General features: G+C 45.9%; 113 protein-coding genes, 1 pseudogene and 1 riboswitch (1 of these 115 only partly in view). Of the genes and pseudogenes, 81 read left to right on the top strand and 33 right to left on the bottom strand.

Annotated features, from left to right (window positions below; genetic code table 11):
* The 9 genes from Q0785_RS10715 to Q0785_RS10675 all read left to right on the top strand — a co-directional run.
* Window positions 1–728, top strand: partial view of a substrate-binding domain-containing protein gene (locus tag Q0785_RS10715; protein WP_298829561.1) — the 3' portion only. It extends 277 nt beyond the left edge of the window; 728 of the gene's 1,005 nt are visible here — the last part of the coding sequence; its start codon lies beyond the left edge, outside the window; it ends in the stop codon at window positions 726–728.
* A gap of 67 nt (window positions 729–795) precedes the next feature.
* A complete protein-coding gene (gene allD / locus Q0785_RS10710; protein ID WP_298829560.1) occupies window positions 796–1,836 on the top strand; it encodes an ureidoglycolate dehydrogenase in 1,041 nt (346 codons plus the stop codon).
* Window positions 1,833–2,834 (top strand): TRAP transporter substrate-binding protein, encoded by a 1,002-nt coding sequence (locus tag Q0785_RS10705; RefSeq protein ID WP_223642690.1) that lies wholly within the window; start codon window positions 1,833–1,835, stop codon window positions 2,832–2,834. Before allD ends, Q0785_RS10705 begins: the two co-directional genes overlap by 4 nt.
* A gap of 69 nt (window positions 2,835–2,903) precedes the next feature.
* Complete coding sequence (locus tag Q0785_RS10700) at window positions 2,904–3,401, top strand: TRAP transporter small permease (protein WP_298829553.1); 498 nt, start codon at window positions 2,904–2,906, stop codon at window positions 3,399–3,401.
* Complete coding sequence (locus Q0785_RS10695; protein WP_298829808.1) at window positions 3,398–4,672, top strand: TRAP transporter large permease; 1,275 nt, start codon at window positions 3,398–3,400, stop codon at window positions 4,670–4,672. The genes Q0785_RS10700 and Q0785_RS10695 overlap by 4 nt, the downstream gene beginning before the upstream one ends.
* A gap of 12 nt (window positions 4,673–4,684) precedes the next feature.
* Window positions 4,685–5,704 (top strand): zinc-binding alcohol dehydrogenase family protein, encoded by a 1,020-nt coding sequence (locus Q0785_RS10690; RefSeq protein ID WP_298829550.1) that lies wholly within the window; start codon window positions 4,685–4,687, stop codon window positions 5,702–5,704.
* Window positions 5,705–5,716: 12 nt separating this feature from the next.
* Entirely contained in the window at window positions 5,717–6,337 is a 621-nt protein-coding gene (locus Q0785_RS10685) for a bifunctional 2-keto-4-hydroxyglutarate aldolase/2-keto-3-deoxy-6-phosphogluconate aldolase (protein ID WP_298829548.1), read from the top strand.
* 14 nt (window positions 6,338–6,351) lie between these two features.
* Complete coding sequence (uxuA, locus tag Q0785_RS10680; protein ID WP_298829546.1) at window positions 6,352–7,410, top strand: mannonate dehydratase; 1,059 nt, start codon at window positions 6,352–6,354, stop codon at window positions 7,408–7,410.
* An 11-nt stretch (window positions 7,411–7,421) separates the two neighbouring features.
* Complete coding sequence (locus Q0785_RS10675; protein ID WP_298829544.1) at window positions 7,422–8,258, top strand: SDR family oxidoreductase; 837 nt, start codon at window positions 7,422–7,424, stop codon at window positions 8,256–8,258.
* Window positions 8,259–8,356: 98 nt separating this feature from the next.
* Here the strand turns inward: Q0785_RS10675 and Q0785_RS10670 are convergent, their stop codons facing one another.
* Genes Q0785_RS10670 through Q0785_RS10660 form a run of 3 tightly spaced genes read right to left on the bottom strand, consistent with a single transcriptional unit; the run spans window position 8,357 to window position 10,774 of the window.
* The gene (locus tag Q0785_RS10670; protein WP_298829542.1) at window positions 8,357–8,929 is read right to left on the bottom strand and encodes an HAD family acid phosphatase; all 573 of its coding nucleotides are present in this window, start codon (window positions 8,927–8,929) and stop codon (window positions 8,357–8,359) included.
* Entirely contained in the window at window positions 8,926–10,026 is a 1,101-nt protein-coding gene (gene ribD / locus Q0785_RS10665; RefSeq protein ID WP_298829541.1) for a bifunctional diaminohydroxyphosphoribosylaminopyrimidine deaminase/5-amino-6-(5-phosphoribosylamino)uracil reductase RibD, read from the bottom strand. Before ribD ends, Q0785_RS10670 begins: the two co-directional genes overlap by 4 nt.
* The gene (locus tag Q0785_RS10660) at window positions 10,013–10,774 is read right to left on the bottom strand and encodes a GTP cyclohydrolase II (RefSeq protein WP_223637653.1); all 762 of its coding nucleotides are present in this window, start codon (window positions 10,772–10,774) and stop codon (window positions 10,013–10,015) included. Before Q0785_RS10660 ends, ribD begins: the two co-directional genes overlap by 14 nt.
* A gap of 250 nt (window positions 10,775–11,024) precedes the next feature.
* On the opposite strand from Q0785_RS10660, the gene Q0785_RS10655 reads away from it, so the two are divergent.
* The 3 genes from Q0785_RS10655 (at window position 11,025) to fetB (ending at window position 13,073) form a co-directional block, all read left to right on the top strand.
* Complete coding sequence (locus tag Q0785_RS10655) at window positions 11,025–11,522, top strand: ferritin (protein WP_146558589.1); 498 nt, start codon at window positions 11,025–11,027, stop codon at window positions 11,520–11,522.
* Between the two features lie 64 nt (window positions 11,523–11,586).
* Window positions 11,587–12,318, top strand: coding sequence for a phosphate ABC transporter ATP-binding protein (locus Q0785_RS10650; RefSeq protein ID WP_298829535.1), 732 nt, complete (start codon window positions 11,587–11,589; stop codon window positions 12,316–12,318).
* Complete coding sequence (fetB, locus tag Q0785_RS10645; protein WP_298829533.1) at window positions 12,315–13,073, top strand: iron export ABC transporter permease subunit FetB; 759 nt, start codon at window positions 12,315–12,317, stop codon at window positions 13,071–13,073. Before Q0785_RS10650 ends, fetB begins: the two co-directional genes overlap by 4 nt.
* A 133-nt stretch (window positions 13,074–13,206) precedes the next feature.
* On the opposite strand, the gene Q0785_RS10640 is transcribed toward fetB, so the two are convergent.
* Window positions 13,207–14,265 (bottom strand): saccharopine dehydrogenase NADP-binding domain-containing protein, encoded by a 1,059-nt coding sequence (locus Q0785_RS10640; RefSeq protein WP_298829531.1) that lies wholly within the window; start codon window positions 14,263–14,265, stop codon window positions 13,207–13,209.
* Between the two features lie 219 nt (window positions 14,266–14,484).
* Here Q0785_RS10640 and Q0785_RS10635 point away from each other — a divergent pair, with 219 nt between their 5' ends.
* From Q0785_RS10635 to cls, 3 genes are all read left to right on the top strand, one after another.
* The gene (locus Q0785_RS10635; protein ID WP_298829529.1) at window positions 14,485–15,489 is read left to right on the top strand and encodes a S8 family peptidase; all 1,005 of its coding nucleotides are present in this window, start codon (window positions 14,485–14,487) and stop codon (window positions 15,487–15,489) included.
* 272 nt (window positions 15,490–15,761) lie between these two features.
* Window positions 15,762–15,956, top strand: coding sequence for a hypothetical protein (locus Q0785_RS10630; protein WP_298829527.1), 195 nt, complete (start codon window positions 15,762–15,764; stop codon window positions 15,954–15,956).
* A gap of 188 nt (window positions 15,957–16,144) precedes the next feature.
* Window positions 16,145–17,575, top strand: coding sequence for a cardiolipin synthase (gene cls, locus Q0785_RS10625; RefSeq protein ID WP_298829525.1), 1,431 nt, complete (start codon window positions 16,145–16,147; stop codon window positions 17,573–17,575).
* A 115-nt stretch (window positions 17,576–17,690) separates the two neighbouring features.
* Here the strand turns inward: cls and Q0785_RS10620 are convergent, their stop codons facing one another.
* Window positions 17,691–18,770: an AI-2E family transporter gene (locus tag Q0785_RS10620; protein WP_298829523.1), complete on the bottom strand. Its 1,080-nt coding sequence runs from the start codon at window positions 18,768–18,770 to the stop codon at window positions 17,691–17,693.
* A 253-nt stretch (window positions 18,771–19,023) separates the two neighbouring features.
* Here Q0785_RS10620 and coaW point away from each other — a divergent pair, with 253 nt between their 5' ends.
* Window positions 19,024–19,839 (top strand): type II pantothenate kinase, encoded by an 816-nt coding sequence (gene coaW, locus Q0785_RS10615; RefSeq protein WP_298829522.1) that lies wholly within the window; start codon window positions 19,024–19,026, stop codon window positions 19,837–19,839.
* A gap of 167 nt (window positions 19,840–20,006) precedes the next feature.
* On the opposite strand, the gene Q0785_RS10610 is transcribed toward coaW, so the two are convergent.
* Window positions 20,007–20,564 carry a nitroreductase gene (locus Q0785_RS10610; RefSeq protein WP_223637708.1) on the bottom strand — a complete coding sequence of 186 codons (558 nt, stop codon included), beginning with the start codon at window positions 20,562–20,564 and terminating at the stop codon, window positions 20,007–20,009.
* Window positions 20,565–20,720: 156 nt separating this feature from the next.
* On the opposite strand from Q0785_RS10610, the gene Q0785_RS10605 reads away from it, so the two are divergent.
* Complete coding sequence (locus Q0785_RS10605; RefSeq protein WP_298829519.1) at window positions 20,721–22,124, top strand: protoporphyrinogen oxidase; 1,404 nt, start codon at window positions 20,721–20,723, stop codon at window positions 22,122–22,124.
* 103 nt (window positions 22,125–22,227) lie between these two features.
* On the opposite strand, the gene katA is transcribed toward Q0785_RS10605, so the two are convergent.
* Window positions 22,228–23,694 carry a catalase KatA gene (gene katA / locus Q0785_RS10600; RefSeq protein ID WP_298829517.1) on the bottom strand — a complete coding sequence of 489 codons (1,467 nt, stop codon included), beginning with the start codon at window positions 23,692–23,694 and terminating at the stop codon, window positions 22,228–22,230.
* A 584-nt stretch (window positions 23,695–24,278) separates the two neighbouring features.
* Entirely contained in the window at window positions 24,279–25,328 is a 1,050-nt protein-coding gene (locus Q0785_RS10595) for a C40 family peptidase (RefSeq protein WP_298829516.1), read from the bottom strand.
* Window positions 25,329–25,797: 469 nt separating this feature from the next.
* Between Q0785_RS10595 and Q0785_RS10590 the strand changes: the two genes are divergently transcribed.
* The 8 genes and pseudogenes from Q0785_RS10590 to Q0785_RS10560 all read left to right on the top strand — a co-directional run bounded on the left by Q0785_RS10590 (window position 25,798) and on the right by Q0785_RS10560 (window position 32,939).
* Complete coding sequence (locus tag Q0785_RS10590; protein WP_298829514.1) at window positions 25,798–27,354, top strand: fatty acid--CoA ligase; 1,557 nt, start codon at window positions 25,798–25,800, stop codon at window positions 27,352–27,354.
* A gap of 75 nt (window positions 27,355–27,429) precedes the next feature.
* Window positions 27,430–27,825, top strand: a complete 396-nt coding sequence (locus Q0785_RS10585; RefSeq protein ID WP_298829512.1) for a hotdog fold thioesterase — start codon at window positions 27,430–27,432, stop codon at window positions 27,823–27,825.
* A gap of 223 nt (window positions 27,826–28,048) precedes the next feature.
* Window positions 28,049–28,813, top strand: coding sequence for a 3-oxoacyl-ACP reductase FabG (fabG, locus tag Q0785_RS10580; RefSeq protein ID WP_298829510.1), 765 nt, complete (start codon window positions 28,049–28,051; stop codon window positions 28,811–28,813).
* Between the two features lie 16 nt (window positions 28,814–28,829).
* The gene (locus tag Q0785_RS10575) at window positions 28,830–29,279 is read left to right on the top strand and encodes a MaoC family dehydratase N-terminal domain-containing protein (protein WP_298829508.1); all 450 of its coding nucleotides are present in this window, start codon (window positions 28,830–28,832) and stop codon (window positions 29,277–29,279) included.
* On the top strand, window positions 29,276–29,674 hold the full coding sequence (locus tag Q0785_RS10570; RefSeq protein ID WP_298829506.1) for a MaoC/PaaZ C-terminal domain-containing protein: 399 nt from the start codon (window positions 29,276–29,278) through the stop codon (window positions 29,672–29,674). Before Q0785_RS10575 ends, Q0785_RS10570 begins: the two co-directional genes overlap by 4 nt.
* A gap of 393 nt (window positions 29,675–30,067) precedes the next feature.
* Window positions 30,068–30,328 (top strand): annotated as a pseudogene (gene tnpA / locus Q0785_RS20380) (IS200/IS605 family transposase); the annotation flags it as partial.
* An 18-nt stretch (window positions 30,329–30,346) separates the two neighbouring features.
* On the top strand, window positions 30,347–32,050 hold the full coding sequence (locus Q0785_RS10565; protein ID WP_298829504.1) for a hypothetical protein: 1,704 nt from the start codon (window positions 30,347–30,349) through the stop codon (window positions 32,048–32,050).
* 313 nt (window positions 32,051–32,363) lie between these two features.
* Window positions 32,364–32,939 (top strand): TetR/AcrR family transcriptional regulator, encoded by a 576-nt coding sequence (locus Q0785_RS10560; RefSeq protein ID WP_298829502.1) that lies wholly within the window; start codon window positions 32,364–32,366, stop codon window positions 32,937–32,939.
* A gap of 15 nt (window positions 32,940–32,954) precedes the next feature.
* On the opposite strand, the gene Q0785_RS10555 is transcribed toward Q0785_RS10560, so the two are convergent.
* Window positions 32,955–33,506, bottom strand: a complete 552-nt coding sequence (locus Q0785_RS10555; protein WP_298829501.1) for a methylated-DNA--[protein]-cysteine S-methyltransferase — start codon at window positions 33,504–33,506, stop codon at window positions 32,955–32,957.
* Window positions 33,507–33,712: 206 nt separating this feature from the next.
* Here Q0785_RS10555 and Q0785_RS10550 point away from each other — a divergent pair, with 206 nt between their 5' ends.
* The 10 genes from Q0785_RS10550 (at window position 33,713) to Q0785_RS10505 (ending at window position 43,601) form a co-directional block, all read left to right on the top strand.
* A complete protein-coding gene (locus Q0785_RS10550) occupies window positions 33,713–33,862 on the top strand; it encodes a hypothetical protein (RefSeq protein ID WP_298829500.1) in 150 nt (49 codons plus the stop codon).
* A gap of 109 nt (window positions 33,863–33,971) precedes the next feature.
* Window positions 33,972–34,934 carry a hypothetical protein gene (locus tag Q0785_RS10545; RefSeq protein ID WP_298829498.1) on the top strand — a complete coding sequence of 321 codons (963 nt, stop codon included), beginning with the start codon at window positions 33,972–33,974 and terminating at the stop codon, window positions 34,932–34,934.
* Between the two features lie 199 nt (window positions 34,935–35,133).
* Window positions 35,134–36,798 (top strand): formate--tetrahydrofolate ligase, encoded by a 1,665-nt coding sequence (locus tag Q0785_RS10540; RefSeq protein ID WP_298829496.1) that lies wholly within the window; start codon window positions 35,134–35,136, stop codon window positions 36,796–36,798.
* 160 nt (window positions 36,799–36,958) lie between these two features.
* Window positions 36,959–38,458, top strand: a complete 1,500-nt coding sequence (locus tag Q0785_RS10535; protein WP_298829494.1) for a carboxylesterase/lipase family protein — start codon at window positions 36,959–36,961, stop codon at window positions 38,456–38,458.
* Window positions 38,459–38,489: 31 nt separating this feature from the next.
* The gene (locus Q0785_RS10530) at window positions 38,490–38,711 is read left to right on the top strand and encodes a hypothetical protein (RefSeq protein WP_298829493.1); all 222 of its coding nucleotides are present in this window, start codon (window positions 38,490–38,492) and stop codon (window positions 38,709–38,711) included.
* A 102-nt stretch (window positions 38,712–38,813) separates the two neighbouring features.
* Entirely contained in the window at window positions 38,814–40,112 is a 1,299-nt protein-coding gene (locus Q0785_RS10525) for a DUF4139 domain-containing protein (protein ID WP_298829491.1), read from the top strand.
* A gap of 127 nt (window positions 40,113–40,239) precedes the next feature.
* Window positions 40,240–40,854 (top strand): PH domain-containing protein, encoded by a 615-nt coding sequence (locus Q0785_RS10520; RefSeq protein WP_298829489.1) that lies wholly within the window; start codon window positions 40,240–40,242, stop codon window positions 40,852–40,854.
* A 108-nt stretch (window positions 40,855–40,962) separates the two neighbouring features.
* Entirely contained in the window at window positions 40,963–41,388 is a 426-nt protein-coding gene (locus tag Q0785_RS10515; RefSeq protein ID WP_298829487.1) for a thioesterase family protein, read from the top strand.
* Between the two features lie 60 nt (window positions 41,389–41,448).
* Window positions 41,449–41,550: riboswitch (purine riboswitch) on the top strand.
* 147 nt (window positions 41,551–41,697) lie between these two features.
* A complete protein-coding gene (locus Q0785_RS10510; protein ID WP_223637525.1) occupies window positions 41,698–42,285 on the top strand; it encodes a xanthine phosphoribosyltransferase in 588 nt (195 codons plus the stop codon).
* A complete protein-coding gene (locus Q0785_RS10505; RefSeq protein ID WP_223637509.1) occupies window positions 42,282–43,601 on the top strand; it encodes a nucleobase:cation symporter-2 family protein in 1,320 nt (439 codons plus the stop codon). Before Q0785_RS10510 ends, Q0785_RS10505 begins: the two co-directional genes overlap by 4 nt.
* 44 nt (window positions 43,602–43,645) lie before the next feature.
* Here Q0785_RS10505 and Q0785_RS10500 read toward each other — a convergent pair whose 3' ends face one another.
* Window positions 43,646–44,641, bottom strand: a complete 996-nt coding sequence (locus Q0785_RS10500) for an alpha/beta hydrolase (protein WP_298829481.1) — start codon at window positions 44,639–44,641, stop codon at window positions 43,646–43,648.
* A 296-nt stretch (window positions 44,642–44,937) separates the two neighbouring features.
* On the opposite strand from Q0785_RS10500, the gene Q0785_RS10495 reads away from it, so the two are divergent.
* The gene (locus Q0785_RS10495; RefSeq protein WP_223637503.1) at window positions 44,938–45,675 is read left to right on the top strand and encodes a hypothetical protein; all 738 of its coding nucleotides are present in this window, start codon (window positions 44,938–44,940) and stop codon (window positions 45,673–45,675) included.
* Between the two features lie 116 nt (window positions 45,676–45,791).
* A complete protein-coding gene (locus tag Q0785_RS10490) occupies window positions 45,792–46,730 on the top strand; it encodes a ring-cleaving dioxygenase (RefSeq protein ID WP_298829477.1) in 939 nt (312 codons plus the stop codon).
* Between the two features lie 452 nt (window positions 46,731–47,182).
* Here Q0785_RS10490 and Q0785_RS10485 read toward each other — a convergent pair whose 3' ends face one another.
* Window positions 47,183–48,091, bottom strand: coding sequence for a proline dehydrogenase family protein (locus tag Q0785_RS10485; protein WP_298829476.1), 909 nt, complete (start codon window positions 48,089–48,091; stop codon window positions 47,183–47,185).
* Window positions 48,092–48,396: 305 nt separating this feature from the next.
* Between Q0785_RS10485 and Q0785_RS10480 the strand changes: the two genes are divergently transcribed.
* Complete coding sequence (locus Q0785_RS10480; RefSeq protein WP_298829474.1) at window positions 48,397–49,806, top strand: hypothetical protein; 1,410 nt, start codon at window positions 48,397–48,399, stop codon at window positions 49,804–49,806.
* Window positions 49,807–49,989: 183 nt separating this feature from the next.
* On the opposite strand, the gene Q0785_RS10475 is transcribed toward Q0785_RS10480, so the two are convergent.
* Window positions 49,990–50,550: a shikimate kinase gene (locus Q0785_RS10475; RefSeq protein WP_298829472.1), complete on the bottom strand. Its 561-nt coding sequence runs from the start codon at window positions 50,548–50,550 to the stop codon at window positions 49,990–49,992.
* A gap of 264 nt (window positions 50,551–50,814) precedes the next feature.
* On the opposite strand from Q0785_RS10475, the gene Q0785_RS10470 reads away from it, so the two are divergent.
* Complete coding sequence (locus Q0785_RS10470; protein WP_298829470.1) at window positions 50,815–51,864, top strand: lactonase family protein; 1,050 nt, start codon at window positions 50,815–50,817, stop codon at window positions 51,862–51,864.
* Between the two features lie 38 nt (window positions 51,865–51,902).
* Here the strand turns inward: Q0785_RS10470 and Q0785_RS10465 are convergent, their stop codons facing one another.
* Both Q0785_RS10465 and Q0785_RS10460 read right to left on the bottom strand, forming a co-directional pair.
* Window positions 51,903–52,232, bottom strand: a complete 330-nt coding sequence (locus Q0785_RS10465; protein ID WP_223637477.1) for a hypothetical protein — start codon at window positions 52,230–52,232, stop codon at window positions 51,903–51,905.
* Between the two features lie 3 nt (window positions 52,233–52,235).
* Complete coding sequence (locus Q0785_RS10460) at window positions 52,236–52,814, bottom strand: SCO family protein (RefSeq protein ID WP_223637475.1); 579 nt, start codon at window positions 52,812–52,814, stop codon at window positions 52,236–52,238.
* A 230-nt stretch (window positions 52,815–53,044) separates the two neighbouring features.
* On the opposite strand from Q0785_RS10460, the gene glgB reads away from it, so the two are divergent.
* The 8 genes from glgB to Q0785_RS10420 all read left to right on the top strand — a co-directional run bounded on the left by glgB (window position 53,045) and on the right by Q0785_RS10420 (window position 63,216).
* Entirely contained in the window at window positions 53,045–54,913 is a 1,869-nt protein-coding gene (glgB, locus tag Q0785_RS10455; protein ID WP_223637457.1) for a 1,4-alpha-glucan branching protein GlgB, read from the top strand.
* A complete protein-coding gene (locus Q0785_RS10450) occupies window positions 54,903–56,051 on the top strand; it encodes a glucose-1-phosphate adenylyltransferase (RefSeq protein ID WP_223637454.1) in 1,149 nt (382 codons plus the stop codon). The genes glgB and Q0785_RS10450 overlap by 11 nt, the downstream gene beginning before the upstream one ends.
* Window positions 56,048–57,070, top strand: a complete 1,023-nt coding sequence (locus Q0785_RS10445; RefSeq protein WP_223637451.1) for a sugar phosphate nucleotidyltransferase — start codon at window positions 56,048–56,050, stop codon at window positions 57,068–57,070. The genes Q0785_RS10450 and Q0785_RS10445 overlap by 4 nt, the downstream gene beginning before the upstream one ends.
* On the top strand, window positions 57,067–58,494 hold the full coding sequence (gene glgA / locus Q0785_RS10440; protein WP_223637448.1) for a glycogen synthase GlgA: 1,428 nt from the start codon (window positions 57,067–57,069) through the stop codon (window positions 58,492–58,494). The genes Q0785_RS10445 and glgA overlap by 4 nt, the downstream gene beginning before the upstream one ends.
* Before the next feature lie 15 nt (window positions 58,495–58,509).
* A complete protein-coding gene (locus Q0785_RS10435; RefSeq protein WP_223637445.1) occupies window positions 58,510–60,897 on the top strand; it encodes a glycogen/starch/alpha-glucan phosphorylase in 2,388 nt (795 codons plus the stop codon).
* A 19-nt stretch (window positions 60,898–60,916) separates the two neighbouring features.
* Window positions 60,917–61,726 carry an SDR family oxidoreductase gene (locus Q0785_RS10430; RefSeq protein ID WP_223637442.1) on the top strand — a complete coding sequence of 270 codons (810 nt, stop codon included), beginning with the start codon at window positions 60,917–60,919 and terminating at the stop codon, window positions 61,724–61,726.
* 94 nt (window positions 61,727–61,820) lie between these two features.
* Complete coding sequence (locus Q0785_RS10425; RefSeq protein ID WP_223637440.1) at window positions 61,821–62,951, top strand: MBL fold metallo-hydrolase; 1,131 nt, start codon at window positions 61,821–61,823, stop codon at window positions 62,949–62,951.
* Between the two features lie 4 nt (window positions 62,952–62,955).
* Entirely contained in the window at window positions 62,956–63,216 is a 261-nt protein-coding gene (locus tag Q0785_RS10420) for a DUF3006 domain-containing protein (protein WP_223637426.1), read from the top strand.
* Between the two features lie 45 nt (window positions 63,217–63,261).
* Here Q0785_RS10420 and Q0785_RS10415 read toward each other — a convergent pair whose 3' ends face one another.
* The 4 genes from Q0785_RS10415 to Q0785_RS10400 form a co-directional block, all read right to left on the bottom strand.
* Complete coding sequence (locus tag Q0785_RS10415) at window positions 63,262–63,561, bottom strand: DUF3219 family protein (RefSeq protein ID WP_223637423.1); 300 nt, start codon at window positions 63,559–63,561, stop codon at window positions 63,262–63,264.
* A gap of 3 nt (window positions 63,562–63,564) precedes the next feature.
* Window positions 63,565–64,731 carry an acyl-CoA dehydrogenase family protein gene (locus Q0785_RS10410; RefSeq protein ID WP_223637420.1) on the bottom strand — a complete coding sequence of 389 codons (1,167 nt, stop codon included), beginning with the start codon at window positions 64,729–64,731 and terminating at the stop codon, window positions 63,565–63,567.
* 339 nt (window positions 64,732–65,070) lie between these two features.
* A complete protein-coding gene (locus Q0785_RS10405; RefSeq protein ID WP_223637403.1) occupies window positions 65,071–66,126 on the bottom strand; it encodes a hypothetical protein in 1,056 nt (351 codons plus the stop codon).
* Between the two features lie 251 nt (window positions 66,127–66,377).
* The gene (locus Q0785_RS10400; RefSeq protein WP_223637390.1) at window positions 66,378–66,707 is read right to left on the bottom strand and encodes a general stress protein; all 330 of its coding nucleotides are present in this window, start codon (window positions 66,705–66,707) and stop codon (window positions 66,378–66,380) included.
* A 123-nt stretch (window positions 66,708–66,830) separates the two neighbouring features.
* On the opposite strand from Q0785_RS10400, the gene Q0785_RS10395 reads away from it, so the two are divergent.
* From Q0785_RS10395 to Q0785_RS10375, 5 genes are all read left to right on the top strand, one after another.
* Window positions 66,831–67,565, top strand: coding sequence for an MBL fold metallo-hydrolase (locus tag Q0785_RS10395; protein ID WP_298829452.1), 735 nt, complete (start codon window positions 66,831–66,833; stop codon window positions 67,563–67,565).
* 107 nt (window positions 67,566–67,672) lie between these two features.
* Window positions 67,673–68,695: an LLM class flavin-dependent oxidoreductase gene (locus tag Q0785_RS10390; RefSeq protein ID WP_298829450.1), complete on the top strand. Its 1,023-nt coding sequence runs from the start codon at window positions 67,673–67,675 to the stop codon at window positions 68,693–68,695.
* A 128-nt stretch (window positions 68,696–68,823) separates the two neighbouring features.
* On the top strand, window positions 68,824–69,465 hold the full coding sequence (locus Q0785_RS10385) for an NAD(P)-dependent oxidoreductase (RefSeq protein ID WP_223637384.1): 642 nt from the start codon (window positions 68,824–68,826) through the stop codon (window positions 69,463–69,465).
* Between the two features lie 169 nt (window positions 69,466–69,634).
* Window positions 69,635–69,904, top strand: a complete 270-nt coding sequence (locus tag Q0785_RS10380) for a hypothetical protein (protein ID WP_223637381.1) — start codon at window positions 69,635–69,637, stop codon at window positions 69,902–69,904.
* Window positions 69,905–69,987: 83 nt separating this feature from the next.
* On the top strand, window positions 69,988–71,274 hold the full coding sequence (locus Q0785_RS10375; RefSeq protein WP_223637378.1) for a purine/pyrimidine permease: 1,287 nt from the start codon (window positions 69,988–69,990) through the stop codon (window positions 71,272–71,274).
* Window positions 71,275–71,648: 374 nt separating this feature from the next.
* Here the strand turns inward: Q0785_RS10375 and pepF are convergent, their stop codons facing one another.
* A complete protein-coding gene (gene pepF / locus Q0785_RS10370; RefSeq protein WP_298829446.1) occupies window positions 71,649–73,460 on the bottom strand; it encodes an oligoendopeptidase F in 1,812 nt (603 codons plus the stop codon).
* A 654-nt stretch (window positions 73,461–74,114) separates the two neighbouring features.
* Here pepF and Q0785_RS10365 point away from each other — a divergent pair.
* The 3 genes from Q0785_RS10365 to Q0785_RS10355 all read left to right on the top strand — a co-directional run bounded on the left by Q0785_RS10365 (window position 74,115) and on the right by Q0785_RS10355 (window position 76,073).
* On the top strand, window positions 74,115–74,594 hold the full coding sequence (locus Q0785_RS10365; RefSeq protein ID WP_298829444.1) for a PaaI family thioesterase: 480 nt from the start codon (window positions 74,115–74,117) through the stop codon (window positions 74,592–74,594).
* A 210-nt stretch (window positions 74,595–74,804) separates the two neighbouring features.
* Window positions 74,805–75,755 carry an alpha-L-glutamate ligase gene (locus tag Q0785_RS10360; RefSeq protein WP_298829442.1) on the top strand — a complete coding sequence of 317 codons (951 nt, stop codon included), beginning with the start codon at window positions 74,805–74,807 and terminating at the stop codon, window positions 75,753–75,755.
* Between the two features lie 111 nt (window positions 75,756–75,866).
* A complete protein-coding gene (locus tag Q0785_RS10355) occupies window positions 75,867–76,073 on the top strand; it encodes a hypothetical protein (RefSeq protein WP_298829440.1) in 207 nt (68 codons plus the stop codon).
* Window positions 76,074–76,101: 28 nt separating this feature from the next.
* Here Q0785_RS10355 and Q0785_RS10350 read toward each other — a convergent pair whose 3' ends face one another.
* Complete coding sequence (locus tag Q0785_RS10350) at window positions 76,102–76,398, bottom strand: hypothetical protein (RefSeq protein WP_298829438.1); 297 nt, start codon at window positions 76,396–76,398, stop codon at window positions 76,102–76,104.
* Between the two features lie 128 nt (window positions 76,399–76,526).
* Here Q0785_RS10350 and Q0785_RS10345 point away from each other — a divergent pair, with 128 nt between their 5' ends.
* Window positions 76,527–77,204 (top strand): hypothetical protein, encoded by a 678-nt coding sequence (locus Q0785_RS10345; RefSeq protein ID WP_298829436.1) that lies wholly within the window; start codon window positions 76,527–76,529, stop codon window positions 77,202–77,204.
* A gap of 44 nt (window positions 77,205–77,248) precedes the next feature.
* On the opposite strand, the gene Q0785_RS10340 is transcribed toward Q0785_RS10345, so the two are convergent.
* From Q0785_RS10340 to Q0785_RS10330, 3 genes are all read right to left on the bottom strand, one after another.
* Window positions 77,249–78,184, bottom strand: a complete 936-nt coding sequence (locus Q0785_RS10340; protein WP_298829434.1) for an aldo/keto reductase — start codon at window positions 78,182–78,184, stop codon at window positions 77,249–77,251.
* Window positions 78,185–78,280: 96 nt separating this feature from the next.
* Complete coding sequence (locus Q0785_RS10335; protein ID WP_298829805.1) at window positions 78,281–79,495, bottom strand: erythromycin esterase family protein; 1,215 nt, start codon at window positions 79,493–79,495, stop codon at window positions 78,281–78,283.
* A 120-nt stretch (window positions 79,496–79,615) separates the two neighbouring features.
* Window positions 79,616–79,885 carry a GNAT family N-acetyltransferase gene (locus Q0785_RS10330; protein ID WP_366522835.1) on the bottom strand — a complete coding sequence of 90 codons (270 nt, stop codon included), beginning with the start codon at window positions 79,883–79,885 and terminating at the stop codon, window positions 79,616–79,618.
* 200 nt (window positions 79,886–80,085) lie between these two features.
* Between Q0785_RS10330 and Q0785_RS10325 the strand changes: the two genes are divergently transcribed.
* From Q0785_RS10325 to Q0785_RS10315, 3 genes are read left to right on the top strand one after another with little or no spacing between them, the layout of a single operon-like run.
* On the top strand, window positions 80,086–81,003 hold the full coding sequence (locus tag Q0785_RS10325; protein WP_298829432.1) for an ABC transporter ATP-binding protein: 918 nt from the start codon (window positions 80,086–80,088) through the stop codon (window positions 81,001–81,003).
* A gap of 4 nt (window positions 81,004–81,007) precedes the next feature.
* The gene (locus Q0785_RS10320; protein WP_298829430.1) at window positions 81,008–81,784 is read left to right on the top strand and encodes an ABC transporter permease; all 777 of its coding nucleotides are present in this window, start codon (window positions 81,008–81,010) and stop codon (window positions 81,782–81,784) included.
* A gap of 49 nt (window positions 81,785–81,833) precedes the next feature.
* Window positions 81,834–82,742 carry a catalase family peroxidase gene (locus tag Q0785_RS10315; protein ID WP_298829429.1) on the top strand — a complete coding sequence of 303 codons (909 nt, stop codon included), beginning with the start codon at window positions 81,834–81,836 and terminating at the stop codon, window positions 82,740–82,742.
* 43 nt (window positions 82,743–82,785) lie between these two features.
* Here Q0785_RS10315 and Q0785_RS10310 read toward each other — a convergent pair whose 3' ends face one another.
* From Q0785_RS10310 to Q0785_RS10300, 3 genes are all read right to left on the bottom strand, one after another.
* On the bottom strand, window positions 82,786–84,159 hold the full coding sequence (locus Q0785_RS10310) for a Glu/Leu/Phe/Val dehydrogenase (RefSeq protein WP_298829427.1): 1,374 nt from the start codon (window positions 84,157–84,159) through the stop codon (window positions 82,786–82,788).
* A gap of 107 nt (window positions 84,160–84,266) precedes the next feature.
* Window positions 84,267–85,757, bottom strand: a complete 1,491-nt coding sequence (locus Q0785_RS10305; protein WP_298829425.1) for a BCCT family transporter — start codon at window positions 85,755–85,757, stop codon at window positions 84,267–84,269.
* A 90-nt stretch (window positions 85,758–85,847) separates the two neighbouring features.
* A complete protein-coding gene (locus tag Q0785_RS10300) occupies window positions 85,848–86,408 on the bottom strand; it encodes a DUF1273 domain-containing protein (protein WP_298829423.1) in 561 nt (186 codons plus the stop codon).
* A 250-nt stretch (window positions 86,409–86,658) separates the two neighbouring features.
* Here Q0785_RS10300 and Q0785_RS10295 point away from each other — a divergent pair, with 250 nt between their 5' ends.
* The 13 genes from Q0785_RS10295 (at window position 86,659) to Q0785_RS10235 (ending at window position 98,940) form a co-directional block, all read left to right on the top strand.
* Window positions 86,659–87,609, top strand: a complete 951-nt coding sequence (locus tag Q0785_RS10295) for a threonine/serine dehydratase (protein WP_298829421.1) — start codon at window positions 86,659–86,661, stop codon at window positions 87,607–87,609.
* Window positions 87,610–87,840: 231 nt separating this feature from the next.
* Window positions 87,841–88,614, top strand: a complete 774-nt coding sequence (locus tag Q0785_RS10290; RefSeq protein WP_298829419.1) for an SDR family oxidoreductase — start codon at window positions 87,841–87,843, stop codon at window positions 88,612–88,614.
* 31 nt (window positions 88,615–88,645) lie between these two features.
* Window positions 88,646–89,203, top strand: coding sequence for a TetR/AcrR family transcriptional regulator (locus tag Q0785_RS10285; protein WP_298829801.1), 558 nt, complete (start codon window positions 88,646–88,648; stop codon window positions 89,201–89,203).
* A 21-nt stretch (window positions 89,204–89,224) separates the two neighbouring features.
* Entirely contained in the window at window positions 89,225–89,647 is a 423-nt protein-coding gene (locus Q0785_RS10280; protein ID WP_223637328.1) for a thioesterase family protein, read from the top strand.
* Window positions 89,637–91,394 carry an acyl-CoA dehydrogenase family protein gene (locus tag Q0785_RS10275; protein ID WP_298829415.1) on the top strand — a complete coding sequence of 586 codons (1,758 nt, stop codon included), beginning with the start codon at window positions 89,637–89,639 and terminating at the stop codon, window positions 91,392–91,394. Before Q0785_RS10280 ends, Q0785_RS10275 begins: the two co-directional genes overlap by 11 nt.
* An 11-nt stretch (window positions 91,395–91,405) precedes the next feature.
* Window positions 91,406–92,380: a quinone oxidoreductase gene (locus Q0785_RS10270; RefSeq protein ID WP_298829414.1), complete on the top strand. Its 975-nt coding sequence runs from the start codon at window positions 91,406–91,408 to the stop codon at window positions 92,378–92,380.
* Window positions 92,377–93,360, top strand: coding sequence for an MBL fold metallo-hydrolase (locus Q0785_RS10265; RefSeq protein ID WP_298829412.1), 984 nt, complete (start codon window positions 92,377–92,379; stop codon window positions 93,358–93,360). Before Q0785_RS10270 ends, Q0785_RS10265 begins: the two co-directional genes overlap by 4 nt.
* 15 nt (window positions 93,361–93,375) lie before the next feature.
* Complete coding sequence (locus Q0785_RS10260; protein ID WP_298829410.1) at window positions 93,376–94,302, top strand: ketopantoate reductase family protein; 927 nt, start codon at window positions 93,376–93,378, stop codon at window positions 94,300–94,302.
* Between the two features lie 201 nt (window positions 94,303–94,503).
* Window positions 94,504–96,240, top strand: a complete 1,737-nt coding sequence (locus tag Q0785_RS10255) for a carbon starvation protein A (protein WP_298829408.1) — start codon at window positions 94,504–94,506, stop codon at window positions 96,238–96,240.
* Window positions 96,241–96,354: 114 nt separating this feature from the next.
* Complete coding sequence (locus Q0785_RS10250; protein ID WP_006829350.1) at window positions 96,355–96,618, top strand: cory-CC-star protein; 264 nt, start codon at window positions 96,355–96,357, stop codon at window positions 96,616–96,618.
* A 23-nt stretch (window positions 96,619–96,641) separates the two neighbouring features.
* Window positions 96,642–97,574, top strand: coding sequence for an ArsA family ATPase (locus Q0785_RS10245; RefSeq protein ID WP_298829392.1), 933 nt, complete (start codon window positions 96,642–96,644; stop codon window positions 97,572–97,574).
* Window positions 97,575–97,579: 5 nt separating this feature from the next.
* Complete coding sequence (locus Q0785_RS10240) at window positions 97,580–98,560, top strand: zinc-binding dehydrogenase (protein ID WP_298829391.1); 981 nt, start codon at window positions 97,580–97,582, stop codon at window positions 98,558–98,560.
* A gap of 71 nt (window positions 98,561–98,631) precedes the next feature.
* Window positions 98,632–98,940 carry a DUF4870 domain-containing protein gene (locus Q0785_RS10235; RefSeq protein WP_298829389.1) on the top strand — a complete coding sequence of 103 codons (309 nt, stop codon included), beginning with the start codon at window positions 98,632–98,634 and terminating at the stop codon, window positions 98,938–98,940.
* A 437-nt stretch (window positions 98,941–99,377) separates the two neighbouring features.
* Here Q0785_RS10235 and Q0785_RS10230 read toward each other — a convergent pair whose 3' ends face one another.
* Both Q0785_RS10230 and Q0785_RS10225 read right to left on the bottom strand, forming a co-directional pair.
* On the bottom strand, window positions 99,378–99,818 hold the full coding sequence (locus Q0785_RS10230) for a YtoQ family protein (RefSeq protein WP_298829387.1): 441 nt from the start codon (window positions 99,816–99,818) through the stop codon (window positions 99,378–99,380).
* A 52-nt stretch (window positions 99,819–99,870) separates the two neighbouring features.
* Window positions 99,871–100,092: a transcriptional regulator gene (locus tag Q0785_RS10225; protein WP_223637303.1), complete on the bottom strand. Its 222-nt coding sequence runs from the start codon at window positions 100,090–100,092 to the stop codon at window positions 99,871–99,873.
* A 130-nt stretch (window positions 100,093–100,222) separates the two neighbouring features.
* On the opposite strand from Q0785_RS10225, the gene Q0785_RS10220 reads away from it, so the two are divergent.
* The 6 genes from Q0785_RS10220 (at window position 100,223) to Q0785_RS10195 (ending at window position 108,049) form a co-directional block, all read left to right on the top strand.
* Window positions 100,223–101,389: an exonuclease SbcCD subunit D gene (locus Q0785_RS10220; protein ID WP_298829383.1), complete on the top strand. Its 1,167-nt coding sequence runs from the start codon at window positions 100,223–100,225 to the stop codon at window positions 101,387–101,389.
* A complete protein-coding gene (locus Q0785_RS10215) occupies window positions 101,386–104,478 on the top strand; it encodes an SMC family ATPase (protein ID WP_298829381.1) in 3,093 nt (1,030 codons plus the stop codon). Before Q0785_RS10220 ends, Q0785_RS10215 begins: the two co-directional genes overlap by 4 nt.
* 251 nt (window positions 104,479–104,729) lie before the next feature.
* Window positions 104,730–104,942 carry a hypothetical protein gene (locus Q0785_RS10210; protein ID WP_298829379.1) on the top strand — a complete coding sequence of 71 codons (213 nt, stop codon included), beginning with the start codon at window positions 104,730–104,732 and terminating at the stop codon, window positions 104,940–104,942.
* Window positions 104,943–105,055: 113 nt separating this feature from the next.
* The gene (locus tag Q0785_RS10205; RefSeq protein WP_298829377.1) at window positions 105,056–106,324 is read left to right on the top strand and encodes an acetyl-CoA hydrolase/transferase C-terminal domain-containing protein; all 1,269 of its coding nucleotides are present in this window, start codon (window positions 105,056–105,058) and stop codon (window positions 106,322–106,324) included.
* 125 nt (window positions 106,325–106,449) lie between these two features.
* On the top strand, window positions 106,450–106,884 hold the full coding sequence (locus tag Q0785_RS10200; protein WP_298829375.1) for a MarR family transcriptional regulator: 435 nt from the start codon (window positions 106,450–106,452) through the stop codon (window positions 106,882–106,884).
* Entirely contained in the window at window positions 106,877–108,049 is a 1,173-nt protein-coding gene (locus Q0785_RS10195; RefSeq protein ID WP_298829373.1) for an MFS transporter, read from the top strand. The genes Q0785_RS10200 and Q0785_RS10195 overlap by 8 nt, the downstream gene beginning before the upstream one ends.
* Before the next feature lie 218 nt (window positions 108,050–108,267).
* Here Q0785_RS10195 and Q0785_RS10190 read toward each other — a convergent pair whose 3' ends face one another.
* The 4 genes from Q0785_RS10190 to Q0785_RS10175 form a co-directional block, all read right to left on the bottom strand.
* Entirely contained in the window at window positions 108,268–108,408 is a 141-nt protein-coding gene (locus tag Q0785_RS10190; protein ID WP_298829371.1) for a hypothetical protein, read from the bottom strand.
* A 14-nt stretch (window positions 108,409–108,422) separates the two neighbouring features.
* Complete coding sequence (locus Q0785_RS10185; protein ID WP_298829369.1) at window positions 108,423–109,202, bottom strand: hypothetical protein; 780 nt, start codon at window positions 109,200–109,202, stop codon at window positions 108,423–108,425.
* A 93-nt stretch (window positions 109,203–109,295) separates the two neighbouring features.
* Window positions 109,296–109,607: a hypothetical protein gene (locus Q0785_RS10180; protein ID WP_298829368.1), complete on the bottom strand. Its 312-nt coding sequence runs from the start codon at window positions 109,605–109,607 to the stop codon at window positions 109,296–109,298.
* Window positions 109,608–109,786: 179 nt separating this feature from the next.
* Complete coding sequence (locus Q0785_RS10175) at window positions 109,787–110,434, bottom strand: hemolysin III family protein (protein ID WP_298829366.1); 648 nt, start codon at window positions 110,432–110,434, stop codon at window positions 109,787–109,789.
* Window positions 110,435–110,574: 140 nt separating this feature from the next.
* On the opposite strand from Q0785_RS10175, the gene Q0785_RS10170 reads away from it, so the two are divergent.
* Together Q0785_RS10170 and Q0785_RS10165 are read left to right on the top strand one after the other, a co-directional pair.
* Window positions 110,575–111,147, top strand: coding sequence for a DUF1836 domain-containing protein (locus Q0785_RS10170; RefSeq protein WP_298829363.1), 573 nt, complete (start codon window positions 110,575–110,577; stop codon window positions 111,145–111,147).
* Entirely contained in the window at window positions 111,147–111,611 is a 465-nt protein-coding gene (locus Q0785_RS10165; protein WP_298829361.1) for a YaiI/YqxD family protein, read from the top strand. The genes Q0785_RS10170 and Q0785_RS10165 overlap by 1 nt, the downstream gene beginning before the upstream one ends.
* Window positions 111,612–111,644: 33 nt before the next feature.
* Here the strand turns inward: Q0785_RS10165 and Q0785_RS10160 are convergent, their stop codons facing one another.
* Window positions 111,645–112,754 (bottom strand): S-layer homology domain-containing protein, encoded by a 1,110-nt coding sequence (locus Q0785_RS10160; protein ID WP_298829359.1) that lies wholly within the window; start codon window positions 112,752–112,754, stop codon window positions 111,645–111,647.
* A 165-nt stretch (window positions 112,755–112,919) separates the two neighbouring features.
* Here Q0785_RS10160 and Q0785_RS10155 point away from each other — a divergent pair, with 165 nt between their 5' ends.
* Complete coding sequence (locus Q0785_RS10155) at window positions 112,920–113,615, top strand: type 1 glutamine amidotransferase domain-containing protein (protein ID WP_298829358.1); 696 nt, start codon at window positions 112,920–112,922, stop codon at window positions 113,613–113,615.
* The last annotated feature ends 79 nt before the right edge of the window (window positions 113,616–113,694 follow it).

Here is a 113,694-nt window from a genome sequence, read left to right as displayed (position 1 = left end):
TCCATTTATTTGTTTGCAATGCAGACGATCAGCCGGAAAAAGAGCGTTCCTATATTGATATGCTGGTGGCCAAACAAGTTGACGGGTTAGTCATTTTCCCGACAAACGGCAATAACGATTACTACAAGCAATTGAAGAATGCAGAATTTCCGATTGTCTTTGTGGACCGGATGATTAATGAACCAATTTTCCCGACACTTTTGCTCGACAATGAAAGCGCTTCACAGATTGCAGTGGAACAATTGGCGAAAAAAGGACGGGAAAAAATAGGTTTGGTGTCGACTTCCATTGCCCAAAACGTGACGCCAAGAATCGAGCGCATCAGGGGTTACAAAAAGGCATTGGCATTCCACGGACTGTCGGTCGAAGAAGATTGGATTGTGGCAGAGGAACGTCAGGAAATCGGGAAGAAACTTCAAAGTATATGGGATTCCGGCAGCCGCCCAGAGGCATTTTTTGCTACGAATGATTTGGCTTTGATTGAATTGTTGAAGTTCATCAAAAAAAACAAACTGGCTATTCCAGAAGATATCGGTGTGATTGCAATAGACGATTCACCATTTCTTGAGACGGCTACCACACCGATTTCCGTCATTAAGCAACCGACTTTTGAGATCGGGCAAAACGCAGCGGAGACCTTGCTGAAATTGATTGTCAGCAAAGACTTCAAGGAAGTATATGAAGAGCGGCGGTACCCACCGATTTTGGTGGAACGGGAATCCATCTGAAGCAAATGAGTTGGAGTCGAAAGTTTTCTCGGCGATAAAAAAGCCGTTGAACGGGAGGAGGAACGCCATGGCGACTGTTACTGCAGCTTTTACGGAAGTTCAAACATTAATCGCAGAAAAATTGGAAAGTGCTGCCGTCAACAAGGAACATGCAGCAAAAGTGGCTGAGATTCTTATCCATGCCGATCTGCGCGGAGTGAATTCCCATGGTGCCCTTCGTACGGAACATTATATGAACCGGCTCGAAGCTGGAGGCATTAACCCGGCACCTGAGATTTCATTCACGCAAACCGGTCCGGTGACTGGCGTGGTTGATGGGGATGATGGCTTTGGCCATGTCGTAGCGGATATCGCCATGAATCACGCCATCGGGATGGCTAAGGAAAATGGAGTCGGCATGGTGACAGTTATGAACAGCAGTCATTGTGGAGCACTCAGCTATTTTGTTGAAACCGCAACAAAACACAAGTTGATTGGCATCGGAATGACCCACACCGATAAAATCGTTGTTCCTTTCGGCGGAAAAGAATCTTTCCTCGGGACGAACCCTATCGCGTATGGAATCCCTGCTAAATCTGAGAAGCCCTTCATTTTGGATATGGCAACGTCGAATGTGGCGCTGGGTAAGATTCTTCAACATAAAGAAGAAGGCAAAGAGATTCCTGAAGGCTGGGGAGTGGATAGTGACGGATCCCCAGTGACTGACCCCGCGGAAGTGGTGTCTTTAATGCCATTCGGCGGCCCGAAAGGATCTGGGTTATCGATGATTGTCGATATTTTCTCAGGTTTGCTTGCAGGTATGGCGTTTGGTCCTCACATCAATCCCATGTATGAGAAATTGGACAAAAAAAGAAAGTTGGGACATTATTTCTGCGCCATTAACCCATCTTTCTTTACAGATACCGAAAACTTTCTCGAACAGATGGATCGAATGATCAAGGAGATTCGTGAGGTTCCGGCAGCTGAAGGGTTCAGCCGTGTCCTGGTTCCGGGAGAAATCGAACAGGAAAACGAAGAGCGCCATCGAAAAGAAGGCGTCCAGATTGCAGCAACTACCTATGAATATTTGAAAACACCAATAAAAAACAAAGGGGAGAATAAAAAATGAAAAAGAAATGGTTAACAGGTATTTTTGCATCCGTATTAGTATTGGGAGCTTGTGGTTCAAATGGCGGAACAGAAGAAGGCGGTTCAGAGTCAGGTGAAACAATTGAATGGAGATTCGGCCATTTAGCTGATGAAAACCATATCTGGCACCAGACAGCTATGAAATTTGAAGAACTGGTGGAAGAAAACTCAGATGGGCAGATGGAAATCACCATCTATCCGAATAACTCACTGGGTGGAGAAACCGATACCATCAACTCGATTCAAGCAGGAACAGCCGACATGGTTATTTCAGGGGAAACCTTGCAAAACTGGGCACCGAATGCTGCACTGATGGCAGTTCCTTACGCTTTCCGTGATTTGGATCATGTAAAGTCAGTGGTTGAAGGTGAAATCGGTGAACAGATCAAGCAGGAAGTCAGCGATCAAGCAGGCTTAACGGCTCTTTACTACCATACACGAGCTCCACGTAACTTAACGTCAAACGAGCCGATTACATCTCCAGATGACTTGAGCGGCTTCAGTATGCGTGTACCGAACGTACCATTATTCCTGGATGTCTGGCAGGCTGCCGGCGCATCTCCACAAGTAATGGATTTCAATGAAGTATTTACAGGCTTGCAGCAAGGCGTAATCGATGGCCAGGAAAACCCGGTTGACTTGATTCAAAGCGGTGGATTGGCTGAAGTACAGGATTACGTAAACCGCACAGAGCATGTCTATTCATGGATTTACATCCTAGTGGGCAACGATCAATACAATGAACTTTCTGACGACTTGAAACAAGTTGTCCAAGATGCAGCAGCAGAAGCACAAACTTTCGGTGATGAGCTTTATGAAACTGAAATTGCTGAAATCGAACAGGAATTGATGGATGCTGGAATGGAATTTGTAGACGTTGACCAGGATGCATTCCGTGAAGCGATGACACCAGCTGTCGAAGCTTCTTTATCCCCGGAGCAATTGGAATTGTACGAACAGATCCTTGCAGTTGAATAATATGTGAGTAGGGCATATTTGGCTGTCATGGTCAAATGTGCCTTTCCATTGGGAAAGGAATGAATTCGGATGTCAAAGTTCCGGAAATTGATTGACAGCACACTCGCTTTTTTGACAGTCCTTAGCTTTGCCGGCGTTATCCTTATCGTCACGGTTCAGATCGTTTCACGTTTCGCTCCATTTTCCTTCATATGGACAGAAGAATTGACACGCTATCTTTTCTTGTACGGCATTGCTTTCGGAGCCCCACTTGCTTTGATGCGCAATGAATTCATCAACGTGGATATGCTTCTTAATCGAATGTCCAATAATTTCAGAAGATATTACGAAGTGATCATTTACCTTGCTATCATCGTGTTAAGTTTGGTGATGGTTGTAGAAGGGTACAATTTCACCTTGCTCGGTGATAATCAACGATCGGCAACGATGCCTTTCCAAATGTCAGTTGTCCATGCTTCTCTATTGATCATGAGTGTATTCCTGGTATTTTACGCAGTCATCAAAATTGTCGACCTCATCAAACACAAACAAGATTACAGTCAGACTTACGGAGGTGACGATCACTGATGGCTACTCTTCTCTTTGTATCCTTTATCGCATTGATTTTCCTGGGCGTTCCGGTTGCCTTTAGTTTGGGGCTCGCTTCTTTTATCTACCTGATGTTGGCTGGAATTCCGCTCAACATTATCCCCCAGCGAATGTTCGGAGGGTTGAACTCATTTGTGCTGCTTTGTATTCCAGGATTTATCCTGGCTGGGAACTTAATGAACGCAGGCGGGATCACGGGGCGGATCATTCAGTTCGCCAACGATCTTTTTGGGCATATCCGCGGCGGGTTGGGGCTTGCAAACGTTGGTGCTTCAATGGGCTTCGCGGGAATTTCAGGGACAGCGCTTGCTGATACCGCGAGTATTGGCTCTATTTTAATACCGGCCATGAAAAAAGAAGGGTATGGCGCAGGATTCTCAGCAGCTGTAACAGCATCTTCTTCTACAGTTGGACCGATCATTCCACCTTCTTTGCCGATGATCATTGTAGGTACGCTGGCTTCTCTCTCTATTGGAGATCTCTTTTTAGCCGGCGCACTTCCAGGTATTCTTCTGGGAGTCGGCTTAATGATCCCTGTGTATATCATTTCGGTCAAACGGAACTACCCGAAAGGTGAACGTCAACCCATAAAGGCCATATGGAAAAGCTTCACCGGTGCTTTTTGGGCCTTGCTGATGACATTCATCATTCTTTACGGAATTTTAGGCGGGTTCTTTACGCCGACTGAAGCTTCAATTATTGCTGTTCTTTATGCCTTTGTCATTGGGATTTTCGTCTATAAGGAATTGCCGGTTAAAAAAATACCGGAAATTATGCTGTCTTCCATGACAGCTACTGCATCCATTATGTTGCTTGTCGGATTTGCCAACCTATTCGGCTGGATTATGGTGCGCGAACAGATTCCGCAGCTGGTTGCAGAATCGATTCTTGGAATTTCGACCAATACCATCATCGTTATTTTATTGATCAATTTGCTTTTGCTTTTTGTCGGGACCTTTATGGAAACGATTGCGGCATTGGTTATCCTGTTCCCTGTACTATTGCCGGTTGCTTTGACAGTCGGAATGGATCCTATCCAATTCGGAGTCATGATGGTCTTGAATCTGGTAATCGGATTGGTCACTCCACCGGTGGGCGTCTGCCTCTTTGTGGCTTCCCAAATCGGGAAAGTCTCCATTGGAAAAACAGCAAGGGAATTGCTGCCGTTTTTAGGTGTCAGTTTAGTGGTGCTTATGCTGGTTGCATTTGTTCCTCAGATTACATTGTTCTTACCAAGTCTATTTGAATAGGTGGTTGTAAAAATGAAAGCAGTTCAAGTTCCAAAAGCGCATGATATGCAAATTATCGAACAGGAAACTCCAGAAATTCAGCAAGAGGATGGAGTCTTAGTTAAAGTGAAGCGCGTCGGCATTTGCGGTTCAGATATGCACATTTACCACGGTACAAACCCTTTAGCTACCTATCCCCGCGTAGTCGGGCATGAAGTGGCTGGTGAAGTGGTGGAAGTGGGAAGTTCCGTAAAGCAACTGAAGGTCGGTGACCATGTGGTTGTAGAACCCATCAATTATTGTGGCGAATGTTATGCATGCCGAAAAGGCCGCCCGAATGTCTGTGAAAAATTATCGGTCTTCGGTGTCCATGAAGATGGAGGCATGCGTGAGTTTGTTGTATTACCTGAAAAGCAGCTTCACGCTGTTGATAAAGAGTTGAGTTGGGACGAAGTCGTTCTGGCTGAACCCTATACAATCGGTGCACAGGCTGTCTGGCGTGGAAATGTTGAAAAAGGGGATACGGTTCTGATACAGGGCTGTGGTCCTATCGGCATCTGTATTCTGAAGTTGGCCAAAGTTGCAGGAGCCACCGTTTATATGACTGATCTCAATGAAGAACGGCTTGCCTTTGCAAAAGAAAGCGGAGCCGACGAAGTGATCAATGCAGGCAAAGAATCCGTAAAAGAACGCATACTGGAGTTGACTTCAAACGAAGGGGCGAATGTGGTCATTGATGCGGTATGCCTTCCTGCTACTGTAGAGCTGAGCATTGATGTGGTTTCACCTGCAGGAAGTGTTGTCGTTCTTGGATTTGACGAGCGGCCATCAGCGATTCCGCAATTGCCGATCACTAAAAAAGAAATTACCATTGTCGGTTCAAGGCTGCAAACCAATCAATTTGGAAAAGTAGTGAGCCTGCTGGACAGTGGGGAACTGAAATCAGCTGGACTGATTACGCATAAGTTTTCATTGGATGAAGTAAAGGAAGCATTTACATTTGTTGAAAACAATCCCGATAAAGTGAGAAAAGCATTAATTGTCTTTGAATGAGGAGAGATGCAGATGATTCCTAAAATGGAAGTATACCAACAGATCCTGGATGCCCAAATTGTTGCGGTCATACGCGGGAAAGATGCGGATGAAGCAATAGCCGTTGCAGAAGCCGCGGTGGCAGGTGGCTTGAAGGCCATTGAATTGACCTATACGACGCCGAATGTTTCGCGGGTTTTCGATAAATTGGCTGATTCGAAGGCCTTGATCGGTGCTGGAACAGTTCTTGATGCAGAGACTGCCCGGCATGCCTTGTTGCATGGCGCTGAATTTGTCGTCAGCCCAAATTTCAATCCAGAAATCGCCAAGGTTTGTAATCGCTATAATGTCCCTTATTTGCCGGGCTGTATGACGATTAAAGAGATGGTCGAAGCGACGGAATGGGGATGCGATATCTTGAAATTGTTTCCTGCTAATGGATTTGAGCCTTCTTTTATCGGTTCGGTCAATGGTCCGTTGCCAAAAGTACGCATCATGCCTACAGGCGGAATCAATATCAAAAACATGAACGCATGGCTGGCTGCAGGAGCTGTAGCAGTCGGGATCGGCAGCGATTTGACTAAAGCTTACAGGTCAGCTGGAGAACAAGGTGTTACTGAATTGGTTAAGGATTATCTTGAAGAACTAGTTTGAAGAGGAGGACTTTCATGAATATCACATTTCGCTGGTATGGCCGCGGCAATGATAGCGTGCAATTAGAACAAATCAAACAGATTCCAGGAACCAAAGGGATTGTCTGGGCGCTCCATCAGAAACCGGCAGGAGAAGTTTGGACGAAGGAAGAAATCGGTTCTGAAGTGGACTACATCAAATCTCACGGGTTCCACGCCGACGTAGTGGAAAGTGTAAATGTCCATGAATCCATTAAGTTGGGCAACGAAGAGCGCGACCAGTATATTGAAAATTACAAGGAGACCATCCGCAACTTAGGTGAAGCCGGTGTCAAAGTGATCTGTTATAATTTCATGCCGATCTTCGACTGGACCCGCACATCCTTGTATCATCCACTTCCGGATGGCTCGACTGCTTTGTTCTTTGAAAAGGAAAAGATTGAATCCCTGGAGCCTGCTGAACTGATCGAAACGGTTGCTTCTGCTTCTGATTTGACACTTCCGGGATGGGAGCCGGAGAAGATGGCACGCATTCAGGAACTTTTTGCAGAATATGAAGGAATGGACGAAGAGCAGCTATGGGAAAACCTCACTTACTTCTTGAAGGCGATTTTACCGACAGCTGAAGCGAGCGGCATTCAAATGGCCATCCATCCGGATGATCCACCGTGGTCAATTTTCGGCCTGCCGCGCATCATGACGGGCGAGAAGAGCTGGGAACGGCTGATTTCCATATCGGATTCACTTGCTAACGGCATTACCTTCTGTACCGGATCCATGGGCGCCAATCCGGACAACGACATGGTGGACCTGGCTTCAAAATATGCCAAGCATTCACCTTTCGCTCACTTGCGCAATGTTAAGATTTTCGATAACGGCGACTTTATTGAAACGTCCCATTACACACAGGACGGCTCTATCGACTTGAATGGTGTGGTTCGTGAATTGTCGAACCAAAACTACACAGGGTATGCCCGTCCAGATCATGGCCGCCATATTTGGAACGAGGAATGCAGACCTGGATATGGTCTGTACGACCGGGCGCTTGGCATTATGTATCTCCTGGGGTTATGGGATGCACATCAAACAAAGTAAAGGGGGATCCTATGTTTTCAACTCATGAAACTATTGCAGGACGGACCGCTGTCATCACTGGCGGAAGCGGCGTCCTTTGTTCAGAAATGGCTCGCCAGCTGGCTGCTCAAAAAGTAAATGTAGCCATTTTGAATCGGACGGCTGAAAAAGGGCAAGGCGTAGCAGATGAAATCAATGGATCGGGCGGCAAAGCAATTGCCGTGGCTGCCGATGTGTTGGACCGGGCATCTTTGGAAAAAGCCAAAGAGCAGATTCTTGAAGCATACGGACGGATTGATATTCTGATCAACGGTGCGGGAGGCAATCACCCTGATGCTATTACGGATATTGAACTCCATGAAGAAGGCGCAACCGGAAAGTCCTTTTTCGAATTAGGGGAAGGCGGATTTTCCCGCGTTTTCGCGAGCAACTTCACCGGTTCTTTCTTAGCCAGCCAAGTATTCGGCAAAGAACTGCTGAAGCAGGAATCACCGGTTATTTTGAATATCTCTTCTATGAGCGCTTATTCACCGATGACCAAAGTGCCGGCGTACAGTGCGGCTAAAGCAGCTATCAATAACTTTACGATGTGGATGGCAGTCCATTTTGCAGAGGAAAATCTGCGTGTTAATGCGATTGCACCAGGATTTTTCCTGACAGCGCAAAACAAGGATCTGCTGACCAATGCAGATGGTTCGCTGACTCCCCGTTCAGGCAAAATCATGGCCAGCACGCCGATGAAGCGTTTTGGCAAACCGGCAGATTTAGTGGGAACGATGCTGTGGCTCCTTGATGAAAACTATTCCGGTTTTGTTACAGGGATCACGGTTCCTGTAGATGGCGGCTTTCTGGCTTACTCAGGCGTATAGAATAAAAAACCACATTCTCAGGAATGTGGTTTTTGAATCATTGAAAAGAAAAGAAGGTGGAGCAATCGGATTCCCTCCGATTGCTCCACCTTCTTTTTTCATTTCATTTCACTGTTGATCAAATCGCCTAATTGATCCCAGTCTTTAACACGCGGCAAGTCTAGATGGCGGTTATAAGATTGGTCTTTGACGATGACTTTCACGGGATCATTCATTAAGGTATCCAAGACTGCCGGCTTGTCATCGAAATAATAATCCAGTTGCAAGTCTTTGATGATGCCTGCCTTTTCCGAATCCTTCATGCCGCAGAAGAAGTTTTCACGATCCACCGGGAAACCTTGTTCAATCAGCCAATTGAATGTGTTTTCCGTATGTTCTGGAGGCCGGGATGTAATATAGAAAATCTCGTGGCCATCCGATTCGAGCTGCTTCAGTAATTGGAGCGCACCGGGATAGAGAGGGCAGTCAGTGAAATACAAAAACTCCAACGAGCGGTTCCACATATTTTTTCCTTCTTCATCACTCAAGCCGAAAGCCTCGTGTATTTCCACGCGATTCAAGGCATGGAAAATATCGATATCCACTTCCTGGTTCAATTGCTTCTGATAATAATGGAAGGCGTATTCACGCAAATTGATCAATGTATCGTCTATATCAAAACCGAATCTCATATGCTGCCTCGCTTTTCGGGATAACCCGTAAATTTGAAATCCTTGCCGACTTTGCTGAATTCACCGTCACGCAGGTCGATGGCGTCTTTCATCCATTCAACGCCTGTTCCCTCGATGAAAGTCGGTGCAATCTTGCCGCCGACAATTTTAGGGGCAAAGTAAAAGACCACTTTATCGATCAAGCCATTCTCAAGGAATGCGGAATTAATGGTGCCGCCCCCTTCAATAAAGAGTGAAGAAATGCCTTTTTCACCGAGTACGCGAACGACATCGAGTACATCGACCTGGATTTCATTGCTGGTTTCGTAGATGGTAATTCCCAACTCCTCCAATGCCTTCCGCTTATCGGCATCGTGATTTTGGCTTGTAAAGATCCACGTATCCACTAATCCATCCGTAACAAGTTTTGAGTGGAGCGGAATGCGTAAAGTGGAATCAAGGACAATGCGGAGGGGATGGCGGCCATTTGGAATACGCGCCGTCAATTCAGGGTCATCTGCAATAACAGTTCCAACCCCCACCAGGATGGCCATGTGCTGGCTGCGCAGAAGATGGACATCCAAACGCGCTTCCTCGGAAGTGATCCACTTGCTGTCCAGGGTATGGGTAGCGATTTTTCCATCTAAGGTGGAGGCTGCTTTCAAAGTCACGAAAGGGATCTTTTCAACGATGAATTTGTTGAATACCTCATTCATCTTCCGAGATTCCTCTTCACGGACACCGACGATCACTTCAATACCTGCTTCTTCCAGCATGCGGACACCGTTTCCGGCAACGATCGGATTTGGATCCAACGTTGCCACGATCACCTTTTTGATGCCGGCATCAATGAGGGCCTGTGCACAGGGCCCGGTCCGTCCGACATGCGAGCACGGTTCGAGCGTTACATAAATGGTCGCACCGCGGCTCAGTTCGCCTGCCATGCGAAGTGCATGGACTTCGGCATGGGGTTCACCCGCTCTCAAATGGGTGCCGATGCCGACAATGCGGTTGTCATTGACGATGACGGAACCGACCAAAGGGTTCGGATCTGTCTGGCCTTTTAAGCTTTTCGCATTGCTGAGTGCGAGGTCCATATAAAATTCATGGTTTGACATGAACAATATCCTCCCCGTCTTTAAGATGTCCTGAGCGGTCGATTTTAGTTTGCAGGTAGTTGGCGTTGTATTCGGATTCATCTCCCCAAAGGGAGGTTCTTGAAGCGATCTGGAGTCCAGCTTTTTCGATGGCGGCCACTTTCTTTGGATTGTTGGTCATCAAGGTCACTGGCTTGGTGCGGAGTGCCTGCAGCACAGCAATCGCATCCCCGTAATTTCTGGAATCGTCCACGTAGCCCAATTGTTCATTGGCTTCGACTGTATCGTAACCATTTTCCTGTAGGACATAGGCCATCGCTTTACTGAAGAGTCCGATGCCGCGGCCTTCGTGGTTTGCTAAATAAAACAGCGCACCGGTGCCGTGGTCTGTAATTCGTTTCATGGACTGTTTCAGCTGGTAGCCGCAGTCGCAGCGTTTGCTTCCGAAAATATCGCCGGTGTGGCAGATGGAATGCATACGGATCAATGCTTCTGCATCGTTTTCGAAATCTCCATATACCAGGACGCTCGATTGCTGATACTCGGCAAGGTTCGCTGAGCTCAATTTTTCGATGATGCTCTCGTAATCTTCGGTGACTTCGTCGAGGCTCAACCAACAATACCAGTTGAATATATAGGTTTCCTCATATAAGTTTACAGGCAGCCGAATGGGGCCGACCAGATACACGGCACCTTCTTCTGTCTGGATCATTTGAATTTTCTCTTTTAATATGGAAAAGACCTTTGGGTCTAGCTTCATGTCTGTCATTTCAGTTTCCCCCTATATGAACACTATCTATATGATATCTTACTACATCTTGTTACTAAAAGTAAGTTATATGTCTTCAATAATCTATAAACAATAATCATTATCGTTTAGGGAAAGAAAAAATCCGTTTTAAATGATATTTATTCTCAATTAAATATTAATATTCTCATTTGATTTGATTATCTGATGAGGCTGTGGTATATTATCTACATTATAATAATTCTAAATAAGAAAACAGGAGGAATAAATTATGTTATCAGAAAAACTAACGAACGCTTTAAACGATCAATTCAACAATGAATTGCAGGCAGCGCATGCTTATACCGCAATGGCAGCGTACTTTTCCAAAAAAGGCTATCACGGTTTTGCGAACTTCTATTTAATCCAATCGAGAGAAGAGCATTACCATGCGATGAAATTCTATCATTACTTAGTGACGATGGATGAAAAGCCGGTTCTTCAGGCGTTGACTGAACCGAAGAACCATTTTGTCAGTGCATTGGATGTTTTGGAAAACTCATTGTCGCAGGAAAAAAGCGTGACCAGCAACATTTATGCATTGGTGACATTGGCGGATGAGCTGCAGGAACACGCGACACTTTCCTTCCTGGACTGGTTCATCGAAGAACAGATGGAAGAAGAAAAATCGTTCCGCGATATCATCGCAAGAGTGAGAGCTATTGAAGAAGGCGGCGAATACTTCCTGAAAATGGACGATGAATTCGCACAGCGCAAACTGGAAGAGTAATAGCACTGCAAGCAGCACATAGTAAAATATGTGCTGTTTTTCTGCTCGAAAGGAAGTGGGATCCATGTCTGTAAACTATAAACCGGCCATCCATTTCAATCATGTAGATTTTTCATTTGGGGAAACTCCGGTTTTAAAAGGCATTACCGGCTCTTTTCCTGAAGGGAAAATCACGACATTGGTTGGACCTTCGGGAGCCGGTAAAACGACCCTATTAAAGTTATGCAATGGATTATTGTCAGCCCAATCAGGGGAGGTCTATATAAAAGACCGGCCAATTGAAGATTATGAACCGGTTGAACTGCGCCGTTTAGTCGGCATTGCGCTCCAAAGCGCTCCGATGGTTGGTGGCAGCATCTACAATAATCTAAGCCTGCCGCTGGAGCTGCAGGGAAAAACGCTGTCTAAAGCTGAAGCGGCTGAACTGCTGCAGGATGTCGGATTGGAAGAGAAACTGTTGGACCGGAAAGTCAAAGACTTGTCCGGCGGCCAGCGCCAAAAAGTTTCCATTGCCCGGACACTCGTCAATAAACCGGAAGTTCTTTTGCTGGACGAAATTACGTCTTCTTTAGACCGGACCTCTTTAAAGGAAATCGAGGAATTGATCGTCAAGATCAACCGGAAGTACGGCACCACGATTATCTGGATTACCCATAACCTTCAACAAGCACTGGAAATCGGTGATTTCACTTGGGTGATGATGGATGGCGAAGTGGTGGAGACAGGCGAAAGCGACTTGCTCAACGATCCGGCGAATGACAAGGTCAGACGGTTTGTCAGGGGGGAAGCGGAATGAGCTACTTAACTTTATCGATCACCTTGATCTTTGTGGTGATCCCTCTTCTTTTATCCAAAACCCTGAATCTTGGTCTGGAACGGGATACGATTGTCGCCACATTGCGTTCAATCGTCCAATTATTGGCGGTCGGCTATGTATTGAAATTCGTTTTTGATTCGGAAAGCCTGATCTATATTTTCCTGATGGTTGCTTTGATGATTGTGGCAGCTACGCATAACGCCCAGAAAAAAGGAGCAGCCATTCAAGGCATCACCTCGAAAGTGGCGGTCACCTTGATCTTTGTGGAAGTATTGACGCAGGGCATCCTGCTTGGCTTCAATATCACGCCAGCAACCGCCCAATACATCATTCCCATCAGCGGAATGGTTGTCGGGAATTCCATGGTACTGTCGATTCTCTTCCTCAATCGTTTTACGGCGGAGGTAGAGTCGCATCAGGATGAAACCGAGCTGATCCTGTCGCTTGGTGGTACACCTAAACAGGCGATTCACACCCAATTGATCAATTCGATAAAAGCCAGCATGATTCCGACCATCGAAAGCCAGAAGACGGTTGGACTTGTCCAGCTGCCCGGAATGATGAGCGGGCAGATCATTGCCGGAGCGGACCCGATCCAGGCGGTTCAATTCCAGCTCCTGATCATGTTCCTGTTGCTGACAACAGCCGCTGTGACCAGTGTCATGCTTGGTTTCCTGTCTTATCCGACTTTGTTCAATCAACGGATGCAGTTAATGAAGAAAGAATTTACTTGAAGCTTGGAGACAAATCCAGATATCCTGGATTTGTCTTTTTTTTATGAAAAGTGGAGTTCGGGAATGTGATTTATATGGCGCTTGGAGCATTACTCCAGTAGAGCTGTGTCGAAATATTCTCCAGCTCTGTATATTAAGGATAAAAAGTATCGACTTCAAAGGTGCCTGAACCTGGCAGGCTTTCCACCAAGCTTGAACCGAAAAGGCCTGCGGGTGTATAGTATCCGCCTTCGACTTTTAACTTCAGAAGACGGCGGACAACTTCCAACGATCCATAGACTGTCAGATCATAGACATTCGCTGTTTGGATTCGGACGACTTTGACGATGCCTTGCTGATTTCTTGCTTCTCCCCATATATAAGCCGGTGAATTAGCGCGAAGCTCGCTGTCTGGTCCTTGTACGCGTTTCTCCACCTGCTTTTGGAGCTTTTCTTTTACCCAGTCTGTGGCCAGTAATGGCCCCAGGGCTCCCATCAAACGGGCCCCATATAATTGCGGTTTTGCCATTGGGATCCAAGCAGAAATATTCGGGATGCCGGTCGTATAGAATGCAGTGGAAACATCACCCCAGGGAATTCCCATTGCAGGACGTGAGCCGCGTCCAAAATCGATGGTCCGGTGCTGGCTGCCGATCGGGACAGTTGTCAAAACTCCATCTATTCTGTGCATGCTGCCCGAACCCAATCCTTGGATCATGGTTTTGAAAGTGCCCGGTGAGATGCCGGAATCCGAATCAAAGCCAAGCGATAATTCGGTTGCTTCCGGCATTTCCTCTTTTAGCCTTAAGGCGACGCAGTCTGTGGGTACGACATCGAAGCCGACCCCCGAGCAGAGGATGATTCCTTTTTCTGCAGCTTCAGCATGCAGTGAATGAGTATATTCAAATACGGAGACTTCTCCTGTGATGTCCAAATAATGTGTTTTTGCTGACAGGCAAGCATGGATCATGGGTTCGCTGGTTACTTGAAAAGGACCTGCACAGTGGAGGACCAGATCGATATCGTCCAATTGTGCTGCTGCATATTCATCCAATGCAAAGGCACGGAATTCCAGTGATAGTTCTGTGGCAAGCGGCCGGATTTTATCGGCATTGCGTCCTCCAAGTATAGGTGACATTCCTCTGGAAACAGCTTCGCGGGCGATCAATTCCCCCGTGTATCCATTGGCACCGTAAATCATCCATTTGTTCATTTTATCGGCTCCTCATTTTTGCTCTCCTGTTACTATTCTGTAAAAACTAGTGAAACCCTTTGTTCATTTTTGGCAGACATTAAAAAGCCTCTGTAGAAATGGCTGTTCAACGATCTTATCTTGAGTTTCAGATGAAACGGGAGTAAATAAAGGATTCGGTGCAATGATGCCGAATTAGGAAAGTAAGAAAATAGTTGGAAATTATGAGGAGTGATTTAAATGGCGAATCTACATTTAATTCCTTATCGAGTAGAAGAAATTGCTGAGCAGGCACCGCAGATTCCAGAAGGCGTCCGGATGATTCAGGCGCCGGAAATATGGGCAGAGGCGGAAAGAGGAAGAGGAAATATTGTGGCCATCCTGGATACGGGATGCCAAATGGATCACCCTGATCTTCAGGATCGGATCATTGACGGCAAAAATTTCACAGCCGATTTTAACGGGGATGCAGCAAATTTCGATGATAATAATGGGCATGGCACGCATGTAGCTGGAACGGTAGCCGCTTCTTACAGAGAAGATGGCGGGATAGCCGGTGTTGCCCCTGAAGCCCAACTGCTCATTTTGAAAGTATTGACGGGAGAAGGGAGTGGCGAATATCAGGGAATCATTGATGGCATCCATTTTGCGATTGATTGGAGAGGGCCGGAAGGTGAGTCGGTAAGTGTCATCTCGATGTCGCTGGGAGGCCCTGAAGATGTTGCAGAGCTCTATGCAGCGATTAAACGTGCAGTGGACGCAGGCATTCCAGTTGTCTGTGCTGCAGGCAATGAAGGGGATGACCTTCACGATACCGATGAATTCGCTTATCCGGGAGCCTATGGAGAAGTGATTCAGGTCGGGGCAGTGGATTTTGATCGTCGAATTGCCAATTTCAGCAATACCAATGATGAAATCGATTTGGTGGCCCCTGGCATCGATATCTATTCGACCTTTCCAGGAGGGAAATACGCCAGCCTGTCAGGAACTTCGATGGCAGCGCCGCATGTTTCCGGCGCGCTGGCTCTGATAAAAAACATCGCGGAAAAAGAATTCGTCCGTAAACTGACAGAAGCGGAATTATATGCCCAATTGGTGCGCCGTACCATGCCGATTGGCTACCCGAAAACCGCAGAAGGAAATGGTTTGTTGGCGCTGAATATTTTGAATAAGTTCGAACAATTCTTAAAGCTGGCCAACACTTCCTACAATACAGGGGTGACAGAAGATGAAGAGCAACTCTAATCCATAGGAGTGCCTCATTTTGGATTAAAGAGAAATGGTATTTTCAATTCGTAAAATTGTATATAAATAGAAGGGTGTTCGTGAAGTATGTGAATACGTTTACGAATGTCCTTTTTGTTATTCCGGGATTAGTCTTTCGAACGGTTTTCTAACAGTTACAGATCGAGGCAACAGTTGTGATCGTGAGTATGTGTTCAAGATAATCATAGGGGGTAAAGGAGTAGCAGAAGATTAAAGCGTCATCATTATAAGAAATGAAAGGAGGAACTCTAATGGCTCAATCCAAATGGTTGAAACTGGGGACAGCTGTATTTTTGTCCGTTGGAATGCTGTCAGCTTGTGGGGATGCAGAAGACGAGCAACCTGTGGATGAAGATATTGATGTAACGCCGGAAGAGGGTGAAGAAGAGATTATTCCGGAAGAACCGCAAGAAGGAGAAGAAGAGGAAGAAGAGGAAGAAGATTAGGGTTAAAGAAGCCAATCGCGGAAAAATGCGATGGCTTTTTATTTTAATCTATTTTTAAAAATGCATGGAAAAGCCGTTATAGTCAAAAGCATTAGGGTAAAAATAAACAATAGCTCCATTAAACAAAGCGCTGAAGACGCAAGAGAGCCGGAGGAGGGATTGAAATTTCATTCGAATGGATAAGCACCTTGAGCAACCTTTTCATCATTTTAAATGTAGTGCTGGCATTTTTCATTTTATTCTTTGAACGGAAGTCGGCTTCTTCAGCTTGGGCATGGATATTGATCCTTTTCTTTATCCCTATTCTTGGCTTTATCCTCTACTTGCTATTCGGCAAGCCGTTAAGGCGCAAGCGATTGAATCGGCCGGTTGCTTATGAAAATCAGGATTTTAAGGAGTTGATGGATCGTCAGCTGAGCGCAATGAAAGATAATGGCTTCAGTCCTTCTTCAAGATGTGCGGAAGAATGGACGGACCTCATCCGAATGAATTTGGCAAGAACCGATGCACCATTGTCGTTAGCTAGTGATATACAGATATTCAACGACGGGAAAAAGAAATTCGATGCCTTGTTTGAAGATATACAACACGCAAAAGACCATGTCCATTTGCAGTACTTCATTTTGAATAATGATGACCTTGGGCATCGACTTCTATCACTGCTCACTGAAAAAGCGCGGCAAGGGGTAAAAGTGCTGTTTCTATATGACGATCTGGGATCTAAAAATCTGCCGAAACGCTTTTTTGATGAGTTTGAAGCAGCCGGTGGAAAGTCTGCTGCGTTTCTGCCGGCGCTGCTGACCACTATAAATCCACGGCTGAATCACCGGAATCATCGGAAATTGGTGGTTGTGGATGGTGCTATCGGCTACCTCGGAGGATTTAATGTCGGTGACGAATATCTTGGAAAGAAGGAGGAGTTCGGCTACTGGCGCGACACACACCTCCGGCTTGAAGGGGAAGCTGTGCACTCTCTGCAAAACCGTTTTTTTGTCGACTGGAATCAGGCATCAGAAAAATATCCGATAAAGTATGCGGAAAAATATTTCCCGAAGGTGAACAATACAACAGGGATTGCCATGCAGATTGTCGCGAGCGGACCTTTGGATATGCATGAAAACATAAAGAAGGCTTATTTGAAGATGATTTATCATGCACGCCATTCGATTTACCTGCAGACGCCCTATTTTATACCGGATAAGTCCATCATGGATGCCTTGCAGACAGCGGCGCTTAGTGGCGTTGATGTTCAGATCATGATTCCCCATCAAGCGGATCACCTGTTTGTCCATTCCGCTACTTTGTCATTTATCCATGAATTGCTGCCGGCCGGCGTCAAAGTTTATAGCTACAAAAATGGATTTCTGCATGCAAAGACATTGATTGTGGATGATAAAGCTTATTCAGTGGGATCTGCTAATATGGATATCCGCAGCTTCGCCTTGAATTTTGAATTGAACGCGTTCGTCTACGATTCACAGTCAGCATCGGAAATGGCAGCACTCTTTGTGCAGGACAAAAAGCTATCGGTCCCATTGAAGGAAGAGACATTTGAAAATCAGTCATGGAAAGAAAAGGCGAAACAAGCCATTGCAAAGCTCGTTTCACCGGTATTGTAAGGAGATTCTTCTTTGGGCAATTGATCACCCATTTCGATTAAGGATAACCATCTTATGCAAAGAAGCAATAAGTGGCCGTGTTTTGAGACAGCCGCTTATTTGTTTCCTAAAGCCATCAAACTTCTTTTGTGGCTGTATCCTCAATTTGCTCACGCTTGGAGTATAGATTGGTCACGATGGTCTTTACGACGGCATAGAAAGGAACGGCAAGGATGATGCCCCAAATTCCAGCAATGTTCCCAGCGGCCAATATCAAGGTGATGACCGTCAATGGATGCACATCGAGTGCATTCCCCATGATATTCGGTGTTATCAGATTCCCTTCAATCTGCTGGGCCACAAGCATGATGATGGCTACATAGACAACCATGATCGGATCTTGGACCAGCGCAATGATCATGGCTGGAATTACAGCGATATAAGGTCCTAAGAAGGGGATGACGTTGGTCACCACACCAATGACAGCAAGCAGGAACGCGTATTCAAGCCCGATGATCAAGTAACCGATCAGCAGCATAGTCCCCACCGCTAAACTTACAAATAATTGCCCTACAATGTAGGACTTCAAGGTTTCATCTATATCGTGCAAAGTTTTGCGGATCCAGGTTTTTCTCCCTCCGGAGAAGAAATGGGCGATGAATGGCGCGAACTTTTTGTGGTCGATCAAAATATAAACCAGGAAAAAAGGGACAAGAACAAGCGCAAGCACTCCTGATACCAGCCCCATCAAGAACGATCCAAGCCAGGAACCGATATTCGCAGCCCAGTCGGTAAATTGTCCGGTCAGGTTGTTTACTTGCTCCCGGACTGAATCCGGCAAGTGTTCACGCTGGTTCAAAAGATATTGTCCATATTCTTCCGCTCTTTCAATGATTTCTGGACCGTTGTCCATCAAAGAATTTATCTGTTCGGAAACGATAGGTGCAATAAGAATGTAAAACAGCCAAATAAGCAAGGCGATTAAAGCAAAAATGAGTAAGATAGCTGACCACTTGGGAAAACTCCTTTTAAGGAGAAATTGCAAAATAGGCCTTGTCAGGTAAAAAAGCACGCCACCCAGCAATAATGGCAGGAAAATTGTTTGCGCGACGACAAAGAGTGGTGAAAACACTCCCTGTACTTCGATGAACAACCGAATGATCACTAAAGTGAGAATGATAGCAACAGCTGTTTGAAACCAAACCTTATGTGTCATGTAAGATATTCCCCCCTTTTTTTATGTTATATACCCAACTGTCTAGTGAATATGGGGAAGAAATGAAAAAAGGTGGATTTTTTTGGACAATAGAGAGTAATTGAAAATAAGGAATGAAAATATAGCAGGAAAGCTTTTTGAATCCGCTTGCAAACCTCTCCCATAAAATAAACGAGTATGGTAGAATTTCATCATATGTGTATTTATTATCTGGCATTCTTCTAAAGGGATGCGAGAAAGAGCAGGTGCGGAAATGATTGTCGGAATAGATGCAGGCGGTACGTTGATTAAAGTGGCGTATACCGAAAATGAAGAAGTCCATTTTAAAAAGTATCCAATTGCTGAAATTGAGCGTGTTGCCGACTGGATGAATGCTCTGGGCGACTGTAAAGTATGTGTCACGGGAGGGAAATCAGGCGTTCTGGTTTCCTTGCTCGACCAGCCAGCACAGGAAATGGTGGAGTTCGAAGCGACCCACCTCGGCGTACAGGTTCTTCTCGAGGAGATGGACCTTCTGGAAGATGCCTATTTGGTGACGAATGTCGGAACCGGAACCTCCATCCACTGCATCCAGGACAATGTTCAGGAGCGTCTAGGCGGCACCGGAGTCGGCGGGGGCACCTTGATTGGATTAAGCCATCTATTGACTGGCGTAACCCGTTACGATGAAATTGTCGCATTGGCGAGCCAAGGTTCCCGGGACCGGATCGATTTGAAAGTCAAGCATATCTATGAAGGCAAGGAACCTCCGATTTCCGGGGAATTGACAGCCAGTAACTTTGGGCAGGATTTGTTTTCGATTTCCGGCGATTTGACGAAGGAAGAATTGCTGGCGGCGGTCATCGGTTTAGTTGGCGAGACGGTCAGTACAGTGAGTGTACTGGCAGCCCGCCAATGCAGAAGCTCGACCATCGTCTACATCGGCTCTTCCTTCATCGATAATCCCTTGTTGAAAGAAGTTGTAACAAGCTACACCATTCTGCGTGGCTCGGTTCCTGTGTTCCCTGATAACGGGGAATTTTCCGGAGCGATGGGAGCCATGTCTGTATTAACTAAAAAGACTGTGTAGTTTCCCTGTAAAAAAGACGTCTTCTGACCGGCCGTTGCGATGGCTGATGGAAGACGTCTTTTTTTAGTGCTTATGCTTCAGCAGTCTTTACTTTCGCCAGTTGCAGAAAAAACTTTTCACCACTAAAAAAGATGGCGCAATCTGCGCCATCTCTTTCAACTTTATTATTAATCGCTGATAATGGTCAATTTCTCGCGGATGTCTGTCCGCTCCTGTTTTGCAGGGACATGCGCCGGGTAGCCGATCATCATAGTAGCGACAATTTTTTCGCCAGGCTTTACGCCGATGGCTTCACGGAACACCGGATTATAGATCCAGTCATTAGAGCGCCAAATCATGCCGATGCCGCGTTCCCAAGCAGCCAGCTGGAAATTCTGCAGCATGGAGGAAACCGCGCCATAATCTTCGTCCCATCTTCTTTGTCTTGGATCTTCCGGCATGATGACGACCAGGTGAAGTGGAATACTGCGGAAGTAATCGGCCTTGTTGAGCACTTTTGAAGGAATTTCCCCATCCGGTGTGCGCATGGATTCAATAAATGCCTGGACGAATTTCTCTTTGCCTGCGTCCGTGTAAAGCTGGAAACGCCAAGGTTCATTGACTTTGTGGTTCGGTGCCCATTTAGCTATATTCAATAATTCGATGATTTCCTCGACATTGACTGCATCAACCTTGAATTTCTTTATTGAGCGTCTTTCTATGATATTCTGATCAATAGCATTCATCATTGAACGTCTCTCCTTTTCGCAAAGAAAATGCGGTTATCTACCCTTTATCCTAACATGGGGAGGAGAGAAAAGCGTATCAAAAAAGACAAAAAGATCCCTGCTGACAGACAGAAATATTGGTAGAATAGAAGCATAGGCAAGGAGTGGATAAAGTTGAAAAAAGCTGTAGTCATCGGCGGAGGCATCACTGGCCTTTCCGCTATGTATTATTTACAGAAGTTGAACCTGCAGGAAAACCTCGATCTGGAATTGGTGCTGATTGAGCGGGAGGCAGAGTTAGGCGGTAAGATCAAAACGGCAGTAGACAATGAATTCATCATGGAAGTTGGAGCGGATTCGATCGTTGCACGCCATGCCAGCGTCATGCCGCTGATCGAAGACCTCGGGCTTAAGGGCCGGGTTGTCTACAACGGCACAGGGATTTCCTATTTGTATGCCAATAATGTGCTGCATGCCATTCCAAAAGATACAGTGTTCGGTATTCCGATGAACAGAGAAGCGCTATTCAGTTCGACACTTGTTTCTGAAGAAGGCAAGCAAGCTGCGTTAAAGGATTTTGACAGTGTCAATGAAAGCTTTACACGCGATAGCTCAATTGGAGAGTTTCTTGAGGCATTTCTTGGCAAGGAATTGGTTGAAAATCAGATTGCGCCTGTCTTGTCTGGCGTCTACTCAGGAAATCTCCATGAATTGACCCTGGCCTCGACACTGCCATACCTGGTTGATTATAAAAATAAATACGGCAGCATCATTAAAGGATTCGAAGCAAACAAAGAATTTTTCCAAGGTGCGGCCAATAAGAAATTCATTTCGTTTGATCAAGGCATGCAGGTATTGATTGATGAAATGGAAAGCAAGCTTGACCATGTGCGGATAGTGAAAGGCATAGGAACCAAGTCGGTCAAAAGGGATGGAGAATGCTACCTGGTTGAACTTGAAGACGGCGAGGCGATAGAGGCGGATTTTGTGATTCTGGCCACCCCTCACCAAATTGCCCAGCAGCTTTTAGGGATAGCAGAGCTGGATGCCGAATTCGACCAATTCCTGAATTCCTCATTGATCAGCGTCTATCTTGGATTTGATATTCCGGATGAACGGTTGCCTGAAGACGGAACCGGCTTTATCGTGTCCCAGGAAAGTGACCTGCATTGCAACGCTTGTACCTGGACCAGCCGGAAGTGGAGCCATACATCGAAAAACCATAAATTGCTGGTTCGGCTGTTCTACAAGAGTTCACATCCCTCTTATGGCATGTTGAAGGATTTGTCTGAAGAAGAGTTGGCGAAGGTAGCGATGGAGGATGTACGAAAGAGTTTAGGAATTGAAGAAGAACCTTTGACTATTGAAGTGACCGGTTGGAAAAGTCTGATGCCCAACTACCATATGCAGCATAAAACCGCTATTAGCGCCCTGGAACTGAAAATGGAAAAAATGGTTCCAGGCGTGAAACTGGCAGGGTCTTCTTATTTTGGAGTGGGAATCGGTGCCTGTATTCAAAATGGTGCGGATTTGGCGAAAATCATCACCAATCAATTGGTGGATGTAGAAGAATCATAGAAAAAGAGACCGTAACCGGTCTCTTTTTTATCTACAAAAAGCCGTTTATCCAAATTTAGGATAAACGGCTAATTGAGAATATAGGTAAGTTATTATCAATTAATTATTTTGTTTCAGTAAGGTCAGGAACTGAAAGACCAAGGCCTTCAGCAACACGCGTACCGAACTCAGCATCCGCTTTGTACAGATGGCTGATTTGGCGAAGCTTGATGTCTTCTTTATCAACAGCGCTTAAGCCGCCGACGAACGTTGCAACAAGACGCTCTTGTTCTTCAGCACTTTGCAGACGGTAAAGGTCGCCTGGCTGTGTGTAATGATCGTCTTTGAAATATGGCACGGAATCAGTGACGCCGGTCACTTCAAGTGGAGCTGGTTTAGCAGCTTCAGTTTCAGTAGGGCCGCCGTAGCTGTTCGGCTCGTAATAGACAGAACCGCCGCCGTTATTGCCGAAGTTCATCTGGCCGTCACGCTGGTAGTTGTTGACTTGGTTTTTCGCTGCGTTGATCGGCAGCATCTGGTGGTTAGCGCCTACGCGGTAACGGTGAGCATCATGGTATGCGAACAAACGGCCTTGCAGCATTTTGTCCGGTGAAACGTCGATGCCAGGAACCAAGGTACCTGGAGAAAAAGTAGCCTGCTCAACTTCAGCAAAATAGTTTTCAGGATTGCGGTTAAGCACCATGCGGCCAACTTCCATTAATGGATAGTCTTTGTGCGACCACGTTTTTGTAACATCGAATGGGTCGAAGCGATATGTGTTCGCATCTTCCAAAGGCATAACCTGTACGTATACTTTCCATGCTGGGAAATCGCCTTCTTCAATTGCATTGAAAAGGTCTTCAGTGTGGAAATCAGGGTTTTCGCCAGCAATTTTGTCAGCTACGTCCTGAGTGATGTTCTGGATGCCTTGTTCAGTAAGGATGTGGTATTTGATCCAAACAGATTCGCCTTCAGCGTTTGTCCATTTGAATGTGTGGCTTCCGAATCCATGCATGTGGCGAAGTGTTGCAGGAATTCCGCGATCGCCCATCAAGTAAGTAACCTGGTGCAATGATTCCGGTGACAATGACCAGAAGTCCCACACTGCGTTAGGGTTTTTCAAGTGGGTGCGTGGATCGCGTTTTTGTGTATGGATAAAATCAGGGAACTTGATCGCGTCTTGGATGAAGAAGATTGGCGTATTATTGCCGACTAGATCGTAGTTTCCTTCTTCTGTATAGAATTTTAGAGAGAAGCCGCGCGGGTCACGGACAGTATCGGCAGACCCCAGTTCACCGGCAACCGTTGAGAAACGGGCGAATAAATCTGTTTTCTTGCCGACTTCCGATAGGAAAGCAGCTTTCGTATATTTAGATACATCATTAGTTACTTCGAAATAACCGTGAGCACCTGCGCCTTTAGCATGTACTACACGCTCAGGAACACGTTCTCTATTGAAATGTGCAAGCTTCTCAAGAAGGTGGACATCTTGTAATAGGACAGGTCCGCGTTGTCCGGCTGTCTGCGAGTTTTGGTTGTCTCCGACTGGGGCACCCCAGCTGGTTGTTAAGCCTTTTTTGTTTGTACTCATGAATCGAACACCTCATTCTCTTTTTTATGTAAAACACTACATATCCAATGATAACATTTTTTAAATTAAAATCAATTCTAAGTGATAATGATTATAATTAATGGAAATCTTGTTGTGTCAAATGATTGATTTAAAACAGAAAAACACCAAAAGAAAAGCAGTACCGGCTTAACCGATGCTGCTTTTTTCCTCTATTAAAAGGCGCTTGCGCTTTTCTTGTTGTCCAGTTCCAGTGCCCAGCTCTTTGGGTCGTAAGCCATCCCGACTATCCGGCAAAGTGCGCCACTTCGCCGGACTGTCTTATGCCTGTCAGAGCTACATGGGCGCTTGCGCTTTTCTTTGTCCAGCTCCAGCAGCCAGCCCCTCGAGTCGCTTCAGCCTTATCAGCAATGGCAAAGAGCGCCATTACCGCTAAGGCTTCCAGCGCTTGTCGGGGCTACATGGCTGCTTGCGCTTTTCGTGTTGTCCAGCTTCAGTGCCCAGCTCTTCGGGTCATAAGCCAGCTCAGCTGTGTGGCAAAAGGCGCCACTTCGCCGGTCTGTCTTATGCCTGTCAGAGCTAACCGGGCACTTCCGCTTTTCTTGTTACCTCATTACATTTAAACGCTGGTAGCTGTCGAAGTGTTTGCTCCAGTAGCTGTCGCTCAGGCTGGTGATTTGGACGCGGTCGCCCCCAGCATGGATAAAGCTGTTATTGCCGATGAAAATGCCCATATGTGAAATTCCTGGGCGGTATGTATCTTTAAAGAACACAAAATCACCGACCTGGGGTGAACTTACATTAGAAGAGATAGCGTCGAGTCCGGTCGTATTCGTACGTGGCACGCTGATTCCTGCCTGATTGTATACATAATAGATGAAGCCGCTGCAATCAAATCCACCTGGTGCTGCGCCGCCCCATTTGTAAGGTGTACCCAAGAAAGAGTTGGCGAGTGATACGAGTGATGAAACTTTTCCGGAAGTCGATGGTGCCGCAACTGGATTTGAAACTGTCACTGGTTTCTTGTTGACGGATTCGCCGGTTACTTTCAATACTTGGCCGATACGGATCGAGCTTGTTTTCATACCGTTTAAGCTCATCAGTTGGGAAACGGAAGTGCCATGGCGCTGAGCGATATTGGTCAATGTATCGCCGCTGACTACGCGGTATGTACTTGTTTTAGAGACAACTGGTGCAACTGGCGTTTTAACAATTACAGCCGGTGCAGCAGGCTGTAATTTTCCGCTGACGGTCAATTTTTGGCCTGGCTGGATGTTGCTGCCGGATAGTTTGTTCAATTGTTGAATGGAGCTGACGCTGGTGCTGTGAACCCGCGCGATATGTGATAAAGTGTCACCGGCTTTTACGGTATAAGTAGTTGCAGAGTTGGTTGGTGTTTTAGGGATGCTGGTTTTCTGTGGAGGAGCTGCTGGAGTTGAAACAGCTGCGACTTTGATGGTCTGGTTCGGATGAATCGAATTGGACGAAAGTTTATTCCACGTCAGCAATTGATCCACTGATACCTTATTGCTCGAAGCGATTTTCCATAATGTATCTCCTGTTTTCACTGTGTAAGTGCTGGCTTCTGTATCGGAAGCCCCAATTGCAAATGTTAATGCAGTAGCGGCAAATAATGTAAAAATAATTTTTCGCATTCCCAAACCCCTTTTTATTTGTCTATTTATAGATAATTCAATCTATTATCTGTAGATTCCTTAATTCTATATAATTACTAAAGTATAGGCAATAAGTTTCAATATTACATTTGTGTTACAAAGGTAAAGGTAATGAATATTCATTTTGCTAACCAGTTTTTACTTAAGTTTTCTCCATCTGATAAAAAACTATCTCATACCTATAGATATCGGTCTTATTAGAGAAAACTTAAGAGCCGTTGCAAAATAATCCTAATTATTTTATGGGGTTATGTTTTAAAGACTCCTAAAGTATTAATGAGGGATACTTAAAAAATACCTGAATGAAGAATGATTGGTTTAGATGAATGTTTAGAAGAAAGGGGACTAATCTCCTGCTGCAAAATGAGACTTTGAATTGTTGCAATATTACGTTTTTTCTGACATCATGAAAGGACTGAAACCGATTCATTATAAGGAGGAAGAAAAAATGTATGCGACACTTGGCAAAATCTTTGATCAAACGGTAAGCAGATACCCGGATAAAGAAGCCTTGGTTGATTTGAGAAGAGAGGAAAGATGGACCTATTCGCAATGGAACGACGAAGTTCATCGCCTGGCGAATGCTCTAACAACGGCGGGAGTCAGCAAAGGGGACCGTGTTTCAAGTTTTTTGTTCAATAACAGTGAACTGCCTACTGCACTATTTGCCTGTGCGAAAATCGGTGCTGTTTTCAATCCCATCAATTTCCGTTTAAAGCCTGAAGAACTGGCGTATATTTTAAATGATGCAACACCCGAAGTCGTTTTGTTTGAAGAAGCTTTAAAAGAGACGGTTGAAGGAGTTGCTGCGCATTTTCCTAGTATTCAATTCTGGTATATAGATGAAGAAGTTCCAGACTATGCAGTCAGCTACCGGGAGCGGCTCAACGAAGCATCTGTGACAGATCCATGTGTGCAAGTCGATGAGATGGATACGTATGCCATTATGTATACAAGCGGGACTACAGGAAGGCCGAAAGGTGTCATCCATCGCCATCGCGACATGGCTGAACAAAGCATGACATGCATTGCGATGCTGAAATATACGAAAAATGATGTAGGTCTGGTTATTGCGCCGATGTTTCATTGCGCAGAACTGCATTGCTGCATCATTCCGCGTGTCCAGGCTGGAGCTTCCAGTGTGATCGTGCACCAATTCAATCCTCAAGAAGCTCTGGACACAGTCGAAAAAGAAAAAGTTACCGTCATGTTTGCGGTACCGACCATGTGGAGTATGATGACGGAATTGGACGGAGCGGATACGAAAGTCAAAACTCTGCAGCGGGGATTATATGGAGCGGCTCCAATGGCACCTGTGCTGGTCAAACGTGTAAAGGAAGTGTTGGGAATCGATTTGATTCAGGCATACGGCCAGACGGAAATGGGTCCGGCGATTACATTCCTGGCTGAAGATGAGCAGCTGACCAAAGCGGGGTCTGCCGGCAAACCCGCCTTTAACCATGAAATTCGAATCGTTCGGCCAAATGAAAAAGGTCCATCAGAGCCGGACGAAAGATTAGGGGCATTTGAAGTCGGTGAAATCATCGTTCGTGGACCGAGCATGATGGCCGGATACTTCCACCGTCCACAAGCCACTTCCCGTGTTTTATATAAAGGCTGGTACCATACAAGTGATTTAGGGTATTTAGATGAAGACGGCTATCTGTTCGTGGCCGATCGGGTGGACGATATGATCATCAGCGGGGGTGAAAATATCTATCCGCGAGAAGTCGAAGATGTGCTCCACGAGCATGAGCTCATCCAGGATGTGGCGGTGCTTGGAATTCCTGACGAAAAATGGGGCGAAGCGGTAATGGCGTTTGTTGTCGTTAAAGATGCAGGGCTGACAGAACAGCATCTCGAAGAATTCTGTCTCAATAATGATAAGCTTGCCCGCTTTAAACGACCCAGAACCTATTGCTTTGTTGATGAACTGCCGCGCAATGCCAGCGGGAAGATCCAAAAATTCCTCTTGCGTGAACTCTATGCAAAAAGTAATGTATAAGAAATGGAATATGGTCCCTCAGCCGAATACAAGCGAAGGCTGAGGGGTTTTAAAGTGGAAAAGGAGAGTGCCATGATGCAAATGAAACCGGTGGAAGAAACGATTGTAGGTGTTCTGGGAATTGAATATGTTGAAATCACTCCGGATAAAGTAGTAGCGACCATGCCCGTTCATGCAGCAACCCACCAACCTTTTGGACAGCTCCATGGAGGAGCTTCCGTCGTATTGGCTGAATCGGTCGCCAGTGTGGGAACCTGGCATTTAATCGACCAGGAGAACGAAATTGCCGTCGGCCTGGAAATCAACGCCAATCACCTTCGCGGCAAACAGGAAGGCCTAGTGACGGCCATCGGCACACCATTACATAAAGGAAGAACGACGATGGTCTGGGACATCAAAATTGTAGATGAAGAGGAAAAGCTTATTTGCGTTTCACGATGCACCGTAGCGATTGTCAAAAAGAAAAGATAATCAGCAGCAATCCATTACTGGCGCCTTGAGGCGTGTAATGGATTTTTTAGATACAAAAACTGAAAAAAGTTTACCAAAATCTACTCGTTCATGTATACTGAATTTTAAGAAAATGAAATTGCTTACATTCCTTTTATGTCTTCTGATGTAAAAGGTTTTTTAAAAAAGTTAACATACCGTCCGTTCAGTATTGGAGAGATTGGAAGAAAAGGGAGGCAGACCAATGGGAAATTCATTTGAAGGAAAAACAGCGTTTGTTACAGGCGGCAGCAGAGGGATCGGCCGTCAGATTGCACAACGGTTTGCAAGTGAAGGAGCAAATGTTGCAATCATCGACGTCAACGAAGAGGCGCTTCAGGCAGCACAGGAAGAAATGAGCGGGCAGGGCTATTCCATCTATACGAAAAATGCCAGTGTCACCGATAAAGAGCAAATAGAAGGAGCGATGAAAGAAGTCTTCGAGAAATTCGGTTCGATTGATGTACTCGTCAATAACGCAGGGGTCATTCGGGATAATATGCTGTTTAAAATGACCGATGAGGATTGGCTGTCGGTTACAGACGTCCACTTAAAAGGGGCATTTTATGCGACACGTGCTGCGCAGAAGTACATGACCCAAAACAAATATGGCCGGATCATCAATATTTCGTCCACTTCCGCACTCGGCAATCGGGGGCAAGCCAATTACGCGACAGCAAAAGCCGGGCTCCAAGGGTTTACGAAAACTTTGGCGATTGAACTCGGAAAATATGGAATCACAGCGAATGCCGTGGCGCCTGGTTTTATCGAGACGGATATGACGAAAGCGACTGCTGAACGCATTGGTGTCCCTTTTGAAGAATTGATCAAAGCGAGTGTTTCCAGTATCCCGGTCGGCCGAAGTGGAAAACCTGAAGATATTGCGAACGCCGTCGCCTTTTTTGCGGATGAACGTTCCTCGTTTGTCAGCGGACAAGTTTTATACGTAGCGGGCGGACCGAAAAATTAAAGTTGGAGGTGCACGGATGCTGAAAGAAAGCATTGGGAAACGTTCGGAAAAAGTGAAGAATACGATTGAAATAGGGGCCGTCCGGAAATTCGCTGAGGCGATCGGCGACCCGGCACCCATTTATATCGATGAACAAGCAGGAGCTGCTTCGCGGTACAAACGAAACATTGCACCTCCTACGTTTCCGGTGACTTTTGATGCCGGAAAAATCGATGGATTAGATCTCCCGTCGAAAGGCTTGATCCACGGAGAACAGATTTACCATTACGAACGGCCGCTGTTTATCGGAGAAGAAGTCTATTGCTGGATGGAAGTGAAAGATTACTACGAGAAAAGCGGCAACTTTGGAGAAATGGGATTTTTGGTCGTCATAAAAAAAGGGGAAAGTGCAGATGGTGAGTTGTTGTTTACGGAAGAACGCATCGTCATCATCAACGAAGCCGCCAGAAAGGGGATGACGGTATGAACCGGATAACGGATTTTCAGGAAGGCGATAGCTTACCGGCAATTCAATTGGCACCCGTGACGCGTCTGGATTTGATCAAATATGCAGGAGCTTCAGGTGACTTTAACCCAATCCACACCATTGATGCTGAAGCTGAAGGAGCAGGATTACCTGGGATAATCGCCCATGGCATGTGGACGATGGGGAATCTGGCGAAAATTTTCACCCCTTACCTGGAAGAAGGGTTTATCCAGGATTATGCCATTCGTTTTAAAGGCATGGTTTTTCTGGAAGATGTCATTACGTTAAAAGCGACCGTTGTTGAAAAGAAAGAAAAGCAAGTTGTATTCCAAGTTCAAGCCGTCAATCAAAGCGATAAAGATGTGCTGAAGGGTGATCTTGTTTTCTTATTATAATTAGCGTCTTTTTTATGAAAGGGAGGCGAAGATCCATGGAAAGGGATGCAGTTATGGAGGCAAAAGAAATGTTATAGAAAGTTAGCTAAGAAAACCCGTTGGCTTACCTGCGGGATGAATTGGCTTCGGTCAAGGTATCGCTTTAGCTATTTCAATTGACCGATTTTTCGCACTTTTAAACAGAACTTATGTTTGGTATAATTACTAGTATGTTGAAACTTCAGAAGTTCTGTTAAAAAGGGGATGCGGAATGAACGAGTATCAAACGCTCAATCATTGCAAGTGCCTTCTGCAATACCCCATCATTTGGTGTCCGAAGTTCTGGTTTGATATGTTAAGGGATAACGTTGAATAGCGCCTTGAACAAATTCTTCGCGAAATAAATCTACCTATGATTATGAAATGATTGAACTTGAAATAATTCCTGACCATATCCATATATTTGTATCCGCTAGATCAACAATAGCTCCAACGGAAATTGTTAGGACATACAAAAGCATTTCAGCCATTCGAATATTCGAAGAGTTTTCGCCACTTAAAGAGTTCCACAAGCGCAGCGGCTCCTTGTGGAGTAAGGGCTGTTTCGTAAGCACTGTGGGAAAAAAAAGTTCCGAAACAGTAAAACGCTCTATCCAAGAACTAAAGACTAACTAAATGAAAGGGGTGTGCCAAATGACCGAAGTCCAAGTCAAAAAACGAAAAAAACGGACCATCAGTAATTTTCAAAAGACCTTGAACCACGTCCGTGACAAGCACACTCCTCTGCACACAGTGGAATTCGAACTCGCCTTGCTCTCTTTCCAGGAGTGGAAAATCAACCGTCTCGGCGAACAGTTGCGGGTGATCCGAAACACCGTTCTCAGACAGCTTTGCAAGAACCACCAACAGATGGTTCGCACCAAGGCCTACAATCGGACGTTAAGGGGCTACCGCGCGTTAGCGGATCGGCTAAAAAAAGCAACCGAGACTGAACGAAAAGTGTTGGAAAAAGAAAAAGTGGTCTGGATTAAGCGGTTCGAAGAACTGCGGACAGACCACAATGTGACCTTTGATTTCGCCCGAAAATACGGAGCAGAACTCAGGACTTCAACGTATTCGCTGCCCGATGCCGTAACCGTGTGGTCCGTCTGTGAAATGGCATGGAAGTCGATGGAAAGCGTTCTGTACCGAGGTGCCGAGAAGCCTCATTTCTACAAAAAAGACGAGTGGGTTGCCCTTCAAGGAAAACAGGCGGAACGCTGCATCATCCTCAAACGGAACCAAGCGGACGGTTCGTTCTTCGCCTCCCATGACGGCATGGCGTTCCCGTTGAAGGTGAAACCGCATGATTTATTCCTGGAAGAAACCCTGTCCCATATTGCGTTTTACATGGATAACAACGAAACAGTAGACAACGCAAACGTGGAGCGATTTTTGGTTGACATGCCCATTGAATCCACCTTTCGTATTCGAAACAACCGCATCGTCCGAAAGGAAATCCGAGGCAAGATTCGCTACTTCCTTCAGACGGTGTTGGAAGGCCAGCCCGTACCCAAACGAAAACAGGATGGTTCCTTCCGTCATGTCCTCGGCAGAGGGCGTGTCAGCATTGACATCGGCACTCAATCCATTGCTTTGGTGACGAACGACAAGGCCGTGCTGAAAAATCTGGCCAAACGCTCCCCTTGCACCTTCAGGGACGAAAGGAAAGTCGTTCTTCACCAGCGAAAAATTGAACGTTCCCGACGCTCGATGAACCCGCAAAACTACCTCCCCGACGGACACATTAAAAACGGGAAGAAAGAATGGGTAGTTTCCAAGCGCTATTTGGCTTTAAAACAACAACTAAAAGAGCATCACCGAAAGGCAGCAGTGAATCGCAAGTATGCCCACAACGAAGATGTGAACCGACTCCGTTCATGGGGCGATGAAGCCGTCCTCGAAACGATGAACATTCAAGGATTGCAGAAAAAAGCGAAAGTCGCCACCCGAAACGAAAAAACGGGAAACTGGAATTCTCGTAAACGATTCGGAAAGAGCATCCTCAACCGAAGCCCTGGCTATTTCATCAGCCAATTAAAAGAACGTTTCAAGGCAACAGGTGGAACCGTTCGAGAAGTCAACACGTGGACATTCAAAGCCTCTCAATACGACCATGTCTTGGACGCTTCCAACAAGAAACAACTGTCGCAACGATGGCACACGTTGCCTTGTGGCACGAAAATCCAACGGGATCTGTATTCCGCCTTCCTGTTGCACTGTTCGGATGCCGACTGGCAGAAGCCGAACAACGAAGAGTGCCAAACCTTTTTCCCTATTTTCTATCCCTTGCATCAGCAATGCGTAGAGAGCATCAAAAACAACCGCGTGGCTGTACTCAACAGCGGAATCAACTGATAACCATTTCATCTTGGGGGTTTGACTTAGCCTCCTCATCCGCAAAGATGGAAAACGCCCGTTAATGTGGTCGGTGGACCGCTTGGGCGTTCGCGTTTCCCCTTCTGCCAGTGCCCAGTTCAGGACGCAAGGAATGAACCGCCTCAGTTTTCAGCTGATGTGTTCCAAAGTGAATCGGCCTTCCCCGAAGGCGGGTTCGTGTACGATGGGGAGAATCAGAATGAAACGCTTTAGAAAATAGAACCCACGTGGCTTGCCACGTGGTAGTCAGAATACGACAAGGCTTTTAAGACTAAGAAAGGCAGTGGGCTGCATGAAAAGCGAATTAATTAAACAAAGCATCAATCTTTTTGTGGAGAAAGGATTCAGTGCCACTTCCATACAGGATATCGTCGATACGATCGGCGTAACGAAAGGCTCTTTTTATTATCATTTCAAGAGCAAGGAAGCGCTTTTAATGGATATCCATTCGCATTATATTGACGATCTGTTAAGAAGGCAGAAGACCATCCTGGACATGGAAGAAAGCCATAAAGATAAATTGATGGCAGTTGTTGAATTGATCGTTGGCGATATCGAAAAACAGGGAGCCGTTGGCCAAGTGTATTTCCGGGAAATTCGTCATTTAAAAGAAGAGAATGCGGCTATCATCAGGCAAAAACGGGCAGCTTTTCGGGATAATATCGAAACCTTGCTGGCAGAAGGCATTGAAGCGAATGAATTCAGAAAAGAACTGCAGCCTAAAATCATTACATTCGCTATTTTAGGCATCACCAATTGGAGTTACCAATGGTTCAATCCGGAAGGCAGCTTATCGGTGAAGGAGCTTTCCGCCATGTACACGGATTTCATCTTGCATGGCATTCATTCTTCCGGCGCACCCAATTGAAAACGAACCCCCGCTTCAGTTGCTGAAGTGGGGGTTTTCTCTACTCTTTTTTAAGTTTTGGGTTTCCAGGTCAAGCAAGAACCGTTTGAAATCAAGTCCACCCCTATAGCCAGTCATGGTGCCGTTTTTGCCGATGACACGGTGGCATGGAACGGTGATGAGCAACGGATTAGCACCGATTGCTGTGGCTACTGCACGGACGGCTGATGGCCTGCCGATGTGTTCAGCGATGTTGGAATAGGAAAAGGTCTGTCCGTATGGAATCTCTTTTAGTGCCCGCCAGGTCTGTTGCTGAAAAGGAGTCCCTTGGACATCGACAGGCAAAGAAAAGGTCTGCTGTGACCCTTCCAAATATGCAGTCAACTCCTGTTTATATCCTTCCAACAAGCGATCATTCTTCTCTAACGAAGCTGAAGGGAATCGCTTTTGAAGATAGGCCGTTAATTCTTCGAAGCTTTTACCGGGTGAGCCGATGTAACATAAGCCCTTTTCTGTTTTCGCAAGGTATAGCTTCCACTGGCCATGTTCGATGATCGACCAATAAATAACGGGTTGTATGCCAGTCATGTTTTCACCCTTTCCGTTAAGTTGAGCGGCAATAAAAGATTTTGGAATTTATGTATTCTGCATATTCCTGTTAACCAACTATAAAATAAAATGCTGCAGAAAGAAAAGCAAGAGGATGAAATTTTTGAAGAGAGATGGTTTTCAGTTTTAACATTTGCCATGCGGGAATAAGAAAGTTAATAGAAGACATTAAGGAGGGATTACGGATGGCAAGAGATAAAAATTTAGAGGAATTGAAGCAAAAGCAGCTGGAAAAGGAAATGCGGGAACAGGAAAAAGACATGGAGATGACAGACAGCGGACGGATCCCGGATATTGAGGACGATACTGAAGATAGAGAAGGCCAGGAGAAGTAATAACAGCTACAATGATTTCCCGCATTTCGGTTTCGACCGGGGTGCGGGTTTTTCGCGGGGAGGCATGTTACTATAGACAGTATTAAAGAGCAAAGAGAGAGTGGTTTATATGTTCAATTCCTTAACCGAATTAATGGAAGAGAAAAATCTGACGGACAAGCGTTCAGTTCCCTGGAACCAGATTTGTCAGGAAGAGCGGTTATCGGAGCAATTCATCAAAGAAAATCTCGATCAAGTAAATTGGAAACAGATTTCAGGGCATCAGGAATTATCGGAAGGCTTTATCCGAAAGTACAGAAGCCGCTTGTACTGGGATGAAATCATTAAAGCGCAAAAGCTTTCTGAAGGCTTTATCGAAAAATTTGCAGATAAAAAGAAATGGCGCCCTATCGCTAAAGAAGAGCTTAGCAAAAAACAGCAAAAGACGTTTGAAAAAGAAAGCAGACCATTCGATGCGGTGGAATACTGGAAGCTTGTCTCGATGAAGCAGCAGTTGGCCAACTCGAAAGGGCTGTCGCCTGCGTTCATCGAAAAGCATCAGGATAAATTAGCTTGGGCAGAGCTGTGCCGCTGCCAGTACTTGCCGATGCCGTTGATCCATCGCCATGCCCGCCAGGTGGACTGGACCTTGGTGACACGCCATCAAGTTCTATCCGAACGTTTTATCGAGAAATATAGCAACGACGTGGAATGGGAAACTATTACGTTCCATCAGTCTTTATCCGAACGCTTCATCACGCGGCACCAAGCCAAGATGAGCTTTATTTCGGCAGAAGAAGGGCGCTCGGAAGCCTTTCTCTATACTCATTTCAATAAGCTGGATGCCGCATCGATTCTTGAGCACCAGCAACTGAAAGATGTGAAAAGATACGAACCGCTGGATGTCTATGTGCTGACTAAGAATGGCGAGAAAAAATACATTCTTAAATTTCATGATGTGACGGAAGAGTTAGAACCTGTTCGAAAAGTTGATGATGAAGAGCTTTATAATCACTTAGAGGAAAACGATTTACTGGCAACGGTCGAAGAAGACTTCCCGGAATTGATGATCATCGGTGATGTGCGGTTCTGAACTTTTAACGATGCGTTGACACGAACTGCTGCTAATTTTCATCGTCTTATAGAAGGTGGGAAACCAGCAGCTGAAAACTTCCTGTCAGTCTTTGGAGATAGAGTAACCGTTTCTCGGAAATTTAGAGAAACGGTTATTTTTTTGTTTTAGCGAAAAACAGGTTATACTAAATAAAAAAATTGAAAGTTGGGATTACTTCATGGCGTTTACAGATTTATCGATTGCAAGCGAAGCAACGATCCAACCGATCCTGGACATTGCAGAACAGGCGGGCATCTCAAAAGAAGCTTTGGAATTATACGGGAACTTTAAAGCGAAAATCAATGTAGACCGATTGGCGCCTGTTCAAAAATTAGGACAAGTGGTACTGGTGACGGCAATCAGCCCGACGCCTGCTGGAGAAGGAAAGTCTACTGTAACTGTAGGGTTGGCGGATGCTTTCAAGCAATTGGATGAATCGGTGGCAGTAGCGTTGCGTGAACCATCTTTAGGCCCGGTCATGGGTGTGAAAGGCGGAGCTACTGGTGGAGGTTTTGCACAGGTCCTGCCGATGGAAGACATTAATCTGCATTTCACTGGAGACATTCATGCCATCACTTCAGCGAATAACGCGTTGGCGGCATTGATTGATAACCATCTCCACCAAGGCAATCTGTTGAATATCGATCCACGCCGCATTACATGGAAACGGGCGCTGGATATCAATGACCGAGCGCTGCGCCATGTGACCATCGGACTTGGAGGTCCCGGGCAAGGCGTACCGCGTGAAGATGGTTTTGACATTACGGTAGCTTCAGAAATAATGGCAGTTCTTTGTTTGGCAACTTCTCTGGAGGACTTGAAAGAGCGTCTGGCACAGATGGTCATCGGCTACACTTACGACAGAGAGCCGATCACTGTACGAGACCTCGGAGTGGAAGGGGCTTTGACTTTATTATTGAAAGAAGCTTTCAAACCGAACTTGGTCCAGACGATTGAAGGGACACCCGCCATTATCCATGGCGGCCCCTTTGCGAACATCGCCCATGGCTGCAACTCATTGATTGCGACGAACACGGCAAGAAGAGTAGCGGATATTGTGGTGACGGAAGCAGGATTCGGAGCGGATTTGGGCGCTGAGAAATTTATGCACATCAAGTCGAGAAAAGGCGGCTTCCATCCTGATGCGGTTGTCATTGTAGCGACTGTACGTGCACTTAAAATGCATGGCGGCGTAGCCAAAAATCAATTAGCGGAAGAAAACGCGGAAGCTGTAAAACGCGGAATGGTCAATTTAGCAAAACATGTGGATACGATCCGTCAATTCGGCATCGAGCCGGTAGTGGCGCTGAATCGCTTTTCAGGAGACAGTGAAGCGGAATTGGCAACAGTGCTGGAGTGGGCAAAAACAGAAGGTGTTGCGATTGCGATGACGGAAGTCTGGGCAAAAGGCGGACAGGGCGGCATTGAGTTGGCCAAGCTGGTCAAAGAGGAGCTGCAGCGGCCAACTGATTTCCATCACCTTTACAAAGAAGACGATTCAATCGAAGAGAAACTTCGCGCCATCGTTCAAAAGGTCTATGGCGGAGCGGACATCCAGTTATCGGATTTTGCGCAAAAGCAACTAGTCGAATTGAAGAGATTCGGCTGGGATTCTTTGCCGGTCTGTATGGCGAAAACACAATACTCCTTATCGGATCAGCCTAAATTATTGGGGCGTCCTGAAGGGTTCACCATTACAATCCGGGAGATCATCCCGAAGCTGGGTGCAGGATTCCTGGTTTGTCTGACTGGTGACATCATGACCATGCCAGGTCTTCCAAAACAGCCTGCCGCTTTGAATATGGATGTTACGGCTGACGGAAAAGCCGTTGGTTTGTTTTAAAGGATGAAGACCCGGACTCGTTTCCGGGTCTTTTTTTCATCCAACCGAACTCAGGAAGATAAATTTTTAATTTAACTAAATAATCAGAAAAAACGGGGCTAATCCTGAAGATGAATGGTAGAATATAGGGGTCAAAGCATCATCAGTTAGGGGGAAGACAATGACATCAACCATTGTTGAAAGTGTTTACGGCAAGGTGCGGGGCCAGCAGCAAGGCAAAGCCGCCGTTTGGAAAGGCATTCCCTATGCAAAACCGCCTATTGGTGACCTGCGTTTTCGTGCACCGCAGCCGCCTGAGCCATGGACGGAAGTTCGTGAGGCTACTCTATTTGGACCAGCGGCTATACAGGCCAGCAATGGCATTATGGAGTTTCTGGGCAATCAGACAGACAATACCAGTGAGGATTGCCTTTACTTGAATGTCTGGTCGCCGTCCGCCGATAATCGGCGCCGTCCCGTCATGGTCTGGATTCACGGAGGCGCTTTTACTGCCGGGGCAGGTTCCGGGCACCTATACGATGGACATTCTTTTGCGACTGAAGGCGACATTGTCGTCGTGACATTCAATTACCGCTTGGGAGCGCTCGGCTTCTTGCATCTTGGCGGCATTGGAGGAGATGACTTTTCGGGTTCCTGCAATTGCGGAATTTTGGATCAACTGGCTGCACTTCAATGGGTTCAGGACAATATCGGGAAATTTGGAGGGGATCCCGAGCGTGTAACAGTTTTCGGCGAATCCGCAGGTGCCATGAGCATCGGCGTTCTGATGGCAGTCCCGAAAGCGAAAGGCTTGTTTCATCAAGCCATCATGCAAAGCGGAGCAGCCGCAAATGTCCTCAGTTCATCTATTGCAGAAAAAGTCAGCAGCCGCCTTTTGGCCGCATTGGAAATCGGACATGGTGAAGTGGATAAAATCAGACAGATTCCTGCCCAGCAATTAGTGGATACAGCTGCTTTATTGCCGGCGATGAGCTTGATTCCCGTTGTGGAAGGGCATCTGCTCCCCGTCCATCCGGAGCAGGCGATAGCAGAAGGATCTGCAAAAGAGATTCCGTTGATGATCGGTACAAATAAAGATGAATACCGGCTTTTCAGCTTTTTTGATCCCCGTTGGAAAAATGGAGACGCGGAAGAGATTTCTTCGATTTTTGAACATACATTTGGCCTGAATTGGCTGGGGATTTCACAATACCTGCTTAACGGGGAAGAGTTGAATCAGGATATTTACGATAAGTTGATGACCATGAGCCTGTTCACATTCCCGGCATTGAAACTTGCAGAATTACAGGTCAAGCAGGAGGCGCCGGTATGGATGTACCGTTTTGATTGGGAGACGCCTGCTTTTTATGGAGAGCTTAAGGCCTGCCATAGTTTGGAGCTTCCCTTCGTCTGGAATACAATTGCTAAAGCAGGAACCGAGCGATTGACCGGTGCTGCGGAAGAACGAAAGAAATTAGCGGAAGAAATGCACCATTCCTGGATCCGGTTTGCCAGAAGCGGTAATCCGAATTCCCCTACGCTGCCTGAATGGCGGGCGTATAATCTTGGGCACCGGCCAGTCATGATCTTTAATCGCGAGAACGTACTCGTCCATGATCCAAACAGCGGTGAGCGAAAGAAATGGGAAAACCTTATGGTGCATCTAGAAAAATCCCACTGACAGAAGAAACGGACGAACGGGAGGAACAACTATGGACTGCCAAATTACCGTCACGGATTTTATTGAACAGGGAACGGCGATTTACATAAAAGTAGAAGTGTATGATCTTCAAAGAAATCAGGGATACAAAGAAGAATTGCGGTTTCTGGGAGATTTGCTGTACGGGGATTTGATCCATCCGAAAAGGTCTCCGTTAACAGAGGAATGCCGTCTGGAAACCATTGTTTACCTTAAACAGTATTTTGGCCGCTGATGCAAGCAGAGCTCTGGCTTTCACCTGTCACTGGCTCTAAAGAAGAAATTTTTTTATGCCATTCACTGAGCTCCAATAGGTTCTTGGAAGGGAGAGATCTGGATGAAATTCCATTCGACACGCCAGCAGCAGACATCTTCAAGTTTAACCGTCTACAATGATGGATTTGGATTGGTCAAGGAAACGCGGATGATTCCAGGAAACAAAGAGATAAGTGAAATCCGATTTATGGATATTGCTTCAGGAATCGAAGCGGATTCCGTCCTGATTCATGGCCTCCATGTACTGGAACAAAGCTACGATAGCGAGTTGATCAGCAAAGAAAAACTCTTGGAAAAGTACATTGATGAAGTGATAACTGTAAGAAATGCTGAGCTGGATGAAGAGATGAAAATTCGGTTGCTCAGCGTTTCAGGAAGTATTATCGGTGAACGGATTGATACAGAAGAAATAGTCATTGATCCGATTGGGCAACTGGTTTTACCTGCGCTGCCCACTGGGTTATTGACGAAGCCTGCCTTGCTATGGAAAATAGCAGCTATTGAAACAGACCTGGAAGCGAAAGTCTCCTATTTGACCCAAGGGATGGAGTGGCAGGCAAATTATGTCGCGGAAATCAGAGGTTCTCGCCTGACGCTCATGGGGTGGATCCAACTTTCCAATACTAGCGGCATGGATTTTTACGACAGCCGACTCAAGCTGGCGGCCGGTAAAGTCAATCGATACAGGGATCCGCATCCATTGAATCAGGCAAGGCTGTTTGCCAAAGCAGAGGAATCGGGTTCTTTTTTCGAAGAGGAAAGCTTTGCTGATTATCATACTCACAGTATGGAGCATCCTGTGTCCATTTCACATGGGCAGAAAAAACAAATCAGTTTCCTGAAAATACAGGATGCGGCTTTCCGGAAGATATATAAGGTGGAAGCGGGAAGCAAACAGGCGAAGATTATCATGGAATTCGATAATACCAAAACCAATAAGCTTGGAATCCCCTTGCCTAGAGGGATTCTTAAAGTATATGAACAGGATCGTGACGGTGAAATGGAGTTCATCGGAGAGAATGCCATCAATCATACTGCAGCACAGCAGAAAGTCTCTTTGTTAATTGGTGAAGCGTTTGAGATCGCCAGCAAAAGCTGGGAGAAAAAGCGGGACAAGCGGGGGAATTTTGAGTATGTGACCTATATTTATAAATTACAGAACCATAAATCGGAATATGTGCGGATCGAAGTCAATCATCATATTCATGAGCGGATCTGGCAGATGGAATCTTCCACACACGACTACGAATTAAAGCGATCAGATGAACTCGAGTTCCGTGTACACATCCCCGCCGGTAAAATTGTGGAGGTGGAATTCACTTATAAAGTGGACAGAACTGCCGATGAGCGCATCAAGTGAAAAAGGAGCGGGACTGGAGGCCCGTTCTTTTTTTGTGGATTCCTTATTTCTGGTGCTGTTTTTTCGATTCTTTGATAGAATAAAGTTAATGGAATCACCACTTTATGGATAAAGGGGAATATTTGCTATGTTTAAAAAGATGGCTTCTGAAGCGCTTGGCTTATCGGACATCGGGAAAATCATCGATCCGCAGGACTTCGATAAAACAGACTCCGACGATTATGTCATGAATGAAGATGGAGAAAAAATCTACTTTTTGATCAAAACAAAAGCGGATGAATATTGCTTCACCAATCTGGCCATCATCCATGTTGATGGTGAAAGTGCAATGTCCTCCAAACGGACGTTGAGGCGTTATCCTTATTCCCAGCACACTATTTCAGGCGTCGTTCTTGAAACTGCCGGACGAATCGACTTGGATTTGGAACTGGCTTTTACTGTAGGCTCGGTTCCTTTTAAAATCGATGTACAAAAGCAGCAGGCAGCTCGGTTAACGGACCTTTATAAATCGCTATTGCGGATCGCTGAAATTACTCATGAAAATTCAATTATCATCGGGATGGCTAATGACAGCCTGGAAAAGGCAGTGACGATTCTGCAGAATTCACGAGCAGGTGATGTGAAGTTGGATGACCAATACTCGAAACTGACGGATTTCGGCTTTGCCTGGATGACTTCTGTCCGCAACCAATATCATGTTAAAGACTTTGGTGATGTATTTGAGAAGTACATCAACAATTAATAAAGAAAAGATGGATGCCGAACCGGGTCCATCTTTTTCTATCTGATTTTCTTTCAGACATGCAATCGTCAGCACTGAAAAGAATACGGATAAAGAAGGAGGAGACATATGTATAAAACGATATTGACGCCAAGGGTTTCAGAGACAGATGCAGTGGGCCACATCAACAACACGACCTTGCCGGTATGGTTTGAAGCAGCCAGGAACCCATTGTTCGACTTATTTACACCTGACCATGATTTTGCGAAATGGAAAATGGTCATCGTCAAAACCACTCTGGAATTCACCGGACAAATCTATTTTGGCCAGGATGTGGAAGTGAATGTCTGGGTGAAGAAAATCGGCGGCAGTAGTCTGGAACTGTATGAAGAACTTTATCAGGATAATAATCTTTGTGCCCAAAATACAGCGGTTTATGTGAATTATAACTTGAATAAGAAAAAATCCGAACAGATTTCGGAAGAGATCCGCTTGGAGCTCGGTAAACATTTATGGGTGAAGAATGAAGAAGAACCACCTGTTATGTCTGAATAAATGGAATACTTTTTTTACTTAAGCCACCCTTGAAAAGCGGAAACAGCGTGCTATAATAAGACCATTCAAATACGATTCACTCATATAATCGCGGGGATATGGCCCGCAAGTTTCTACCGGTTTGCCGTAAACGAACTGACTATGAGAAGCAACGAAGCAACTGGATTGCGCCTTTTGAGGCGTCTATTCTTTTTTGTTTCCTTTCGAATTCAAGCTCGAAGGACATTGCTCCACTCATGGTATGAATGGATGCACGTTCTGAGGGCTTTTTTTCATGCCTTCAGCCGTGACAGAAGAGGAGTTGGCAGCATGAAAAAATTGCAGGATAAGATTTTATCGGACGGCAAGGTTTTGTCGGAATCGGTATTGAAAGTAGATTCATTTTTAAATCACCAAATTGATCCGCCTTTGATGCAGGCAATTGGGGAAGAGTTCGCTTCAAGGTTTAAGGAAGATGGGGTTACAAAAGTGTTAACCTTGGAATCATCAGGAATCGCTCCAGCGATGATGACAGGCTTAGTTCTTGGTGTGCCTGCTGTATTTGCAAGAAAGCGCAAATCACTGACATTGGTCGATCATTTATACACAGCAAGCGTCCATTCATATACGAAAAATGAAACCAACGATATTTCCGTGTCAAAGGATTTTATCCAAAAAGATGATGTCGTATTGGTCATGGATGATTTTCTTGCAAACGGACAGGCGGCTTTAGGATTATTGGATATTGTGGAACAAGCCGGCGCCAAATTGGCCGGAATCGGTATTGTCATTGAAAAAGGATTCCAGCCGGGCGGCAGTTTGCTTCGTGAGCGGGGTATCCGTGTTGAAACATTGGCAAACATCTCTTCTTTGGAAAATGGGCAAGTGACATTTTTTGAGGAGGCGAAAGTTAAATGAAAAAAACACTGGGTGAAACAGCTTTAGGATTCCAGCATGTCCTGGCGATGTACGCAGGCGCCGTATTAGTTCCCTTGATTGTCGGAGAAGCACTTGGATTGACACCTGAACAATTGACGTATCTGGTGGCAATCGACATTTTACTATGCGGTGTAGCGACAATTCTTCAAATCGTCAGCAACCGTTTCTTCGGCATCGGGCTTCCGGTTGTTCTGGGTTGCACATTTACTGCCGTTGGACCAATGATTGCAATCGGTGGCCAATATGGCATTTCCGCTATTTATGGAGCTATTCTTGTTTCCGGAGTCTTTGTCGTTTTGATCAGCGGCTTTTTCGGCAGCTTGGTCCGTTTCTTCCCACCGGTTGTTACAGGAACTGTTGTAACGATCATCGGTATTACACTCATTCCCGTAGCCATCAATAATATGGGGGGCGGACAGGGAGCCGCTGATTTTGGTTCACTTGCCAATATTGGCCTGTCTTTCGGCACTCTTTTGTTCATCGTCTTCATGTATCGGTTTTCTTCCGGTTTTTTAAGAGCCATTTCCATCCTAATGGGATTGATTGTTGGAACAGTTGCTGCTTTTTTCCTTGGGAAGGTGGATTTTTCCCCAATCGCAGACGCTTCCTATTTCCATATGGTCGAGCCTTTTTACTTCGGAATGCCGACTTTTGAATGGCCAGCCATCCTGACGATGATCTTAGTGGCCATGGTGTCATTGGTTGAATCGACAGGCGTATATTTCGCGCTTGGGGATATCACGAAAAAGAAATTAAAAGAAAAAGACTTGGCAAAAGGGTATCGTGCGGAAGGGTTGGCCATCGTACTCGGAGGGATATTCAACTCCTTCCCGTATACAGCATTTTCGCAAAACGTAGGGCTGATTCAGATGTCCGGCGTCAAATCACGAAAAATTATCCTGATTGCAGGAATTATGTTGATTACACTTGGATTTGTTCCGAAAATTGCTGCCGTGACTACGATCATTCCGCCTTCAGTTCTTGGTGGGGCTATGATTGCGATGTTCGGTATGGTGATTGCGCAAGGCATTAAAATGCTGAGTACCATCATCACCGACTCTCAGGAAAACTCCATGATCATTGCCTGTTCGGTTGGAATCGGGCTTGGTGTTACAGTAGTTCCTGAACTGTTTGTCCAATTGCCTTCAAGTATTCAAATTTTAACGAGTAATGGAATCGTAGCCGGAAGTGTTACGGCCATTGTCCTGAATATTCTTTTCAATATGCTTCCTACCAAAAAGAGACAGCAGGCAGCTGCTCCTGTTATTAAAGAAAGCACAGTAAATCAAGGATGAAAAACAAAAACGAGCAACCGCTTTTCTGCGGAGTGCTCGTTTTTTTATTTACCATGGACAAAAAGAAACTGAAGGGTTTTTTCAAGCGTGCTCCGTGCGTCCTCTGTGCTCAAATCATATTGATACTCATGCTTCAGGTTTTTCTGGGTGCCTTCGAAAAAGACCGAGCTGACCTGTACTTCATTGGCCTGCAGCAGTTCGACCAATTCAGCAGACTGGGAAACGAATGGATCCGCATCGCCGACAGTTATGAAGACAGGCGGAAAGTTCGGGCTGATATGCTGGACAGTGGAAAGCTCATCGATTCTCGGAAACGACTCGAATGGTTCGGCACCTGTATAGGCTGTAAGAAAAAGGTCGATGTTTGGAAAAGCGGTGGCTCGGACAGTATCCAGGTTATACAAGCCGCATAATAACAAGGCTCCTTGAAGCTGGCTATTGGCGATGGCCGGTTGAATGGCCATCGTTTTCGCCAATTCTACATTTGATATAAGAGCGGCTACCTGGCTGGCAATCTGTGCACCCGCAGAATCGCCTCCTACGAAGACGCGTTCCATGTCACCACCATATTCAGCAGCGTGAAGCTGCATAAAAGCAAGCGCCTGGTTAGCTTGCAGCACTGGACCTGGATAGAGAGATGCTGGAGCCAGTGCGTAATCGATGTTCGCGACTACGTAGCCGGCATCTGCCAAAGCCATAGCGTAATCCTGGCGGCTATCTTTAGAACCCCCAACATAGCCTCCTCCATGGATCCACAAAATGACCGGCATCGAAGCGGAAGCGTCTTTAGGATGATAAATATCCAAAAGGCTGTTTTTTGAATCGCTGTATACTAAATTTTTTACAACCTTAACGCGTTCATTGATTTCATGGATATCGGGGGGAGGGCTGAAAGCCGCAGAGCCTGAGATTTGGATAGACGCTGAAGCATCGGGAGATGAAGTAATTTCTTCAAAAACAACCACAGCAAATAAAAGAGCAATCAACGTAAAAAAAACAATCCATTTTTTTCGCTTTTGACGTCCAGTTTGAGTTCCCACAGTATCCGTCCTTTAAAGTGAATTTTTCGCGTATGATATAAATAAGATAAAAAGAAATCCGGTCAGCTAGTGGCCTACTCGGTTAAAGTATTGCCCGTACCCACAGGTATTAACTGCTAAGACAATTACTTGAACTTCTTTATATAATAGCTATGCTAACACGAATAAAGACAGTGACCAACGAATTATATTTATGAAAATGAAATATATTTGTAATAGGGTATAAGCGGGAATGCAATATAAAGGGGGTACTTAAGCAGGTATGGCTTTTTTAAACTTTTAAAGGGAGTGAGTAAATGTTTGGAATAGCCGATTTGATCGCATTGATAATTTCTGCATTTATTATTTTACCCGTAGTCGTCTTTTTACGGGAATCGGGTTATTTAATAATGGGTTTAATAGTAGGGGTTAAAAACCCACGAATGACGATTGGCTCGGGACCAAGAATTGTTAAAATAGGGATGTTCGATATACGAAAATATTACCATCTATATAGTTGGTTTTCGTATGATTCATTAAGAAGAGAAGGAAAGATTGCTTATATATCCCTTTATGCAGGTCCGATTTTAGTGAATATGGTTGTGGCATTTACGATAAACGCTTTGTTAGCAAATGGCATGCTGGAAGAATATGCAACGTTTTGGGATCGTTTTGTCTTTTATGCATTCTATTATGTAGTGTTTGATATCGTGCCGATGAAAACAGCCAACGGAATGCCGAATAACGGTCTGATTATCTATGAAATGCTTCGCTACGGCAGAAGAACAGACTATAACGATGAGCCATTCCTTCCGTCCACTTCAGAAGTGGAAGAACAGTATCAAGAGGATATGGAAAAAATAGAAGAAGTCAAAGAGCAGCAAAAAGATCAGGTGGAAGAACAACAGGAAAATTCGGACATGTCCAAGTCTGAGGAAAGAGAAAGAAAAGAGGAAATCGAAGAAGACAAAAAAGAAGATCAGGAAGATTTAGAGCAAATCAAAGATCAAAAGCAAAAGCAGATGAACAAGCATGAAGACAATCTTCCAAAATAAAGCGTTTTGTACAGATGAACATCAGTTTTAGAACTTCGAGTGAATATCTTTAATTCGAGATAATAGAATGATAAGATAGGCAAGTAGAGTTGAATATAACGAAGGAGTGCTGCACAATGACAAAAAAATCAATGGGAATTCATCATATTACTGCAATTGTCGGGGATCCGCAGGAAAATGTGGATTTTTATGCCGGCGTCTTGGGGTTGCGACTGGTCAAAAAAACAGTAAACTTTGATGATCCAGGTACCTATCATCTGTATTTCGGGGATGAAACCGCAAAACCGGGAACCATCATCACGTTCTTCCCTTGGGGAAATGCTTATAAAGGGAAAATTGGGGATGGCCAAGTTGGTGTCACCACTTATGCAGTTCCAGAGGGGGCTCTAGCATTCTGGGAAAAGAGATTCGGGAAATTCAAGGTGCCCTTTACAAAAACAACGCGCTTTGAAGAGTCTTATCTGTCATTTGATGATCCGCACGGTTTGCATTTGGAATTGGTTGAAAGACAGCAAGGTGAACCAAATACATGGGCAATTGGTGAAGTAACGGAAGAAGTAGCCATCAAGGGGTTTGGTGGTGCCACTTTATACACAGCCAACTCAGAAAAAACAGCAGAGTTGTTGGAAACGGTCATGGGCCTCGAAAAAATAGGGGAAGAAAATGACCTTATGCGTTTCCGCGCAGCCAGCGATCTCGGCAACATCATTGATGTCAAGCTATCCAGAGTTGGCACAGGGCAGATGGGTGTAGGAACTGTCCATCACATCGCCTGGCGCGCGCAGGACGACGCGGATCAATTAGATTGGAAAGAACAAGTGGAAACATACGGACTCGGGGTAACGCCGGTTCAGGACCGCAATTACTTCAACGCTATCTATTTCCGGGAATATGGAGACATCCTTTTTGAAATCGCCACCGATCCCCCAGGATTTGCAATCGACGAATCGCCGGAAGCACTGGGAGAAGCATTGATGCTGCCAGCGCAATACGAAAGACACAGAAAAAACCTTCAACGCGAACTCCCGCCGATCCAAGTAAGAAATTTGGATTGAAGAACGAAAAGTGAAAGTGCCTGTTCAGCTCTGACCGGCATAAGGCGGACCAGCAGGGTGGCGTTCTTTGCCACACAGCTGGGTCGACTTATGACCCGAAGAGCTAGGCACTTGCAACTGGACACAAAGAAAAGCAGAAGCGCCCGTGTAGCTCTGCCGGGCATAAGACAGACCAGCGAAGTGGCGTTCTTTGCCACATAGCTGGGTTGGCTTATGATCCAAAGAGCTGGGCGCTGGAGCTGGACATAACGAAAAGTGAAAGTGCCTGTTCAGCTCTGACCGGCATAAGGCGGACCAGCAGGGTGGCGCACTTTGCCACACAGCTGGGTCGACTTATGACCCAAGGAGCTGGGCACTTGCAACTGGACACTGGGTTGGCTTATGACCCAAAGAGCTGGGGGCTGGAGCTGGACACAAGAAAGCACTTCCGAAAAAATTCGGAAGTGCTTTTTTTATTTCGATATTAAGCTTCTCAACGCCAAACTGATGTTTTGAGGCCGTTCAGCCAATCTTCTCATATAATAGGCATACCAATCCTGACCAAAAGGCACATAGGTAGTGAAGGAATAACCTTCTTTTGCCAAATCTTTTTGCATCTCGGAACGGAAACCGTACAGCATCTGGAATTCAAAGCGATCCAGTGGAATATTTTTTTCTTTTACGAATGTTTTGACCTGTTCAATAATATGATGATCATGTGTTGCGATTGATGTATATCCAGGAGCTTGAAGGTGGAGCTTGATGAGCTTCAAATAGTTTGCATCAATTTCTTCTTTCTCCTGGAGGGAGACTTCTGCAATTTCCTTATACGCGCCTTTTACGAGACGGAGACGGACATTCTGCAAGTTCTCCACATCTTTTTCGGATCGGTATAAATAGGCTTGGATAACGGTACCGACATTATCGTATTCCTTGAGCAGGGCTTCGAGAATATCGAGTGTTTGTTGCAGGTGGTCGTAATCTTCCATATCCAAATTAATGAAAATATCATAGTTGGCAGCAACTGCCACAATTTCCTGGATGTTCTTCAGACAGAAAGCAGGATCGACGTCAAGGCCAATTTGCGTTAATTTAACGGACATATGGGCATTCACACCATGAGTCTGAATGGCTTGCAATGTGTTCAATATGGCCTCTTTGGCTTTTGTCGCTTCTTCTTTAGTGCGGACAAATTCGCCAAGACTATCGATTGTTGCACTGATGCCATTGGCATTCAGTTCTTTTACGGACTGCATCATACTTTGGATGTCAGTACCTGCAACCATTTTTCCAGCGCCTAATTTCAAGCCCCATTTTTTAGCGGCACTGTTTAATGGCTGATTTTTGGATAGCGCAATGAAAAAACTTTTTGTTACACCCACGGTTAATTCCTCCCATACTGTTAGAACATGTCATCGATAAGCCGAGCCGATAAAACAGGGAAATGCTTTGCTCAATGAAATACAGTTTATTTTCCGGAGGAAGTTGCTGTATAATTCATTGTTATCTCAGAGCATATCACAGATTAACTGAAAACAAAAAATCTTAAGAAACATCGGGAAACCTTAAGGCAGGTCTCCCTCATTCGATTTAAAACTTAATTGGAAACCATGGGATTGAAATAATTGGCTGTTAAAAAAGTGTAGAATGGGGGAAAGATGATGAAAGTCGTCAGAGGAGGTGTGAAATGAACCGGAAAGCTGCTAGAGGATTTATCTTTTCAGTTTCGGCATATGCTTTGGTGCATTTTGTCACTTACTTTTATGAGAATGCCGCTTTAACCGGAATGCTCTCTGTTTTGGGTGTTCTGATTTTAGTATCCGCTTTTCTTTTTCTGCCATTCAAGAAAATTCAATTGCAATTATTCCTTGTTCTTATGGCTTTAGTCGTCTTATTTTTTACAAGTGATTCATTCGGAGCTGATTTGATTCATGGATTACAGCAAATGAGAAACTTGATCGGTTTGCTGTTGATTGTTCCTATGATCAGTTGGGTGTTGAAGGAAGAGCCTTATATTGAAGAGATTATGAGTTTCGCCCATAATTTTCTCAATAGGAGCCAGAAATTCTACTTTGGCCTGATGGCAATGACACAAGTCATCTCCCATTTTCTGTTGTTTGGCGTAGTGCCGATGATGTATCGCTTCATTGATACTTTTTTAAAGGAACATAAAGATGAAGCATGGGAGAATTTTAAAGGAACAGCCATTTTGCGCGGCTTTGGACTTTCCACTTTATGGGTCATCAGTATCCCGAGTTTCATCTTTGCGGTGGAAGCATTGGAAGCGACCCTGTGGAAGTCGATGGTGCTGGGATTCGCCTTCGCTTTAGCAGGAACAATCTTATCCGTAATCTTTTCCTATTACCAGGAAAAGAAATACGGAGTCGATTTTTCTTTTGTTTTACGGCAGGAAATCGATATAGCTATGAAGAATTCACGGAATCCCGGAAAGTGGAACAAGGATGTTGCGGAATTTGTCTTTCTATTCGTTTCTTTGTTCGGGACTATTTTTCTCGTCCACGAAATAACGGGATTGGAATTTTTACTGACCATCCCGTTGGTCATTCTTGTCTGGACCTTGTTCTACTTTTTGATTAAAGGAAGAACTTCTAGTTTTATTGTGGAGACCCGCTATTATTTCTCAGCAGGCATTGCCAAACAAGCACAGCAGTTCAGTATTTTGATGGCAGCAGGGGTGCTTATCTACGCGTTGAATCAATCGGATGTCGGAGATTATGTAATCAGCGGCATGAATTTTTTGACTGGAATCATTCCAGTCCTGAATATTCTGTTCCTGGTCCCGTTTATAGTCATTTTATTGGGCTTTATCGGATTGGGCCCTTTGCCGGTTATCGTGTTGGTGACGGGAGTCCTGGAGGCGATTCCTTTTCCGTATCCTCCCGAATTAGTGGTGCTGGCCGTAACTTCGGGAAGTGTCATCTCCATCATATTGTCACCTTTTGTCATGCCTGTGATTATCTTGAGCAGTGTGAATGGATTGAGCGGAATCCGGAACGGTCTTCAATTCAATTTAAAGTTCGCTGCCGCTTTCTATATCATGGTCCAATTATTCATTCAGACAGTTATTCATTTGTGATGGAAATTCATAGAGCATGGGGGTCTTTAAATGCCCTCATGCTCTTTTCATCATGCTCAAAATTGAAAGCTTATAATTGATGGCGTATAATTTCCACTAAACTGAATATTAAAACAAGGAGGGTGGTGAGGGAAGTGCTTGCCGACGAAAAAACCCGCCATGCATAGATGGCGGGTTCGATTTTCACTTTGGCTGGGGGGCGTGGATCTCCCAGGATAATTTCAACGCGTCAGCCAAATACTCAGCCGCTTCTTCTGCTTGGAAATTATCCACCTGGAATTTGGAATGATTTAATGAATAAATCGATTGCCGTTCCAGAAACAGTATTTTCATATCTTCAAGAGAACGTCCTTTTAACAAAGGCCGGTTGTCAACGAGAATATGGATTCGGTCTTTCCACGACTCCCATGAGATATCAAGAAACAAGACGATGCAATTGGCCATACAAATGTCCTGTATTTCTTTTTGCAGAAAAGCTCCGCCGCCAACAGAAATGATATTCAAGGGCTGTTGGCTGTATTTCACAATCAACTCTTTCTCTTTGGCCCGGAATGCCTGTTCACCGTAAACTTCGAATATTTGCGGAATCGACATAGTAAATTCCTTCTCGATCTCGACATCAATATCAATGAAGCTCCGGTAGAGCTTTTGGGCCAGCAATTTGCCGACGGTTGTTTTGCCGACTCCCATAAAGCCGATGCAGACAATGCTTTTTTCACGGATGGATAAACCGAAATTTCTCATGAGCAACCTTCTTTCTCTTTTAGTGGAATTGGTCAGGTTTCATAGCTAACTTTACCTCATCTGTACCGTAAATTCACGGGAATTATAGAATTGATAAGCAAAATGAAGCAATTGGTCTTAAAAGGTCTTTTTCGACTCTTTCTTCGGGACCAATGAAAGGCAATCTGTGTGGATGATTAGTCACCTCAACCCGTCAGTGTAGACTCTGCAGAATAATAGAGGGTACCAACGTTGTTTCATATCATTTAGTCAAGGAGGAATTTGATGGCAGCCAGCTTTCTGCTGACAGGATCGTATTCATCAGAACAAGAACCAGGTATCAAACTTTGGAAATTTGAAGAGGCCAGCGGGGAATTGACCGAGTTGGCTGGTATGGCGGGCATTGAACGCCCTTCTTTTCTCGCCATCCACCCGAATGGTACAAGTTTTGTCGCCACCAGTGAGGTGGGGGATGGCCAATTGGTCAGTTATTGGATTCATCCGGATGCGAAAAAAATAGTGGAACTCAATCGACAATCGTCCAATGGCGATCATCCGGCTCATATCACCATTGACGAAACGGGACAATGGCTCCTGTCTGTTACATATTCCGGCGCTACAGTTAACGTTCACTCTCTACGTGCAGATGGTGGAATTGGAGACTTGGCGGACTCTGTGAGACATGAAGGTTCCGGTCCGAATAAAGAGCGGCAGGATGCTGCTCATCCGCATTCGGTCATACAAGTTCCGGGGAAGAATTTATTTTTGGTTTCGGATCTGGGCAATGATACCATCACCACCTATAAGCTGAATTCCGATACCGGAAAATTGACACTTCAATATACTGTCCAAGCAGAAGGAGGAGCTGGCCCCCGCCATTTAAGCTTCCACCCGACAAAACCGTTTGTCTATTCACTAAATGAAATAAATTCCACACTGTTGGTTTACAAGATCAGCCAGCAAGGCCAATTGGATTTCCTGCAGTTGCTGCCTTTATTGCCCGACAACTACCAGGGACAAAATACCAGTGCGGAAATTGCTGTTTCGGGTGATGGCCGGTATGTCTATGCATCGAACCGAGGGCATGACAGCATCGCCACATTTGCCATACAAGATAATGGAACGTTGGAGAACATCGGGTTAGCAGGGGCGGGAGGAGAAGGGCCAAGGCATTTCGCCATAATTCCCGGCGATGAATGGCTTGTAGTGGCGAACGAAAATTCCCATACGCTCGCGGCTTTGAAAATGGGGCGATCAGGTGCTCCCTGCACAGTCGAAAATATTGTCCAGACGACCGCTCCGGTTTGCGTCAAAGTCATCAGGTCGAGACGGTAAAAAAACAGGCAGAGAAAAACTCTCTGCCTGTTTTTTAATTACCAATCCTGCGATTCTTTTTCCATGATGTCCAATTCTTTCAGCAGGCGGATAAAGCCGCTGTCCTGATTTCCTTCGAATGCTTTTTCAGTACAGGAAGAATGCGGAGGATAATTGAGTTCCTGTGCCTGCTCCAGAGTTGATTCTTCCAAAAAGTTGGTAGCGTCAGCCTGTTCAAAACACGAAGGTGCAATATAGGTCCTGAAGGTATGCTCCAGAATCACACGGCTTTCGGGTGCCGGCATATTTTCTCTCGGGATAAAGAAAAGCAGCAGCAAAAGGAAGGCGGCAAGCAGCAGCGCAACTATCCAGATTTTTTTCTTTGCCATGTCTTATTCCTCCGTCAATAGGATTTCCGCATCTGCCAAAATTTCTTCGACCGGGGGGTTCAATCCGTCATAGGCTTTCATGATGACGCCAGCTTGGTCAACTAGATAAAAGGAAGTCCCATGAATGACTTGATCGTCATTTTCAGGCTTCCGGGCTAAAGTCTGGAAATTATCCATAGCAAATTCATCGATTTCCTGTGGGGTATAGCCCGTCAACAGATTCCAACTGGATAAATCAGCTCCGTAATTTTCCGCATAGGATTTCAGGATTTCCGGTTTATCAAATGCAGGATCCACACTGAACGAAACAATCTGAACATCGAGGCCTTCCTGTTTTAATTGTGCCTGCAAATCTGTCATATTCGCCATCATCGGCAGGCAGACGGTCGTGCAATTAGTAAAAACAAAATCAGCTAACCATACTTCACCTTCCAGATCGGCTAAGCCGAAATCTTCATTGTTATGATTGGTGAATGTAAAATCCTCTATTTCCCATTTGAGGGGGTCTTCAATGCCCTGATTGCATGCAGCCAAAAAAATGCTGAAGAAAACAGCCAGTAACAGTCCTCTATAGTTTCGCAAAAATTTCAGCCTCTCTTTCAATAATCGGATATCCTCCTAAGCGTAGTGGATATTCTTCCCCCAAACAAGGGTATAAAGAAAAAGAAATGTGTAGACATTTCGAACGGAAATACCGAAAAATTCTTAATTTAACTAAATTTTTGGACAATTAACTTTCTTAACAAGGGATTTACATGGCTTATGTAGAATTAAAGGGGACACGGGACTGTTAAAATTTTGGAGGTGTGAAGATGAATGATCTGCAAAGCCTTCTGACGCAGGAAAAGCTGGATTCTTTCCATGCTGGACTGATGAAAGATGCGTATCTATACTTTGGAGCGCATGTCACTGAAGATGAAACAAGATTCACTGTATGGGTTCCGGGTGCAGTTGGCGTAAACGTAGCTTGTTCAAATCCTGAAAGCGACGTGGAAGAAATCTTTGGAATGGAGCAGCACCCCTTGGATCCGACAATCTGGCATATACAGATTCCTGGGAGACTGATTGGATATTCTTATGAATACATCATTGAAACTTCGGATGGGCAAATAGTAAGGAAATCCGATCCTTACGCACAAGCGAGTGAAATGAGGCCGAAAACCAAATCGGTTGTGGCAGCAGCCGCTAAGCACACTTGGTCAAAAACTGTGTTGCAACACAAAAAAATTCAAAATAGAAATCATTTTGAAAAGCCGATGGCTATTTACGAATTACATATCGGGACATGGAAGCGTAATGCCCAAGGTGGTTTTTTGAATTACCGTGAATTGGCTTCGGAGCTGATCCCCTATATCTTGGATATGGGCTTTACCCATATCGAAATCCTGCCCATTACAGAGCATCCTTTGGACGAGTCCTGGGGCTATCAGACAACCGGATATTTTGCGCCGACCAGCCGATATGGAAATGCTGATGATTTGAAATACTTTATCGCCAAATGTGCCGAAAATAAAGTCGGGTTGATTCTGGATTGGATTCCAGGCCATTTCTGTGTAGATGAACATGCGCTGGCTCTATTCAATGGCACGCCTTTATATGAGGAAGAGCGGTTGGAACGGCGCGCCAATCCGGATTGGGGCACATTGAATTTCGATGTCCAGAAAGGGGAGGTTGTCAGCTTTCTCACATCAAGTGCCCACTATTGGCTGAATGAATTTAAATTCGATGGCATACGGATGGATGCACTGGTCTGTCTGCTGTTCATCCCCAACAGAGAAGAACGCCCTCATAATGTTGAAGGTGTTGAATTCCTTCAGAAGCTGACAGATAGTTTGAAGGAATTTTATCCGGAAACAATATTAATTGCAGAAGATGCCTGGCATTATCCGAAAGTGACACATGAGGTTTCTGAGGGGGGAGTCGGTTTCCATTACAAATGGAATTTTGGTTGGATGCGCGACACGCTGGATTACATGGAAACGCAGCCTGATAAACGTTCTGAAGTGCATCGGAAAATGAACTTTTCCCTCATGTACCAGTATGAAGAGCGTTATCTTCTTGCGCTTTCCCATGATGAAGTGGTGAATGGTCAAGGTTCTTTGTTGAACAAGCTTCCGGGAACGTTGGATGAGCGATTTCTTCAACTAAGGCTGCTGCTCGGTTTCTGGAGTGCCCACCCGGGAAAGAAATTGCTGTTCATGGGTCAGGAGTTTGGGCATTTCGAAGAATGGGAATTTAAACCGGAACTGGATTGGCTTTCTTTGGAAATGGAAGAGCATAAAAAAATGGCTGATTTCACAAGAGAATTGCTGGCCTTCTACAGAACTGAAAAAGCGTTTTTTGAATTGGATGATCATCCGGACGGCTTTTCCTGGATTGACGCGGATAACCATGAGCAAAGCGTAGCTGCCTTTATTCGGAGAGGATATATGCCGGAGGACGAATGCATAATCGTCTGTAACTTCTCGGACAATCATTATGAAAACTTTAAGTTGGGTGTCCCGAAAAGCACGGAGTACGAAAAAATCTTTACGACAGGAAATGACTACCCGGAAGCTGTTGTCGGAGCGGCAGATGATCCATATGATGACTTGCCCTATTCCGTAGTATTGGATTTGCCTGCATTTACGATGAATGTGTGGAAACAAAAAAGGATGGGAGTGGAGCCAAATGAACGATAAAGTAATCGCAATGCTGTTGGCCGGCGGACAGGGAAGCCGGTTGAAATCACTGACGTATACGATAGCAAAGCCAGCGCTGCCGTTTGGCGGGAAATATCGGATCATCGATTTCCCGTTGTCCAATTGTACCAATTCAGGAATTGAAACCGTCGGGGTTTTGACGCAGTATCAGCCGCATGTTTTGCATCAATATATCGGGTTGGGAACACCGTGGGATTTGGATCGCCGCAATGGCGGAGTGACCATGCTTCCGCCGTATGCAGAAATAGATGGCATCAAATGGTACGCGGGGACAGCCAGCGCAATTTATCAGAACATCAGTTTCCTGAAGTCCTGTGACCCGGCCTATGTGCTGATTTTATCGGGAGACCATATTTATAAAATGGATTATGAGGCATTGGTGGACTACCACAAAGAACATGAGGCAGACGTAACGATTTCCGTCCTGGAAGTTCCTTGGGAAGATGCCAGCCGATTTGGAGTCGTTAACGTCAACGACAGTATGGACGTCATGGAATTTGACGAAAAACCGGAAAAGCCGAAAAGCAATCTAGCGTCTATGGGGGTATATGTCTTCAAATGGGAGAAGTTAAAAGAGTATTTGGAGACGGATAACGTAAATGAGGCTTCCTCCCATGACTTTGGGAAAGACATTCTGCCAGCCATGCTGGAGAAGGGCGAAAAAATGGTCGCCTATCCGTTTAAAGGCTATTGGAAAGATGTTGGAACCGTTGAAAGCCTCTGGGAAGCCAATATGGATCTGCTTGATTTGAATTCCGGCCTGAACCTGCATGATCCGGGTTGGCGGATCTTCTCTTCAAATCCACAGCTGCCTCCACAGGTCATCAACGAAACCGGCGATGTTCAAGCTTCCATGGTAAATGAAGGCTGTGTAATTTCCGGTAAGGTTTTCAAGTCCGTAATCTTTCAAAACGTAACGATTGAAGAAGAGGCCTCGGTGTCGGAATGTGTGGTCATGAGCGGTGCGAAGATCCGCAAAGGTGCCAAGCTTCATCGGGCTGTTGTACCGCCAAGATTAGACGTGCCGGAAGGATTTGAAATTCCTGGCCAACAGGATGAAGTGATCTTATTGACCCAAGAGCAATTGGATGAATGGAAGGAGCGTGTCGGAAAATGAACTTATTGGCTGTAGTCGACACATCTGTTAAAAAAGAAGGGCTGCAGGATTTAACGATCCAGCGGGCCATTTCATCTGTACCTTTTGCCGGACGCTACCGGCTGATCGATTTTCCTTTATCAAATCTTGTCAATTCCGGTGTAAATACGGTTGGCGTATTTCCTTCTTCTCCATTTGCTTCTCTGTTGGATCATATTGGAGTCGGCAAGAGCTGGGATTTGGACAGAAGAAAAAATGGATTGTTTTTCCTTCCGATCACACAGCGGGATGGAGGCTTATCCACGGTAGGCGCGTTTGCGGGATTGGAAGAGCATATGCAATTTTTCACAAAAAGCATACAACCTTATGCCATCGTCACCAACGGCTTCGTCGTCAACCAATTGGATTTCAGAGAGATGCTGAATCATCACATCGAATCAGGTGCAGACATCACAGAAGCTGTGAGTGAAGGGGTTTCCTTGAAGAATTATATTTTATCCAAAGACCTCCTAGTCGAATTGATTCAGACTCACCGTGACAAAAACGTGGTAAGTGTGGAAGATGTAGTCAATTTGAAGAAGAGCCCCTATACATTCAATCAGTATGAATACAAAGGTTACTTTGCCATTATCGATTCCGTTCAAAGCTATTTCCAGGCCTCGATGGGATTGCTGGATGAAGAAAATAGAAAACAGCTGTTCCTCCCTGGCCGGCCTATTTATACAAAAGTGAAAGATGAACCTCCAACGCGATATGTTACAGGATCAAGTGTCAAACGGGCTCTGATTGCCAACGGCAGCACCATCATGGGGGAAGTGAGTGACAGCATCATCAGCCGGGCAGTCAACATTAAGAAAAATGCACGTTTAGAGAAATGCATTATTATGCAAAAATGCGTGATTGAAGAAAATTGTGATCTGTCTTATGTGATTGCGGATAAAGATGTCTATATCGGTGAAGGGGTGGTTTTACACGGAACAGCTGAACAACCGATCGTTTTACGCAAAGGGGAGAAGGTCACTAAGGAGGATATGCGATGAAAATCATAATGGCAGCAGCAGAATGTGCACCATTTGCAAAAGCCGGAGGACTGGCTGATGTGATGGGGGCATTACCGAAAGAACTCAGCAGATTAGGCCATGAAATCAACGTCATCGTTCCGAAGTATAGTTTGATTTCAGAAGAACACACATCTGAATTCCATCTGCAAGAAACGATCGAGTTTGATTTTAAAGGCCAGCAATCAACATTTGGCGTCTATGAATACGCTCATGCCGGTGTGAAATTTTTATTTGTGGAAAACGACAGCTATTTCAAAAGAGACAAGATTTACGGCCAGCAAGATGATGCGGAACGATATGCTTTTTTCAACCGGGCGGTGCTGGAGATTATTCAGCGGCAGGAACAGCAGCCTGACCTGATTCATGTTCATGACTGGCATACTGCCATGGTTCCATTTCTATTGAAGGAAGACGATCGATATGCGTCGATTCAAGCGATAAAAACCGTTTTGACGATTCATAATCTGCAATTTCAAGGGAAGTTTGCCAAAGAGATATTTTTAGAAAACTTCGAAATGGATGAACGTTATTACGATGATGGTGTTGTGGAATGGAATGGCGACTTCAATGCGTTAAAGACAGGTATTTCCTATGTGGACAAAGTGACCACTGTCAGCCCTACCTATCGAGATGAAATCTTGACGGATTTTTATGGTGAGAAGCTGAATGGTTTTCTGCAGAAGAAAGAACAGGATCTGGTCGGTATTTTAAATGGAATCGATACAGATGTCTATAATCCCGCAGCCGATCAAGCCATTGAACGGCAATTTGATGCGATGAATCTGGAAGGGAAACAAGCCAATAAACGGGCAATTCAGCTGAAGGCGGCTCTTCCGGAACGTGGAGACGTGCCATTGATGACAATGATTTCCAGGTTGGCAGGACAAAAAGGAATTGATGTGCTGCAACAGGTGCTTCCTGCCTTGCTGGAAAAAGAAGATGTCCAGTTTGTATTGCTGGGTTCTGGCGAAGAGCAGTACGAACAGTTTTTCCACGAACTGGCAGCCAATTTTCCGGATAAGGTCTACGTCCATGTCGGCTTTGACGAAGCGTTCGCCCATCTATTGTATGCGGGTGCTGACATCTTTCTGATGCCTTCGCATTTTGAGCCTTGTGGATTGAGCCAATTGATCTCGATGCGGTATGGAACAGTTCCTGTAGCCAATAAAACAGGTGGTTTGAAAGACACTGTAGTGGAATACGATGAAAACCTGAAGACCGGCAATGGGTTTTTAAGCGATTTTTCACAGGACAAGCCATTCGACCTCGCCCTTAGCCGATGCCTGACTTTTTATCAGCAGCCGGAACATTGGGAGGCCATCAAAAAAAATGGGATGAAAGGTGATTATTCCTGGTCGCGCTCTGCGGCAGAATACGCTAAACTCTATGAAAGGATAATTTAAAGGGGCGTGCCAATTATGTTTTCTTCCAAAGAAGAGTTCAAAAAAAGCTTTGTCACTCGTATGGAACACAAGAGAATTGAAAAAACGCCAGAACTTGCTTATGAGACACTTTGGGAAATGACGAACGAATGGATACAGGATCGTTGGAATCGGACCAATCAATTGTATAAAGAAAATAATGAAAAGCAATTATATTATTTCTCTATTGAATTTCTGATTGGACGGGTCCTGGGACAAAATCTGATCAATTTAGATCATTATGAACTCGTCAAGGAAGGGTTGGAGGAGCTGGGCTTTCAACTGTCAGAGATAGAAGAGCTTGAAATAGAGCCTGGACTTGGCAATGGCGGCCTTGGAAGATTGGCAGCCTGCTTTATGGACTCGCTGGCTTCCCTTGAATTGCCTGGACATGGGTTTGGGCTGCGCTATAAAGGTGGCCTATTCACCCAGCATTTTGTTAACGGCTACCAGACCGAGCAGCCTACTCAATGGATACAGGAAGAAAATAATGTAGACATTCGCCGCGAAGAATTGGCGGTGGACATCCCTTATTATGGAGAAGTCCAATTGGTCATGGGATTGGATGGGCTTAAGATTAGAGTGGAAAATTCAGAGTGGGTCAAAGCCGTGCCTTATGACATGCCAGTGGTCGGAGCAAATGGCGGTACTGTCAATACGCTTCGGTTATGGCAGGCGGAAGTTTCAGACCGCCCATTTCCGGGTGATAAAGATTATGCAGTCTATGAACACGAGACCGCTAAAATCACGGATCGGCTTTACCCTGATGATTCACTCGATGCCGGAAAAATCCTCCGCCTGAAACAGCAGTATTTCCTGTGCAGCGCGTCACTTCAAACCATTTTAAACAACCGCAGTTTTGATATAGAGGCACTTCCAGAGAATGTTGCCATCCAAATCAACGATACGCACCCGGCTCTGGCGGTTCCTGAATTGATGCGCCTCTTGGTAGATGAATATGCCTTGAGTTGGGACGAAGCTTGGGATATTACAACCCGCACTATTTCCTATACAAATCATACGATTTTGGAAGAAGCGATGGAGAAATGGGACAGTCGGTTGATCCAATCCTTGCTTCCAAGAATTTATATGGTCATTGAAGAAATCGACCGGCGCTTTAAAGAAAGTCTGCAGCAGCAAGCTGTAGACGAGGAAGCCCTCCACAAATTATCCATTATCGAAAATGGTGTCATAAAGATGGCGGTGTTGGCGGTAGTGGGCAGCTATAAAGTGAATGGGGTAGCAAAACTGCATACGGAGATTTTGAAGAAGCGTGAGATGAAAGAACTAAATGAACAATTCCCCGATAAATTCCATAACAAAACCAATGGCATTACGCATCGCCGGTGGTTGATCAAAGCTAACCGGGAGTTGTCCGGGTTGATTACGGAAACGATTGGGCCGCAGTGGATCAGAGAACCTGAGCGGTTAAGCGAATTGCATTATTTCGCTCAAAATCATTCATTTCTTCAAGACTTCCAGGCGATCAAAAGCTTGAAAAAAGAGCAGTTGATTCACCACCTTCAACGAAACCAGAATATTATTGTGGATCCCGATTCCATATTCGATATTCACATCAAGCGGTTCCATGGCTATAAACGCCAATTGATGAATATCCTGCATATCCAGATGCTCTACGATCGGATTAAGCGGGATGCAACATATCGGCCATATCCGCGAACCTTCTTTTTTGGAGGGAAAGCAGCACCAAGTTACCATTTTGCGAAACAAGTCATCAAAATGATCAATACAGTGGCAGCGAAAGTGAACAGTGACCCATTGGTCAGAAAGCATCTCCATGTTGTTTTTGTAGAAAATTATAATGTTACCCAAGCAGAATACCTGATTCCAGCTGCAGATGTCAGTGAACAGATTTCGACAGCCTCTAAAGAAGCTTCCGGAACTGGGAATATGAAATTGATGATGAATGGTGCATTGACGATCGGCACTTTTGATGGCGCAAATGTCGAAATATTTGAGCAAGCAGGACAAGAAAATGCATTTGTTTTCGGTATGCGTGCTGAACAGGTGATGCAGCATGAGAAGGAACAGTCCTACAATCCACAAGAAATAATTGAAACGGATCCGGAACTTGCACAGTTGATGGAAGAACTGGTCAAAGGGGAATGGACAGAAGGTAAAACGAATGTCGACTTTATTGTTGATCAGCTGCTGGAAGATCGTGATCCTTACTTTGTGCTGAAGGATATTCGCAGCTACTCCAAAGCGCATGAACAAATTCTGGATGCTTATGTACAACCGGAGAAATGGGCGGAAATGTGTGTCAAAAACATCGCAGCTTCCGGCATTTTCTCCAGTGACCGTACCATCCAGCAATATTCAGATGATGTTTGGCATTTAACGAAGATTCCAAGTGTACATTAGAAGCTGAAAGGGTGGGAACATGGCGGATAAGGAATTCGACAACACCGATTTAAAGGATTATAAAGCCAGTGGAGCGCTGGCAGGCAAGGTAGCGATTGTCACAGGTGCCAGCAGCGGCATCGGCCAAGCCGTCGCAATCGCATACGCCAAGGAAGGGGCAAAAGTAGTGGTCGGCTACCTCGGTGACGATGAAGGAGCCCAAAAAACCATTGAACTGATTGAAAGCTATGGCGGCAAAGCCAAGGCGTTGAGTGGTGATTTAGGGAAATCGGCGAACTGTGACCAGTTGGTCCAATTCACCTTAACCGAGTTTGGCCAAGTAGATATTCTGGTTAATAATGCGGGCTATCAATATCCCCAGACTTCACCCTTGGATATCACGGATGAACAGATGCTGAAAACCTTTGAAATCAAGGCATTCGCCATGTTCTATTTGACGAGGGCGGCATTGCCGCATTTAAAGAAAGGGTCACGCATCATTAATACCGCCTCCATCAACGCTTACCGCGGTCATTCCGATCTCATCGACTATGCAGGAGCCAATGGGGCGATGGTGGCAATGACCAGGTCATTGGCCCGGCGCTTAGTGCGTGAGGAAATTGCCGTGAACGGCATTGCTCCAGGACCGATCTGGACTCCGTTGATCACCAAAACCTTCGGTGATTTATATCCCGATGTCGGCGACGACTTTGGTGAAGATGTGCCGGCCGGGCGCCCGGGTCAGCCGTATGAGTTGGTTAAAGCCTATGTATTTTTGGCCGATCCGCAAAATTCATATATGACGGGCCAGTTCCTCCATATGAACGGCGGGGACTATATGTCTACGTGAAGCAAGGTAAGCAGGACCAGGAACTTTTCTTGGCCTGCTTTTTTATTTCTCTATTGTATATGGTAAAATTCACTGGAGAAAGAGGAGTGAGTTTTTGAAAAAGATTATATGGGCCTTATGGGCAGTTGTGATTTTCATCTTGCTGGCAGCTTGTACAGAATCAGTCGAGCAACCGGTGGAACAACGCAATGACAACGAAACAGATCAGGAAATTGAACAACCAGAACCTGAGGAACCTGTTGGAGAGGAAGCGGCATTGGATGGATTGACGGTACATTATATCGATGTCGGACAAGGGGATTCCACATTGCTTGAATTCGACGGGTTTGCAATGCTGATCGACGCCGGCAACTGGAATTCGACAGAAGCCGTGGATTACTTGAAGCAGCAGGAAATCAACGATATCGATATCGTCATCGGAACTCATCCGGATGCCGACCATATCGGGCAGCTGGCACAGGTAATTGGTGAATTCGAGGTTGGGGAAGTATGGATGTCCGGCAACACAAGCAGCTCCAATACATTCCTCAATGTGCTTCAAGCCATCGAAGCGAGCGGGTCTGAGTATGTGGAACCGAGAAGCGGTGACACTTTTGATGTGGGTTCAATGCAAATTGACGTGCTGTATCCAGACGAAATCACCGGTGCAGCAAACGAAGAGTCGGTATCGTTAAAGATGACTTACGGTGATGTTCGTTTTGTTTTCACAGGTGATGCGGGCGTCAAGCAGGAACAGGAAATGATCGACAGCGGCATGGATTTAGATGCCGAAATTCTGCATTTAGGCCATCACGGCTCCAATACGTCGACAAGCCCTGCCTTTTTGAAAGCAGTGACGCCTGAAGTGGCGATTTACAGTGCGGGAGCCGATAATTCGTACGGACATCCGCATGCAGAAGTGATTGCTGCTGCGGAAAATGCAGGCGCTGAAGTGTATGGGACAGACGTCAATGGCACCATTGTTGTTAAAACGGATGGCACGTCCTATAACGTATTGACCCAACAGGAAGGTGTGCCGACTGAAGGAGAAAATCGGTGTATTGATTTAAATATAGCCTCCTCAGCGGAATTGCAGGAGATTTCAGGAATCGGTGAAGCTTATGCTAAGGCAATCATCGAGCAGCGTCCGTTTGAGCGTGTCGAAGAATTGCTGGATATCAAAGGAATCGGCCAAGGGACGCTGAGTGCTATTCAAGAGCAGGGTCTGGCATGCGTAGGAGGGTGATGAAATGAAAGGGATTTTGGACCGGATTGAGGATGAAAGGCACGCAGTCATCCTAGTGGAAGAAGAAGGAATCGAACTTGTTTTGCCAGCCAATCGCTTGCCTGAAGGAAGTCACATCAACTCCTGGTTTACCATCGATGCAGAAAATGGCCAATTGGCAGTCACCTTGGATGAAGAAACGTCCATGGCCAAGAGGGAACAAGCTGAAGAGCTGATAACAAGGCTTCGAACGAAGAAAAAAGGAAGCCGCTTTAAGCGGAAATGAGAAGAAGCCCGTTACCTGTAAAAGGTTCCGGGCTTCTTTTGATAGTTATGCTTGTTCAATTAACTCCAAGTAGTAATCGGCAATTTGGCCGGGTTTATATAAATCAGTGATGGATGTCGAATAATTGGAGATGGCCGCGTTAAATTCCAGTTCTTGTACCGGAACGCGGATCCGAAAATTCATTTCATAAAGCAATACCGCAATGTCATGGTATTCTTCACTGGTTACTTTGAAGTCAAAAGAAATTTTTCTTTTCTTCTGGTTGGAATGGGGGTCTTCAATCAATTCCTCTTTCAAGTTTAACGCGTGGACTTCAGTATCATTGATCCAAATAATGGTTTCCATCGTTTATTTCACCTCTGATTTTGAGTGTTGGGTAAAGCTTTGGATTGCCTGCGCCGCCAATTGGCTTTTTACCATGTCTTCCATCGGCGGATTATAGAGTCCGGCACGGACGTTCAGGTAATGGCGATGCATCGGATTGTCTTCTGAAAGGGCACGGGATCCGACAATTTTCATCGCCTTATCCACTACACCCATTGCCGCATGGGTGACAGCGATTTTTGTGACATTCAATGCTTCATCCATCTCTGCCTTATCATCGGCAAGAACATAGCGCTCTGCAGTACCGTACAGAAGGTGGCGGGCAGTAGTAAGCTCAAGTTCCATCTCACCGATGGTCTGTTGGATAGCAGGAGTTTCCGCAATCGGCTTGCCGAGAGATGCTGGACTGTAGTTGGCTGCAAATTCAACTGCGTAGGCTCTTGCAGCCGCGGCAATTCCGATATAACAGGCAGGGATATGAAGCAGCCAGCCTTTAGCGGCTGCAGCCGAGCCGGAAGGTTTTAATACATGTGTTTTGGGAATTCGGACATGATTGAGGACCAGTGTGTGGCTCGCTGTACCTCTCATCGCCAGCATGTCCCAGGTCTCGTCGATCGATACCCCTTCGGCGTGGCGAGGAATGATGACCGTGATGACTTCATCATTTTCCGCAGCAGCAGTCACGAAAATATAATTGAGTGCAGGTGCCATGGAAGTATAGGTCTTTTCTCCGCTGACAATATACTGATCCCCCTCGGTAACTGCTGTAGTGCGCGGCAAAGCGCCACGGGCAGGACTGCCGGCATTCGCTTCTGTAGCGGCGGTGTTGATGAGCGCACCGTTTGCGATTTCTGCCATCAGCCATTCCGCTGACTCGGCATGCCAATGGCGATTTTCTGCATACTCAAGAACGATGCCGACATGCCAGCCGATGGAGAGAGCCGTCGCTCCGGATCCTTCCGCTATGGCTTCCTGTGCCAATACGTATTCGTACAATCCAAGTCCCTGGCCGCCGGATTCTTTCGGCAAGGTCAAGGTATGATAATTCATTTTTTTCAGGTCTTTGATGTTTTCGAAAGGGAAGGAGCCGCGTGCATCCAGCTCCGGCTCACGCGCCTGAAAAACGGGCTGAAGGACACGGAGTTGATCGACTAACGCTTGCTGTTCAGGTGTTTTGATAAATTGATTCATAAAAAGACTCCTTCTTCTTTTCTTTATCGAGTTGCGGAGCTCTATAGGGTCTTAAGTCAGCCCAGCGGCACAGAAACACCGCTTGGCAGTTCTGCCTTAAGCCTGTCGGAGCTCCACGGGTGCCTTCGCTTTTCTTTGTCCAGCTGCGCCACCCAGCTCCTCGGGGTCTTAAGTCAGCCCAACCCAGCGGCACAGAAACACCGCTTGGCAGTTCTGCCTTAAGCCTGTCGGAGCTCCACGGGTGCCTTCGCTTTTCTTTATCCACCGTACCATAAAAAAGCCGCCAAAGCAGTGTTGCATGCTTTGGCGGCTTAAGTATCAGTGAGGAAGAAACTTCACTTATTGGAGTTTCTTTTTGTGCGTTTTTCGGATATCGGCAACAATTAGGGCTACGACAAGGAACAGGCCGAGATAACCGACGATTGGATAAAACATACTTACAAGCTTCGTGAACCCGACAAAACTTAATATGTAAGCCACAATACCAACGATGATAACAAAAATACGGAATTTTTTGGTTCCCAGTACGACAAAGCGCGCTGAGAATGAAAACAGCATGCTGACAGCGGTATTGTAGATCATGCCGAAAAGGATGAATGACATAATCACTCCGAGAATCGGTGAAAGGTCATCGGCAATTTGCAGCAACGGCATTTCTGCGCTGCCGACAATATCCACTTTAGAGAAAATTGCCAAATGGCTCAGAATGATCATGGCACCTAAGATCAGTCCGCCAATAAGCCCGCCGCGTGCTGCGATTTTTTCATCTTTTTCAGTTCCGCCCATGACGATAGCCATCGAAGCACCCACTGCAATATTAAATGAAACATAATTGATGGCGGACAGGAACCAGTTTGGCAATGCCGACATCTGTTCATTGGCGATTGGGTCCAGTGCATTAAACGACGAATCCATCGTCAATAAACTATAGACAGCTAATCCAACAACAGCGACGACCAGGAATGGCGTGATGCTGCCAATGATGGCGATGACTTTTTGGACGTTCATCATAATGGTCAGAACTACCAGAATCACCATGACCGTACTGCCAAGTGGAGCCGGTAGATTGAATTGCTGAGAGAAGATGGATCCGGCTCCCGCAATCATCACTACGCCTACACCGAACAGGGTGAGGATGATGATATAATCGACGATTGTTCCAACGAGTCTGCCGCTGATGCCAAAAATGGCTTCTTTATGTGATGTAGTTTTCATTCGGCTGCCTAGTCGAGTCAAGCTCATGCCTAAATAAGCAAATAAAGCAGTTGAAAGGATGGCGGCCACAGTCCCCATATGGCCAAAGCTGGTAAAATACTGAAGAATTTCTTGTCCAGAAGCGAATCCAGCTCCGACAATAATTCCGGCAAAGGCACTCCCCATTTTTAAACTTTTCATGTTGTTCCCCCTTGGTGCGAATTAATACAATAGCAAGTTTTTTAAAAATTAAAAAATCCCTATCTAAATATAGCAAAAGAAGTAAGCGTATACAACAGGAAAAGAGCATTAAAACTGTATATAACTCTATATACCTACTGAGATAAATGGATAAAAATAACATATTAAGATAGTAAAAAAGAAAATTCAAATGATTGCTCCTGCGCAAAAAAAAGCATCGCCGATTGTTTCGGCGATGCTTTGATACTCGATTATTCTACGTCTTTATTTGCAACAATAACCAATTTTCCTTTATCAAGTTCTTCTTCATACTGCTCTGCTTCCTGATCGGATAAGCCTGCAGCTGCCAATTTTGCACGAAGCTCGTCACCGCGTGAACTGGTCATGTTTTTCATGCTGTCCAGGAATCCCTGTTCTTTGACGCCGACTTCTTCTGTATCCAAAGCCTTCGTGATGTCTTTTCCGCGTTTTTTGTCATGTGCAAAGATGTAGATGTTATCGAGTGAATAACCTTGCGTTTCCAATTTTTCGATTTCCTTTTTTGCCTGTACTGCGTTTTCGACTGTCATTTTTAAAGTCAAAGTAATCCCTCCAAATAATTTCTATCTTACTAGTATGCATACCACGGCAGTGGGGAGTTTAAACAAGAGGATCTTTTGTCAGTCAGGTATACTGGAGGAAATTGGAGATAAGGAGTGATTTCTTTGAAGGTCATACCGATTGGCATTTGGGGAGGCTATCCCAATAAAAATGAAGCGACATCAGCTTTTTTGATTGAACAGGACGGATTCCGCTGTTTAGTCGATTGTGGCAGCGGTGTCTTGGCGGCCGTCCAGAATTATACGGAATTGCGTGAATTGGATGCGGTCATCATCAGCCATTATCACCCGGATCATATCGCTGATATCGGCGTTCTGCAGCATGCAGCGATGGTAGGTATGCAATTGAAGGAGTGGGAAACTCCCTTGCTGATTTACGCACATGACAAGGACCAGGAAGAGTTCAAGAAACTGTCCTATAAAGGTGTCACCGAAGGCAGGGCAATACAGGCTGCCGAGACTTTGGAGCTGGGGCCTTGGCAAGTATCTTTTTGCGAGACAATTCATCCGGTGTATTGTTTGGCGATGAAATTTACTGCGGATGGCAAGAGTGTGGTGTTTACGGCAGATACCAGCTGGAAAGATGAGCTGATCGGTTTTTCGGACGGGACAGATCTGCTGGTTGCTGAATCGAATCTTTACGAAAAATACCTGGGCATTATTCCTGGGCATCTCAGCGGCAGCCAGGCTGGTGAATTGGCTGAACGTGCCGGTGCCAAGCGATTGCTGCTGACCCACTTGCCGCAATATGGAGAGTTGGATGAAATTCTGCATGCAGCAAAGTCCAGTTATTCAGGCGAAGTCGAATTTGCAGTAATAGGAAAGAGTTACGAAATCTGAACCGCTCGCTTTTTCTCCTTTGGCAGGGGAAGACAGGCAGATAGTTTGTGTACCAGATATTTTCCTTTTATCCTTAAAGCATATGAAGGATGAAAGGAAGTTAAAAAATGTCACAACCCATAGATTCATTCCCGATTTCCGTTCTGGACCTGGTGCCAGTCCGTGAAGGTGGAACGACGAAAGATGCATTAGATGAAATGGTCACAATCGCACAGCACGCTGAGAAGTTGGGGTACAACCGCTTTTGGCTGTCTGAGCATCACAATACAGCTACGCTTGCCAGCTCAGCTACGGCAATCCTCATTTCCAAAGTCCTTGAAAACACCGAATCCATTCAAGTGGGATCGGGCGGAATCATGCTGCCGAATCATACACCGTTGGTTGTTGCAGAGCAATTCGGCACGTTGGAAACCATGCATCCGGGACGTTTGAACTTGGGTCTCGGACGTGCTCCAGGAACTGATATGCAGACAGCGCATGCGCTTCGCAGAACCACGCAGGAAACCGCGTTCGCGTTTCCACAGGACGTCGTCGAACTGCAGAATTACTTGAAGCCGTTGGATGGGCAAGGTCCAGTCCGAGCGCATCCGGGCGTGGGAACGGCAGTGCCGGTTTATATCCTGGGATCAAGTACTTCAAGTGCTCAGCTTGCTGCAAGCCTTGGACTGCCATATGTGTTCGCTGCACATTTTGCACCACAGCAGCTGCAACAAGCCCTGCAGATTTACCGCAACGGATTCCAGCCTTCGGAATATCTGGCTGAGCCGTATGTCATGGTGTGTGTCAATGTCGTCGCAGCAGACTCCAACGAAGAAGCTGAGAAGTTGGCGACATCCAGTGATCTATTCTATCTGAACGTCGTAAGAGGCAGCAAGAACCTGCTTCAGCCACCGTTGGATACAATGGATGGACAGTGGAGCTACCGTGAAGAGATGATGGTGCGGGGCATGTCCCAATACACCTTTAAAGGCGATGAAGAAACGATAAGTGAGGATTTAGGGAAATTTGTAGCTGAATTGCAGATTAACGAAGTGATTGCGGTTTCCTATATCTACGATCAGGAAAAAAGAAAACGCTCATTTGAAGTGTTGAAGCAGGCGACAAATCGTTTTCACGTTGCGACTGCCTAAAGTTTACTTGAACTGTTCGACAGTGGATGTTCTTCACGATTCTCAGGAAAAGAGCAAAGCGGTTGAAGCGGTGTAAGAGCCGTTTCGTTCGCTTCCTATGCAGATTATAGAGACTGGAGGAAAAGTAAATGAAAATAGGTATTATAGGCGCCACAGGAAAAGCAGGCAATTTAATTTTAAAAGAAGCATTGAAAAGAGGGCATGAAGTAACGGCCATTGTCAGAGATTCGCAAAAGGTCGAAAATTCGGATGTGCCGGTGCTGGAGAAAGATGTTTTCGGTTTAACGGCAGCAGATTTAGCGCCCTTTGATGTAGTGGTGAATGCGTTCGGCGTTCCACCTGAAAAGGCCAAGCAGCATATCGAAGCCGGAAGAATTCTGATTGACGCACTTAAAGAAGCTCATGATACCCGTTTGATTGTAGTCGGAGGAGCTGGCAGTTTGTTCGTTGATGAAGCACGCACAACCCGTCTGGCAGAAACTCCCGAGTTTCCTGAAGCGTTTAAATCGATTGCCAATGGCCAGGCACAAAATTTGGCTGATCTGGAAGCGTCGGAAGGAATCCAATGGACATTCCTGAGTCCTGCTGCATTTTTTGATCCGGAAGGCCGCCGTACAGGCCGTTACCAAAAAGGCGATGACGGATTTATCGTCAACAGCAAAGGGAAGAGCTACATCAGCTATGCTGATTATGCCATTGCGCTGGTGGATGAAATCGAGAGTGGCGAACATAAGAATAAACGGTTTACCGTGGTTTCTGAAAACCATTAATAGTCTTGGGGAGAAGTCGATTTCAAAGGAAGTCGGCTTTTCTTCTGGGTTGGAATCATCGGCAATCGGATGGAACTTGCCATGAAATGTTCACGTTCATTAAAAGAACAGTAGAATGAATGATGTATAATGAGATGAAACTTAAGGTTTAAAGGTGGGAATCAACACAATGGATTTTTTATATTTTCCTGAAGACAAATCGGAGTATATCCCTGGGATTATTTCTGTCGTTATTATATTCATTTTATCCGTATTGATCGTGCGGTTACTGGTTAAAGCTTCGCGCAAGCAAGTGAAGCAATTGGAAGAACAGGGCTATCCGGCTGTCTACAAAGATGGTTTTGACGCAGAAAGCCCAGATGAGGACAACGCTGATCCGCAGGAAACAGTACGCAAAGTGAATGAAGCAAAAGCTGCCCGTGATAAACCGAAGTCCTGACAACAGTCAGGGCTTTTTTTGATCTTTTCAATAGGTGTATACTGTAAGCAATCGAGGAGAATAGAGAAGTGGGGACAGCGACTATGAAAAATATTTTTGGCGGTGTGCAATGGGCGGTCTTTCTGATCGCCTCTTCTATTGCGGCACCGATCGCAATTGCCAGTATTTTTGGCATGGATACAGGAGATACAGCGCTATTCGTACAGCGGACCATGTTCGTACTGGGCGTCGCCTGTTTGGTACAGGCATCCATCGGGCACCGAATGCCGATCAATGAAGGACCAGCTGGCTTATGGTGGGGGATATTCATTGTTTATGCGGGATTGGTTGGAATTATGTATGCTTCCATGGAAGAATCGCTTCAAGCACTGCAAAGCGGGCTGCTATACAGCGGCGTTCTTTTTATCGTCTTTGCCTATACAGGCTTGGTCGACAAACTGAAAATCCTGTTTACGCCAACCATCACTTTCGTTTACCTCCTGTTGTTGGTTCTTCAAATCAGTGAGTCGATTCTAACGGGCTTACTTGGCATCATCTCTGAAGGTGACTCAGTGGATGGGGTGGTACTGATGGGCGGCATTGCGGTTATTTTACTGACCTTCTTTTTCATGGGCCATAAAGCTCCTTGGATCAGCCGTTATTCCATCCTGTTTGCGATTGCTGCAGGCTGGCTGATTTTCTGGATTCTTGGAAAAGCACCGGAAGCAGAAGGAAGCGTCAGCGCATTGGTTTCTTTGCCGAAGATGCTGGTCTTCGGACCGCTGATTTGGGACAGCGGCATGTTTGTGACCGCTTTGTTTTTGACCATCCTGCTGATTGCTAATATGATGGCGTCGATCCGTGTGATGGAAAGCGTGTTGAAGAACTCCTTTTCGATTGAAGCGCCAGACCGTATTAAACAAGCTTCAGCAGCTTCAGGGATCAATCACATCATTGCCGGATTGTTCTCATCCATCGGTCCCGTACCGATTTCAGGAGCGGCTGGGTTTGTCAGCGCTACCAGAACGCCGGCGCTCAAGCCCTTCATCTTCGGTGGAATCATCGTGGTGCTGATCAGCTTTTTTCCGGCGCTCATGGCGATTCTGGCATCTTTGCCGGCCCCAGTCGCTTACGCGGTCATTTTCGCGGTCTTCACCAAAATGGTGGAGATGGCCTTTACGGAATTGGAAAATGAAGGGGACAGGCAGCATTCCTATAAAGTGGCCGCGTTCGGTTTGATGAGCGGTGTCGGCATCATGTTTGTACCGCCTGAAAGCATGGCGAATCTGCCCTCCGTTTTGGCAGCTACCTTATCGAACGGTCTAATCACCGGCACCATCATCGCTATCTTTGTGGAACAGCTCCTGCTGTGGCGGAAAAAGAGAGTCTGAAAAAGTCTTCGTGCTGTTATTGCGTCGATCGTGCGTTTTTGGTAGCGCGAAACCAGTGCACCGGTACAAGCATCCCCATTTTTCGAGGGGATTTGGATAAAAGCTTATAGAAAGAGCTCTTTGCCGACACGGCAGAGAGCTTTTTTGGTGATTTGATAGTTGGATTGTTCATTTATGGTCGCTCGTGGGGATTTATGGGCGTTCAAAAGGATTTATGGTCGCTCGTGGAGATTTGCAGTCGTTCAGTCCAAACGCTCATAAAAACCTTGGGTGTAGCCGGAGCAGCAAGCTTCTGCCAATCAATACTTGATAGAAGGTTCTCGGCAACCTGAAAAGCCGTACGCATAGGCGCACGGCTTTAAAGTCATTTGTCTTTATTCTTTTTCGATTTCTTCTGTCAGACGTTCCAGCTCATCCACGAGTTCGCCGATATAGGCGATGGTGTCACGCAATGGCTGTTCGGTCGTGATATCGACTCCGGCCATTTGTGCCAGCTCCACCGGTGTTTTGGTGCCGCCGGCTTTCAGGACCTCCAGCCATTCGTCGACAGCTGGCTGGCCTTCGTTCAGTATCCGTTTGGAAACTTGCGTGGAGATGGTCAATCCGGCACTGTAGGTGTACGGATACAAGCCCATGTAATAATGCGGCTGGCGCATCCATGTCAATTCGGCGCCCTCTGTAATATCGACCGCATCACCCCAGAATTCCTCTAATACACCTCGTTTGATGCTATTCAAAATGCTGGCGTTGACACTTTTTCCTTCATCAATCCGTTCATATACGTTGCGTTGATAAGCAGCTTCAAGCAAGTGTGTCACGAAATTATGGTAATAGGTTCTGGCCACTATCGAAGAAATCACCCAGCGTTTGAATTTCGGATCTTCCGAGTTCTTCAATAAGTGGTTGGCCACCAGCATTTCATTCATCGTAGAAGGTGCTTCGATAAAGTAAAGGGATGGCCGGGCGTTAAGGGCATTCTGCTCGCGGTTGGCGTTGTAGAAATGGCCGGCGTGCCCAAGTTCGTGAGCCAGCACAAAAACCTCATTCATGCGGCCGGTCCAGGAAATCAGGATATACGGATGGTCGCCGTATGGACTTGAACAGAAAGCGCCGGTCGATTTCCCTTTGTTTTGAGCAAAGTCGATCCATCTTTCGGAATAAGACCGGTCGATCATTTCGAGGTAATCGGGACCCATGATGGAAAGGGAATCATCAATATACTTTTTGGATTCTTCTACGGTGATTTCTGGCTCATAGTTCGGGTCCAGGGAAATCTTCAAGTCTGCAAAGGTCATGCGGTTGAGGCCATGGACCTTCTGTAATAATTTTGCGTATTTCTGCATATGCGGCGCGAGCTCTTTGGTGATCAGGTCGATTTGGCGGTTGTAGAGCGGGCGGTCCACTTCCTGGTTGATGAGGAGGTAATCAAATATGCTATCGTAGCCGCGCAAATCTGCTGTTGTTTTTTCCGTCTGCAAGTGCATATCATAGGTTTTGGCGGTCGTGTGCTGATAATCCTTCAGTTTCTTCGAAAAGGCTTCAAATGCTGCTCGGCGAAGCTCTGTATCAGGCTCTGCTTCCCAGTCGCCTTCAAAGGAGACGTAGCTGAGCGGATATTTTTGGCCATTCACTTCAAAATCCTCAAAGTTCATATCGACCATTTTTGTCGTGTTGTAAAGACCGTATGGCGCACTGAACGTGGATGAATAAGCGGCAAGGCTTTTTTCCACTTCAGGATGCAACTGGTAAGGTTTTTTGCGGAGAAGTTTTTCCAGGAATACCTTGAATTCCGTTGATTCCTGCATTGCCTGCTCCAAGGTTTCTTTCGGCAAAGCGAGCAGCTCGCTGTTGATGAAAGAAAGCTTGCTGCTGATTTTAGCAGCAGCTGCTCCAAATTTACTGGACTGCAGTTGAGCCTCGTCATTGGTTTGGTCTGTGCTGATTGTTAAGCTGGCATAAGTGCTCAGCGGGATTAATTTTTCAAGGAAAGCCAGATAATCTGTTAAAGCCTGGATGGCCGAAGGGGCATCAACAATCGTGCCTTGTGTTTTTTGGCTGAGAGCTTCAGCATCCTGCTCCAAGCTTTCCAAGGCTCGGTTAAACTCTTCTGAATCTGAAAATAAACTCGATAAATTCCACGTCTCTTCAACAGGAACCGCTGAACGTACTGGCAAACTTTTAACCATGTGATCTCTCCTCTATGTATTACGGTTTTCGAACTAATTATTAGTATAGAGGCAGAAAGAAGAAATGTAAAAATATTATTCAGAATTTATAAAAAAATTTTAAAAACTAGGTTTAGATTTAAATACAAGGTGGGTAATGTAAAGTACAAGGCGGAATCACCGTCGGAAGAATACGACTGGATTCGATCCAGAATCGCCTTCAGACGAGAAACTGCACAGCCTTGGCGGAAAATTTGCTTTACTGACGATATTCACTCTTGTCAGGGACCATTGTTACTCGGGTTTCTATCCGGAAAGTGTTTCAAACAGTAAGCCGTAAGTTTTTTGTGGAAGTGCAATTGAAAGCCTGGCTGCAGAACCAAAAAAATTCACTGAGAAGTAAATGTGAACCTAATTGCCCTATCGGCAAGTGACAGTCAGCGCGACTAAACTGCAATGACGAGAGTTTCATATTTCGTCAGAGATTTACAGTTTGTAGAAAGAATTTAATAAAATTTTCCGCGTGCAAAAAATCCCTCAGGATTTTCGAGGGGTGGAAAAAGGAAGAGCATGATCTGATGAAAAGGATCATGCTTTTTCCTTTGTCTAATGAAAAGTGAGCTTAGCGCAAATCTAGTTCAAGAAGAAATATCCCAACGAAAAGAGGAGTAAATTATGGAAAATCATTCAGTAAGTGCAATTCAGGACGAATACCCGGAAGACTTCGCCTGGTGCTACGGCTGTGGCCGCCTCAATAAAGAAGGGCATCAATTCCGTACAGCCTGGGATGGCGAAGAAACAGTCACTTTGTATGAACCGAAGGAAGTACATACGGCTATCCCCGGATTCGTTTACGGGGGGTTGATCGCTTCGCTGGTCGACTGCCACGGAACCGGTTCCGCTTCATTGGCATTGCACCGGAAAAACGGCTTTGAGCCTGGCAGTGGGGAAGAACCGCCGCGATTTGTCACGGCTTCGCTGCATGTCGATTATTTGAAACCGACGCCTCAAGGAATCGTTTTGAAGGCCGTAGGAAAAGTTGAAGAAGTCCATCCGAAGAAATTCAAGGTGAAAACAGAAGTGTATGCTGGTGATGTTTTATGTGCGACAGGCGAAGTGACAGCAGTGGTCATGCCTGCATCTTTTGCAAAATGACTTGAGGGTGGACCAGCATCCCCATCTTGTTTTTATATCCAAAAAAGGCTAAAGTCTAGTTTGCTGGTAAGATTAAAGGACATTATTGTATACTGATTTTATTCTATAAATGATTGAATATTTCGTGCAGAAACTTTAGTTGAGTTGTGGCTGATACAGTAGTTGGAGAAAAAAGGCGTTTAAAGCGCTGCACATCTGGGAGGATACAGCATGACGGAAAAAATTTATGTTATCCATGAAAATGAAGAATGGACTGAGCATCTTTTTAAGCGGCTCGATGAATTGGGGTTGCCTTATGAAGACTGGTTTATCGATGAAAACCTGGTGGATTTGAACGAAACACCGCCTGAAGGCGTTTTCTACAGCCGGATGAGTGCCTCTTCCCATACAAGAGGCCATCGTTTTGCGCCTGAAATGACGGAATCCCTGCTGGTGTGGCTGGAACATCATGGGCGTAAGGTTTTTAATGGCAGCCGCGCCCTGCGTCTAGAAGTCAGCAAGGTCAACCAGTATATGGCTTTGAATGCCGGAGGGATCGGGACACCGAAAACGATTGCGGCCAACGGCAAGGAGCAGATCTTAAAAGCGGCTGAGAAGATGGACGTGCCATCCTTCATCACCAAGCATAACCGTGCCGGAAAAGGCTTAGGCGTCCGGTTGTTCCATTCACTCGAAGCGTTGAAGGAATATGTGGACGGCCCTGAATTCGAACCGTCCATCGATGGCATCACCTTGATTCAGGAGTACATTCAGGCACCGGAGCCATTCATCACCCGCTGCGAATTTGTCGGTGGTAAATTTGTCTATGCGGTTCAAGTGGATACTTCTGAAGGATTTGAGTTATGCCCTGCAGATGCTTGCCGGATTGATGACCTGTTCTGTCCAGTTGGCGAAGAAGCGGAAGAAAAACCGAAGTTCCAAGTGATTGATGGTTTTGACGACCCAATCCTGAAAAAGTACGAAGCTTTCTTGAACCAAAATGGAATCGACGTAGCAGGGATTGAATTTATCCGCAATGCTGAAGGTGAAATTTTCACGTATGACGTCAATACGAATACCAATTACAACGCCGATGCAGAGGCGGAAGCCGGGAAGTTCGGCATGCTTGAACTGGCCGAATTTCTTGGGCAAGCACTAAAAAATATGAAACAGACTGTTTGAAGAAAGCCACGGCCGTCGGCTTATTTAAAAAGGCGGTCTTTCTTTAGTTTAGGGATGGGCAATGAAGGGAAACTTCCAGGTGATGAGGATCAGAAGAAGGGGTGTTTGATGATGGTAGAGCAAAAAAAAGAAGAAGAGCTGACAGAACGTCCGGAATCTGCAGAAGCAGAGGAAATTGAAGCGGAAGAAGTTGAGCCGGTCGAAGACGATTCGAAGTTCGATAAGATCTACAGCAATGTAGCATCCAATCGCTATGAAAATCTGCAGACCAGTTATATTGAAAATAAAGCAAAAGAGCTGCGGAAACGCAAAAAGTAAAAGGTCGAGTGCAGCTGCACTGGATCTTTTACTTTTTTGGAAGCTTTACGATTTCTTCCGAAACCACAAATGCCAGATCGTCATTCCCGAACATCTGAAGGACGTCGAGCAATGTTTCATGATCAATCTCCAATTCTGCTGCATCCGACTGTTCGATTGCGGCAGTCAGGACGGGACTTTGCAGTTGTCCCGGATATGCGCGCTGATAAAGTTCGGCAGGATCCAGCTGGTGGTTCGTGCACCATTGGACAAAAAGCTGGACCATCACTTCCTCATCCTGCTGGTATTTTTTTATGATATATTCATCTCTATTTTCGTTATTCATGAAAGGGACCTCCATCATTAATCGTTTTGTGTTAGTAGCATACCAAACAATTCGAGTGCTTGCATGGACTTCTATCTATTTTTCCTCTAGAATGAAGCCATGGCAATGACAGTATCGGAGGGTGAATTATGAAATTACTGCAAGTAAGAAAAGGGCAATTCGTTTATTATCAAAATGAATTACACAAGGTATATTCTGTGAAGCCGCTAGCTAAGAAGTCGGTGCTGATGTTCCGCGTCAAAGATATGGAACAAGTGGCCAGCAAGGCTGATGAGGTCACATTCTATAAACCGAAGCATATGGATTCCTTCTTATTCTTTGGGTCGAGATATACTTTGCGTGAGGATCTCCCGGCAGAAGAAGGCGGTTATATTCTAATCACCAAACCAGATCCTGATTACATGGATCATTATTCGCTGAATGAGTTTGAAAAAGTAGAGTCGGTTGAAGGGAATAATGTCATCACCACTCGCCAGAACACAGTGAAATCAAAAGAATTCCTCGTTATGGCATCTGGAGAAGAACAAGGCAGCAACGATATCGTCTACTTTGACAAATCCAAGGTTTCAGCTGAACAACTGGAGCAGGATGCTCAGTTGGAGGAAGTGTTGCGTGAGAAGAACGCAATCCGTCCTTCTATCGGAGATGTTTACTTGAACCTGGATAACACAGGCACAGCAATGGTTGTAGCGATTGCTGGAGAAGAAGTGACCTTGGGAACAGGGGAGCGCATCACTTTCCATGAGTTGTATAAAGCAGATAACTGGAGTTATTTATACAACATCAACGACGGCGAATTCAGATAAAATCATAAAAGGCGACCCCTTGTGGGTCGCCTTTTATTTTTAGGTTAGTTTTTGAAAATAGAACCGATTTCCAGAATTTCTTCCGTGCTGAGTTGAACGTCCAAAGCACTCAAATTCGACAACACTTGATCCGCGCGTTTGGCTCCAGGAATCACGCCGTCGATTTCAGGGCGTGCTAGGTACCAGGCCAACACCATATGAGCTGTCTCAGTGCCTTTCGCTTCAGCCAGGTCATTCAGTCTCCGCACTTTTTCCAAGTTGCGTTCGAATTCCTCTCCCTGAAGATGAGGCATGTTTGTCCGTAAATCATCAAAGGTCTTAGTTTTATCGTATTTTCCTGCAAGTAAGCCTGCTGCAAAAGGGAAGTAGGGGACATAGGAAATGCCATGTTCTTTTACATAAGGGAAGTAATCCTCTTCAGCCTCACGCTTCAGCAAGTTGTATTCACCTTGAAAAACGTCCACATAGCCATCTTTATTGGCATCCTTTAATTGTTCCATAGAAAAATTCGAGACACCGATTGAGCGGATTTTGCCTTCTTCTTTTAAGCGTTGCAGAGCGCCGACCGCTTCAGCTTTCGGGGTTTGTTCATCTGGAAAATGGATGTAGAACAAATCGATATAATCGGTCTGCAGCCGTTTCAAGCTGTCTTCCACCGCCTGTTTCAAAAACGTAGGTGAATTGTCGGTGATGTGCTCATCCCCTTGACGGCGTTGAGCCGCTTTGGTCGCCACCACCATTTCCTGGCGTGCTCCTGATTCCTGCAGCACTTCACCCAATAATTCCTCTGAGCGGCCATAGCCGTAAGCGTAAGCCGTATCAATGAAGTTCAGTCCGTTATCGATGCCGGCGTGCACCAGTTCCTTGCCGGTATCTTCATTTAAGTCCGGGTAAAGATTGTGTCCGCCTACAGCATTTATGCCGAGGCCGATCGGGTTGATGTATAAGCCTGTCTTTCCAAGTTGCGCCTTTTCCGTCATTGTCAGTACAGCTCCTTTAAGTAAGTCTGTTTTTATCATAACATTCAAAAATTTGAAGGTCGAAGAACAATGCTCCAAAAGAGCTGTCCGGCTATTTTAAAGCGGGCGAAGTGCGTGGGTATGGTCAATGAAAATAAAAGCATCATATCGCTGGGACATTTTTGAAGGAACATAATTGCCATATGCCTCGAATTCAGGGTTATAGACGACTCCGATTGCACGATGGCCAACCCAGCGATCAAAAAGAGCGAAATTCTCCGAATGGAACAGCAGAAATTTATTAAAAGCACCGGTCCGATGCAGAAGATCTTCCCACGTATTCGGTGTTGCAGGAGGAACGGCCATTTCTTCGGCAGGATCTCCCCAGGAAGGTGCAGCAATGACCGTTCCGGAATGAGTGCCGAAGCCCACTGCGAATACATCGTCCACACGGTTTTGCTCACGGAGGATTTGCCCCACATTGGTCATGCCTTCGTTTTTCATATCGGTGGCGCTGGCATCGCCGATATGGGTATTATGCTCCCAGATAATGATTTTTGCTTCTGTACCATGGTAATCGCGAACTTCGTTGATGGCTTCCACCATGTGTTCATCCCGGATATTCCAAGACATTTCACCGCTTTGTACCATGGCCCGATAATAGTCTTCTGCATTTTTCAGGACGAGGGCATTAATTTTCAAATCCAAATCAGCCTCGCCTGAATCTTTATACAGGTCTTCGTTCGAGCGGATGGAGGCCAGCAATTTGGACACCTCCTCCACGCATGATTTGGAGAAGTCCGCAGCAGTCACCCCATAATTTTCGGGTTCCCGGTTAAAGGGCTCAAAGCAGGCGAATGCTTCTTTTGCCAATTCGACATCCCCGCTGGACGGATTGGTTTTTGATAGATAATGGATCACTTCTTCCATGGATTCCCAAAGACTGTAGACATCAATGCCGTAAAAACCGACTTTTTGTGGCGTTTTCTGGTTATGCTCTCTCAGCCAGCCAATAAAATCAGCAATTTCTTCATTTGCCCACATCCAGGTTGGCCAGCGCTTAAAAGCCTGAAGCACTTCATGCGGTTGTGGATCATCTTCGCTAAAATCTTTAATGTAGCGATTGACCTGTTGAGAAGACGGCCAATCGCCCTCGACAGCAATTATTGAAAAACCCTTGTCTAGAATCAATCTTTTGGTCAAAGCTGCCCGCCATGTATAAAACTCGGATGTTCCATGTGTCGCTTCTCCCAGAAGGACAAACTTTGCATCGCCGATCGCTTCTAAAAGAGGTGTCAAATCTTCAATTGAACGGAATGGCTGTGCGTTCATCTTGACTGCTTCCTCTAGCGATATCTTCACAGGTTTCAACCCCTTTTATTGTTCATGTTCCCGCTGTCGGCTCTCTCAAACAAAGACGAAAAAAAGCATCCGCTGTGAGCGGATGCTTTCTTATTTTGCCAGTACGTCCTGAAATTCCGGAGTCTTTTCAATGACGCCATTTGCGAATGGACATTGCGGGTCAATGGTCTTGTTTTCACTGCGGGCATATTCGACAACCTGCGCCACTAGTTTTTTGCCGATTCCCTGGCCTTCCAGCTGTGGGGAAACTTCGGTATGGTCGACAGTCAAAACATCGCCATTTTCTACATAGCTCAGGAAAGCCAATTCTTCGGAATTTTCCAGAGCCGCAAACTTATTGTTTTCGTGTTTGAAATCCACTGATGTTGCCTCCTTTAATCTGTTTTGATGCATTCTTTCTTTGTATTCCCTGTTCCGGTAGAGAATATTCAAGTTCTGCAAGGAAAGTTCTTCGGCTGTCCTGAAGAAGATTGTAAGTTGGAAGAAACAGGGGCATAATATAAGTGAAAATTCAGTTTCAATGAAGTATAAAGAGTCTTTGGTAAAGGAGCGATGGGAAAATGGATCCTGTCATTCAATTGTCTCAATTATCCAAGCGCTACAAGAACTTTTCAGCTGTAGAAGATGTTTCGCTGGAAATCGAAAAAGGAGAGATTTATGGCTTTATCGGTTTAAACGGGTCAGGCAAAACAACCACTATCAAAATGCTGCTTGGAATGGTTCGTCCCAGCCATGGGTCTTGTTCCATTCAAGGCCGAAAAATAGAGCTTTCCAACCATTCTATGTGGGCGAACGTAGGGAGCCTTGTGGAAACGCCTTATGCCTATCCGGAGTTGACGGTCAAAGAGAATCTGGAGATTTTCCGTCAGTTGCGAGGGGTTTCCGATGCGGATGCAGTGCACCAGGTGATGGAGCAGCTAAAGCTGACGGGCTATGCAGACAAAAAAGCCGGCAAGCTATCGTTGGGCAATACCCAGCGTTTGGGCATCGCCAAAGCGTTGCTGCATAAACCGGAAATTTTAATTTTGGATGAGCCGTCAAATGGACTTGATCCGACAGGCATCATTGAGGTCCGGGAACTGTTTCAGCATCTGGCCAAGGATTTAGGCGTGACGATTTTCATGTCCAGCCATCTTTTAAGCGAGGTGGCTAAAATTGCGACTACAATAGGCGTAATCCACCAAGGGAAATTGCTTCAGGAAATCAAGGCAGACGGGTTTAAGGACCTGCTGCGTAAACGCCTGGTAATCGATGCACGGGAAAAGGATAGAGCGATGACTGAGTTGAATAACGCGGGGTATTCAGCCGTATTTAACAAAGATGGGAGAATCGAAACAACTGCCGATTATGCTTTACAGTACCCGGATGAAATTTCCCGGTACCTGGTTTCCAGTGGTATTCCTCCGACTCATCTGGCTTTGGAAGAGGAGGACTTGGAATCCTATTTCTTGCGTGTCATCACTCAGCGAAAGGAGTAACTCGATGGCTTTCTTGAGGGCGGTTCAAGTGGAGATGTTGAAGATCCGGAAGTCGAAGATGATTTGGATTACCCTAGCTGTCTTTACGATGGCACCTATGATGGCAGGATTCTTTATATTTGTACTAAAGAACCCAGCGCTTGCGAAAAGTTCAGGATTGATTGGGGATAAAGCCCAGATTTTCGGTGTAGCAGATTGGCCCACCTATCTGAGTATGCTGGCACAGATCATTGCGGTGGGAGGGATTCTGGTATTCGGCTTTGTGACAAGCTGGGTATTTGGCAGAGAATACGCAGATCGGACCATCAAGGATCTTTTGACCTTGCCGACACACCGCATGATCATCATCCTGGCAAAGTTTTTAGCTGTAATGTTAACGAATTTATTGCTGAGCGTCTATATAGTCCTGCTGGGAGTGAGCATCGGATTCTTTATCCAACTGCCGGAATGGTCTTTGGAAATGGTGTTGGACAAAGGTTTTGTATTGGTGGCTACGACGCTTCTTACTTTGGCACTCAGTGCACCGCCTGCTTTTTTGGCCTGCTATGGCAGAGGCTATTTAGCGCCCATAGGTTTTATCCTCTTCATGGTGGTGCTCGCCCAAGTTATTGCGGCAGCCGGCTATGGAGCATTTTTCCCTTGGGCCGTTCCAGCCATATTCAGTGGAATGGCTGGAACGGAGACGGCACTCGGAGCCGGCAGTTTCTTTTTGGTTCTTTTCACGGGCTTCATCGGCTTGGCAGCCACCGTTTCATGGTGGTTGTATGCAGACCAGCATTGAGAAGTTAAAATCGGCAAAAAAGGGTATGAAACATAGAAGAGGTGATGACATGGATGAGTTAGCAGAAACGGCCATCAATCGAATTGAAAAGGTATTCGGTATTTATCCGGGCTACCGGCGAGCCCATGCCAGAGGAAAAAGTTACAGGGCGATTTTTACAGCGACGGGTTCGGCCAACCATTTGACGACAGCACCGCATTTTCAACAAGGAGAGAGCAGCGCGTTTGTGCGCTTTTCACATTTTTCTCCAGATCCGACATGGGCTGATGCCATGTCGCCAGTCAAAGGAATGGCGGTCCAATTTCGTTTGCCGAACGGGGAAGCCACCAATATTGTAGGTGTCACGTCTCCTATTTTCTTTGCTAAAACACCTGAAATCTTTACCGAGATGCTTGGTGTCGTCAATTCGTTCAAGAAAGGAAAGCCCAGCTTAAAGGAGCTTGCTGGTTTGTTGGCTGATTATCCTGAAAGTGGAGCAATGATCGACAACATCCGGAAAATGCAGGCACCAGCTAGTTTTGCCACTGGCCAGTACCATTCGATCCATGCGTTTTATTTTACCAATCAAGACGGCCAGCGTCAGCCGGTCAAGTATTTATGGGAACCGGAAGAAGGGGTGGAGACATTATCACCGCTTGATGCGGTTGCCTTGCCGGTCGGCTTTTTTGAAGCGGATATAGAAGACAGAATCGCACAAGGTCCGGTGAACTTCCGCTTGAATGTGATTTTGGGAGAGCCGGGAGACCCCACCGATGATCCGACAAAAGAATGGCCAGAAAACCGGGAGAAGATAACGATCGGCTATTTGTCGATTACAGAAGAAGCGCCGGAAGCAGACCAAATTGTCTTCGATCCTACACTTGTTACAGAAGGCATTGAATGCTCAGAAGACCAGATCCTCAACTTCCGACACGATGCCTATCGAATTTCCCATCAACGAAGAATGTCTGAGACGTAAAAAACGCACAGCCCAACTTAATGGGCTGTGCGTTTTCTGTATCTCAGTAGAGTTTCCCTTGTCGATAAATCACGGTCGAGAGCCGTGTAACGGCATGGATAAAGCAGTTTTGGCGGAGGGCATATGGATCTCCATAATATTGCGGAAGCATCATGTCCATGGTTTCCTGCATTTTTTCAATCAATAACCGGTAAACTTCTGCTTCTGTATAGAACTGGGTTTCACGGCCTTGCAGCCATTCGAAATAAGAGACGATAACCCCACCGGCATTTGCCAGAATGTCAGGGATGACGACGATACCTCGTTCATTCAGGTATTCATCAGCCTCAGCTGTCGTCGGTGCATTTGCACCTTCAATGATGATCCGTGCCTGGACATCTTTCATATTGTCTTCACGAATCTGGTTTTCCAACGCTGCCAGAAGCAGCACGTCAACAGGCAATGTGACGAGAACGTCCCGTTCTTTTATTTCTGCTTTGATGCTGGCGCTTTGCAGTTGCTCTTCAGTCGATGGCAAATCTCCGCGATTGGTTTTGGTGAATTCGATCAATGCGGGGATGTCCAGTCCATCTTCGTTATAGAGTGTGATGTTGCGGTCGCTGACGGCGACGATTTTATGGTCGATTAGAGGACATTTATAAGCTTCGAGAGCTGCAACAGAGCCCACGTTTCCGAAGCCTTGAACGGCCATCTTCAAGGGACGGTCGTATAATTCCAATGTCGTTTTTGCAAAAGGATTATCGCTGTTGGACAGCAGTTGTTGGTTTGCTTTCACGTAATCGTGGAGCAGATAACGGAACGTAAAGTAGACGCCTTTCCCGGTCGCTTCCCGTCTTCCGAGAGAACCGCCATTGACGACACTTTTACCGGTGAAGCTTCCAAGGTAAGGAGTGCCGTGATGGACTTTCTTATATTCTGCCATCATCCAGTCCATTTCCCGTTCGCCCGAACCCATATCCGGTGCAGGAATATCTTTATCGGGACCGATGACATCGGCAAAATAACGGACATACTTTCTGGAAATAAGATTCAACTCTTTTTCCGAGTACTCGCGTGGATTAAGCACAATGCCGCCTTTGCCGCCGCCAAACGGCACTTTATGAAGGGCATTTTTCAAAGTCATCAGAAATGCGAGATTAATGACTTCTTCTTCGTTGACGCTTTCGTGAAAACGGATGCCTCCTTTATAAGGACCCATCGCATCGTTATGCTGCGCGCGGAAGGCAGGAATTCGTACCACACTTCCATCATCCAAAGGCACCCTCAGGAAAGCTTTATGTATTTTGTCGGGGGTGGAGAGAATGGCGCTTAATGAAGAAAAAGCTTGTTTTCGATCCGTCAAACCGGGTAGGAACGAATCATTTTCAAGCAATGCATCCAATGATTCCTGAATGATTTTTTTTGTTTCTTTCTGCATATTCGGAACACCTCCAAGTATATTGTCTAATTAACCTATACCCGCTCTATGTCTATTTAATCAATAAGAAAAACCGTCTTCAGGAATCTCCCGAAGACGGCTGGTGTTTATTTTTTGTTTTTCATCAAATGCAATTCCTGATTTAAGGCTTTGAATAAAGCGAATACCATTAGGATAATCACAAAGGAGAAAGGCAATGCCGCAATGATGATGGTGTTCTGCACCGCCGTTAAGCCGCCGACAGATAGCAGGATAGCCGCCACCATCGACTGGGCAATTCCCCAAAGAATCTTAATTTGATTGCTTGGCACTAATGAACCGCGCGTTGATTGCATTCCCAGTACAAAGGTAGCTGAGTCGGCTGATGTAATGAAGAATGTACTGACGAGCAGAATGGCGACTATCGACATGACAAAACCAAAAGGCAGCTCATTGAACATTGCGAATAGCGTTTGTTCGGTCGGAAAAGCTGTTAAATCAATTCCGCTTTTCTGAATGTTGATGGCTGTTGTACCAAAAGCAGCAAACCAGATCGATCCAAAGATTGTTGGAGCTAGCACAACGCCGGCCAGAAACTCACGGATGGTACGACCTTTTGAGATGCGGGCAATAAACATACTGACAAACGGGGCCCAAGAAATCCACCAGGCCCAATAGAAAATGGTCCAGCCATCGAGCCAACTGCGGTTTTCCGCATCCAAGGGTGCAGATTGGAAGCTCAAGCTGATCAGGTTCTGAATATACGCCCCAAAAGTTTCAGTAAACAAGTTCAAAATCAAAATCGTTGGACCTAATATAAGGACTAGGGCAAGTAAAACGATAGCCAACACCATATTGGTATTAGACAGGTACTTGATGCCTTTGTTCAGTCCTGACCACGCAGAAATGATGAACAGTATGGTTACAACGCCAATAATAATCATCTGTACCCAGTATTCCTGTGGGACTCCAAACAAGTAGGAAATGCCTCCGTTAATTTGAGCAGCACCAAAGCCGAGTGATGTTGCTACACCAAAGACTGTAGCAAAAACAGCCAGGACGTCAACAAGCGTTCCTAAGGGACCGTTCATCTTGTCACCGAAAATCGGCTTCAATGTTGATGAAATTAAAGCAGGCTGGCCTTTTCTGAATTGGAAAAAGGCTAACGACAGTGCGACCATTCCATACATCGTCCAAACATGGATGCCCCAGTGATAATAAGAACGCTGGAGAGCTTCCTTGAAAGCTGCGTCTGATCCAAGTTCAGCTGTTGCAGTTTGAACAGCGAAATGGGATAAAGGCTCTGAAGCACCGTAAAAGACGAGGCCAATTCCCATGCCGGCTGAAAATAACATGGAAATCCAAGTAAATGTCGAAAATTCCGGACGATCTGAGTCTTTGCCTAAACGGATTTTACCGTAAGGGCTGACCATGATTATGGCGACAAGAATCAGCAGAATGGCCATGATCATTAAGTAATACCAGCCAAATGCTGTATTGATATAGTTCCGAATGTTTCCAGTGGCAGTTTCAAAGGTTTCAGGCGCGATAACGCCAAAAGCTACAGTTAAGATAACCAGTGCAAATGTGATGTAAAAGACTTTCGAAGCTTTATTCATAATTCCTCCTAAAGTAATTTTTTTAACATAGTTGTTAAGGTTACCTAAAAGCTTCCGCATAGTCAACCGGAGAAAGGAATGTGTGGGCTATTAATTGTCCCATTCCTTCAGTTGTTCTTCTTCTGCCACAACACGCAGGTCGTCGCCGGTTATGGTCAAGACTTGGTAGTCTGATGTTTCTGCATAACGCTCTGCTTCTTTTTTGATGAATTTAGGCGAGCCATCGGTTTCTTCGTCATAGATGATCAGGATGCCGTCGGAATTGCGCAAGAAGAATTTGTTTTTCTCGATAAACTGCCAGGGAGCTTCATAGGGTTTACTGGTTAGGCTGCGATGGAAATCAGCTTTGTCGAGGATCATCCGGTAATGTTCCTGTTTTTTTTCGTTCCATCTTTTTTCCTGCTCCAGAAATGGTGTAAGCACGGCATATTTCAATGCCGGGAACTCCTCTTTCATTTCTAAAACCACTTCTGCAGCCCAAGTTTCAACACCGAGTTGCCCACTTACAATCACCCACTCCAACCCTTCATCCACTAAAGCGCGAAAGCGGTTTTCCAAAGCTTTTTTAATAAAACGGATACCTGGACTCTTTTCATCGAAGATCCCGAGTTCATGTTGTTTATAGCCGGTGACAACTAATCGTTTCAACAATCTATCCACTCCTTTTCAAGGATTTGCAATCTAAGTCTACCGTATAGCTAATGGATTGAATAGCCGATTCAAGTATTCCGTTTAGTGAAGAAAGTAAAATGAAGAGGACATCGCACAGGAAAACCTGGATGAAAACAAGGTTTCAGCAGTGAGGCATTAAAACGGAATATTTATTCCCTTGTGAGGGAATATGTTAAGGTACGGACATAAAAAAAGAGACTTCAATCAGTAAGATAAAGGAGTGTATAAAATGGTCAGCTTGGAGGATGTAAAAAAAGCGCAGCAGGAAATTCGCGGTACGATCCATCGGACACCGATTTTAACGTCTTCACTGCTCAATGAACGCTGTGGAATGGAGATCTTTTTAAAAGCGGAGCATCTGCAGAAGACAGGTTCTTTCAAAATACGGGGAGCCACAAATGCTGTGAAGCAGGCAGTTGCAGATGGTGCGCGCTCTATTACCGCGGCGTCATCCGGCAATCATGGGCAGGCAGTCGCTTATATCGCAGGACAGTTGGGCGTTCCGGCGGTGATTGTCGTTCCTGAGGATGCCAATCGAGCAAAAGTGGAAGCGATAAAAGCCTACCAGGCTGAAGTGGAATATTGCGGACTGACGTCTGCTGATCGAATACCGAGAGCCAAGCAATTAGCTGAAGACAATGGAGGTGTCTATATTCCTCCCTACGATCATCCTGCTGTCATCGCCGGGCAGGGAACGATTGGGTTGGAGATTTTGGAGCAGCTGGAGGATGTGACTGTCATCGTCGTACCGGTTGGAGGCGGCGGCTTGATTGGAGGAATTCTTTCAGCGGTAAAAAGGAGTAAGCCGGAAGTCCGAGTTATCGGAGTTGAACCGGAGACTGCTGATGATACGTTTCAGTCACTTCGAAAAGGGAGGATCACCTCCATTTCCGACACTTCGACCATCGCGGACGGTTTGCGCACTTCGCAACCGGGTGATTTGACCTTTCCCATTTTGAAAGACAAGTTGGATGAGCTGGTCCTGGTTTCTGAAGAAGAGATAAAAGAGGCGTTCCAATTTTTACTGGAACGTACAAAGCAACTAGTAGAACCTTCTGGTGCAACAGGCTTAGCCGCAGTGATGGCAGGCAAAGCCGGTAAAGCAAATGGCAAAGTGGCAGTCGTCCTATCAGGAGGAAATGTCGATCTGCATCAGATTCCTCTTTTTTTGAAAAACTGAATCCATGGATGAGCGCTAAGTATTAAAACGGACAGAAGCAGTATGAAGCTGAAAACCCGATAAGAAATGACAGGCAGGCTGATCGGTGGCTTATGGGAGTAGATCAGCCTGCTTTTATCATAGAAATCGTTCCTTGCATTCCACGTTTGAAAACGGTACCATAAATTTAAGTATTCTGAACATACTAACTAGTTAGTATGGAAACGATATCATCAGTCAGGGGGATGGAAGATGAACGTAATGGATTTATTCAAATTGGATGGGAAGACAGCGATTATAACAGGTGGAGGCCGTGGTCTTGGGGCCATGATGGCGGAAGCTTTTGCAGAGGCAGGGGCAAACGTCGTCTTATGTTCGCGGAAGGTGGAAGCTTGCCAGGAAACGGCAGCTAAGTTGGACGGAATGGGTGTCGGTACGCTGGCACTGGCTTGCGATGTCACCAATCCCACTGATGTAGAGATGGTCGTTCAAAAAACGCTTGAGAAATTCGGTACTATCGATATTCTGGTCAATAATTCCGGTGCCACCTGGGGAGCACCGGTTGTCGATATGCCACTGGATGCATGGAAAAAGGTCATGGACGTCAATGTAACGGGAACATTCCTGATGAGCCGAGAAGTAGGAAAGGCGATGATCGAACAAAAGAGTGGGAAAATCATCAATATTTCTTCGGTTGCCGGACTAGGGGGAATTGACCCGACGTTGATGGACACCATCGGCTATAACACCAGCAAAGGTGCGGTCATCACTTTTACGAAAGATCTGGCTGCCAAATGGGGTCAGCATAATATTAACGTCAATGCCATTGCCCCGGGGTTCTTTCCGACCAAAATGTCGAAAGTTGTAATGGAACAAGGGCAGGAAGGCTTGCTTGCCCAAACACCTTTGAACCGCTTTGGCACAGAAGAGGATTTGAAAGGGACGGCTTTGTTCCTGGCATCAAAAGCTTCAGACTATATAACCGGTGATGTTGTTGTCGTCGACGGCGGCATGCACGCTCTCTAAACTACGGCAAAATGGATGGCGGGGAATGACCATGAAAGCGGAAATCAAACAGAAAAGTATTCTCCTGTTTGAGGAAAGAGGATTCAGTGAAACATCGATACAGGATATCGTCCAGGCCTTAGGGGTGACGAAAGGAACTTTCTACTATTACTTCACCAGTAAGGAACAATTGCTGATGGACATTCATTTGGGGTATATCGATGATTTGCTGGAGCATCAGGAGAAGATTCGGCGAAAGCAGCTGAGCAATCGGGAAAAACTGACGCAGATTATCGCTTTATTGATTATCGATATTGCAAACCACGGACCAAGCGGAAAAGTATTCTTCAGGGAAATGCGCCACCTTTGCGAAGACAACGCATTGGAAGTTAAGGGGAAGCGTGAAAAATTTCGGAAAAACCTGGAGGAAATTATAAGTGATGGGATGGTTCAACATGAATTTCGGCAAGGACTGCAACCGGATATCATCGCTTTCGCTATTTTAGGCGTCACTAACTGGAGTTACCAATGGTTCAATCCAGCTGGAGGAATTTCAGCTGATCGCCTGGCTGACATATACAGCGATTTGATTTTGAACGGCATCGTTTAATGTGCAGAGGAGGAAAGGGTAATGGTACATGAAATCCCAGTGAAAGTACGTTTTAGTGAAACAGACGCATTGGGCCATATCAGCAATATCAGCTATTTTATTTATCTGGAAGAAGCAAGGACTGAATTTTTCGCAGATTTGGGATTTGGGCGTGACATCAATAACTGGAAAATCATTCTTGCTTCAGCTTCCTGCGATTTTGTCAGCCAAGGTTATTACAATCAAAAATTAGTCGTCCAAACGGCAGTCAGCAGAATCGGCAACTCGAGTTTTCAGGTGGTACATGAAATTAAAGATGCTGAAAGTGGGGAACTGGTAGCAAAAGGGCAGGCAAGTGCGGTTCATTTCAACTTCAAAACCCAAAAAAGCGAAGTTCTACCGGAAGCCAACCGCCAGCTGCTTGAAAAGCATCTACTGAAGGAGGCAAGTCCACATGGAAACTAAAATCTCGGGTTATAAAGGGGCGGCTTTTCTGTACCAACCGTCCGAGCGTTTTTTTACCCCGGAAGATTTTACCGACGAACATCGCTTGATCGCTAAAACAGCCAAGCGCTTTCTCGAGAAGGAAGTGCGGCCGAACAACGAGGACATTGAAAACCAAAATTTCGGTTTGGTCAAAGAGCTTTTGGGAAAAGCAGGAGATTTAGGATTGCTTAGCCATAGTATTCCGGAGGTATATGGCGGCCTTGGCCTGGACAAGATCAGCAAAGGGCTGGTCGGGGAGTCGCTTGGTTCAGCTGGAGGCTACGGCGTGGCGCATTCCAACCATACGTGTATTGCGACGTTGCCGATCACTTATTTCGGAACGCGAGAGCAAAAAGAGAAGTATTTGCCGAAGCTGGCTTCAGGCGAATTTATCGGGGCTTACTGCCTGACGGAACCAGGAGCAGGGTCCGATGCACTATCTGCGAAAACGACAGCCAAGCTCAATGAAGCGGGTACTCACTACTTATTGAATGGAACGAAGATGTTCATCACCAATGCGGCTTTTTCCGATACGTTCATCGTTTACGCAAAAGTGGATGGCACGGCTTTCACGGCTTTTATTGTAGAGAAAGATCACCCCGGCCTGTCGCTTGGACCTGAGGAACAGAAGATGGGCATTAAAGGTTCTTCGACACGTTCGGTCATTTTTGAAGACTGCCAAGTACCGGTAGAAAACTTGCTTGGTGAAATCGGGAAGGGTCACGTCATCGCGTTGAATGTCTTGAATTTGGGCCGCTATAATTTGGGGTCTGCCTGCATGGGTGCGGCAAAATACGGCTTGGAGCTGGCACTGAAATACACCAGCGAGCGCCGCCAGTTCGGCAAAACAATTGCTGAATTTACGGCGACGCAGGAAAAATTAGCAGATATGGCGCTCCGCATCTATGCTTCTGAATCACTGCAGTACCGGACTGCCGGATACCTGGAAGATGCACTGGGCGGCCTATATGAATCGGAAGATCAGGGCCTGATCGCCAAGCAGCTGATGGAATACGCGGTCGAATGCGCAGTCTGCAAAGTGTATGGCTCGGAAACGCTCGATTTTGTAGCGGACGAAGCACTTCAATTGCACGGTGGCTATGGCTTTATCAAGGAGTACAAGGTGGAGCAAATGTACCGGGATTCACGGATCAACCGGATTTTTGAAGGGACAAATGAAGTGAACCGATTGCTGATTCCTGGAAACCTGTTGAAGCAGGCGGCTAAAGGAAAGCTCCCATTACCACAGCTCACAGCGACGGCGATCGAAGAAATGAAGGCTCCTGCGGCTACAGGCGACTCGCCTATTTCCCGGGAAATAGAAGCCGTCCAGGCAATTCGCCGCATTTTCCTGTTCTGTACCGGTGTTGCCTATGAAACATACGGCAATGGACTTGGCGAAGAGCAGGAAACATTGATGGCATTGGCGGATATCGCCATCGCTTTGTATGCTTTGGAATCGGCAGTGATGAGAACGGCTAAAGCTATTGAAACAGGCGGACACGCACAGAAAGTGCTGATGGCACAGGCGTTGACGGGCGATACATTGCTCGAAGTGGAGATGGCAGCCCGCAAAATGATGCAGGCAGCTTCTGCTGAAAACCAACTGGGACGCAATACCGTAGCTGTGACAAACGAATTGAGCCGGCTGCAGCGCGGCAGCATGGACAAAGTAAAACGGCAGATTGCAAAAAATCTATTGAATGCGGAACAATACATCTATTAGGGGGATTACTGATGAAAGTTATAAAATTTGAAGAATACGGCGGTCCTGACGTCCTGCAATTCGTAGAAGCTGAAAAACCGGATCCGGCAGCTACAGAAGCCATCATTGAAGTAAAGGCGATCGGCATCAATTACGCGGATACGGCAAGACGGGAAGGGAAATATGTAGTCCCGACAGAACTGCCTTATATTCCAGGTTCCGAAGTGGCCGGTGTTATTGTAGAAGTCGGTAAAAATGTAGACAAGTTTAAAGTGGGCGATCGCGTCGTAGCACTGATCGGCTCTGCAGGATACGCGGAATATGCCGCGGTCGACCATAGTGTCTTGACGGAAGTTCCGGAAGGCGTCGATTTTGACCAGGCTGTTGCCCTGCCGCTGCAAGGGTTAAGTGCTTATCATATATTGAAGACGATGGGCCGCCTTGAAAAAGGGGAAACCGTACTGATCCATGCTGCAGCAGGAGGTGTCGGGGCGATTGCCGTGCAATTAGCCAAGATTTTCGGCGCCGAAAAAATTATTGCAACGGCCAGTACCGAAGAAAAGCTGTTTCATGCACAAAAAATGGGTGCAACTCATTTGGTGAACTACACGGAAGAAGGCTGGGTCGATAAAGTGAAAGCGATCACCGACGGAAAAGGCGTGGACCTGGCGCTTGAAATGGTTGGCGGTGAAGTGTTCAATAAAACGATAAAATGTTTGGCCCCGTTTGGCCGCCTTGTCATATTCGGAGCAGCCAGCGGAGAACAAGCCACTTTCAATCCTGGCCAGTTAATGCGCAAAAACCAGTCAGTCATCGGTTTTTTTCTTCCTCAAATTATGCGTTATCCGGAGTTATTCCAGCGGAGCTTCGGTGAATTGTTAGCCTATATGAAGAGCGGAGAATTGATTTTGACGATTGGCGGAACTTACCCGCTTGCAGAAGCAGCTAAAGCACATCAGTCACTGCAAGGACGAAAAACCATCGGGAAGCTGGTGCTGAAGCCGTGACCCGACATTTGTCGAATGAAGGAATCGAAGCTGCCGCCATGCTGGAGAAGCTTGGAGTGGAAGCGGTTCGGATAGAGCTGCCTTTCCGGTTAAATCATGTCAATTGCTTTATGGCGGAAAATGAGCAAGGGTGGACGGTCATCGACGCTGGATTAAACAATGACAATACGAGAGCCTTGTGGGAACGCAAGCTGGATGGCAAGAAAGTCACTGACTTATTGGTGACCCATTATCATCCTGACCACTTTGGCTATGTGGGCGGATTACAGGAAAAGACGGGTGCGAAAGTTTGGATGACGGAAGTAGATGCGCAAGCAGGAATGGCTGCATGGGCAGATCCTTTTTTGGAAAGCATTCCCGGCAACTACCGGACTTCGGGAATTCCTGAAGAACAATCGATGCAGATGACACAAAATACAGAGGAATTCAAACCGCTTGTTTCACCGTTGCCGCAAATTGGAGAATATTTGACAGAAGGGGATCTTGTCCAGATTGGCCGTTTCGACTACCGGGTTATTTTTACGCCCGGACATTCGGACGGCATGATTTGTTTTTACAATGAAGAGCAAAAAACATTGTTTTCTGCAGATCATATCCTGCCGAAAATTACACCCAATATTTCGTATTGGTTTCATGGTAATGCCGATCCTTTAGCTTCATATCTCGATTCCTTAAAAAAAGTCAGGGAATTGGATGCTGAATTTGTTATTCCGTCTCATGGGAAACCATTTTACGATGCCAATCAGCGAATCGATGAACTTTTAGCTCATCACGATGAGCGGCTCGATGAAACGCTTGAAACCATCAAGAAGCCGCTGAGTATTATTGGAGCATGCGAAAATTTATTTCAGCGGCCTCTGACTGTCCATGAAATGCGGTTTGCAGTTGGAGAAACACTGGCACATCTGGAAAACCTGCGCCATAGACAAGAATGCACGCGTGAAATGGTGGACGGTATTTGGCTTTATGAAAAAGTATAGAAGAGGGGTGCAGAGATGAAGATTTTGGTTGTGGGTGCAGGAGCAATAGGTGGTTACTTTGGTGGCCGCTTACTGGAAAAAGAGGAAGATGTCACATTTCTCGTGAGGGAAGGCAGAAAAAAGAAGCTGCAGCAAACTGGCTTGAAAATTCAAAGCAAACATGGCGATCTGCAACTGAAGCCCAAACTGATAACCAAAGAAGAACAGAGTCCACCGTTTGATGTCATTTTGATCTCCACTAAATCTTATCAGCTTGCGAATGCGATAGAAGATGTACAGCCGTTTGTCGGTCCGCAAACGATGATTCTCCCTCTATTGAATGGTATGGCACATTTACAGCCATTGATTGAAGCATTCGGAGAAGAACGAGTCATTGGCGGACTATGCTTTGTCGAAACGACTTTAGCAGAAGACGGAACAATCGTTCAGACAAGCCCCATCCATCAATTGGTATATGGAGAACGGACAGGTGGGCAGACAGATCGTATCAGGAAATTGGAACAATCTTTTACAGGAACCAAAGCGGAATTTCTCAAGAGCGATAACATCAATCAGGAGATGTGGCATAAGTATTTGTTCATCACTGCGATGTCCGGAATTACTTCAATGATGGAAACGCCTATCGGACCGATACGGGATCTTGAAACAGGGCAGCACACGATTCAGGCATTTTTGGAGGAGCTTGCAGTCATCATGGAAAAAATCGATGCACCGATCCAGACAGGAATCGTTGACGTGCAACTGAAGCGGATCAACAGTATGGATGCAGAAATGAAGTCTTCCATGCAGCGGGATATCGAAAAAAGGCAGCCTACAGAAGCCGAACATTTACAAGGATACCTGCTGGGCAAAGCACAAGAAATGAAAGTTTCAGTTCCTGTCCTTGAAGTCATTTACACAAAACTGATGTTATATGAACAAAAGATAGCCAAAGGGGAATGAGAAGGAAAAATGTGGCTGTTGACCGTGCGAAAAAATGGACCTTTCTAACTGTGGAAAGCGGCCCAGCAGTCAATTAGACCGGCCTGATATAATGGAGATAAATGAATAATTTTTGGAACATTTACATTATTGCGACACTCCTCTATGATTGACATACAAGTGATTTGTAGCGCTTGCAAAAAAAGAAAAGGGGTTGAGATTGTGAATGCAATTGCATTGGCCGCCATTGGAATTTTTATTTTTATACTGGGATATCGCTTTTATTCCAAATTTATAGCTGAAAATATTTTTAGGCTTGATCCGAACTATGTCACTCCGGCACATCGTTTTAAAGACGGTGTGGATTTTGTCCCGACCAACAAATTCGTTCTATGGGGACATCACTTCACTTCCGTCGCTGGGGCTGCTCCGATTTTAGGGCCGGCGATTGCTGTGTATTGGGGTTGGCTGCCTGCAGTGTTATGGGTAGTGCTCGGTACCGTTTTTGCTGCAGGTGTCCATGATTTCGGGACATTGGTCTTGTCGGTCCGGAACAAAGGGCAATCCGTCGGAACGCTTGCGCACCGCTTGATCGGCCAGCGCGGGAAGATTTTGTTCCTGTTCATTATTTTGATTCTGGTTCTGATGGTCAATGCGGTATTCGCCTGGGTAATTGCTAATCTGTTCATTTCTTACCCTGCCAGTGTCATACCTGTATTCATCCAGATTCCGTTAGCGATTTGGATTGGCTACGCAGTATACAGAAAAAATAAGAAGATGTTGATTCCTTCACTGGTCGCTCTGGCAGTCATGTACATAACGGCTATTGTTGCCAGCCAAGTAAGCTTTATGCAGATTGACCTTGTTCAATACATGGGCGGAGAAGATGGAGCTGGGTTATTCGGTCTCGGGGCGATCTCCACAGCCTTCTTTATCTGGATTATCGTGTTGATGATCTACGTCTACATCGCTTCTACTTTGCCAGTTTGGAAACTGCTCCAGCCGCGTGACTTTATCAACTCCCATCAATTGATTGTTGGACTCGGAATTCTTTATCTCGGTCTATTGTTTACTAATCCTGAGATTACAGCGCCTGCAACTAATCCAGACGCGGATATTTCCTGGTTCCCGTTGCTGTTCATCACAATTGCTTGTGGAGCAATATCCGGTTTCCATGGCTTGGTATCATCAGGAACTACGTCAAAACAACTGGATAAAGAAACCGATGCACGTTTCGTCGGTTATTTAGGAGCAGTGGGTGAAGGGGTTTTGGCATTGATTTCAATTATTGCCGTTATCACCCTATTCCCTGACCGCGAGTCATTCTTTGCAACTTACAGCAGTTTTCAGGCTTCCAACGGAGCAGGTTTAGGTGCCTTTATCGAAGGAGCCACCAATTTGGCTCAAGGCTTGTTGATTCCTTCTGAAGTCGCTTCAACGATTGTTTCTATCATTGTCGTATCATTTGCCGCCACAACTTTGGATACTTCAGTTCGTTTGATGCGCTATATCATTTCGGAATTGGGCGTGGAGTATAAGATCCCATCTCTTGAAAAAAAACATGTTGCCACAACAATCGCTGTTGGGGCAAGTGCTGCACTGGTGCTGCTTCCTGAAGGGCCAAATGGCTTTGGTTCAGGTGGTTACCTGCTATGGCCGTTATTCGGTACAGCCAATCAGCTGCTCGCCGGCATCAGTTTACTGTTGATTTCCATCTGGCTGCGGAAGCTTGGGCGAAATTACATGATCACCATCATTCCGATGATTTTCCTGATGTTCATGACGCTTTGGGCGATGTTCCAGCAGGTCTTCCTGCAATGGGCATGGTATGCTGACCAGCCAAGTATGCTGCTGTTCATCTTTGGTGCCATCATCTTCGTCTTTACACTTTGGATTATCCTTACAGCTATTCAGGCATTGCTGAAGAAAACAGATCCTGATTTTTCAGGAGACGAATAAATCAAAACTTCAATTAGTGGGAGACTCTTTCCGCTGGCGGGGTAAAATAGATAGGCGGCCAAGGGATCATGAATTTTGTGGTCCCTTCCGTTTATATAAGGAAGAGGTGCTGATATGTTGGTGTTCGATAAATTAAAGCAATTGATCGCTTTTTACGAAGCCGTCCTTGAATTGCCGCATCGCACTGAAATTGCACGTGAACTTCGGGATGAGGATGATCTCTTTCTCCTGATGCTCTATTCGGAGATGTTGGGGATCCCCAATCCTGTTTATTATTACACCTTAGAACTTTATCCTTACATGATCGAAGAATTCCATGACTGGCATCTGCGGATGGGTATGGATAAATCACCGTTAACCGGTATTCGCTGCTGTTAGTTTTTTAGGAATGAGGGAATAGAATGGATGTACTGTCAAAAAACATTATTTTTGTTGGAGGGAAAGGCGGCGTCGGAAAATCGACATCAGCTGCGGCCATTGCCTGGAGGTCAGCTAAGAATGGCTATAAGACTTTATTGATATCCACTGACCCAGCCCATAACGTAGGGGATATCTTCAATCAAAAAATCGGCGGCAAAACAAAAACGATTGCTGATAATCTTTATGCTCTTGAGATCGACCCGGAAATTGAAACGGATAATTATATTAAAACGGTAAAAGCCAATATCAAAGGTACCGTCCATTCCAGCATGATGGAGGAAGTGAACCGGCAATTGGATACTGCGAAAGCTTCTCCTGGCGCAGACGAAGCGGCATTATTCGACAAGCTGATCCATATCATTCTGGAAGAGCGCAAGAATTTCGATAAGCTGGTGTTCGATACTGCCCCGACTGGACACACAATCCGGCTGCTGACGCTGCCGGAATTGATGGGCGTCTGGATTGAAGGGCTGCTTGAAAAGCGCCGGAAGACCAATGAAAATTACACGCAGCTGTTGAATGATGGCGAACCACGGGAAGATCCGATTTACGATGTGTTGAGAGAACGGCAGGAGCGTTTTTCAAAGGCACGGAATCTCTTGCTGGATGAACAGGAAACAGGGTTTATCTTTGTGCTGAATCCGGAACGCCTGCCTATTTTGGAGACGAAAAAAGCGCTTGACCTGCTGCATAATTATCATCTTCATGTGAAGACCTTGATCGTCAATAAGATATTGCCGGAAGAGGCGGATGGTGAATTTTTATTGGAACGGAAAAAGCACGAAAAGAAATACCTGCAGCAGATTAGTGAAACTTTCCCGAAACAACAACTGATCCACGTTCCACTTTTCTCACAGGATATCATCAGCAAGACGCAATTGGAGTTATTCAGTGAATATTTTCAGGAAGGGTGAATAAAGTGAAAGCATTTGTAATAGAATCCGGTGAATTGAAAGTGAAAGAAACGGAAGAACCTCAAGCGAAACCGGGAGAAGTCATCGTATCCTTACGGGCAGCGGGCATAAACCGCAGAGATTTAGGCTTGATCAAGCGTTACGGTGATAAGCCGGAAGCTTTGATCATCGGATCTGACGGAGCGGGTATAGTGGAGTCGGTAAGCGATGATGTAATCGACTTTGCCTATGGAGACGAAGTGATCATCAATCCAGCTTTACGTTGGTATACAAACAGTGACGCGCCGCCAGCGGAATTTGATATTTTGGGAATGCCCGACCACGGGACTTTTGCCGAAAAAATTGCGATATCCGCTGAACAACTGGAAAAAAAACCTCGTTATATGAGCTGGGAAGAGGCAGGCAGCCTGGCATTGCCGGCATTGACCGGATACCGTGCCTTATTCACGAAAGGCCAGCTGAAAAAAGGCGATACCTTGTTTATCCCTGGAGCGGGAAGCGGTGTCGCAACATTTTTGATTCAGTTCGCGAAGAATATGGGTGCTCGAGTGATTGTCACTTCCAGAAGCGAGGAGAAACGTCAGCAGGCCGAAAAAATTGGAGCCGATCTGGCTATTCCGACTGACAGCGACTGGCCGAAGGAATTGGCGGATGAAACCATTGATCTTGTCATCGACAGCGTAGGTGCGGCTACTTTCAACCGGTCGCTGGATGTTCTGAAAAAAGGCGGCCGTATTGTCATTTTCGGAGCGACTACGGAAGACACTGTCGATTTCAACCTTCGCAAATTCTTTTATGGACAATACCAATTGTTTGGATCGACCATGGGAAGCCGGGAAGAATTGCGGGCAATGCTGTCGCATATGGAATCTTTTACTATGCGGCCAGTCATCGACAAAACATTTCCGTTGGATCAGGCACAGGAAGCGTTTGACCATTTAGCTTCCGGCAGCCAATTCGGTAAAGTTGTTTTACGCAACAGTTAATAATAGTTGAAACTTTTCAGTCAGCCATCCGTATATAGAGTATAAGAAAGATTCGACTGGAGGCTAACATGATGGAAAACACAGGTTTAAAAATACTCGTCCACGCCAGTGCGTTTTTTGCTCCGTTTCTTGTCCCGGTAATTGTTTTTCTGATTTCAATGGACAAAGAAGTGAAGAAGCTGTCAATCCAAGCGATGCTGTTCCAACTCGTTATTGGCGCTTTACTCTTCATCTCCAGCTGGTTGGTCATATTCCTTATCGGCATTCCGATGTTGATCGTCTTCGGACTGATAGGCGTCATCATTCCGATAATGGGAATCATCAGAGCTTTGAACAACGAGCAATTCGATTACCCGATAGTCGGAAGCTGGTACCAATAAAAAAAGCCCTTTGGGGCTTTTTTTATTGGTTGAGCTTGTAGACAAAAGACTATTGCTGTCATTTAAAGAATGAATACGCATTTCATCCTGTTTATACCAGATCCTGCGCTTCAGGCGGACGCTTTCCGCGGGCTCGCGCCGAACTAACTCGGACTGGCGCCCGAGTGGATTTCGGCACTTCGTCGCTTCGCTGCTCCCGCAGGAAGCGAGTCGGGCTGTGCCTGACCCGTTTGCGACGAAGCTAGCGCAGCGATGCAGGAGCATGGGTTTTTCAGTGACGAGGAGGCTGAAGCTGAGCCCACGGAAAGCGAAGTGGCCGGACCGCTTGGGGATTATGCACCGCTATACATTTTGGTCAGGCTTTGTCTACAGTCTGACGAATAAAAGAGAAAACAGCCACTCGCACCTTGTATCTTTTAAGGGGCGAGTGGCTGTTTTTATTCGAAGATATAAGTTAAGGCTTTGATTGCTTGGTCACAGGTTTCGACTGTGGCGTTTGCTTTTCGGGATAATTCCTTTAATGGATGATGCAATTTCTCCGGGCGGATGATGATGACGGGTTTTCCTGAAGCAAGAGCTGTGCTGGCATCCATCGCCGTATTCCATTGCTTGTACTGTTCGCCGAAAAGGGCGATGACCAAATCGGCTTTGTGCATCAGGACGCCGGTGCGCAAATTATTGAAGCTGGAAGCGGCTTGGTCTTTAGCAATGGCATCATGCTGTGGACCGAGTATGTCTTCACCGATGTTGTCAGAACGCTCATGGATTTCCATCGGACCGACAAAATCGATGGGCAAATCTAGAGCGGCTGATTTTTTTTTGATTTCTTCACGCCAGGCGCTATGGATCTCCCCGGCAAGGTAAACAGTTAATCTCATCATTTCACCCTCCAAAACCATTTCTTCCAGTGTATCATAAGGGCGGGCGAGCTTAAATGATCTGGCGCTCTTTAGGGATGACAGGCATCAATGAAAGTACATTCTCCATTTTAAAGGTCCGTTTCCTGCGGCGCAGAAAACAATAGGCCTGGAACGAATCTCCGCTGACCTTCAAAATTTTGACGCGGCGTTTGCTGATGCTGCCATCATTGGCCATATACATCATGTCGATAAGTTGCTGCTGGCTAAAAGCCTTGAGTATCTGTGCTTTCATGAGTACCCCTCCTCTTAATAAGAACGTTTGTTCTTATTATAAAACATAGTCCTGGTTAAAACAAGTGTGTAGTATCGTGTATAATGGAACGAACATATATTCTTTTGCGAACAAAGAAAGGGGCATTCCGATGAAGTTTTTTCATACCGCTGACTGGCATTTAGGCAAGCTGGTCCAAGGAATTTACATGACAGAAGAACAGCAGTTTGTGCTGGCGCAATTCATAGATGCAATAAAAGAAGAACAGCCTGATGCTGTGATCATTGCAGGAGATCTTTATGACCGGGCAGTGCCGCCAACCGACGCTGTCAACTTACTGGATGAGGTGTTGGCGAAAATCGTGTTGGATTTGAATACGCCGGTCCTGGCAGTAGCGGGGAACCATGACAGCCCAGGAAGATTGAACTTCGGCAGCCGGTTGATGAAGATGAACGAACTCCATATCGCGGGCCATGTCCATAAAGAGCATCAGGCGGTTGTCCTGAACGACCAGTTCGGAGAAGTCCATTTCCATCTGGTGCCTTATACGGATCCCTCGATGGTGCGCTATGCGTTTGGAGACGATGCGATCCGCAGCCATAATGACGCCATGAAGGCTATCACTGAAAACATCAAAGTCGCGTATGACACACAAGCCCGACATGTCTTTGTCGGCCATGCCTTTGTCACGCCTCACGGGGAACAGGAAGAGAATACCAGCGATTCTGAACGTCCGCTGTCGATCGGCGGAGCAGAGCATGTGGATGCCCATCATTTTGAAGGTTTCCACTATACTGCTCTCGGCCATTTGCACAAAGCCCATTATGTACGGAATGAAACCATCCGTTATTCGGGCTCTCCTTTAAAATATTCGATTTCAGAAGAACATCATCAAAAAGGCTTCCACATTGTTGAAATGGATGCAGCAGGAGAGGTTTCGGTAACCAAGCGGCTATTTTCCCCAAGGCGCAATATGCGTACGGTCGAAGGCACGATGGATGAAATTCTGCGCCATGAAATCAGTGACGATTTTGTCTTCGTGACTTTATTGGACGATGCGCCGGTACTGTTTCCGATGGAAAAAGTGCGCTCAGTCTACCCGAACGCCATGCATGTGGAAAGAAGAAACTTTTCGGGAAGCATGATGCAAAGTGACGCCGGTTCACGCCGAAAAATGGATTCCCTGTCTTTATTCCATGCCTTTTACGAGGAAGTGAAAGGTGAGAAAGCAACAGATGAAACCGCTGATATTTTCAAAGACGTACTTCAGGAGTTCCTTCATGAGGAACCTGCTGAAAAAGAAGAGGTGAAGTCATGAGACCGTTAAAACTGAAGATGACTGCATTCGGTCCTTATAAAAACACTGAAGAAATCGATTTCGCTGACTTGCAGGGAAACCAGCTGTTTGTCATTTCAGGCAGCACGGGTTCGGGGAAGACCACCATCTTTGACGGCATCTGTTTTGCTTTATATGGTTCAGCGAGCGGCTCTGACCGCAGTGAATCACGTATCTTGAGAAGCGACTTTGCGGATGACGCGACCCATACCTGTGTGGAAATGGAATTTGAAATCCACGGCAAGATCTACCGGATCCTGCGCCAGATGGGCCATGTCAAAAAAGGCAATAAAAGCGCAACCGGGGAACGCTATGAATTCTTTGAACGCAGTGCAGAAGGCGAAAAGCCATGTGTTGAGCGGCAGATCGTCTCGGAGATCAACCGTCGGGTGGAAGAAATCATCGGCCTCACGCAAAATCAGTTCAGCCAAATCGTCATGCTGCCGCAAGGCGAATTCCGTAAACTCCTGACATCTGAAACAGATAACAAAGAAGAGATTCTCCGGAAAATCTTTAAGACGGAGCCGTATAAACTGATCAGTGAACGCCTCAAGCAGAAGAAGGATGAGGCGGCGAAAAAATTTGAGCGCGAACAACATGACCTGAACAGCTTCGTCCAGCGGATCGCCACTTCCTTGCCGCAACGTGATTCTGCGCTGTTTGAAGTATTGGGCCGCGAACATATGAACATCAATCAGGTGCTGGACGGCCTGGAAAAAGAAGTCGTTTATTACAAGGATAAGATCAGTCTGGATGAACAGAAGTATCAGGCTGTATATCAGCTCCATACCGATAAAATGACCGCCTATCACGAAGCGAAAAAGTGGAATGGCCGTTTCGATGAACTGGATGAAAAGAAAGGCCAGCTTGAACGGCTCGACCAACTGCAATTGGACTATGCAGACAAGGAAAAAGCGTTGCAAGCGGCAGAGCGTGCCAGCTACATTTCGGGGATCGAGAGTTTGTTTCATGAGTTGCGCAACAATGAAATCGAAAAAAATGAGCTTCTGAAAGCGGCCATCCAACAACAAGAGCAATCGGAACAAACAAAGCTTTCTGCTGAGGCAAGCTTTATTGCCCAACAGGCGCTTCAAGGTGAACGCGACCAATTGCGTGAGCAGCTTGTCTATTTGGAAAAGCTATTGCCTGCCATCCAGGAGTTGGACGAGAAAAAAGATGATCTTGTCCGTCTCGAGAAGAACGTGCGGCAATCGGAAAAGCTCTTGAACCAGGCGGAAGAAGAATTCGCCGCCCAAAAAGATGAGAAAAAGCAATTGGATGAAAAAGTTATCGAGCTGGAAGATTTTTTGGAATTGTCTGATGAAACACAGCAGGAACTGGCAGCCGTAACTGAAAAGAGCCGCGTAACAAGTGAGTATATCTCGCTGAAACTCCAGGAACAGCAGCAACAGGCTCTTGAGAAAGAACAAAAGATGGCCTTTGAGCAGGCAGATTCAGCTTATCGCCAATTGGAAGCGCAGTGGTTTGCCGATCAGGCGCATGTTCTTGCCGGACAGTTGCGCGCCGGGGAAGCCTGCCCTGTCTGTGGAAGCTTGGATCACCCTGGAACAGAGTTGAAAATCGAAGGCCAGATGGTGACGAAAGAACAAGTGGAAGCGGCGAAAACAGAATTTGATGGAGTAGATAGAGAATACCGCAATGCTTCAGCTAAACTGTTTGCTGTGCAGGAACAACTGGACCAAAAAGGACAAGATCTGGCGGACTTGAAACTGGCAGCGGGCCAGATTGAAGAGCAAGCGCTCCAGCTGGAACAAACGAAACGAAAGTTAACTGAGCTGACGAAGAAACAGCAAGTCGGCAAACAGGAAATGCGGAAATGGAAAGAGCAGGTGGCGATCTGTTCCCAAAAAATTGAGCAACTGGAACAGAACAGACACGGAATAGCGGAAAGAGTGCAGAAACAGCAAGCTTCTTGCCAAACAGCCAAGGCAGTCTATGAAAACGAACTGGCTGCGGTACCAGAAGAACTGCGGGAATTGTCTGTTCTGAAGCGACAATTGGAGCAGACAGCTTCACGCAGGCAGCAGTTGGAGCAAAGCTGGACAAGCGCTCAGGACCAGTTCCAAAAATCGAAAGAAGGGCTGGCAAGTTCTCTGGTTTCCGTGCGTCATGCCAAAGCTACCGCAGAAGAAATAGCCGGCAAGAAAGACAAAGCACAGCAACAATTTGCGGAAGCGCTGGAAAAATCGGCATTTGAGTCTGAAGAAGCCTATCAACAGGCAAAACTGGGGGATGCGGCTTTTGCAGCTTTGAAAAAGGATATCCAGAAATTCAGCCAGGCACGCCATACTCTGCAGCAACAGGTCGGTGAACTGGAAGAACTGCTCTCTGCTCAAAGCCGAAAAGATTTGAGCCAGGCAGCAGCAGAGCTGGCGGAGTTGAAAGAAGCTTATGAACAGGCGCTTGCGGAACGCAACCGTTCGCAGGACTTCGAAAAAGCAGGGGCGCTTTTGATCGCCAGCATCCAGAAGGTGATTGGAAAAGCGCTCGAAGCTGAGCAAACCCTGAATCGGATTGCGGATCTTCACGACATGCTCCGGGGCCAGAACGGTTTGAAGCTTTCATTTGAACGCTATCTCCAAATCGAGTATTTGGAGCAGATCATCCTATCGGCCAATGAGCGGCTGAAGAATTTGTCCAACGGCCAGTTCCACTTGATCCGCAGCGATCGCCAGGAATCACGCGGCAAACAAAGTGGATTGGGTTTGGACGTCTACGATGCTTATACAGGGCAGACGCGTGATGTGAAGACCATGTCAGGCGGGGAAAAGTTCAATGCTTCGCTGTGCCTGGCACTTGGAATGGCAGACGTCATCCAAAGTTTCCAGGGAAATGTCTCAATTGATACAATGTTCATCGATGAAGGCTTCGGTTCACTGGACGAAGAGTCGCTCAACAAATCAATTGAAACTTTGATTGACCTGCAAAAATCAGGACGCATGATCGGCGTCATTTCACATGTGCAGGAACTGAAGGCAGCGATTCCGGCCATCTTGGAAGTCGAGAAATCAAAAGAAGGCTACAGCCGGACAAAATTTCTCCTCAAATAAAATCAGGATGATGGATCTGGACGTTTGAAGCTTTCTGTAAAAGTGAATGGTAAGAGTAATCGGTAATTCACGGCAGGTGGTCGGCTGAAAGTGAATGCTGATTGGTGCAGTGGTTAGTAGGAAGCGACAGCGCTGTTCCAGTTTCGCTAGAAAGTTCAGTGGGCACCAACGCATTTGAGCTTTTCCTGCTGTCTATGCTCGCCTGGACAAAAACGTGTAGAAAACAATGAAAAACCAAAGGGGTCGGGAAAATGAAGCATTTCAGTTTTAAAGCACGACTTATCTATTTTGGGGCCATTGCCCTCATCAGTCTGGCTTTCTTTGCCCTGCAGCTGACAGCTGTCATGGAAGGCAGTGACGGAATAGGCTCCATTATTCTGGCGATCTTATGGGCGCTCATGGCATTATTCGGCTTAGCTGGTTTTGGCTTTGCCTTAAAAAATCAAAACCGTCAAAAAAAATGACGGTTTTTTTAGTGGAAGGAAAAGACGGAATTGTGCAGAAATTTCCGAAAAACTGGCGTCTCTTTGATCTGTGGTAAAGTTGTAGCATAACGAAGCAAACAGGGGGTTACAAAATGGGAAAGAAATTAAGCCCACAGGAAGTCATTGCGTTGATCGATGCAAAAGCTGATTTGATTGTTCCAATCGCGAATGGGGAACCAATCCGGTTATTGGATATATTGGAGGAAAACGCTGAACAACTAGATGGTGTGAAAATCCATCAAATGCTGGCTTTGCGCTCAAGATCCTATATTCAAGGTGAAATAGAGCAATTGAAGCACGTTTCGTATTTTCTGAGCGGTGCCACACGGAAGGTCTACCAACAGGCAAAAATGGAGCTGGTTCCAAATAACTTCCATGAAATGCCCCGGCTGCTTCAGAAGACAACCAAAATGTCGATGATCATGACCGTGGCTTCACCGATGGATAAACATGGCTATTTCACTTTAGGTACACAAGCTGATTATATTGCCGATTTTATCGGGAAAGTGCCATTCATTCTGGAAGTGAATGACCATATGCCCCGGACACATGGACGCAACCAGATCCACATCAGCCAAATTGCAGGGTATGTTGAGCATCATGCACCTCTGTCAGAAGAGAAAGTTCCGGAAATCAGCGATAAAGATTTGCTGATTGCGTCGACGATCATTCAGGATATTCAAGACGGAGATACGTTGCAAATTGGAATTGGGGCGGTTCCCAATGCTGTCATCAGCATGTTGAAAGACCATCGCCATTTAGGGATTCACACGGAAATGCTTCCTGATGGTGTCGCAAACCTGGTAGCTGCCGGTGCAGTCGATGGATCGCGGAAATTCACCAATCCCGGTAAAATTATCGCCACTTTCGCTTTCGGCTCCAAAAATCTCTATGATTTCATCGATGATAACCCGGCTGTTGAATTCCAGCCGGTCAGTGTCGTCAATGATCCGAGGGAAATCGCTAAAGAAAAGAATATCGTCTCCATCAACTCCACAACTGAAGTGGATCTGTTCGGCCAATGTGCGTCTGAGACGGTTGGCGGCAAGTATTATTCTTCAAGTGGTGGCCAAATTGATTTTGCCCGTGGCGTGCGGTTCGCTGAAAACGGCAAAGGTTATATTTGCATGCCTTCTACTGCAAAAGATGATACCCTGTCACGGATCAAATTGGCGCTTGCGCCAGGTTCTGTAGTGACCACCGGGAAAAACGATGTCGACAATATCGTCACGGAGTATGGAGTAGCCCGTTTGCACGGTGTTTCCATTTCAGAACGTGCCAAGCGTCTCGCCGCAATCGCCCACCCGAAATTCCGCGAAGAATTATTGTTTGATGCAAAAAAACATGGCTTCCTCGTGTAATAAAAGCAGAAAGGCTATTTCCGTTAGGAGATCGCCTTTTTCTTTTGGGAGTCGAAATACTTTTCTTTACAAGGTGTTGGAAGGGGCATATACTTACCTAAGTAAATAAAATAAGAGGTAAACTTATGAAAAAATTATTGTTTCACGAAATTCATCAAAAATCCCGTTTGTCGATCAAGGAAGTGAACGAGGCCTTAAAGGAATTTGAACTTTACAGTTCCCAATGGTCCATCCTGTTTTGTCTGAAACAATTCGGTTCGATGACTCAAAAAGAGATTTGGCAATACATGAACGTCGAGGCCCCGACTGTGACGAGGACGATTGTCCGTTTGGAGGAAAGCGGATGGATCTTCCGCCGTGAAGGACAGGACAAGCGGGAACGGATTGTGCAGCTTTCCACTTTTGCTGAACAAAAGATGCCGGCAATCGAAAATCGGATTCGGCAGGCAGAAGAAAGGCTGGTTTCGGGTCTTTCGAATGAAGAACAGGATCAACTGATTGTATTGCTGAGAAAAATAGGAATGAAGAGTTCTGGTGAAAAGGATGTAAAGAATGGCTGAAAAAAGACCGATTTGGACAAAAAGCTTTATTAATATTTCAATAAGCACGTTTTTTATTTTTGTGGTTTTCTATGCACTGCTGACGTTCATGCCGCTATTTGTGCTGAATGATTTAGGCGGTACGGCTACCCAAGGGGGCTTGGCTGTTTCCGTTTTCCTGCTGTCCGCTATCATCATGCGTTTCTTTGCAGGAATGATTTTGGAGAAGTTCGGGAAAAAGAGAATATTGATTGTTTCACTTTTCCTGTTTACTGTCAGTACGGTATTGTATGTATTTATCGGAAGTTTTACCGTGCTGTTGCTGCTGCGTTTTTTCCAAGGGATCTGGTTCAGTTTGCTGACGACTGTAGCTGGAGCTATTGCAGCGGATATCATTCCGCCTGAGCGGCGTGGTGAAGGCTTGGGGTATTACGGCATTGCGATGAATCTGGCTGTTGTAGCCGGACCGTTCATTGCTTTGTCCCTGCAGCCGTATATATCGGCACAGACAATTTTCATCATTTTTTCCGTTATCATGATTATTGGCTTCTTTTGTGCGTTAGCCGTTAAAGTGGATGAAGTGCTGTTTGAAAAAGAGGAAAAACATAAATTGACGATCAATGATTTTCTCGAGAAAAAATCGATGCCGATTGCAACGGTCGGCTTTTTCATCTCCTTTGCTTATGCGAGCATCCTGACATTCATCTCTGTCTATGCGGAATCACTGGGGCTGATCAAAGCTGCAAGTTTCTTTTTCGTCGTTTATGCCATTGCGATGCTGATTGTCCGTCCATTCACTGGAAGGATATTTGACGTCATCGGGGCTAACGTCGTCATCATTCCATCCATTGTCATCTTTGGAGTGGGGCTTATATCGTTGAGTTTTACCGAGTCTTCGTGGATGCTATTGGTGTCGGGGGCGTTGGTGGGCCTTGGCTACGGAACCTTGCTGCCAAGTTTCCAAAGTCTTGCCATACAGGCAGCTGAAAAACATCGCAGCGGTTACGCCACAGGAACGTTCTTCGCCTTTTACGACAGCGGAATTGCAATCGGTTCGGTGTCGCTTGGCTTGCTTGCAGGAGTCGCCGGCTATTCAAATCTCTATTTGATGCTGGGTATATTTGTGATACTTATTGTTTTTTACTATACATGGATCATGTCGAAGAACCGTGGCACTGCACATTAAAAGTGTGGGCAGTCCTATAAATTCCTGAAATAAAACCGCTGGAGAAAAATTCATCATTTTTCTCCAGCGGTTTTTGTGGGTTTTATTTGAAAAGAAGAATTGTTTTATTCCATTAATAGAGCTTACTGTCCAAATTGGGTGAAATACTATCCAAATACGAAAAATACTATCCAAACTAATGAAATACAGTCCAAACCCGGCACAATACTGTCCGCAAGCTAAAATGCTTCCGGAATCACATAGTGGCGGTCTTTAAAACTGCCTTGACGGGGCATCATCATACCCGTTACTAGTTTTGAAGCGATCGACGGAGAACCGATTCCAGCAATGTCCCTGAATTCCCGTTTGCTGCTGGTCATTTGACCGCGGACCCTCAATTTACTGTTAGAGTGACAGAACCCAATTCACCGTAGCTGGCTTCATAGAGTCCGCGTTCCAGCTTCTTCGGCAAAATGAAGGTGCCGGATGAAATGGCCATGCCTTTTTTGACCGTTAAGCCGTGGCCGTCCAACTCATTGACCAGCCAGTGGAGTGCGTTGACGGGGTGGTCCAGGACTTCAGCAGAAGTATCCGCCGCAATTTCCTGGCCGTCCAATGTCAGTTTTCCAGGAAGCTTTTCCAACTGTTCATAGCTGACATTGTCGAGTGGCGAGCCGGTTACGATCTTTCCGGCTACGGCACTGTCGGCAACGACTTGGCCAAGAGTGATCTTTGGGAACCAGTCGTCAAATCGGGAATCCGGCACTTCAATGCCTGGTGCGACTTGGGTTTTCTGCAGGAGCGTAGGAATGTCATCCGCTGCCGAGAGGTCTTCCTTGGCGATGAAGATCAATTCGATTTCAATCAATGGAGAAGACATCGAATCCAGTTCAATGATGCCATCCGATAAAGATGAGGTGGTGAGGGCCCCGTATAAAGGAGTTTCTGATTGGAAAAGCTCCTGGGTTTCCCTGCTCGTCAAGCTGATTTTATAGCCTTTCAATTCTTCCTGGCCACGTCTGGTCTTATTGGCAGTGACTGCATGCTGTATGGCATACGCTGTGCGCTTCTCTAAAGATGCGGGTATTTGTTCTTTCGGTATCGTCTGACCTTTAAGGTAAGCTTCATATAAAACAGTAGCCATGTCAGTTTGCTGTGAATCCAGTTTTTTCATGAGAAAGCCCCTTTCGGCTGGTTTAACACTTATCATATCATTCTGACAGTTCGATTTGAATGATCTGCAGTGTTAATTTCTTAGGGGCTTCCGCTAGACTCCGGCAGCCAGGCGCTCGAGTCGCTTCAGCAGTACCAAGAATGGCAAAGGACGCCATTCCCGGTATTGCTTCCAGCGCTTGTCGCGCCTACACGGCTGCCTTCGCTTTTCTCTGTCCAGACTCCAGCGCCCAGCTCTTTGGGTCATAAGCCAGCCCAGCTGTGCGGCTGAAAACATGCCACTTCGCCGGTCTGTCTTATGCCCGTCAGAGCTCCACGGGCGCTTCCGCTTTTCTCTCTTGTCCAGACTCCGGCAGCCAGCCCCTCGAGTCGCTTCAGCAGTACCAAGAATGGCAAAGGACGCCATTCCCGGTACTGCTTCCAGCGCTTGTCGCGCCTAGACGGCTGCCTTCGCTTTTCTCTGTCCAGACTCCAGCGCCCAGCTCTTTGGGTCATAAGCCAGCCCAGCTGTGCGGCTGAAAACATGCCACTTCGCCGGTCTGTCTTATGCCCGTCAGAGCTCCACGGGCGCTTCCGCTTTTCTCTCTACAACACATAAAAATAAACAGAAAGAAAGTGGCAGAGGCTGCCGAACAGGATGAACAGATGGAAAATTTCATGGAAGCCGAGGTATTTAGAAGACAGGAAATCGGGCTTTATTCCATAGATGATTCCACCAACTGTATAGGAAATCCCTCCTGCAACGAGCAGCAGCAAGCCCGTCAGCGACAGGCTGTCCGCCAGCGGCACGACGGCGAAGATGATGATCCAGCCCATAGCGATATAGATGGCGGTCGACAGCCACCTTGGGGAGTGGAACCACACCATCTTAAAGAAGATGCCGCTCAATCCCAACATGGCCACAAGTGAAAACAAAGTCCAGCCGAGTGTTCCGCCAAGGGCGATCAGACAGAACGGTGCATAGGAACCTGCAATCAAGGCGAAGATCATCGAGTGATCAAGCTTTCGCAAAAAGGCAATGATATGCGGCTGTGAAATAGCTGAGTGATAAATAGTGGAAGCGGTGTACAAGAGAATCAGGCTGATGCCGAATATGGTGACGGCTGTGACATGCAGGGCAGATTCGTTGGCATAGGTGGTTTTGATGACCATCGCCAAGAGGGCAGCTAAGGACAGCACTGCGCCGAACAAATGGGAGAGGGCGTTAAAGGGTTCTCGGATGTAGTCAGTCATGTAAAACAGCTCCTTGTTGTATCTAGTTATTGAAACTACATATAAAGATACTCGTATTAATAAACAGAGTCAAGTTTGGAGAAAAAATGATAATGAGGTAAAATAGCCAGTATGAAGTACCACAGGGAGCGTGAAGGGAAATGGGAAAAGCAGATAGAATCATCGAAGAGATGGCTTTCCATAATCAGGTTCTGCCAGAGGATATTCCAAAGATTGATCTGTATATCGATCAGGTCATTCAATTGTTTGAATCCAGTTTCGCCGAATCGAAGCGGCATCCGGATGAGAAAATCCTGACCAAAACCATGATCAATAATTACGCGAAGGGAAAATTGTTTTATCCAGTGCAAAATAAGAAATACAGCCGGAACCACGTCATGTTGATCAACTTGATCTATCAGATGAAAAGTGCGCTGTCCATCAATGACGTTAAGCTGGTATTGAATGGCATTAATGAAAAAGCGGCACAAAAAGAGCTGGATCTGGAACAGTTTTACAGCAGTTATTTAAGCCTTCAACAAGGCAATGCGGAAATTTTCGCAGACGGTTTAAAGCGCCAAGCGAGAGAAGCTGCCGAACAAACGGCAGGCATTGAGGAATCGGAAGAGCTGGAACGTGTGCTGCTCATCGCATCTCTTGTCCATACCAGCAACCTTTACCGGAGAGCGGCTGAAAAACTGGTGGATGAGATGGCGAAAGGGGCAGGGAAATAATGATCAAAGTTCTTATTGATGCAGATGGATGTCCGGTCGTCAGCCAGACAATCGATTTAGCTAAAGCATACCAGTTGCCGGTCATTTTGATTTGCGATACTTCCCACGAGATGCACAGGGAAGGGGCGGAAACCATCACCGTCTCAAAAGGGGCAGATGCAGTTGACTTCGTTTTGGTTAACAGAGTAAAGAAAGGGGATATTGTCGTTACCCAGGATTATGGACTGGCGGCAATGGTACTCGCCAAACGCGGAATTCCGATTGATCAAAACGGACGTGTCTATTCAGATGAAAATATTGAGCAATTGCTGCATGGCCGTCATGTCGCCAAGAAAATCAGGCAAGGCGGAGGCAGGATGAAAGGGCCGAAAAAAAGGCGTCCGGAAGACAATGAGAAATTCCAGGCGGCCTTAACCGTTCTATTGAAACAGCATAAGGAAAATGCAGAAAGACCCGGCAGTTGACATGCCGGGTCTTTCTTTACGGGCTCTTTTGGGTTAGATGGTCCAGCGGTCATTGATGATGGCCACCAACACCCAGTCGCCGTTGCTGTTCTTCTCAAATACCATGTTCAGGCTTTGCCAGTCCATTCCATCGTAGCGGTCTGTTCCAGGGAAATAGTACTCGACAATGGTCGCTTCAGGATACAACCGGTGGATAAACTCATGAGTAGTTGGCTGGACAGTTCGGCCATAGCGTTCTTTGGCGTTATAAGTCGCATCTGTATCCATCAAGTACTCACTGTAATATTCAGCAGGTGTCAAGTTGATTTCGAAGCCGCTGCCGTCTTGATAGCCCCATAGATAATCATTGGGATCATTCATGAAACCTGGCAGTTGTGCTTTGGTGAAAGTTACCCCTCCATTGTCAATACAGCCACCGCTGTAAGGACAGAAGGTCAATCCTTCTGTAGAATTCACATAAGCTGCGACATCACCGAAATCCTTAGCTTTCAACTCAGCCAGAATGTCATTAGCCGTCTCAAGCAAATCCTGTTTGTCAGGAATGAAAGAAGGTTCGATGGTGCGAGCCAGAAATGCAGAGAATTGAGCACGGGTAACTGGAACGTCAGGACGGAAAGTGTTGTCCGGATAGCCGCGTGCGACTCCTTGATGAGCCAGTCTTGAGACAGCATCAAAAGCAAAGTGATTTTTACTCATATCCCGGAAATTGTTGTCTGGTGCTTCAGGGAAGTAGAAGGCTCTGTCGAGTATTGCGGCAGTTTGGCCCCGGGTGACAGTCCAGTCGGGCCGGAAATAATTATTCGCAAACCCGTAAATGATTTCTTCTTCGGCGGCGGAAGCGATATAACCAGAGAATCGATGGCTTGCGGGAACATCTCTAAAACCGGTGGAACGGGGCGTGTCGTCCAGGTTCAAGGCACGTCCGATCATCGCGACAGCGTGGGCACGTGTAACAGGGTCGTCAGGTCTGAAGGTGCCATCTGGGTAACCATTGATGATTCCTTCTTCGTAAAGGTAAGCGATTTCAAAAGCGAATGGGTGATTGGCAAAGACATCATCAAACAAAACAATCGCTTTGGCGGGAGACAAAAACGAACTGAACATCAGGATGGCAGCTGCAATTAAAGACAAAAAAGTCTTCATATTTATCCCTCCCTATTTGATCTTATTTTACCACACGACAAAGTAAAAAGTAACAATAAAATGTTATATAAATTAAGTAAATGATTCATTTTGGGAGAGTGAGTAATTTTCTGAGTAAAGGGAATAAAAAAGAAATAAGTAAATCCGACGTGGAAGGAGACAGCTATGAAAAAAATATTGATTGTTGTGACGAATGAAGCTGTAGTTGGAGCAAGAGGGAGGAAAACCGGCCTTTGGCTAAGGGAGCTGACCGATTTTTATCATGAAATCAAGGATGATTTTAAAGTGGAAATTATCAGCACCGCTTCCAGCCGCGTTCCAATTGATCCGCTCAGTTTGATGGAAGCGGTTGCCCATAAGCGAACACGCCATTACTATATGGATGATGAACTGATGAGCAAACTGAAAAAACCGCTTACCCCAGAGCAGGTTAAAGGGCGGGACTATGCTGCCATTTACTTTACGGGAGGCCATGGAACGATGGTCGATTTTCCGAATCATTCAGGCTTGCAGCAATTGACAGCGTCCATTTATGAAAGGGGTGGTGTGGTGGCGGCTGTCTGCCATGGACCAAGTGCTCTGCAGAATATCCAGTTGTCCGATGGCCGAAACCTGTTGGCTGGCCATGTCGTGACTGGATTTTCAGATTTGGAAGAAAAAATAATGGGGATGTACAGTGATATTCCCTTTTCATTGGAACAGGCGCTGAGAGATCAGGGAACCTTATTTCAAATAGCGCAGCTGCCGTTCACGGCTTGCGTTATCGAGTCAGGGCGTTTAGTTACAGGGCAGAACCCGGCTTCAGCAGGCCTTGTCGGGAAAAAAGTAAAAGAATTATTAAAAGAAGTGAACCCGGCTTAGACTGATCCGCGCCCCATTTAGTGGACAGTTTATAAAAAAAGGTACCCTGCAGCTAGGCTGCGATCAGATGACTTCGGTA

It is taken from the genome of uncultured Planococcus sp. (assembly GCF_947501725.1).
GTDB classification, from domain to species: domain Bacteria; phylum Bacillota; class Bacilli; order Bacillales_A; family Planococcaceae; genus Planococcus; species Planococcus donghaensis_C.
Note: the sequence above shows the minus strand (reverse complement) of the source record. Positions and strands in the feature narration are given on the sequence as shown.

What these genes read in the sequence shown, in the direction of transcription:
- Q0785_RS10575 (WP_298829508.1), top strand. Translation starts at nt 28,830, where the DNA reads ATGCTGAAAGAAAGCATTGGGAAACGTTCGGAAAAAGTGAAGAATACG.
- Q0785_RS10515 (WP_298829487.1), top strand. Translation starts at nt 40,963, where the DNA reads ATGTATAAAACGATATTGACGCCAAGGGTTTCAGAGACAGATGCAGTG.
- Q0785_RS10595 (WP_298829516.1), bottom strand. Translation starts at nt 25,328, where the DNA reads ATGCGAAAAATTATTTTTACATTATTTGCCGCTACTGCATTAACATTT.
- Q0785_RS10335 (WP_298829805.1), bottom strand. Translation starts at nt 79,495, where the DNA reads ATGAACGCACAGCCATTCCGTTCAATTGAAGATTTGACACCTCTTTTA.
- Q0785_RS10290 (WP_298829419.1), top strand. Translation starts at nt 87,841, where the DNA reads ATGAACGTAATGGATTTATTCAAATTGGATGGGAAGACAGCGATTATA.
- Q0785_RS10210 (WP_298829379.1), top strand. Translation starts at nt 104,730, where the DNA reads ATGAAGCATTTCAGTTTTAAAGCACGACTTATCTATTTTGGGGCCATT.
- Q0785_RS10275 (WP_298829415.1), top strand. Translation starts at nt 89,637, where the DNA reads ATGGAAACTAAAATCTCGGGTTATAAAGGGGCGGCTTTTCTGTACCAA.
- Q0785_RS10660 (WP_223637653.1), bottom strand. Translation starts at nt 10,774, where the DNA reads ATGACAGACATGAAGCTAGACCCAAAGGTCTTTTCCATATTAAAAGAG.
- Q0785_RS10610 (WP_223637708.1), bottom strand. Translation starts at nt 20,564, where the DNA reads ATGAATGCTATTGATCAGAATATCATAGAAAGACGCTCAATAAAGAAA.
- Q0785_RS10545 (WP_298829498.1), top strand. Translation starts at nt 33,972, where the DNA reads ATGTTCAATTCCTTAACCGAATTAATGGAAGAGAAAAATCTGACGGAC.
- Q0785_RS10520 (WP_298829489.1), top strand. Translation starts at nt 40,240, where the DNA reads ATGTTTAAAAAGATGGCTTCTGAAGCGCTTGGCTTATCGGACATCGGG.
- glgB (WP_223637457.1), top strand. Translation starts at nt 53,045, where the DNA reads ATGAATGATCTGCAAAGCCTTCTGACGCAGGAAAAGCTGGATTCTTTC.
- Q0785_RS10475 (WP_298829472.1), bottom strand. Translation starts at nt 50,550, where the DNA reads ATGAGAAATTTCGGTTTATCCATCCGTGAAAAAAGCATTGTCTGCATC.
- Q0785_RS10565 (WP_298829504.1), top strand. Translation starts at nt 30,347, where the DNA reads ATGACCGAAGTCCAAGTCAAAAAACGAAAAAAACGGACCATCAGTAAT.
- glgA (WP_223637448.1), top strand. Translation starts at nt 57,067, where the DNA reads ATGAAAATCATAATGGCAGCAGCAGAATGTGCACCATTTGCAAAAGCC.
- Q0785_RS10245 (WP_298829392.1), top strand. Translation starts at nt 96,642, where the DNA reads ATGGATGTACTGTCAAAAAACATTATTTTTGTTGGAGGGAAAGGCGGC.
- Q0785_RS10405 (WP_223637403.1), bottom strand. Translation starts at nt 66,126, where the DNA reads ATGAAAAGTTTAAAAATGGGGAGTGCCTTTGCCGGAATTATTGTCGGA.
- Q0785_RS10560 (WP_298829502.1), top strand. Translation starts at nt 32,364, where the DNA reads ATGAAAAGCGAATTAATTAAACAAAGCATCAATCTTTTTGTGGAGAAA.
- Q0785_RS10550 (WP_298829500.1), top strand. Translation starts at nt 33,713, where the DNA reads ATGGCAAGAGATAAAAATTTAGAGGAATTGAAGCAAAAGCAGCTGGAA.
- Q0785_RS10430 (WP_223637442.1), top strand. Translation starts at nt 60,917, where the DNA reads ATGGCGGATAAGGAATTCGACAACACCGATTTAAAGGATTATAAAGCC.
- Q0785_RS10620 (WP_298829523.1), bottom strand. Translation starts at nt 18,770, where the DNA reads ATGACACATAAGGTTTGGTTTCAAACAGCTGTTGCTATCATTCTCACT.
- Q0785_RS10385 (WP_223637384.1), top strand. Translation starts at nt 68,824, where the DNA reads ATGAAAATAGGTATTATAGGCGCCACAGGAAAAGCAGGCAATTTAATT.
- Q0785_RS10170 (WP_298829363.1), top strand. Translation starts at nt 110,575, where the DNA reads ATGGGAAAAGCAGATAGAATCATCGAAGAGATGGCTTTCCATAATCAG.
- Q0785_RS10350 (WP_298829438.1), bottom strand. Translation starts at nt 76,398, where the DNA reads ATGAATAACGAAAATAGAGATGAATATATCATAAAAAAATACCAGCAG.
- Q0785_RS10285 (WP_298829801.1), top strand. Translation starts at nt 88,646, where the DNA reads ATGAAAGCGGAAATCAAACAGAAAAGTATTCTCCTGTTTGAGGAAAGA.
- Q0785_RS10480 (WP_298829474.1), top strand. Translation starts at nt 48,397, where the DNA reads ATGAACCGGAAAGCTGCTAGAGGATTTATCTTTTCAGTTTCGGCATAT.
- Q0785_RS10675 (WP_298829544.1), top strand. Translation starts at nt 7,422, where the DNA reads ATGTTTTCAACTCATGAAACTATTGCAGGACGGACCGCTGTCATCACT.
- Q0785_RS10315 (WP_298829429.1), top strand. Translation starts at nt 81,834, where the DNA reads ATGGATGAGTTAGCAGAAACGGCCATCAATCGAATTGAAAAGGTATTC.
- Q0785_RS10355 (WP_298829440.1), top strand. Translation starts at nt 75,867, where the DNA reads ATGGTAGAGCAAAAAAAAGAAGAAGAGCTGACAGAACGTCCGGAATCT.
- Q0785_RS10535 (WP_298829494.1), top strand. Translation starts at nt 36,959, where the DNA reads ATGACATCAACCATTGTTGAAAGTGTTTACGGCAAGGTGCGGGGCCAG.
- Q0785_RS10230 (WP_298829387.1), bottom strand. Translation starts at nt 99,818, where the DNA reads ATGAGATTAACTGTTTACCTTGCCGGGGAGATCCATAGCGCCTGGCGT.
- katA (WP_298829517.1), bottom strand. Translation starts at nt 23,694, where the DNA reads ATGAGTACAAACAAAAAAGGCTTAACAACCAGCTGGGGTGCCCCAGTC.
- Q0785_RS10220 (WP_298829383.1), top strand. Translation starts at nt 100,223, where the DNA reads ATGAAGTTTTTTCATACCGCTGACTGGCATTTAGGCAAGCTGGTCCAA.
- Q0785_RS10185 (WP_298829369.1), bottom strand. Translation starts at nt 109,202, where the DNA reads ATGAAAAAACTGGATTCACAGCAAACTGACATGGCTACTGTTTTATAT.
- Q0785_RS10310 (WP_298829427.1), bottom strand. Translation starts at nt 84,159, where the DNA reads ATGCAGAAAGAAACAAAAAAAATCATTCAGGAATCATTGGATGCATTG.
- Q0785_RS10450 (WP_223637454.1), top strand. Translation starts at nt 54,903, where the DNA reads ATGAACGATAAAGTAATCGCAATGCTGTTGGCCGGCGGACAGGGAAGC.
- Q0785_RS10200 (WP_298829375.1), top strand. Translation starts at nt 106,450, where the DNA reads ATGAAAAAATTATTGTTTCACGAAATTCATCAAAAATCCCGTTTGTCG.
- Q0785_RS10685 (WP_298829548.1), top strand. Translation starts at nt 5,717, where the DNA reads ATGATTCCTAAAATGGAAGTATACCAACAGATCCTGGATGCCCAAATT.
- Q0785_RS10235 (WP_298829389.1), top strand. Translation starts at nt 98,632, where the DNA reads ATGGAAAACACAGGTTTAAAAATACTCGTCCACGCCAGTGCGTTTTTT.
- Q0785_RS10390 (WP_298829450.1), top strand. Translation starts at nt 67,673, where the DNA reads ATGTCACAACCCATAGATTCATTCCCGATTTCCGTTCTGGACCTGGTG.
- Q0785_RS10180 (WP_298829368.1), bottom strand. Translation starts at nt 109,607, where the DNA reads ATGGCGTCCTTTGCCATTCTTGGTACTGCTGAAGCGACTCGAGGGGCT.
- Q0785_RS10175 (WP_298829366.1), bottom strand. Translation starts at nt 110,434, where the DNA reads ATGACTGACTACATCCGAGAACCCTTTAACGCCCTCTCCCATTTGTTC.
- Q0785_RS10540 (WP_298829496.1), top strand. Translation starts at nt 35,134, where the DNA reads ATGGCGTTTACAGATTTATCGATTGCAAGCGAAGCAACGATCCAACCG.
- Q0785_RS10260 (WP_298829410.1), top strand. Translation starts at nt 93,376, where the DNA reads ATGAAGATTTTGGTTGTGGGTGCAGGAGCAATAGGTGGTTACTTTGGT.
- Q0785_RS10380 (WP_223637381.1), top strand. Translation starts at nt 69,635, where the DNA reads ATGGATTTTTTATATTTTCCTGAAGACAAATCGGAGTATATCCCTGGG.
- Q0785_RS10325 (WP_298829432.1), top strand. Translation starts at nt 80,086, where the DNA reads ATGGATCCTGTCATTCAATTGTCTCAATTATCCAAGCGCTACAAGAAC.
- Q0785_RS10510 (WP_223637525.1), top strand. Translation starts at nt 41,698, where the DNA reads ATGAAAAAATTGCAGGATAAGATTTTATCGGACGGCAAGGTTTTGTCG.
- Q0785_RS10375 (WP_223637378.1), top strand. Translation starts at nt 69,988, where the DNA reads ATGAAAAATATTTTTGGCGGTGTGCAATGGGCGGTCTTTCTGATCGCC.
- Q0785_RS10640 (WP_298829531.1), bottom strand. Translation starts at nt 14,265, where the DNA reads ATGAACAAATGGATGATTTACGGTGCCAATGGATACACGGGGGAATTG.
- Q0785_RS10365 (WP_298829444.1), top strand. Translation starts at nt 74,115, where the DNA reads ATGGAAAATCATTCAGTAAGTGCAATTCAGGACGAATACCCGGAAGAC.
- coaW (WP_298829522.1), top strand. Translation starts at nt 19,024, where the DNA reads ATGATTGTCGGAATAGATGCAGGCGGTACGTTGATTAAAGTGGCGTAT.
- Q0785_RS10635 (WP_298829529.1), top strand. Translation starts at nt 14,485, where the DNA reads ATGGCGAATCTACATTTAATTCCTTATCGAGTAGAAGAAATTGCTGAG.
- Q0785_RS10295 (WP_298829421.1), top strand. Translation starts at nt 86,659, where the DNA reads ATGGTCAGCTTGGAGGATGTAAAAAAAGCGCAGCAGGAAATTCGCGGT.
- fabG (WP_298829510.1), top strand. Translation starts at nt 28,049, where the DNA reads ATGGGAAATTCATTTGAAGGAAAAACAGCGTTTGTTACAGGCGGCAGC.
- Q0785_RS10630 (WP_298829527.1), top strand. Translation starts at nt 15,762, where the DNA reads ATGGCTCAATCCAAATGGTTGAAACTGGGGACAGCTGTATTTTTGTCC.
- Q0785_RS10165 (WP_298829361.1), top strand. Translation starts at nt 111,147, where the DNA reads ATGATCAAAGTTCTTATTGATGCAGATGGATGTCCGGTCGTCAGCCAG.
- Q0785_RS10190 (WP_298829371.1), bottom strand. Translation starts at nt 108,408, where the DNA reads ATGACCAGCAGCAAACGGGAATTCAGGGACATTGCTGGAATCGGTTCT.
- Q0785_RS10435 (WP_223637445.1), top strand. Translation starts at nt 58,510, where the DNA reads ATGTTTTCTTCCAAAGAAGAGTTCAAAAAAAGCTTTGTCACTCGTATG.
- Q0785_RS10280 (WP_223637328.1), top strand. Translation starts at nt 89,225, where the DNA reads ATGGTACATGAAATCCCAGTGAAAGTACGTTTTAGTGAAACAGACGCA.
- ribD (WP_298829541.1), bottom strand. Translation starts at nt 10,026, where the DNA reads ATGTCAAACCATGAATTTTATATGGACCTCGCACTCAGCAATGCGAAA.
- allD (WP_298829560.1), top strand. Translation starts at nt 796, where the DNA reads ATGGCGACTGTTACTGCAGCTTTTACGGAAGTTCAAACATTAATCGCA.
- Q0785_RS10555 (WP_298829501.1), bottom strand. Translation starts at nt 33,506, where the DNA reads ATGACTGGCATACAACCCGTTATTTATTGGTCGATCATCGAACATGGC.
- Q0785_RS10320 (WP_298829430.1), top strand. Translation starts at nt 81,008, where the DNA reads ATGGCTTTCTTGAGGGCGGTTCAAGTGGAGATGTTGAAGATCCGGAAG.
- Q0785_RS10305 (WP_298829425.1), bottom strand. Translation starts at nt 85,757, where the DNA reads ATGAATAAAGCTTCGAAAGTCTTTTACATCACATTTGCACTGGTTATC.
- Q0785_RS10360 (WP_298829442.1), top strand. Translation starts at nt 74,805, where the DNA reads ATGACGGAAAAAATTTATGTTATCCATGAAAATGAAGAATGGACTGAG.
- Q0785_RS10705 (WP_223642690.1), top strand. Translation starts at nt 1,833, where the DNA reads ATGAAAAAGAAATGGTTAACAGGTATTTTTGCATCCGTATTAGTATTG.
- Q0785_RS10155 (WP_298829358.1), top strand. Translation starts at nt 112,920, where the DNA reads ATGAAAAAAATATTGATTGTTGTGACGAATGAAGCTGTAGTTGGAGCA.
- Q0785_RS10690 (WP_298829550.1), top strand. Translation starts at nt 4,685, where the DNA reads ATGAAAGCAGTTCAAGTTCCAAAAGCGCATGATATGCAAATTATCGAA.
- Q0785_RS10570 (WP_298829506.1), top strand. Translation starts at nt 29,276, where the DNA reads ATGAACCGGATAACGGATTTTCAGGAAGGCGATAGCTTACCGGCAATT.
- Q0785_RS10205 (WP_298829377.1), top strand. Translation starts at nt 105,056, where the DNA reads ATGGGAAAGAAATTAAGCCCACAGGAAGTCATTGCGTTGATCGATGCA.
- Q0785_RS10670 (WP_298829542.1), bottom strand. Translation starts at nt 8,929, where the DNA reads ATGAGATTCGGTTTTGATATAGACGATACATTGATCAATTTGCGTGAA.
- Q0785_RS10270 (WP_298829414.1), top strand. Translation starts at nt 91,406, where the DNA reads ATGAAAGTTATAAAATTTGAAGAATACGGCGGTCCTGACGTCCTGCAA.
- Q0785_RS10590 (WP_298829514.1), top strand. Translation starts at nt 25,798, where the DNA reads ATGTATGCGACACTTGGCAAAATCTTTGATCAAACGGTAAGCAGATAC.
- Q0785_RS10250 (WP_006829350.1), top strand. Translation starts at nt 96,355, where the DNA reads ATGTTGGTGTTCGATAAATTAAAGCAATTGATCGCTTTTTACGAAGCC.
- Q0785_RS10215 (WP_298829381.1), top strand. Translation starts at nt 101,386, where the DNA reads ATGAGACCGTTAAAACTGAAGATGACTGCATTCGGTCCTTATAAAAAC.
- Q0785_RS10410 (WP_223637420.1), bottom strand. Translation starts at nt 64,731, where the DNA reads ATGAATCAATTTATCAAAACACCTGAACAGCAAGCGTTAGTCGATCAA.
- Q0785_RS10650 (WP_298829535.1), top strand. Translation starts at nt 11,587, where the DNA reads ATGTCTGTAAACTATAAACCGGCCATCCATTTCAATCATGTAGATTTT.
- fetB (WP_298829533.1), top strand. Translation starts at nt 12,315, where the DNA reads ATGAGCTACTTAACTTTATCGATCACCTTGATCTTTGTGGTGATCCCT.
- pepF (WP_298829446.1), bottom strand. Translation starts at nt 73,460, where the DNA reads ATGGTTAAAAGTTTGCCAGTACGTTCAGCGGTTCCTGTTGAAGAGACG.
- Q0785_RS10345 (WP_298829436.1), top strand. Translation starts at nt 76,527, where the DNA reads ATGAAATTACTGCAAGTAAGAAAAGGGCAATTCGTTTATTATCAAAAT.
- Q0785_RS10585 (WP_298829512.1), top strand. Translation starts at nt 27,430, where the DNA reads ATGCAAATGAAACCGGTGGAAGAAACGATTGTAGGTGTTCTGGGAATT.
- Q0785_RS10530 (WP_298829493.1), top strand. Translation starts at nt 38,490, where the DNA reads ATGGACTGCCAAATTACCGTCACGGATTTTATTGAACAGGGAACGGCG.
- Q0785_RS10525 (WP_298829491.1), top strand. Translation starts at nt 38,814, where the DNA reads ATGAAATTCCATTCGACACGCCAGCAGCAGACATCTTCAAGTTTAACC.
- Q0785_RS10420 (WP_223637426.1), top strand. Translation starts at nt 62,956, where the DNA reads ATGAAAGGGATTTTGGACCGGATTGAGGATGAAAGGCACGCAGTCATC.
- Q0785_RS10655 (WP_146558589.1), top strand. Translation starts at nt 11,025, where the DNA reads ATGTTATCAGAAAAACTAACGAACGCTTTAAACGATCAATTCAACAAT.
- Q0785_RS10465 (WP_223637477.1), bottom strand. Translation starts at nt 52,232, where the DNA reads ATGGCAAAGAAAAAAATCTGGATAGTTGCGCTGCTGCTTGCCGCCTTC.
- Q0785_RS10490 (WP_298829477.1), top strand. Translation starts at nt 45,792, where the DNA reads ATGACAAAAAAATCAATGGGAATTCATCATATTACTGCAATTGTCGGG.
- Q0785_RS10340 (WP_298829434.1), bottom strand. Translation starts at nt 78,184, where the DNA reads ATGACGGAAAAGGCGCAACTTGGAAAGACAGGCTTATACATCAACCCG.
- Q0785_RS10505 (WP_223637509.1), top strand. Translation starts at nt 42,282, where the DNA reads ATGAAAAAAACACTGGGTGAAACAGCTTTAGGATTCCAGCATGTCCTG.
- Q0785_RS10160 (WP_298829359.1), bottom strand. Translation starts at nt 112,754, where the DNA reads ATGAAGACTTTTTTGTCTTTAATTGCAGCTGCCATCCTGATGTTCAGT.
- Q0785_RS10195 (WP_298829373.1), top strand. Translation starts at nt 106,877, where the DNA reads ATGGCTGAAAAAAGACCGATTTGGACAAAAAGCTTTATTAATATTTCA.
- uxuA (WP_298829546.1), top strand. Translation starts at nt 6,352, where the DNA reads ATGAATATCACATTTCGCTGGTATGGCCGCGGCAATGATAGCGTGCAA.
- Q0785_RS10495 (WP_223637503.1), top strand. Translation starts at nt 44,938, where the DNA reads ATGTTTGGAATAGCCGATTTGATCGCATTGATAATTTCTGCATTTATT.
- Q0785_RS10445 (WP_223637451.1), top strand. Translation starts at nt 56,048, where the DNA reads ATGAACTTATTGGCTGTAGTCGACACATCTGTTAAAAAAGAAGGGCTG.
- Q0785_RS10415 (WP_223637423.1), bottom strand. Translation starts at nt 63,561, where the DNA reads ATGGAAACCATTATTTGGATCAATGATACTGAAGTCCACGCGTTAAAC.
- Q0785_RS10470 (WP_298829470.1), top strand. Translation starts at nt 50,815, where the DNA reads ATGGCAGCCAGCTTTCTGCTGACAGGATCGTATTCATCAGAACAAGAA.
- Q0785_RS10225 (WP_223637303.1), bottom strand. Translation starts at nt 100,092, where the DNA reads ATGAAAGCACAGATACTCAAGGCTTTTAGCCAGCAGCAACTTATCGAC.
- Q0785_RS10700 (WP_298829553.1), top strand. Translation starts at nt 2,904, where the DNA reads ATGTCAAAGTTCCGGAAATTGATTGACAGCACACTCGCTTTTTTGACA.